70 protein-coding genes (1 of these 70 running past the window's edge) are annotated in these 91948 nt (G+C 69.4%); 38 read left to right on the top strand and 32 right to left on the bottom strand.

Annotated features, from left to right (window positions below; translation table 11 throughout):
* Window positions 1-455 precede the first annotated feature (455 nt).
* Window positions 456-2015: an ATP-binding protein gene (locus tag QHF83_RS09895; RefSeq protein ID WP_282417531.1), complete on the top strand. Its 1560-nt coding sequence runs from the start codon at window positions 456-458 to the stop codon at window positions 2013-2015.
* Between the two features lie 332 nt (window positions 2016-2347).
* On the opposite strand, the gene QHF83_RS09890 is transcribed toward QHF83_RS09895, so the two are convergent.
* From QHF83_RS09890 to QHF83_RS09880, 3 genes are read right to left on the bottom strand one after another with little or no spacing between them, the layout of a single operon-like run.
* Entirely contained in the window at window positions 2348-2992 is a 645-nt protein-coding gene (locus QHF83_RS09890; RefSeq protein ID WP_282417530.1) for a sigma-70 family RNA polymerase sigma factor, read from the bottom strand.
* A 54-nt stretch (window positions 2993-3046) separates the two neighbouring features.
* Window positions 3047-4552: a hypothetical protein gene (locus QHF83_RS09885; RefSeq protein ID WP_282417529.1), complete on the bottom strand. Its 1506-nt coding sequence runs from the start codon at window positions 4550-4552 to the stop codon at window positions 3047-3049.
* Between the two features lie 38 nt (window positions 4553-4590).
* Entirely contained in the window at window positions 4591-5271 is a 681-nt protein-coding gene (locus QHF83_RS09880) for a Uma2 family endonuclease (protein WP_348980437.1), read from the bottom strand.
* A gap of 43 nt (window positions 5272-5314) precedes the next feature.
* Here QHF83_RS09880 and QHF83_RS09875 point away from each other — a divergent pair, with 43 nt between their 5' ends.
* Entirely contained in the window at window positions 5315-7249 is a 1935-nt protein-coding gene (locus QHF83_RS09875; RefSeq protein WP_282417528.1) for a hypothetical protein, read from the top strand.
* Window positions 7250-7424: 175 nt separating this feature from the next.
* Here QHF83_RS09875 and QHF83_RS09870 read toward each other — a convergent pair whose 3' ends face one another.
* A complete protein-coding gene (locus QHF83_RS09870; protein WP_282417527.1) occupies window positions 7425-7871 on the bottom strand; it encodes a hypothetical protein in 447 nt (148 codons plus the stop codon).
* Between the two features lie 122 nt (window positions 7872-7993).
* On the opposite strand from QHF83_RS09870, the gene QHF83_RS09865 reads away from it, so the two are divergent.
* The 3 genes from QHF83_RS09865 (at window position 7994) to QHF83_RS09855 (ending at window position 10483) form a co-directional block, all read left to right on the top strand.
* A complete protein-coding gene (locus QHF83_RS09865; RefSeq protein ID WP_282417526.1) occupies window positions 7994-8845 on the top strand; it encodes a penicillin-insensitive murein endopeptidase in 852 nt (283 codons plus the stop codon).
* The gene (locus QHF83_RS09860) at window positions 8842-9756 is read left to right on the top strand and encodes a site-specific DNA-methyltransferase (RefSeq protein ID WP_282417525.1); all 915 of its coding nucleotides are present in this window, start codon (window positions 8842-8844) and stop codon (window positions 9754-9756) included. Before QHF83_RS09865 ends, QHF83_RS09860 begins: the two co-directional genes overlap by 4 nt.
* 154 nt (window positions 9757-9910) lie before the next feature.
* A complete protein-coding gene (locus QHF83_RS09855) occupies window positions 9911-10483 on the top strand; it encodes a hypothetical protein (RefSeq protein WP_282417524.1) in 573 nt (190 codons plus the stop codon).
* On the opposite strand, the gene QHF83_RS09850 is transcribed toward QHF83_RS09855, so the two are convergent.
* Complete coding sequence (locus QHF83_RS09850; protein WP_282417523.1) at window positions 10480-11286, bottom strand: hypothetical protein; 807 nt, start codon at window positions 11284-11286, stop codon at window positions 10480-10482. The two genes, QHF83_RS09855 and QHF83_RS09850, sit on opposite strands and share 4 nt — an antisense overlap.
* Before the next feature lie 667 nt (window positions 11287-11953).
* Window positions 11954-12937, bottom strand: coding sequence for a hypothetical protein (locus QHF83_RS09845; protein WP_282417522.1), 984 nt, complete (start codon window positions 12935-12937; stop codon window positions 11954-11956).
* Between the two features lie 170 nt (window positions 12938-13107).
* On the opposite strand from QHF83_RS09845, the gene QHF83_RS09840 reads away from it, so the two are divergent.
* Entirely contained in the window at window positions 13108-14814 is a 1707-nt protein-coding gene (locus QHF83_RS09840) for a L,D-transpeptidase (RefSeq protein ID WP_282417521.1), read from the top strand.
* 7 nt (window positions 14815-14821) lie between these two features.
* Here QHF83_RS09840 and QHF83_RS09835 read toward each other — a convergent pair whose 3' ends face one another.
* Window positions 14822-15313, bottom strand: a complete 492-nt coding sequence (locus QHF83_RS09835; RefSeq protein ID WP_282417520.1) for an SRPBCC family protein — start codon at window positions 15311-15313, stop codon at window positions 14822-14824.
* A 190-nt stretch (window positions 15314-15503) separates the two neighbouring features.
* Here QHF83_RS09835 and QHF83_RS09830 point away from each other — a divergent pair, with 190 nt between their 5' ends.
* Genes QHF83_RS09830 through QHF83_RS09820 form a run of 3 tightly spaced genes read left to right on the top strand, consistent with a single transcriptional unit; the run spans window position 15504 to window position 18063 of the window.
* On the top strand, window positions 15504-16076 hold the full coding sequence (locus QHF83_RS09830; RefSeq protein ID WP_282417519.1) for an RNA polymerase sigma factor: 573 nt from the start codon (window positions 15504-15506) through the stop codon (window positions 16074-16076).
* Between the two features lie 48 nt (window positions 16077-16124).
* Window positions 16125-16712: a hypothetical protein gene (locus QHF83_RS09825; protein WP_282417518.1), complete on the top strand. Its 588-nt coding sequence runs from the start codon at window positions 16125-16127 to the stop codon at window positions 16710-16712.
* A gap of 1 nt (window position 16713) precedes the next feature.
* The gene (locus QHF83_RS09820; protein ID WP_282417517.1) at window positions 16714-18063 is read left to right on the top strand and encodes a polymer-forming cytoskeletal protein; all 1350 of its coding nucleotides are present in this window, start codon (window positions 16714-16716) and stop codon (window positions 18061-18063) included.
* A 71-nt stretch (window positions 18064-18134) separates the two neighbouring features.
* Here the strand turns inward: QHF83_RS09820 and QHF83_RS09815 are convergent, their stop codons facing one another.
* On the bottom strand, window positions 18135-21524 hold the full coding sequence (locus tag QHF83_RS09815; protein WP_282417516.1) for an AgmX/PglI C-terminal domain-containing protein: 3390 nt from the start codon (window positions 21522-21524) through the stop codon (window positions 18135-18137).
* A gap of 134 nt (window positions 21525-21658) precedes the next feature.
* Between QHF83_RS09815 and QHF83_RS09810 the strand changes: the two genes are divergently transcribed.
* From QHF83_RS09810 to QHF83_RS09800, 3 genes are read left to right on the top strand one after another with little or no spacing between them, the layout of a single operon-like run.
* Window positions 21659-22975 (top strand): serine/threonine-protein kinase, encoded by a 1317-nt coding sequence (locus QHF83_RS09810; protein WP_282417515.1) that lies wholly within the window; start codon window positions 21659-21661, stop codon window positions 22973-22975.
* Complete coding sequence (locus tag QHF83_RS09805; RefSeq protein WP_282417514.1) at window positions 22972-24444, top strand: sigma 54-interacting transcriptional regulator; 1473 nt, start codon at window positions 22972-22974, stop codon at window positions 24442-24444. The genes QHF83_RS09810 and QHF83_RS09805 overlap by 4 nt, the downstream gene beginning before the upstream one ends.
* 34 nt (window positions 24445-24478) lie before the next feature.
* Complete coding sequence (locus tag QHF83_RS09800) at window positions 24479-25342, top strand: NAD(P)H-binding protein (protein ID WP_282417513.1); 864 nt, start codon at window positions 24479-24481, stop codon at window positions 25340-25342.
* Here the strand turns inward: QHF83_RS09800 and QHF83_RS09795 are convergent.
* Entirely contained in the window at window positions 25336-26571 is a 1236-nt protein-coding gene (locus tag QHF83_RS09795) for a citrate/2-methylcitrate synthase (RefSeq protein ID WP_282417512.1), read from the bottom strand. The genes QHF83_RS09800 and QHF83_RS09795 overlap by 7 nt on opposite strands.
* A gap of 176 nt (window positions 26572-26747) precedes the next feature.
* On the bottom strand, window positions 26748-27341 hold the full coding sequence (locus QHF83_RS09790; protein ID WP_282417511.1) for a sigma-70 family RNA polymerase sigma factor: 594 nt from the start codon (window positions 27339-27341) through the stop codon (window positions 26748-26750).
* A 311-nt stretch (window positions 27342-27652) separates the two neighbouring features.
* Between QHF83_RS09790 and QHF83_RS09785 the strand changes: the two genes are divergently transcribed.
* Both QHF83_RS09785 and QHF83_RS09780 read left to right on the top strand, forming a co-directional pair.
* Window positions 27653-28036, top strand: a complete 384-nt coding sequence (locus QHF83_RS09785) for a hypothetical protein (protein WP_282417510.1) — start codon at window positions 27653-27655, stop codon at window positions 28034-28036.
* Between the two features lie 77 nt (window positions 28037-28113).
* On the top strand, window positions 28114-28431 hold the full coding sequence (locus QHF83_RS09780; RefSeq protein WP_282417509.1) for a hypothetical protein: 318 nt from the start codon (window positions 28114-28116) through the stop codon (window positions 28429-28431).
* Here QHF83_RS09780 and QHF83_RS09775 read toward each other — a convergent pair.
* Window positions 28422-28658: a hypothetical protein gene (locus QHF83_RS09775; protein ID WP_282417508.1), complete on the bottom strand. Its 237-nt coding sequence runs from the start codon at window positions 28656-28658 to the stop codon at window positions 28422-28424. The two genes, QHF83_RS09780 and QHF83_RS09775, sit on opposite strands and share 10 nt — an antisense overlap.
* A 26-nt stretch (window positions 28659-28684) precedes the next feature.
* Between QHF83_RS09775 and QHF83_RS09770 the strand changes: the two genes are divergently transcribed.
* Entirely contained in the window at window positions 28685-29152 is a 468-nt protein-coding gene (locus QHF83_RS09770) for a hypothetical protein (RefSeq protein WP_282417507.1), read from the top strand.
* 1 nt (window position 29153) lies between these two features.
* Here the strand turns inward: QHF83_RS09770 and QHF83_RS09765 are convergent, their stop codons facing one another.
* Both QHF83_RS09765 and QHF83_RS09760 read right to left on the bottom strand, forming a co-directional pair.
* On the bottom strand, window positions 29154-31763 hold the full coding sequence (locus QHF83_RS09765) for a neutral/alkaline non-lysosomal ceramidase N-terminal domain-containing protein (protein ID WP_282417506.1): 2610 nt from the start codon (window positions 31761-31763) through the stop codon (window positions 29154-29156).
* A gap of 91 nt (window positions 31764-31854) precedes the next feature.
* On the bottom strand, window positions 31855-33546 hold the full coding sequence (locus QHF83_RS09760) for a hypothetical protein (protein ID WP_282417505.1): 1692 nt from the start codon (window positions 33544-33546) through the stop codon (window positions 31855-31857).
* 152 nt (window positions 33547-33698) lie between these two features.
* On the opposite strand from QHF83_RS09760, the gene QHF83_RS09755 reads away from it, so the two are divergent.
* Complete coding sequence (locus QHF83_RS09755) at window positions 33699-36326, top strand: S8 family serine peptidase (protein WP_282417504.1); 2628 nt, start codon at window positions 33699-33701, stop codon at window positions 36324-36326.
* Window positions 36327-36381: 55 nt separating this feature from the next.
* Here QHF83_RS09755 and QHF83_RS09750 read toward each other — a convergent pair whose 3' ends face one another.
* Window positions 36382-37590, bottom strand: a complete 1209-nt coding sequence (locus QHF83_RS09750; RefSeq protein ID WP_282417503.1) for an FAD-dependent oxidoreductase — start codon at window positions 37588-37590, stop codon at window positions 36382-36384.
* Between the two features lie 35 nt (window positions 37591-37625).
* On the opposite strand from QHF83_RS09750, the gene QHF83_RS09745 reads away from it, so the two are divergent.
* The 5 genes from QHF83_RS09745 to QHF83_RS09725 all read left to right on the top strand — a co-directional run bounded on the left by QHF83_RS09745 (window position 37626) and on the right by QHF83_RS09725 (window position 45589).
* Window positions 37626-38636 carry a helix-turn-helix domain-containing protein gene (locus tag QHF83_RS09745; protein WP_282417502.1) on the top strand — a complete coding sequence of 337 codons (1011 nt, stop codon included), beginning with the start codon at window positions 37626-37628 and terminating at the stop codon, window positions 38634-38636.
* Between the two features lie 117 nt (window positions 38637-38753).
* Window positions 38754-39953, top strand: a complete 1200-nt coding sequence (locus QHF83_RS09740; protein WP_282417501.1) for an acetyl-CoA C-acetyltransferase — start codon at window positions 38754-38756, stop codon at window positions 39951-39953.
* Between the two features lie 16 nt (window positions 39954-39969).
* Entirely contained in the window at window positions 39970-41361 is a 1392-nt protein-coding gene (locus QHF83_RS09735; protein ID WP_282417500.1) for a flavin monoamine oxidase family protein, read from the top strand.
* Window positions 41362-41829: 468 nt separating this feature from the next.
* Window positions 41830-42552, top strand: a complete 723-nt coding sequence (locus tag QHF83_RS09730) for a hypothetical protein (protein ID WP_282417499.1) — start codon at window positions 41830-41832, stop codon at window positions 42550-42552.
* 109 nt (window positions 42553-42661) lie between these two features.
* The gene (locus tag QHF83_RS09725; RefSeq protein WP_282417498.1) at window positions 42662-45589 is read left to right on the top strand and encodes a carboxypeptidase-like regulatory domain-containing protein; all 2928 of its coding nucleotides are present in this window, start codon (window positions 42662-42664) and stop codon (window positions 45587-45589) included.
* Window positions 45590-45664: 75 nt separating this feature from the next.
* Here the strand turns inward: QHF83_RS09725 and QHF83_RS09720 are convergent, their stop codons facing one another.
* The 4 genes from QHF83_RS09720 to QHF83_RS09705 all read right to left on the bottom strand — a co-directional run bounded on the left by QHF83_RS09720 (window position 45665) and on the right by QHF83_RS09705 (window position 50674).
* Complete coding sequence (locus tag QHF83_RS09720; protein ID WP_282417497.1) at window positions 45665-47134, bottom strand: hypothetical protein; 1470 nt, start codon at window positions 47132-47134, stop codon at window positions 45665-45667.
* Between the two features lie 69 nt (window positions 47135-47203).
* Complete coding sequence (locus QHF83_RS09715; RefSeq protein WP_282417496.1) at window positions 47204-48571, bottom strand: serine/threonine-protein kinase; 1368 nt, start codon at window positions 48569-48571, stop codon at window positions 47204-47206.
* A gap of 57 nt (window positions 48572-48628) precedes the next feature.
* The gene (gene argG / locus QHF83_RS09710) at window positions 48629-49990 is read right to left on the bottom strand and encodes an argininosuccinate synthase (protein WP_282417495.1); all 1362 of its coding nucleotides are present in this window, start codon (window positions 49988-49990) and stop codon (window positions 48629-48631) included.
* Window positions 49991-50041: 51 nt separating this feature from the next.
* Window positions 50042-50674, bottom strand: a complete 633-nt coding sequence (locus QHF83_RS09705) for a sigma-70 family RNA polymerase sigma factor (protein WP_282417494.1) — start codon at window positions 50672-50674, stop codon at window positions 50042-50044.
* A 138-nt stretch (window positions 50675-50812) separates the two neighbouring features.
* Here QHF83_RS09705 and QHF83_RS09700 point away from each other — a divergent pair, with 138 nt between their 5' ends.
* Both QHF83_RS09700 and QHF83_RS09695 read left to right on the top strand, forming a co-directional pair.
* Window positions 50813-53563, top strand: a complete 2751-nt coding sequence (locus tag QHF83_RS09700; RefSeq protein ID WP_282417493.1) for a serine/threonine-protein kinase — start codon at window positions 50813-50815, stop codon at window positions 53561-53563.
* 69 nt (window positions 53564-53632) lie between these two features.
* Window positions 53633-54340 (top strand): hypothetical protein, encoded by a 708-nt coding sequence (locus tag QHF83_RS09695; RefSeq protein ID WP_282417492.1) that lies wholly within the window; start codon window positions 53633-53635, stop codon window positions 54338-54340.
* Between the two features lie 6 nt (window positions 54341-54346).
* Here the strand turns inward: QHF83_RS09695 and QHF83_RS09690 are convergent, their stop codons facing one another.
* Window positions 54347-55825: a HAMP domain-containing sensor histidine kinase gene (locus QHF83_RS09690; RefSeq protein ID WP_282417491.1), complete on the bottom strand. Its 1479-nt coding sequence runs from the start codon at window positions 55823-55825 to the stop codon at window positions 54347-54349.
* 64 nt (window positions 55826-55889) lie between these two features.
* On the opposite strand from QHF83_RS09690, the gene QHF83_RS09685 reads away from it, so the two are divergent.
* The 6 genes from QHF83_RS09685 to QHF83_RS09660 all read left to right on the top strand — a co-directional run bounded on the left by QHF83_RS09685 (window position 55890) and on the right by QHF83_RS09660 (window position 65817).
* Window positions 55890-57254 carry a sigma-54 dependent transcriptional regulator gene (locus QHF83_RS09685; RefSeq protein WP_282417490.1) on the top strand — a complete coding sequence of 455 codons (1365 nt, stop codon included), beginning with the start codon at window positions 55890-55892 and terminating at the stop codon, window positions 57252-57254.
* 183 nt (window positions 57255-57437) lie between these two features.
* Window positions 57438-59705 (top strand): ABC transporter ATP-binding protein, encoded by a 2268-nt coding sequence (locus tag QHF83_RS09680; RefSeq protein ID WP_282417489.1) that lies wholly within the window; start codon window positions 57438-57440, stop codon window positions 59703-59705.
* A gap of 8 nt (window positions 59706-59713) precedes the next feature.
* Window positions 59714-61087 carry an HlyD family efflux transporter periplasmic adaptor subunit gene (locus tag QHF83_RS09675; RefSeq protein ID WP_282417488.1) on the top strand — a complete coding sequence of 458 codons (1374 nt, stop codon included), beginning with the start codon at window positions 59714-59716 and terminating at the stop codon, window positions 61085-61087.
* Window positions 61088-61089: 2 nt separating this feature from the next.
* Window positions 61090-62535: a TolC family protein gene (locus QHF83_RS09670; protein ID WP_282417487.1), complete on the top strand. Its 1446-nt coding sequence runs from the start codon at window positions 61090-61092 to the stop codon at window positions 62533-62535.
* Window positions 62536-62727: 192 nt separating this feature from the next.
* Complete coding sequence (locus QHF83_RS09665; protein WP_282417486.1) at window positions 62728-63267, top strand: hypothetical protein; 540 nt, start codon at window positions 62728-62730, stop codon at window positions 63265-63267.
* A 258-nt stretch (window positions 63268-63525) separates the two neighbouring features.
* A complete protein-coding gene (locus QHF83_RS09660) occupies window positions 63526-65817 on the top strand; it encodes a protein kinase (protein ID WP_282417485.1) in 2292 nt (763 codons plus the stop codon).
* On the opposite strand, the gene QHF83_RS09655 is transcribed toward QHF83_RS09660, so the two are convergent.
* From QHF83_RS09655 to QHF83_RS09640, 4 genes are read right to left on the bottom strand one after another with little or no spacing between them, the layout of a single operon-like run.
* Window positions 65814-66890, bottom strand: coding sequence for an oligopeptide/dipeptide ABC transporter ATP-binding protein (locus tag QHF83_RS09655; protein WP_282417484.1), 1077 nt, complete (start codon window positions 66888-66890; stop codon window positions 65814-65816). The genes QHF83_RS09660 and QHF83_RS09655 overlap by 4 nt on opposite strands.
* Window positions 66887-67894 carry an ABC transporter ATP-binding protein gene (locus tag QHF83_RS09650; RefSeq protein WP_282417483.1) on the bottom strand — a complete coding sequence of 336 codons (1008 nt, stop codon included), beginning with the start codon at window positions 67892-67894 and terminating at the stop codon, window positions 66887-66889. Before QHF83_RS09650 ends, QHF83_RS09655 begins: the two co-directional genes overlap by 4 nt.
* The gene (locus tag QHF83_RS09645; protein ID WP_282417482.1) at window positions 67891-68577 is read right to left on the bottom strand and encodes a DNRLRE domain-containing protein; all 687 of its coding nucleotides are present in this window, start codon (window positions 68575-68577) and stop codon (window positions 67891-67893) included. Before QHF83_RS09645 ends, QHF83_RS09650 begins: the two co-directional genes overlap by 4 nt.
* 60 nt (window positions 68578-68637) lie before the next feature.
* Window positions 68638-69828: a PQQ-dependent sugar dehydrogenase gene (locus tag QHF83_RS09640; protein WP_282417481.1), complete on the bottom strand. Its 1191-nt coding sequence runs from the start codon at window positions 69826-69828 to the stop codon at window positions 68638-68640.
* 475 nt (window positions 69829-70303) lie between these two features.
* On the opposite strand from QHF83_RS09640, the gene QHF83_RS09635 reads away from it, so the two are divergent.
* From QHF83_RS09635 to QHF83_RS09625, 3 genes are all read left to right on the top strand, one after another.
* On the top strand, window positions 70304-72142 hold the full coding sequence (locus QHF83_RS09635) for a hypothetical protein (protein ID WP_282417480.1): 1839 nt from the start codon (window positions 70304-70306) through the stop codon (window positions 72140-72142).
* Between the two features lie 113 nt (window positions 72143-72255).
* Window positions 72256-72549 carry a hypothetical protein gene (locus QHF83_RS09630; protein WP_282417479.1) on the top strand — a complete coding sequence of 98 codons (294 nt, stop codon included), beginning with the start codon at window positions 72256-72258 and terminating at the stop codon, window positions 72547-72549.
* Between the two features lie 115 nt (window positions 72550-72664).
* Complete coding sequence (locus QHF83_RS09625) at window positions 72665-73540, top strand: hypothetical protein (RefSeq protein WP_282417478.1); 876 nt, start codon at window positions 72665-72667, stop codon at window positions 73538-73540.
* 55 nt (window positions 73541-73595) lie between these two features.
* Here the strand turns inward: QHF83_RS09625 and QHF83_RS09620 are convergent, their stop codons facing one another.
* From QHF83_RS09620 to QHF83_RS09590, 7 genes are all read right to left on the bottom strand, one after another.
* The gene (locus tag QHF83_RS09620) at window positions 73596-74798 is read right to left on the bottom strand and encodes a hypothetical protein (protein WP_282417477.1); all 1203 of its coding nucleotides are present in this window, start codon (window positions 74796-74798) and stop codon (window positions 73596-73598) included.
* Between the two features lie 141 nt (window positions 74799-74939).
* Window positions 74940-75947, bottom strand: a complete 1008-nt coding sequence (locus QHF83_RS09615; RefSeq protein ID WP_282417476.1) for an MBL fold metallo-hydrolase — start codon at window positions 75945-75947, stop codon at window positions 74940-74942.
* Between the two features lie 301 nt (window positions 75948-76248).
* Window positions 76249-76398: a hypothetical protein gene (locus QHF83_RS09610; RefSeq protein WP_282417475.1), complete on the bottom strand. Its 150-nt coding sequence runs from the start codon at window positions 76396-76398 to the stop codon at window positions 76249-76251.
* Window positions 76399-76535: 137 nt separating this feature from the next.
* The gene (locus QHF83_RS09605; RefSeq protein ID WP_282417474.1) at window positions 76536-77429 is read right to left on the bottom strand and encodes a hypothetical protein; all 894 of its coding nucleotides are present in this window, start codon (window positions 77427-77429) and stop codon (window positions 76536-76538) included.
* Between the two features lie 71 nt (window positions 77430-77500).
* Window positions 77501-79258 (bottom strand): hypothetical protein, encoded by a 1758-nt coding sequence (locus QHF83_RS09600; RefSeq protein ID WP_282417473.1) that lies wholly within the window; start codon window positions 79256-79258, stop codon window positions 77501-77503.
* A 347-nt stretch (window positions 79259-79605) separates the two neighbouring features.
* Window positions 79606-80367, bottom strand: a complete 762-nt coding sequence (locus QHF83_RS09595) for a CDP-alcohol phosphatidyltransferase family protein (protein ID WP_282417472.1) — start codon at window positions 80365-80367, stop codon at window positions 79606-79608.
* 98 nt (window positions 80368-80465) lie between these two features.
* Window positions 80466-80591, bottom strand: a complete 126-nt coding sequence (locus QHF83_RS09590; protein WP_282417471.1) for a hypothetical protein — start codon at window positions 80589-80591, stop codon at window positions 80466-80468.
* Window positions 80592-80893: 302 nt separating this feature from the next.
* On the opposite strand from QHF83_RS09590, the gene QHF83_RS09585 reads away from it, so the two are divergent.
* From QHF83_RS09585 to QHF83_RS09565, 5 genes are all read left to right on the top strand, one after another.
* The gene (locus QHF83_RS09585) at window positions 80894-81955 is read left to right on the top strand and encodes a hypothetical protein (protein WP_282417470.1); all 1062 of its coding nucleotides are present in this window, start codon (window positions 80894-80896) and stop codon (window positions 81953-81955) included.
* 22 nt (window positions 81956-81977) lie between these two features.
* Entirely contained in the window at window positions 81978-84635 is a 2658-nt protein-coding gene (tssI, locus tag QHF83_RS09580) for a type VI secretion system tip protein TssI/VgrG (RefSeq protein ID WP_282417469.1), read from the top strand.
* Between the two features lie 7 nt (window positions 84636-84642).
* Window positions 84643-86790, top strand: a complete 2148-nt coding sequence (locus QHF83_RS09575; RefSeq protein ID WP_282417468.1) for a hypothetical protein — start codon at window positions 84643-84645, stop codon at window positions 86788-86790.
* A gap of 116 nt (window positions 86791-86906) precedes the next feature.
* Window positions 86907-88322: a tetratricopeptide repeat protein gene (locus tag QHF83_RS09570; RefSeq protein WP_282417467.1), complete on the top strand. Its 1416-nt coding sequence runs from the start codon at window positions 86907-86909 to the stop codon at window positions 88320-88322.
* A gap of 16 nt (window positions 88323-88338) precedes the next feature.
* Window positions 88339-89130, top strand: coding sequence for a hypothetical protein (locus tag QHF83_RS09565; protein WP_282417466.1), 792 nt, complete (start codon window positions 88339-88341; stop codon window positions 89128-89130).
* A 9-nt stretch (window positions 89131-89139) separates the two neighbouring features.
* On the opposite strand, the gene deoD is transcribed toward QHF83_RS09565, so the two are convergent.
* Window positions 89140-89877 carry a purine-nucleoside phosphorylase gene (deoD, locus tag QHF83_RS09560; RefSeq protein WP_282417465.1) on the bottom strand — a complete coding sequence of 246 codons (738 nt, stop codon included), beginning with the start codon at window positions 89875-89877 and terminating at the stop codon, window positions 89140-89142.
* A gap of 7 nt (window positions 89878-89884) precedes the next feature.
* Complete coding sequence (locus QHF83_RS09555) at window positions 89885-90988, bottom strand: hypothetical protein (RefSeq protein ID WP_282417464.1); 1104 nt, start codon at window positions 90986-90988, stop codon at window positions 89885-89887.
* Window positions 90989-91086: 98 nt separating this feature from the next.
* Between QHF83_RS09555 and QHF83_RS09550 the strand changes: the two genes are divergently transcribed.
* On the top strand, window positions 91087-91948 hold the 5' portion of the coding sequence (locus QHF83_RS09550) for a DUF2007 domain-containing protein (RefSeq protein WP_282417463.1). Its footprint extends 734 nt past the window's final position; the window shows 862 of its 1596 coding nt (coding positions 1-862); the start codon lies at window positions 91087-91089; its stop codon lies beyond the right edge, outside the window.

Raw genomic sequence — 91948 nt, 5'->3', positions numbered from 1 at the left:
CCCCGGCGCCGCCCGCGCCGCCTACGCCTGCGCCGCCCGCGACGTCCGTCGCCGAACCCGCGCCGCCGCAGCCAACGGCGGCCGCCGAGAGCGCAGCGCCGAGGCCGAGGAGCACCCGCCGGCGCGCGGCCGCATGATCGTCACCCATTCGTCCGGACATGATGGGACCTCTCCAAACAAAAAGAAGGAAACCACGATAGACGAATCGCCCGCCCGTGTGCGCCGAAAGCGCCCCCGCGTAGCGTCTTTCTCGGCGCCGCGCGCGCCCCGGACGCGCCGACGTGGGCAGGGCCCGCGCACAAGCGTGTGGTACGAGCCCTGCTCGTCGCGCGATTCGTGTTTCCGCCGGCCAGCCTCTTCGCGCGGCCCCCTGCCAAGGGGCTGCGTTTACCTTATTTTCCAGATGCTTTTGGTTCGTCCACCACGCCCCGCCGGGCCCCGCGCGGCGGTGGGCCATGAAGCTCGATCCGATGCGAAGGACGCTGGACGTCGCGAGCGCGTCCGTCGGGGAAGGACAGGCCGAACGCACGATTGCGCGGCGCAAGCTTGAACAGACGATCGGCGCGGCGTACCTGGTCGCCATCCTGGCCGCGCTCGTCATCGGCGGCGTGGCGAGCTTCGCGCTGCAATCGGTGATCGCGAGCCAGGACCGCGTGGAGGAGATCTACGGGGCGGAGCTGGTCGAAGTGGAGCGGCTGCGCGCCGGCGCGATGGAGAAGTCGTCGCAGGGTCGAGCGTACCTGCTCACGGGCGATCCCGAGATGCTCGAGGAGAGCTACGCAGCGCGGCAAGCCTTCGAGGCCCGGCTGCGCGCGCTGCTCGCGCACACGGAGGACCCGGCCGAGCGCGCGCGGCTGGAGCGCATCGGGGCCGCACAGAAGGCGCACCAGGAGGCGCTCGCGCGGGCGTTCGCGTTGCATCGCGCCGGCGGGACGCACGAGGACGTGGGGCGCGTGGTCGGGGCCGAGGTGATCCCCAAGTTCGGGGCGCTCGAGGTGGCGATCGGCGACTACGCGCTGTTCGTGGACTCGCGTCTCGAAGTGGCCCGCGACAGCGCGCGGCAGGCCGCGACCCACGCGTCGAGGCTGGTCGTGATCGTGGCGTGCGGGGCCGTCCTGCTCGCAGCAGGCCTCGGCGTGCTGCTGACGCGCACGATGCACCGGCTCTACCGCGCAGCCGAGGAGCGGCTCGCGCTGTTCGCGCGGGAGGAGCGCGCGCGCGCGGAGGCCGAAGCGGCGCGGCGAGATCTGGCAGAGACGGTGGAGCGGCTCTCGCAGGTGAACGAGGATCTCGACGCGTTCGCAGGTCGCATCGCCCACGATCTCCGGAACCTGCTCGCGCCGATCGCGCTGGTGCCGCCGCGCCTGCGGCGCGCAGAGGACAAGGAGGCGACGGAGCGGATCGCAGCGTCGCTCGAGCGATCCGTGACGCGGGCGAACGCGGTGCTCGAAGGTCTGCTCGCGTTCTCGCGGTCGAGCCGCCCAGACGACACGAGCCAGAAGGCCTCGGTGCGCGAGGTGGTGGCGCAGGTGGCGGAGGAGCTCGCGCAGACGGCCGCCGAGGTGCACGCCGAGGTCACGATCCACGTGGAGGACACGCGCGTGGCCTGCTCGCCCGAGCTGCTGCACGTGGTCGTGCTCAACCTGCTCGGCAACGCGCTCAAGTACATCGCAGGCTGCGAGGAGCGGCGGGTGGCGATCCACGCCACACGGGCCGACGGAGGCATGGTCGAGCTCGCGGTGGAGGACACCGGGCCAGGCATCCCCGACGGCGCAAAGGACCGCATCTTCGAGCCGTTCTACCGAGTGCCCGGCATGCGCGCGCCAGGCGCCGGCATCGGCCTCGCAACGGTGCGGCGCATCGTGACCGCGCACGAGGGCCGCATCGCATGCGACTCGACCCTCGGTCGAGGGACGACCTTCCGCGTATGGATCCCATGCGCGGCGGAGCCACGGAGCGCCCTCGCGCGAGACGAGGAGCGCGCCGAGGCTGCAGGCCGGGATTTCGGCGTCTAGGTCTCATCTGGTGCCGCTGCGCTGGGGCGTTGCCCCAGGCCCCACCAGGGGCTGTCCGCCCCTGGACCCGGACCAGCCAGGGGCTGGACCCGGGGTCGATGAACTGCGCGATGCGCAGTTCATCGAACAGGCCCGAGGAACCTGCCAACCAAGACAGCCGCGCTGCCCGCTCGATGGGCAACGCGGCCCCTGGTCTTGCCACCGGCTCGTGGAAGAACTGCGCATCGCGCAGTTCTTCCAACCCGAGTCCAGCGCTTGCGCTGGTTCGGGTCGAGGGGCGAACAGCCCCCGCGGGGTCCGGGGCAGCGCCCCGGCGCAGCGGCCCCAAGATGTCACCGCGTGAGCTGCCGGCGCTTCTCCACGAGCCAGCGCCATGCTCCGAGGAGCCACCCTGCGAGCCACATGGGGACGAACCGGCGCTTGCGCTTCCGGCCCCTCCGCCGTGACTCGACCAGGGCGAGCTTCTCCACGAACCGCGCCCGGGCCTGCTGTACCCGGACGTGCGCGCCGCTCTTCTTGAGCCCGAGCCACTTCGCGATCTCGTGCAGGGTCTCGCCCTCCACGTCGTGGCGGAGCAGGATCTCCCGCTCCTCTGCGGGCATGAGCCGCGTGGCGGCCCGCACGAGCGCGATCGTCGCGTGGTACTCCTCGGGATCCTGCGGATTCGCGACTGCGTCGGCGATCGCCTCCGGGTCGAGCACCTCGTAGGCGTGCCGGTAGAGCTTCCGGTAGTTCGATACCTGTTTTCGGGCCACCTCCATGAGCCAGCGTCTTGCTGCCTCATCATTCCGCGGGATCACCGCGGCCCGTCGGTTGGCGACGGTGAAGACGATCTGGACGAGTTCCTCGAGGTCATCTCCGTGCAGCCCCAAGCCGCCGAGGCGCTCGCGCACCTCCGCTAGGAACAACTCGTAGAGAACCTGGACGCGGGGTTTGTGTCTGCGGCGCGAGGGCGGGCGCTGGATAGAGTCTCCCACGCTCGCCCTAATGTGTTGAAAAGGCAGATCGTCCAAAAAATGTTTGGGGACCCCTCAGGGCGGGGGTGTTCCTGCCTCCAAACCCGCGTCCGCTGCCCCGGGTTCGTCAGGGACACACTGCATCACGGAGAGCTTCATCGCCTTGCCGGCCGGCCGCGCCACGAGCAGCGCCGCCCGCGTCGCCGCCAGCACCTCCCCGTTGCCGAGCACCGGCTCCGGCCGGAGCTCCCCCACGAGCTCGCCCCTCGCCGTCATCGTCCCGATCCGCGTCGCCCCTGACAGCGACGAGACCGCGAGCCAGCCCGGCATCAAGTCCGGCACGCCGGCCGAGGTCGGCTCCTCGGTGAGCAGCCTCGCCTCCCCGATCCCGGACAAACGCACCCACACGCTCAGGACGCGCCCCCCGCTCGACCCGCTCGGCGTGTCGTCGTCCCGGTACGTCACGACCATCCCCCCGTCCTCGCTCGGCTCCACGTCGAAGGCGAGGGCGTGCCCGTCCTTCGGGGTCACCGCGCGCGGCAGCGCCACCGCCGCGCCCTGCTCGTCGAGCGGCACGACCTCGATCCATCGCGGCGCGATCGCCTCCCCCACGAGCCCCGTGTCCTCGTCCTTCGGCTTCCTCGCCGTCCCCACGACCACGTACGCGAGCCAGAGCCCGCCGGGCCGGGCCGCGAGCCTCGGCGTCTCCGCGTCCTGCTTGGGCGGCGACACGGGGCGCGGCTCGCCCTTCGCCTTCATCGTCTCCGGGTCGAACGGGGCGAGCATCACCATCGTCTGCTTGCCGTCCTTGCTCACGTCGTCCCAGACCGCGACCGCGCCCGCGCCCGACGCCGCGAGGTCCACCGCGAGCGACTCGTCGCGCCCCTCGCTGAGCTCCGGCCCCCACGTGACCTGCTCGCCGCTCACCCGAGCAAGGCGGATCGAGCGCCCGCCCGCGTTCGGCTCGAGCATCGCCGCGAGCACCGAACCCTTGTACCCGCTCACGGTCGGCGCATCGAAGTCCCCGCGGCTACGCCCAAGCCGCACGAGCTTGCCGCCGCGCCCGTCGAGCCCGAGCGTCGCGACCATGGCCACGGACCCGCCCTCCCCGTCGCGCAGCGCGCCCACGGCGAACCCGCCCTCGAACGTCGTGCCGCGCCCGAGCTCCACGGCGAACGGCGCGAGCTCGTCGAACTCCTCCTCCTCGTCGTTGGTCGACGTTTGGGGCTTCGGATCGCCTCCGGCGTCCTGCGCCCCAAGCCCCCGCCCCGCCCCCGCATCCGGCACCTTGGGCGCCTTCGCGGCTTGCGGCTCCCCGACGACGAACGGCTCGCCGGAGACGGCCGTGCACCGGGGCGGCGGGGGTTTGTTCTCGAACGCCGCCGCGTCCCCCGCGTCGCCGGCATCGACCGGCCCCGGGCCCGGGTCTCCGCGGCTGCCCCAGTACCGCACGCCGACGATGATCACCGCGATGACGAACGCCGCGAGCGCCGCGCCCGCGAGGCCGCTGCCGGTGTCGCGAGGCTCGGTCGGGTCTTTCGGGGAGGATTTCGACGGGATTTTCGGGGAGATCGGGGGCATGGGGGTACGGGAGGAAAAACGTTTTTCAGGACGAGCGACTAGCCTTCGGTGGGCTCGTCATCTTCGGCGTCGCCGAAGAGCTCGTTGATGTCGAGCTCGACGGCCTCGAAGGGTTCGGCGTGGACGCGCTCGCCACGCTCGGCGATGAGCGCCACGAGATACCCCGGCTCGGTCCATCGAAAGACGGTCAGCGTCTCGTCCATCGGATCGAGGATCCAGTAGTGCGGCACCTCGAATCGGTGGTAATTGCGATATTTCCGCACCCTGTCGTTCGAGCGGTTGGTTGGCGACAGGACCTCGCAGACCCAGTCCGGACGGATGCGGATGGGCCACTCCTTGGGCAACGTGGGCATACGTTCGCGCCGCCAACCGGCGAGATCCGGCCGGTAGATCTGGTCCGCGGCGAACGCGATGTCCGCGTCCGCGACGAGCCACCAGCCCCCTGGCCCCCGCGAACGGCGCCCGCGGCCATATTCCTCGCGGATCACGCTGCCAAGCCCGAGGAGCGACGCGCCGTGCACCGCGTTCGTCATCGCCTTCTGCACGAGCTCGCCGTCGATGATCTCGTGCCGCCGCTCTTCCTCGGGGATCGCGAGCAAGTCCTCGATCGTCGCCGGCTTGATCCTCCGCGCAGGAGACCCCATGCCCGCCATCTTGCGCCCCTCCTCCGACCCGCGCAACGAGAGCTCGTTCGCTCCCGGTTCTCCCGAGGCGACCACGAATTTCTCGCGTCCGAGCCGCCTCGACCCCTAAAATCCGCGCATGCGTCCTTCGCTTGCCGCGCGCGTCACGTGCGCGTTCGCCCTCGTCCTCGTGTCGGTCCTGACGTTCGCCTCCTGCGGCTCGCGGACCGGGGACTTCGACGCCTACGCCACGGGCGGCGGCACGAACTGCGGCGCGCTCGGCGAGAGCTGCGGCCTGCCCGGCGACTGCTGTGACGGGCTCGCCTGCACGGGCGAAGTCTGCAAGCCCGAGCAGCTCTGCAAGCCCGAAGGCAGCGCCTGCGAGACGACCGTCGACTGCTGCGATCTCGACTGCCTGGACGGCTTCTGCGGCGGTGTGCAGTGCACGCCCGACGGCCTCGCCTGCACCGAGCACGGCGACTGCTGCAGCCTCGAATGCTGGCAGGGCTTCTGCGGCGGCATCGAGTGCAAGCCCGACGGCTTTGCGTGCAATGGCCCAGAGGAATGCTGCGACTCTCCGTGTACGAGCGGCTTCTGCGGCCCCCCCGTCTGCAAGCCCCAGGGCGCCGCCTGCTTCAACAACGGCGACTGCTGTGGCGGCGCCTGCAACCAGAACGTCTGCGGCTCCGCGTGCCAGCAAGACGGGTTCGTCTGTACCAAACCCTCGCAGTGCTGCTCCGGCCTCTGCACCGAGGGCGTCTGCGGCACCGGCTCCTGCAACCCGAACGGCGCGCCTTGCCAGGTCGCCGCCGAGTGCTGCTCCGGCTTCTGCCCCGGCGGCGTCTGCAACTTCGAGTTGTGCGGCCCCGACGGCACGGCCTGCTTCACCCCGAGTGATTGCTGCTCCAACATTTGCGAGAGCGGCATCTGCGGCGGCGGGATCTGCAAGGTCGACGGCGCCGCGTGCAACGCGTCCGGCGAGTGCTGCACGAGCTTCTGCGACCCGAAGACGCACCGCTGCGGCCTCGGCCAGTGCCTGCCCGATAGCAGCTTCTGCGAGCTCGACGCCCAGTGCTGCTCGGGCTTCTGCGACCCGCAGAAGAAGCGCTGCGGCATCGGCCAGTGCCAGCCCGACGGCCTGTTCTGCGTCGACCACCTCGAGTGCTGCGCGCAGTTCTGCAACCCGGACACCAACATCTGCGGCTTCGGCCAGTGCGAGCCCATGGGCTTCTTCTGCGAGGCCGACTTCCAGTGCTGCTCGGGCTTCTGCGACCTCTCGATCTTCGCCTGCAGCCCCGGCGGCTGCACGCCGAACGGCCTCTTCTGCGTCAACGACTTCGAGTGCTGCACGGGCATCTGCGACCCGCTCTCGAGCACCTGCGGCCTCGGCGCGTGCTTGCCCAATGGCTTCGGCTGCAACTTCGGCGAAGAGTGCTGCTCCGGCGTCTGCGATCCGGGCGGGTTCTGCACGGCCGGCGAGTGCCAGCCCGACGGCTTCTTCTGCGACAACGGCTTCGACTGCTGCTCGGCCTTCTGCGATCCGAACTTCTTCACGTGCGGCTTCGGCCAGTGCCAGCCCGACGGCTTCCCCTGCGACGCGCCTTTCCAGTGCTGCACCAACAACTGCACGAACGGCCTCTGCGGCGCCGCGCAGTGCAAGCTCGACGGCTTCCCCTGCGTCGAGAACGGCGAGTGCTGCACGAACGTCTGCCAGAACGGCCTCTGCGGCGCGGGTTCGTGTTTGCCCACGGGATCGAACTGCACGAGCACCCCGCAGTGCTGCGTCGGCCTCGTGTGCAACGGCGGGCACTGCGGTGTGCCGCCCGTCGACGCGGGCACGTGCAGCCTCGACCCGGGCGGGACGCCGTGCTCGCAGTGCATCGTCGGGAGCTGCTGCCAGCAAACGGAGAGCTGCCTCTCGAACCCGCAGTGCGCGTCGAGCATGAGCTGCTACCAGCGCTGCACCGTCGGCGGCGGGACGCCCGCGAGCTGCCAGCAGCAGTGCTGCAGCGGCAACCTCTGCACCCAGTGGTCGAACTGCGTCGCGCAGAGCTGCGCCGGCCCCTGCTTCTGAACGCGCCCCCGCCGCTCGCGAGAGCATCGACCGGTTCGATGCTCGGAAGATCGCGAAGCGATCTTCCCTCGGGGGGTGAATCGTCCGGGCTTTGCCCGGACGAGAGGGGGACGCGAGGCGTCCCCCTCGGGACGAGAGAGCTAGAACATCGAGCGGTTGCAAACCGATCGATGTTCTAGCGCCTCGGCGACGAGCGCGGCGGCGGCGCGGGGAGCTCTTCGCCGCGCACGTGCGCGATCGCCGCGGCCTCGTCGTCGAACACGGGGAGCTGGATTCTGCCGAGGCTCGCCTCCTCGCGCGTCCTGCGCATGGCTTGCAGCTTCCCGACCGCGGTCTTCACGAGGATCGCGCCCCGGGGGAAGCCCGTGAGGACCTCGTTCATGAGCGGGCGGATGATCGCCATGGCCGCGTCGTCGGCCATCATCGGAGCTTCCCGCGTGTCGAGCAGCACGCCGAGGCTCTTGCGTTCACGCAGCGGGACGCGGATGCGAAACTCGCTCGCGATCTTGTCGAGGATCGCAGCCACGCCGGCCACGGCCATCGGCGTCGTGGTCCGTCGTACGCGGATGAACCCCGACTCCCGCGTGACGGCCGCGAACTCACTGCGAAACAGCTCTTCCATGCTGGTTCGATGGTGGCCTCGCGCGTGAGGCGCGGCAAGGCCGCGTGGCCCCTTCCCGCGACGCGCGTCCGATGCTTCCATGCGCGCGGCGCCTCGGCGCGGCATCGGCTCGTCTTCTCGTCATGCGTCCTCGCGCTTCGCTCCTCGTGCTTTGTGCCTCGCTCGCGCTCCTCCTCGTCGCGTGCATGGGCACGCCGACGCCGCTCGCGCCGGGTTTGTCCGGGTCCGTGGGTTTGCCCCACGCGGGCGTGCTCACGGGCGCGGCGGCGCTGCCCGATCGGGGCGCCGGCTACCGGCTCTTTCGCAACACGAGCGCTCGGTACGGCACGCCGCGCCTCGTCGAGACGGTCAAGCACGCGGCCCGCGAGGTCGCGTCTCTCCGCCCCGGCGCGCCGATGCTCGTCGGCGATCTTTCGAATCGCCACGGCGGCTTCCGCAACGGCCACCGCTCGCATCGCACGGGCCGCGACGTCGACTTGCTCCTCTACTGCACGACGCCGGACGGCCGCTCGATCCCGAGCCCCGGGTTCGTCCGTTTCGGCGCCGACGGCCTCGCCGAAACGGACGACAAACGCCTCCCGTTCGTCCGCTTCGACACCGAGCGCAACTGGCAGCTCGTGAAGGCGCTCGTCACGTCGCCCGAGGCCGACGTCGAGTGGCTCTTCCTCGCGCGCTGGCTCGAAGCGCTGCTCATCGAACATGCGCGGGCGCGGGGCGAGGATCCGGAGCTCGTCTGGCGCGCGGAGAACGTCCTCTTGCAGCCGAAGGACAGCGCGCCGCACGACGATCACATCCACCTGCGCGTGGCGTGCGCGCCGACCGAGGCGGTGGCCGGCTGCGAGGGTCGCGGACCTGCGTGGCCGTGGCTGCCGGAGCCGCTCGCGCTCGAGCCGTGGAGCGACGCGGAGGCGCTCACGGCGCTGCTCGACGATCTCCTCCCGGGCAAGCCCGAGGCGGCGACGGGAACCCGATGAACCTGCTCGCGCACGGCGACGCGGCGGACGTCTGCGCCGCGCTCGCGCCGGACGTCTCGTTCGACCTCGTCTACCTCGACCCGCCGTACGGCGTGGGCACGTCGATGACGGCGCGCACCGCGCTCGGACAAACCCGGGGCAAGAAGCAGGCGTCGGGCGGCCCGGTGGCGTACGAGGATCGTTACGATCCGGAGAGCCTCGTGGCGATGCTCCTGCCGCGCCTCGAGGTGATCCGCGGCCGGATGAGCCGGGGCGCCACGATCTACGTGCACCTCGATCATCGCACCGTGCACGAGGTGAAGGTCGCGTGTGATCGCCTCTTCGGCCGGGGCGCGTTCCTCGGCGAGGTGATCTGGACGCCTGGCAACGGCAGCCGCGGCGCGCGTGGGTTCACGGTCACGCACCAGACGCTCTTGCTTTACGTGCGGGATCCGCGGGAGCGCCGGGAGGTCGTCTACAACGCGGGCGACCCGATCCTGCGCGAGCCGTACGCGGCGACGAGCCTCGAGATGCACTTCCGGCATCGGGACGAGGCGGGCCGGCTCTACCGCGAGCGTGTGGTGAACGGCCGGACGTACCGGTACTACGCGGACGAGGGAAGGCGGCTCGGCAGTGTCTGGACCGACGTACCGGCGATGGTGGCGAACACGCCGCTGCGCGTCGAAGGCACGGGGTACCCGACGCAGAAGCCGGAGCGACTGCTGGAGCGCATCATCCGGGCGTCGAGCCGGGAGGGCGCGACGGTGGCGGACCTCATGTGCGGAAGCGGGACCACACTTGTGGCGGCAGCCAAGCTGGGACGGCGGTTCGTGGGAGGTGACATAAGTCACCTGGCCGTCGATCTTTCTGCGAGACGCCTCACTTCAGAAAAGATTCCGTTTGTCCGCGTAGGCGATGTATCGTTCACCTGAAAAAAGTTGTGGACGATCGGCCCTCTCAACACACGCGTGTTCACGTCGCCAAGCTTCCTCACACGGTTGGAGGATGTTGGGCTGAGCACGAGCGTGATGGAGGAGGGGGACGGGGGCTGACGTTCGGGCAGCTTTGAACTGAGGAGAAAGAGCCATGGATTTCGGAAAGAGCTTGCTCCGGGCGCTCCCGTGCGTTGCGGCGCTCGCCGGGCTGACGGGGTGCGGGGTGTCCCCGGGGGATACGTGGATTTACCGGGTTTCGTTCGGGGAGACCGATTCGAACAGCGGGTGCTGGTATCCGGAGACGGAGCCGCCGGCGAACCAGGAGAGCGACAGCTCGAGCCTGCGCGGCACGGGCACGTGGATCATCTATGCCAGCATCGAGGACAAGATCTACCTCGATACGGGCGCCGTCACGCTCGAAGGCGCGGAGTCGGACGAAGGGTTCACGTTCTCGGGCAAGGTGGTCGACGTGCAGTACGACATGCCTGACGGGACCGGCTCCAAGCGCACCACGACGATCACGACCACGGTCAACGTCATCACCGACGGGAATGCGATCTCGGGTGAGGCGATCAAGAAGACGTCGTATGCCTGCTCGGGCTCGACCTGCGGCGACAAGGTCCCGAGCTGCACGGAGACGGGCCCCTTCGTCGGCACCTACATCGAGGATGTCGAGCTCAAGTACGAAGTCGGCGGCGGGACCGGCGCGCCGCCGAGCCCCTAGGGCCAATCGAGTGGCGTCGGCGTGAAGCTACTCGCCGTCGTGCCATTCCCAAATTGGCCGTACGTATTGTCGCCCCAGCACAGGATCTCACCAGTTTCCATCAGCGCGCAGGATGTCGACGCGCTGAATGCCAAAGAGCTGACTCCCGTGAGATTGTTGGCGATGGGCTTCGGCTGATTCGTTTGATTGCCGTTGCCCAGCTGCCCGCTGGCGTTGTTCCCCCACATCCACAGAGCTCCGTCCACGGTCGCTCCGGTGTTTCCGTAACCAAGCTCGATCCGTTGCGCCCCCAGCAATGACACGAATTTGGGCGTTGACGCATCGAAATATGAGTTAATCCCCAGGGAGCCAAACTGATTGGAACCCCAGCAATGGAGTCCCGTCGATCCGAGACTACACGTATGGGATCCTCCCGACTGCACATCCGTGACACCAGCAATGGTCGACACCTCTGTGGGAGTAAGGCGATCCACGGTGTCCCCCACTCCCAGTTGACCGTTGGAGTTCTCGCCCCAGCAGAACACCTTTCCCCCCATTTGGAGCGCACACGTATGGGAAGTGCCGGCGCTCACCGTCACAACGCCGGAGATCGAATTAATCTTGACCGGGAACTGCTTGAAGAATGCATCCCCGTCCCCCACTTGTCCTGAGTGATTCATTCCCCAACAGTACAATGCCCCAACGACATCGACTGCGCAGACGTGACCTCCGCCGACTGAAATCGATTTTATGTTCGCCAATTGCCCCACGAGCGTCGGCGTAAGTACATTCTCTCCCCAGCACGCAACGGTGCCGTTCTTCAAGACAGCGCATGTACGAGCGCTGTACGATCCCGCAAACCGACCATTTGCGGACACGTCAATGGTGGTGAGCCCTCCCGGGAGGGCAATTTTCACGGGTTGGGTTTTACTCACCTTCGACCCGTCTCCCAGCTCCCCCGTTTCGTTCCTCCCCCAACAATAAAGCTCCCCATCCTTCAGCACCGCACAATGGTGCTGATACCCCCCCGCCACACTGACCGGATCATTACAACTCCCCGCCTTGCAATACGCGGCACACGCGTTCCCACAAGCCCCACAATGCGCCTTCGTCGCCCCTAGATCCGTCTCGCACCCAGGCTCCGCCGTGCAATCCCCCCACCCCGTCTCGCACGTGTACACGCACGTCCCCATCTCGCACGCTGCCGTCTGATTCGTCTCCGCTTGACAGTCACCCGCATCCATGCACTCCGGCGGCGCCCCACCGACCCCTCCGCTCCCGCCGACCCCTCCACTCCCACCCACGCCCCCACTCCCGCCGACACCGCCGCTCCCGCCTCCGCCGAGCCCTCCCTCCCCGCCGCCGCCTCCTCCCGCATCCGGCTCCCAGATCGTCGCCGGCTCCCAGCCGATGATCTGCTTGCACCCGTACCCGCTCACCACCACCAGGCCCAGAAGACCCGGCATCCACGTCGTCCCTCGCGTTCGCATCTCAGAACTCCATCCCGGCGCTCACGCCGAAGCTCCCTCGACCCACCACCGGCGTGACCCACGCGCGCTCCGTACGCGCCTCCGCGGTCTCCTCGTTCCCGCCCACCACGAAGAGCACGATCCCCGCCGCGAGCACCCCACCGCCGATCCCCATCAGCACCGTCGACACATCCGCGGAAAACCCTGCCGCGTTCCGCAGCGAATACCCCTCCGGCGTGCACCGCGTCGGATCCCCCGCGTCGCACTTCTCCTTCGACGCCGCGTTCTTCTGCAGCGCGTTCGCCCCGAACCCCACCCCCACCCCGAGCCCCACGATCCCCGCGATCCCCGTCGCGAACCCCACCCCTCGGAGCAGCGACCACTGCGGCTTCGGCGCCTCCGCCACGTCCTTCGGCGCGACCGCCGCGACCGCCGCGAGCTCCGGGATCACGACCTCCACCGTCGCGGGCCCGGCGGGCACCACCTTCTCCTCGTGAAACCCCGTCCTCCCCGGCGCCCGCGCTTCCACCACGTGGCTCCCCGGATCCACCGGCAGCGCCGTCCCGAACACCGCCGACCCCAGCACCTTGCCGTCGAGCAGCACCTCGAGCCCCGCCCCCCCCGACGGCGCCGTGATCCGGATCCGCGACAGCTTCTTCTCCAGCGCCTGCCGTCGCTCCTCCGCCACCGCCTCCCGCGACTTGTCCCCTCGCTCCCGCGCGAGCCGCGCCGCGTCCCCGAAGTGACCGTACGCGCTCGCCGTCATTCCTTGCCGCTCGTGACAGTCCCCCAGGTTGAGCCGCGTCCCGACCGATGGATCGTATCGATCACTCTCCGCGAACTTGAGACACGCCTCGGGCACCCGGTTCTGGTCGAGCAGCGCCCTCCCCTCGTCGAAGAGCTTGTCCGCGACGGCTTTGTCCGCGGCGGAGGGTTGTCCGGACACATGCGCGGCCCCGAGGAGGATGGCCGTGAAAAACGAAAGCGCCGTCGACTTCCTGAACATGCATTCTCCGCTCGCGACCGAGAGCGCCGGGCCAGCCCGACGTCACCCGACCAACCTCCAGGCTACCCCGCCCCGGTCGGCAAGGGAAGGAGCCGCACTTTTGGGCCCGGATCCAGGCAGGATCGATCGATCTTTGCCTCCCTCGAAACACGCACGGTACCCTTCGAACCATGAAGCTCGAAGGCCATGCCCTTCCGCTCTTCCTCTTCCTGATACCCGCGTGCGCGCCCGCACCCGAGGCGAAATATGACGGAGGCTCCCAACGCCCGAGGCAAGAGCGCGTCGTCCCGCCCACGGACCTCGAGATCGAACAGTGGAAAGAGGACATCAAGCTCCGCGAGTGGCAAGACTGGAACCAACGCAAGAAGGATGGGGACACGCCCTTCAACAAGACCGAGGCCGAACCGCCGCCCGGTGAAGAGCCCGCGTTCCAGTTCACCTCCGCCAAAACCGAACCCAATCCCGCCCCCAAACCGGCGCAGACGGAGCGGCCGCGCATCGGCGCCATCGCGGATCAGGCGTACATCTACAAACGCCCCGAGCCCAAGGGTTTGCCGCTCGGATACGTTCGCATGGGCACGAGCGTCACGCTCCTCTCGAACGAGCCCGTCGAGGGGAAAAACTGTGCCCGCGGCTATTACAAGGTCGCACCTCGCGGCTACATCTGCCTCGATCCCCGCAAGACCACGCTCGATCTGAACGACCCGTATTACCGCGCCCTCGCCGAGCTCGCCCCGCGTGAGGACGCCGTCATGCCGTATCGGTATGCCTTCTCGAACGGCGCGCCCATGTACAGCCGCGTCCCGACGAAGGCCGAGCAGGAGAAAGCCGAGCGGAGCTTCGGCGCGCCGGGCACGTTCGTGCAGCTCGCCGAATGGTCGCGCGGCCACGAGGAGCTCATCAGCGGCGACGAGAAGGACCGCATCCGCGCGACGGACCCGATCTTTTCCATCTTCGCGAATGGCCAGCGCTCCGTCGGCGGCAATGGCGCCTACGACCCGGGGAAGCTCGTCTGGCGCGTCATCCCGAACGGCTCGATGCTCGCGTACGCGCGCGCCTTCGAGGCCGAGGGGCGCACCTGGCTCGTCACGCCCGACCTCATGCTCGTCCCCGCCGACCGCATGCGCCCCTTCCGCCGCACCGCCTTCCACGGCGTGCGCCTCGGGAGCGACGTCCGCCTCCCGCTCGCCTGGAACCGCAAGCAGGAGCCCATCCCGCGTTACACCCGCGGCGAGGACGGGAAAATGGTCGCATCTGGACAAACCATTCCCCCGAAGGGCTACGTCCAGGTCACGGAGCGCGTCGTCGTCGGCAAGAAGGCCTACCTCGCCCTCCGGAACGAGCCTGGCGCCTTCGTCCTCGCCGACAGCGTCACGGTCAGCCGGGCCGCGAAAAAACTCCCGCGCTCGGTCAAACCCGGGGAAAAGTGGATCGAGGTCAAGATCAACCCCGGCACGCTCACGGCCTACGAGGGCGACAAACCCATCTACGCGACCATGTTCTCCCCTGGCAAGGGCGGCGCGCCCATCCCCGGCTACGACCCGTACGTCCATTCGATGACGAAGACCGGCATCTTCCCGATCGAGTGGAAAGACCGCGTCGCCGTCATGTCACCCGACAAGGAATGGCCGCCGAAGATGCTCTGGATCTCGGAGGTCCCGAACATCCAGTACCTCCGCGCCCCGCTCGCGATGCACGTCGCTTACTGGCACGAGGATTTCGGCAACCCGAAGAGCGCCGAGTGCGTGAACGTCTCCCCCGAGGATGGCCATTTCCTCTTCCAATGGACCGAGCCCGCCCTTCCCGAGGGCTGGGGCGGCGTCCGGCCCGGCGACGGAAACGGCAAGGCCACGCCGGTCGTGATCACCGCCTTGTGAATTCAGGCTACGGATTGTGCTCGGCGAACCGCTGGAGCTTTTCCGCCGATCGCCGGAACATCTGTGAAAACACCGCCCGCGCCGCCCCGTGCACGGGCACCATGACGAGCGCCGGCGTGTAGAACACGTGCCAGACGAGCCGCGTCCGCCGGCCTCCGTCGAGCGGCTCGAACCGCAGGTCCTCCAGCATTTGCTTCACGATCGGCAGCGTGATCCCGTCGATCGAGAACGTGAGCCGCTGCCCACGATCCCAGGCGAGAAAACGCTCCTTCACGGTCAGCGTCCGGAGCTCGATCTCGCGCGTCGTTCCCACCGTGTGCGGCTCCGGGCTCGTCCACCGGCAGGCAACGAAGTCCTGAAACCACTCCTCTTGCCGCTCGCCCGTGGCGAACAGATCGAAGACGCGCTCGGGCGTGGCGTCGATCGTCACGACGTTCGCGATGCGTTGCGGGGCGCTGTCGACGTACGAAAGATCCGAAGGGGTCGTGCGGAACCACATGGGGCGTATTCCGCCTCGGTTTCCCCCCCGACGCAAGCCCTGCCGATGGGCCTCGCGGCTCGGAGGCCACGTCACGCAGGAGGAGCGCAAGAGGCGGGCGGGATTCGGCGCCGGCCAGAAAAAAAATCGGGGGCTCGAAATTTCTTCCCCCGCTCCGCCGAACAGGGCGGCGAGGATGCAGACCGCACCCATGACGCCCAACGTCCCCGGCCCGAAGGCGCCGCCCCAAACGGCGGCCGTCTCACCGGAGGAGACTGCTTCGCTGCGACAGATCGTCGTGGCGGTGGTGGCGTGTGTCCTCGGCGAGCGCCGGGATCACCCGGACGTCGAGGATTGCACGCACGAGGCGCTCTCCCGCGCCATCGAGGGCCGGAGCCGCTTGCGTGACGGAGAGCCGCTCCGTCCGTGGGTGATCGGTATCGCGCGGCACGTGGCGCTCGATGCGCTGCGGAGCCGCAAGCGCACGCGGCGGGTGGAGGCGCGGATGGAGACCGCGTCCGACGATACCCCGACGGCGTGGCTCGACCTGGTGCCGGACCCCTCGCCGGGTCCGGAGGAACGCACGGCGAGCGCCGAGCGAGCGACCCGCCTCGAGCGGGCGCTCGGCTCGCTCCCCGAGGAGCAGCGGCGCGCGCTCGTGATGTTCCACGTCGAGGGGCTCGGATACCAGGATATTTGCAAGCGCCTCGGCGTCCCGCTCGGGACCGTGGCGACGTGGCTCGCGCGCGGCCGGCGGCTGCTCGCGGAGACGGTCGGCGAATGATGGGTTTTGGGGCGCAGCTCCGTTTGTGATGACGAGAGAGGAACGACGGTGGCGACGATGGACGATCTCGACAAACTCCCGCCGGATCTGGCCTGGCAACACGACGGACACGTGACGGATATCGTGCTCTCGAGTGTCGCGGACGGAGAAGCGGGGATCGTCCCAGCGGATGCCCTCTCTCATCTCGACGGTTGTGACCATTGCGCGCAGCGCCTCGGCGCCGAGGCGCTGCTCTCGGCGCACGCGGGCGAATTGCTCGCGGAGCTCGCGGAGCCGTCGTTCGCCCCCGCGAAGGCGCCCGAGAAGGTGTCCGCGACGGCCATCGCGAAGGCGCCCGCGTCCGTGCGGGGCCTCGCGACGCTGCCGAAGCGCGCCGTGTTCGGCGCGCTGCTCCTCGCGATGCTCGGCGCGCTGCCGGGCATTTTGGATCAAATCGCCCGTGCCCCGAGCTTGCTCGGGACGATCTGGCGGGCCGTGCTCATGCTGGGGCGGAGCGCGGCGCTCGTCTCGAAGAGTGAATGGTTCCCGACGCTCGCTTTCGCGGCGTCGGCAGTGCTCATGATTTCGGGCCTCGTCGTATCGCGCTTGTCGCGTCCGGGGTCCTCGAACGACTTGGCGCAAGAAGGAGGCGTGTGAAATGGCTGCTCGAAGGCTCTCTGGGCTCGCGTTCTTGCTCTCTGCTGTGACGACCGCGGCGCCCTCGCTGGCGGCGATCGAAAAGCAAGGTGAATGGCCGGCGGACGAAAAGAAGGTGAGCCTCGACGTCGAGCGCGTGCCCCAGGAAGATGCCATCAAGCGCCTCGCCGAGGCGGCGGGCTGGAGCGTGGTCCTTCACGCCCCCTCCACGGAGCCGGCCTCGCTGCACGTCAAGGACCAGCCTGCCGACAAGGTCCTCTCGCTCCTCCTCGAAGGTGGTGATTACGTCGCCCGCCGCGACGGCACGCTGATCTCGATTTCCCGCGCCCCCGCCGCGAAGGCCGCGGAAGCCGCGCCCGCGGTGCCGCCCGTGCCTCCGACGCCCGCGGTGCCGCCCGTGCCTCCGGCGCCGCCTGTCCCGCCAAACATTTCGGGGGACGCGCCCGCGGCCAAGCCCGAGAATCCCGGGGCGCATGCCAACAAGGGCGAGGGCAAGGATCGCGAGGTGGTCGGGCAGAACCTCGTGATCGAGAAGGACGAGGTCGTCAGGAACGTCCATTTGATTGGCGGCACGCTCACGGTGAAGGGCGTCGTCACGGGCGACGTGGAGGTCGCGGGCGGGATGGTGTCGATCGAGCCGGGCGCGCACGTGATGGGCGACGCGCAGGTGATGGGCGGCTCGCTCAACGTGAAGAAGGGGGCGCGCCTCGATGGGGATGCGCGGATCGTGGGCGGCAAGCTCGACCGCGAGGAGGGCGCGGTCGTCGCGGGGGACGTCTCGACGCGGATCGAGGAAGAAAAGGACGATGAACCGACGAACGCGCAGCACATCATGCGTGAGTTCAGCGAATCGATGACGGGTGGGGCGCTGCTCTTCGCGCTCGGCGCTGTCTTGATTGCGCTCTTCACGAAGCGCGCGGAGTCGCTCAAGGTGGAGATCGCGGCCCGGCCGATGCGCTCGTTCGCGCTCGGTATCGTGGGTTCGCTCGGCGCGGTGGCGCTGCTCGCGGCGCTCTGCATCACGCTGGTGGGCATTCCGGTCGCGGTGGTGGGGCTGCTTGCGGGGACCTTCGGGGTCTTCGCGGCGATGTGCTCGGTGCTGGAGGTCGTGGGCCGCGCGCTCATCGGGCACAAGACGAAGAATGAATATGCGCACCTCGCGCTCGGCTGCGCGCTCTTCGTGCTGACGAGCCCGCTGCCGGTGATCGGCGGGCTCGTGCGGGTGGTCGTGGTGCTCGTGGCGATTGGCAGCCTCGTGGCGACGCGGGCTGCGGGCCTGGTCCCCGCAAAGAAGGGCGCGAAGACCATCGGGGACGATTCTCATCCTTATCGGAGCGCCGAGGTCGTCTGAACCGGTTCCCGTTCTAAAGAAAAAGGCCGCGCTCCTCCGGGAGACGCGGCCTTTTTCTTTTCGTCGATCCGTCACTCGCCGATCGAAATCACCGCTGCCGTCCGCGCGCCCTCCCCGCCACGCACCTCGAACTTCCTGGTCATGTCGTTGAGACGAACCACGAGCTCTCCCTTCGCGGCCGGGAGGCCGCCGGTCACGAGCACGCGATACGTCCCGTTCCACGCGGATGCCGCGATCCACGACGCCCCCGAGCGGACCGCCCCCGGCATGATCGGCGTGGTGATGTGGCCCGCGGGGTCGATCAGGACGACCCGGGGACAACCCTCCACGCCCGCGCCGCACGTGACCTTCGCCGAGATTCGTTCGCCGCCGGGCTCCCCCGCCGCATAACCCGGCGCCTCGCCCTTCTCGAGAGCTTCGCGCAAGGACATGAGGGGCTTGCTCGGGTCCTTCTGGGCCGCGAGGGTCGCGAGCACGGCGTCTCGCTCGCCGAGCACGCGGGCGCGGCAGCGGAGCGCCTCGTAAGCGCCGTCGAGCGGGCTCAGCTCGGCATACGCGCGGAAATGCGCGCAGGCGCGGCGCTCGTCGCCGGACGCCTCGAAGGCGCGCGCCGCGCGCTTGTGGGCCGACGCATTCGAGGGGTCGAGCTCCACCTGGGTATCGAGCGCGACGAGCGCGGTGTTTTCCTCGCCGAGCGCGGCCGCGGCCTCGGCATGCAGCCCATGCGCGCGGGCGCGATCGGGATCGAGCTCGACGTATTTCGTGGCCTCGCGGAGCGCGTCTTCGAATCGCCCCCGCGCGAGCAGGCCCGTGACCCACGCCTCGCGCGCCCGGCGGCTCTCGGGCGATTCCAGGGAGGCTTTTTCGAGCATCTCGAGCGTGTCCTTCCCGGCGCTGCGCCAGGCCTCGTCCCCCTTGCCGATCCAGGACGCAGTCCCCCAATTGGACGAGCGGGAAAAGACGGGCGGCGTGGCTGCGCGGCCGTCGCCGGGGAAGAACTGGATCGGGTACGTCACGTTCACGACGCCGCCCTCCGGCTGCGGGAACGAGAGGCCCCGGAAGGCGCGAATCACGCAGGCGACGACGTCCGAATTCGGCAGATCGCTGCCGCCATTGGCCACGGACACGACCGAGCCGTCGCGGCCGATGACGAACCGGGCGACGACGCGGCCCGTGAGGGTCGAATTCGACCGGAGGCCATTCTCGTAGCAGAAGCGGAAACGCCCGAAGTTCTGCCGCACGATACGCTGGATGACCGCGGGCGGCATCCGGCCGCTCACGGTCGTCGCGCCCATGCGGACGGTCGGCGCCACGCCTGATCGGCCCGCGTGGCTCCCCATTCCGATCCCGTCGCGCATGGGCCCGAGCCTCCCATGGCCCGCGCCAAACCCTTGCCCCGTCCCGCCCCCGCCCTCGCCGACCCCGGACAAACCGAGGCCGCCCGTGCCGAACGACTCGCCGATCGAATCGAAAGGCCTGCCGCCGAGGCGCCCGCGGCCGGTCTCGACCTCGGAGGAGAGGCCGCCCTTGCCCTGCGTGCGGGGAATGCCGAAGGCGGCGAACATGCGGTCGTTTTCCAGGACGAGCAACGAGGTCAGGCGGCTCTGCACGTGGTATTGCTGGGAGAGCGCGATGGTCTCCTTGGCCGCGTCGTCGTCCGCGCGCCGGCCGAGCTCGCTGATGCGCTCGGTGGCCCAGCGCCGCGCAATGACCTTTCGATCGGCGCCCGGCGCCGCCGAGAACGAGAGCGTCCGTGCTTCGAGCACGTGCATGCCATCGAATTCGCCCGCGAGCTCCACGGTCGCGCTCTCGGCCGAGGGCGCCCCGGACCACCGGCCCACGAGGACGAACTCTTCCCCGGCGCGCACCGCTGGGAGCTTGCGCGGGAATACGTCGATGAAGCCTGCCGGCAACGTGAGGCGCGCATTCATGAGGAGCGGGACGTCGAGGCCCTTCGCGAGGACGAGCGCGCGCTGCGCGAGCGAACCGCTGCCCGCTGCGAGCCGCTCGTAGGAAGCAGAGAGCTCCTCCGCGAGCCCGCCGAGGACGAGCTCGTCAATGGAGGGGCCCGCGCCGACCAGACGAAGCTCGGCCTGTTTGTCCGACAGAACCGGCCGGACCCGCGCGGCGATCGAATCGACCTTCAGCTCTCCCGCGGAGGGGGCGCCGTCGCCGAGATAAACGACCTGCCCTCGGCCCTGCGTCTCGACGCGCGAAATCGCCGATACGAGGGCGGAGGCGAGGTCCGAGGCGCCCTCGGGCGCGCGCTCGTGCAAGAATCGGAAGGCCCCGGCAAGGGACGTGTCGCTCTTCGCGGAGAGGCCACGCTCGGGGTAGGAGACGCAGGCGCTGTCGCAAAGGAGGACGGCGAATCGCTCGCCTTCCCGCAATCGGCGCAGCATGCTCTCGGCGACCGTGACCTCGGCCGAGAGGCCCTCCCGCGTGATGCCGTGGCTCGCGTCGAGGACGATTACCTTTTCGTTGCGGAGCTCGATCGAGCTGGCCTCGGGCGCCGTCGGGACCGGGACACGGACCGCAAAAAACCCACGCCCCTCGCCGCCGTTCTCGACCGCGACGGGCAGGATCTCCGCCTGGGAGCGCGGAAATTCGAGGACGAAATCATCCTTCGGGACGAACGAGTCGGCTTGGAAATCGGCTTCGAGGCGGCCCGCCTCGGTGCGAAGCGAGGCCGCATGTCCGAGGACCTTCGCCTCGGCCGCGGCGCCGCCCGCGTCCTCGACCGTGACGTGCACGCGGAACGAATCCATCCGGACCGCGCGATCTTCGCCGAGAGAGAGCGGATACGTGTACCGCAGGACGCCCTTCGTCACGGGCAGGACCTCGTCGTAGGCGAGGATCACCTTGCGGCTGCCGCGCGCCGGCATCGGGAAGATTTTCAGGGAGAACGAGCTGTTCTGCGTCCATTCGAGCAGCGCCGGATCACGCGGGCGCACCGTGTCGTCGACGATGCCCTGGAAAATGCGCGCGGCGCGATCACGCTCGACCATCTCGCCCTCGACGAGCTCGTCGCCCACCCAGAGCGCGAGCCGCGACAAACTCGCGTCCGGCGGGAGCGGGAAGACGTACCGGCCTTCGAGGACCGTGGGCGTGTCGTTCGCGAGCTCCTCCTCGATCTCGGTGCGAGCGAATCCGTCGCGAATGGTGACGCGCACGGAATGCGCCCGCAGGCGCACGCCGGGGACGACGGTGCTCGTGCCCGGCAGGCGCCCCGTGATCGTGCCGAAGCCGCGCGGGGCGGCGAGCGTCGGTGAGCTCGTCTCGTCCTGAAGGAAGTCCTCCTCGCTGATCCCGGAGGCCGTTTCGAGAATGGCGGGGGCGCCGCGCGTCGCGGCGGGCGGCGTCATTTCGCCGTCGACCTCGCCAGGCGCGGCGAGGCATCCGGAGAGGCCCGCGAGGAGGACGAGGGTGTGGGCCGCGACGAGAGGACGATGACGACGCATGACGACCTTCCTCGGGCCGGATCACGCCTGCGGAGCGGCCCTGTGTGGCGGGTGTGGACGCCGCGGAAGACGGAAGGTTCCCGGATCCCGCGCGAAGGTGTCCGCCGGGGGCCGTTCTCGGCTACCCTCCGCCCGTGCCCGCGCCGTTCGTGCCCGAGCTCTTCGGCGACTTCCTCCTCGTGCAACGACTCGCGCGGCGGGCGATGTCGGATGTGCTCGTCGCCGTCCGGCTCGGCGACCGGAGCGGCCAGACGTTCGTGCTGAAGCGGCCCGTGCTGGGCGAACGCGCCTCGGGCCGCGCCGCGCAAGCCATCCAGCGCGAGGGCGAGGTGCTCGCGGAGGTGCGCGCCCCGGCGCTGCCCGCCCTCGCGGCGCGCGGCGAGCTCGCGGGTCTGCCGTACGTGGCCCTCGAGCACGTGCGCGGCGCGCCGCTCGACGAGCTCGCCTCCGGCGCGGAGCCGATGCCGGAAGGCGCGGCGCGCGCGGTGGCGCTCGACGTGGCGCGGGCGCTCGCGGCGCTGCACGAGAAGGGCTGGGTGCACGGCGATCTCGCCGCCTCGAACGTGATGATCGACGAGACCGGCGAGGCGAAGCTCGTCGACCTCGGCCTCGCGAGGCGCGCAGGCGAGGCGCGGCCGGAGGTCGCGGGGACGCCGGGATATCTCGCCCCGGAGGCGGCGCTCCCCGGCGAGGCGAGCGTCGCGAGCGACGTCTACGGATGGGCGGTGGTGGTCGCGGAGTGCGTGCTCGGGCGGCGCATCTTCCCCGAGGACGACCTCGCATCGGCGGGCGCGCGCGGGGATCCGCCGCGGGCGCTCGCGGCGTGGGAGGCGCGCATTCCGGGGCTCTCGGCGTCGCTCGCGCGGGAAGCCTCGCGCAGGCCGACGAGCGCGTCGATCGTGCAGGGCCTCGAAGCGCTGGCGCTCGATCGGGAGGCGCTCGCCGCGCGCGTGGAGGCGCACCGCGCGCGCGCCTCCGAGGAACGAACGTCGCTCGCCCGGCTCCCGGCGGTCGAGGCGCGCGTGTTGCCCGAGAAGTCCCCGCTGCCCGCGCTCGCCGAGCCTGCGCCCGAGCCTGCGCCCCGGCCCGCGCCGCCGCCTCGACGTTCTGCCGGCGTGTATCTCGCCGTGGCCCTCGGCGCGGTGCTGCTCTTCGCGATGGGCCAGTTCTCGGCGCGCCTCCCGCCGCGCAACCCGCGCGGCTCCGTCTCGCTCGCCGGGGTCGTGCCGCGGCGCGCGCACGTCGAGGTCGACGGGGAGAAGGTGGCCTTGCCCGCGGATGGCAGGCTGGAGCTCAGGAGCGGTGAGCACACGGTCGCCGTCGTGCTACCGAAGGGCGCGCGGCGCGAGTACACGTTCCGCGTGCGCCCGAACGAGCACGTGGTGCTCGTCGCCCCGAAGAAGGGCGCGACCAGCAACGAGGACGAGGAGGCGGAGGAGCGCGAGCCATGAGCGACGGCGAGAGCAGGACGAAATTGCTCGGCAGCGCCCCGAGCGGGTCGGGGGGTCGGCGGCCCGTGACCGAGGTGATCGACGCGACGAGCGGCCCCTCGGTGCGCCGGATCCGCAAGCTGCGCGTGGTCGTGGTCGACGCCCCCGACGCGCGTGATCAGGGTGCCGCGCATGTCTTCGCGCAGGACGAGGTGCGCGTCGGCAGTAGCCCCGACGTCGACGTGACCTTGCGCGACCCGGCCGTCTCGCGCGAGCACCTCGCCGTGCGCCTCGGGCCTCACGGTTTCTCGCTCACGGACTTCGGCTCCACGAACGGCACGTTCGTGGGCGACCTGCGCATCGAGCGCGTGGCCATCACGGACGACACGCTCGTGCGCCTCGGCAACAGCGTGCTCAGGCTCGAACCGCTCGCCGAGACGGTCGAGCAGGAGATCAGCCCGCGCGCGCGCTTCGGCCGCATGCTCGGCGCGAGCCCCGCGATGCGCGAGATGTTCGCGCTGCTCGAGCGCGTGGCCGCGAGTGATCTGACGGTGCTGCTCGAAGGCGAGACGGGCACGGGCAAGGAGCTCGCGGCCGAGGGGCTGCACGAGGCGAGCGGGCGCGCGGGCGCGTTCGTCGCGGTGAACTGCGGGGCGATCCCGCGGGAGCTTTTGGAGAGCGAGCTCTTCGGTCACGAGAAGGGCGCGTTCACGGGCGCGGTGCGCGAGCGGCCGGGCGCGTTCGTGGCCGCGGATCGGGGGACGATCTTCCTCGACGAGGTCGGCGAGCTGCCGCTCGACATGCAAGCGAAGCTGCTCCGCGCGCTCGAGCGGCGCGAGGTCAAGGCCGTGGGCTCGGATCGGTCGCGCTCGGTCGACGTGCGGATCGTGGCGGCGACGAACCGATCGCTCGCGCGCGAGGTGCAGGCGGGGCGTTTCCGGCAGGATCTCTACTATCGGCTCGCGGTGGTGATCGTGCGGGTGCCGCCGTTGCGGACGCGGATCGAGGACCTCAGGCTGCTCGTGGATCACATCCAGGACGAGCTCGCGCGGCGGCGCGCGGCGTCGGGTTTGCAGCCGTGCGCGCGGCTCGACGAGACGGCGATCGCGATGCTCTCCCGCTACGATTTCCCGGGCAACGTGCGGGAGCTGCGCAACATCGTGGAGCGCTGGGCCGTGCTCGGCGCCTTCGCGGCGCCGGGCGAACCCGCGGTGAGCCCGCGGGCCGAGGAGCGCAAGGCCGAGGCGCCGCCGAACCCTGAAACGCCGAAGGAGACCGCGCACGCGAGCGGGGTCGAGGCGAATCTCCTGAAGCTGCCGTATCACGAGGCGAAGGACGCCTGGGTCGAGCGCTTCGAGCGGGCCTACGTGGAGGCGATCCTCGCGCAGTCGGGCGGCAACGTGTCGCGGGCGGCGCGCGAGGCGGGCGTGGATCGGCGGCATCTGCAGCGATTGATGGCCCGGTTCGGGATCCGCGCGACGAGCGAGTGAGACGCGCGGTATCCTCCAGGCCCTGGGGGTATCCATGAGTCAACCGCGTGTTCTCCTCGCCGGCGCGACCGGCGCCGTCGGCTCCGAGGTGCTGCGGCTCCTCCGCGAGCGTGGCCATTTCGTGCGAACGTTCTCCCGGAGCGCGAAGAACGCCGAGAAAATCCGCCCGCTCGCGAGCGAGGTCGTCCTCGGGGACGCGACGCGCGCGGATTCGCTCGGCGAGGCGCTCGCGGGGATCGACGTCGTCGTGTCTTGCCTCGGCGCGAACGTGGCGCTGGGGATGCACGAGCGTCGCTCCTTCCGCGACGTGGACGTCACAGCCCACGAAAACCTCCTCGAAGCTTCGCTTCGCGCCTCGGCCAAACGTTTCGTCTATCTCTCCGCGCACCCCGGGCCCGGATACGATCACACGCGGTACATCCGGGCGCACGTCGAGACGGAGGACTTGCTGCGCGCCTCGGGCCTCTCGTGCTCGTTCGTCCGGCCAACCGGTATTTATTCGGCGCTCGGCGATCTGATCGACATGGCCCGCATGGGATTCGGGTCCGTCGCTGGCGACGGGACGGCGAAGGCCAATCCGGTGCACCCGATCTGCGTCGCCGAGGCGATGGTCTCCGTCGTCGAGGAAGGTCCGGAGTTCGTCGCGGTGGGCGGCCCGGAGGTCCTGACCCGCGAGGAGATCATGCGGCTCGCGTTCGACGTCGTGGGCAAGAAGCCGCGGATCATGCACGTGCCGCCCGGCGTGTTCCGGTTCTGGAGCGCCACCCTGCGCCTACCGCACCCGCGCCTGTCCGACATGCTCGAGTTCGTCGCGGCCGTCACGACCACGGACTCGGTGGCCGAGGCGCGAGGGACGCGCCCGCTCCGGCCGTGGTTCGAGGCGCTCGCGCGTCAATAGCGGTTTTCCGCTTCGAGGACGTGCGCGACGAGGCCGGCCACGCGGCCGACGGCGAGAATGGCGGCCGGCGCGCCCGGCGGCAATCCGAGCGCCGCGGCGAGGGCCACGAGCCCCACTTCGAGGCCGGGCTCCCCGTAACCGCGCGCGAATTCGACGAGATCCAGGGCGCGCTGGAGACGCCTATCCGCGGGCGCAAAGGATGCAGCGGCCTCGAGCAGGATCGCAGTGCGGGGGTCCGCGCCGGCGAGACGACCGAAGCCAGGAATCGGGGTCCCGCTGTCGAGCCGCTCGGCCACGAATTCCCGGACCTTCGCCGTCGTCTCGAGGACGTCGATCCAATTCGCGAGCTCCGTGCATACCCCGGCGTGCTCGTCCCCCGAGAGCGCCTCGACGCCCGCGAGCACGCAGGCCGCGAGGCTGCCGCCCGCATGCGCGGCGGCGCGCGCGGCGAGCGCGGGCGGATCAACGGCATGATCGGCCACGAGCGAGAGCGCGCGATCGAGCAGCGCCACGCGCGTCGGCGCGCTGGAATCCGCTTCCGAGAATGGCCACGCCATGGCGAGGCTCTCGGCGAGGGTCGGGGCGCGGGCGGCCGATAGAGCGCGCGTGACGCCACGGCAGGTGGCGGGCAATGCGGCGACGAGCGAGAGCAGCGCGCGCGCCTCGACGAGGTTCTCTTGCGGGTCCGGGCTGGGGTTCCCGTGCCGGTGGAGCGCCCAGAAGAGGATACCCAGGCGCACGACGTCGAGGGGGGCCGAAGGCAAGGCGAGGAGCACGAGCGCATCGCAGGCCCGGCGCAGGATCGAAAGGACGTCGCGCCGCTCCTCGTCGGATGAGGGCCACGCCCAGTCTCGGTCCTCCTTCGAGGGGAGCCTCCCGGACCAGAGGAGCTCGGCCACGGCCTCGAACGAGTTGCCCTCGCGCACGAGGTCGGCCACGGCATGCCCTCGATAACGTGGCCCCTCGGGGGACATCTGCGTGATGAACGTCCGGGACGAGCTTCGCTCCACATCGGAATCGGGCCCGGACCTGCCGGCGTGCGCCTCGCTCCGAGCTTTCAATCGCTCGACGTCCTCGCGCAGGTAATACCTGCCGCGCCCTCCGGGGCACGGGACGCTTCGCAAGAGGCCCCGGCTCACGTAGGTGTAGAGCGTCGCCCGCTTGACGGAAAGAAACGCTACGGCCTCGTTCGCCGTGAGAAATCCAGGACCCGGCGTGGTCGTCGTCATTACGCCCCCCGATTGTACAAGTGTATAGAAGTGTCGACCAAGCTATCACCAAACCGAGGCGCGTTGGGCGCGGGAGTCGAGGTAAAATGGGTCGGACAATGTCACATCCGGCCCGGGCCGTATGAAGCATATCCGGCCCGGGCCGTATGAAACATATCCGGCCCGGGCCGTATGCATCAACGTGTGGAGAGGCGGCTTTCCACCTGGCGTGTGATTCCGCGGGGCCTCGTCTCCTCCACGTGCGTCGCGAGCTCGTTGCGTAAACGGGTTCGCGCGTCCTGGATACGCTTTCGTACGGTCTCGGGCGAGAGCGACAGCTCGCCTGCGATGTCCTCGTAAGGTTCTTCCTCGACGAGACGGAGCTTCGCGGTCTCTGCGAGTCCGGGCGGCAAGCCGTCGATGGCCCTCCTTACGAGCACGTCGAGCTCGCGCCGCATCTGCTCGGCCTCGGGGGACTCGGCGTGCGCCGATTCGAGCGCCCCTTCCACCGTCAGCCGCTCGATCGCCCTCCTTTTGATCGCGCGCTCCCGGTGGATGTCGACGCAAGCGTTCCGCGCGAGCCGGGTGAGCCAAGCGCGCACATTCGATATCTCACCACTGCTGCGCGTGAGCTCCTCCATGGCGAGCACGGCGACCGTGCCGAGCGCGTCGCGCGCAGCCTCGGGATCCCTCCCCGTCCAGCGAAAGCAGAGCTTTCGGAGCTGCGGCTCGGATTGCGACCACGCCTCTTCAAAAGAGGCACGCGTGAAGCTCTGGTTCTCCCCCCCCATGAGCAACCTCCCCAATCGACGCGACGCGCCAGTCGAGCGCGCGCAGGTAAGTTGAATATTGCCGATGATTCGATGGAGGAGCGGCCCCGTCAATATCGATTCGCCAATCGACACGGGAATCATCGAGGCACACGATCGCGTCCGTCCGTGTCGGATGCCTATAGCGGTCCGGGAAAACGACGCGCGAGCGTCGATTCTCTGCTCACGAAAACGACGCCTCGTTCGTCATTGTTAGTGCCCGCGGCGATAAACGAAACGGCTCATAGGGAGCCGGACGCCGCGGGTCATTACCAATAAGAAGGAAGAAAACCATGAGCCGAGCGCAATTCGAACAGGGTGATTTCCCCCCCCTCCCCGCTCAAAACCCCCGGGACGTCGCGTCCCTCGTCCTCATCTCGATCGCGATGGAGGAGATGGGCCTCTCGCACATCCTCAATGCGGAGGGTGAGAAGATCCAGTGGATCCTCGGCACGCTCGAGGGTGGCGCCACCTCGCCGGCGAACCCCACGGTGGATCAGGTCCTCGACATCAACGAGTCGGTTCGGGACACGCTCGAGGCGGTCGTCGCCAAGAATCTCCTCCTCCACATGAAGGCCGGGAGGGTGATTCGCTTCTTCGAGGCCGCCACGGCGCCGGGCGGTGGTGGGGCCCCGGCCCCGGAGCCGGCCCCGGCCCCGGCGCCTGGACAGCCGTGAACGAGCCGAGGCGCGCGCCGCGGCTGCCCAGGTGGGGGGCCGCGGCGCGCGCCATCACCTCGTGAAGGGAGGGCGCGATGACCAGGGAGGGACACGACGGGTACAAGGAGATCATCGCCGTCCGATGGGAGGAGATCCGCCGGCGCCTGGATTTGGTCGACCGCATCATCGAGCTCGAATACACGGTGGTCGCGCACATCTCGCAGAAATGGCCGAATGAAGCCACGAGGGCGGGTCGCTTGGCCATGCAGGTCCTCGTGACGGCGTCGACGTATCGGTTGATGCTCGAGCTCTGGCGAGAAAACCTCGAATCGCTCCTCGAGCCGGACAATTTCCGCTGGACGACGGCCCCGCCGCCGCCCGGTTGGCCTTACGAGCAACTCGATCAGCAGTAATCGATCTCGTACCAGCCTCCCTCGGCGCCCGTCGCGCCGGTCGTCGATGTGGATCCGCTCTTTCTACGCAAGCGTACCCGAGCCGCCCCGGTGCGCGCGATGCGCCGCAGCGGGCGCGGAATTCCGCAGGTGCGGCGCTCGCTCCGCAGGCCGAGATCCCGCGAAACCCGCGGATCACGAGGCCTGAGCGCCTGGCACGCCGCGTGCTCTTCCTCCGCTCGAACCACGGCATTGCCCGTAAAGGAGCCCCGCCATGTCGAGCCTTCGTAACATCGTCCGCCCCCTCGCGTTCGCCCTCGCTTTCGTCTTCGCGACCGCCCCGCTCGCCGCCTCCGCCGAGGAGAAGGGCAAGGCGCCGAGGGTCGAGAAGGTCGACAAGAAGAAGCACGGCAAGGGCGAGTTCCCCATGGAGTCGGCCCGCTTCGACGAGAAGGTCGAGGAGAAGATCAAGCACGCGCGCGAGCAAATGGAGTCGCTCCTCGCCGCGCATCCGCTGCCGGAGTCGATGAAGGCCCAGATCCGCAAGGATTTCGAGTCCGGCGCCGCCGCGATCCGCGCCGCCGCGAAGGAGGCCGGCAAGGACGGCAAGGTGACGCGCGACGAGGCGAAGGACGTGAAGAAGCTCGCGAAGGAGCTGAAGGAAAACGCGCGCGAGAAATTCGGCAAGGAGGCGCGCCGCGACGGGAAGAAGCGCGAGAGGCGCGAGAAGCGCGCGAGCTAGATCAAGGTACGGTCAGCGTCCCGCCATTGCCCGCCACATCGCGAATCTCGACCGATTGCGCATCCTGCGCCTCCTGCATCGTGAGCGGCACGCTGGCCTTGCCCTCGGCGTCGGGATTGACCTCGACCGTCTTCGTCGGGTTGTTCGCGAACGTCACCGTCACCGTCCACGGGCCGAGCAGCGGCACGCCCGAATCGCTCGGCCCCACCCGCAAAGCACGGAGCCCCGGCGCCGTCCCGAGGTTCGCCACGAGGTCGATCGACGAGTCGCCGCGCGTCGCGGTCGACGCAGCCGAGAGCTCTGCGGCGACGACGTCGAACGACGGGCTCGTGATCTCGTAGGTCGTTTCGCCGGACGCCGCGAGCGCCTTGCCCTTCACGCGGAAGCGGTATTTGCCGAGCGGGAGCGAGAACGGCAGCATCGGCTTCTGCGCGGAGAAGAGGTCCGGCGGGACGACCTGCCATGTCGCCGTGTAGACGTGGTGCTCGGGCGCCTCGGCGGTCACCGGATCGGGCGAGTACGTCGTGACGATCGTGCCCTCGTACGAGCTGGCGGGGCGGCCCTTCGCGTCGGTGAGCGGCTGGTACATGCCGAGCGCCGCCTCGCGCTCGATGAACACCACGGGCATGTCGACGGCCGGATCGCCGCCGTACCAGGCAAACCGCGCGGCGCCGATGGCTCGCGAGACCTGCGGCGAAGAGACCTCCGCGGCCACCGTGTCCGGCCAGAAGAGCGCGGGGGACACGGACGCCGCCGTGCCGTGATCGGTGGTCTCGAGCTTCGTGATCGGCGCTTCGTCGGGGTATTTCCAGGCGGTGAAGCGCGAGCTGCCGACTTCGGGGTCCTCGATTTCGGGCGTCCACGCGAGCTTCGCCGCTTCGAGCACGCCGGCGAGGATCTGCTCGCCTTCGAGCGGGCCCCAGACGTTGATGCTCGGCTCGTAGCCGCCGGCGAGCCAATCCTCGCCCGTGAGAATGTATCCGACGTGATCGTCGGCATACCCGATGAGCAGCGTCCGATCCGGGCCCGCGGGCGAGAGGCCACGAAGATAGGCGGCCCAGGGCGCGACGGGCTCGCCGGGCGCCGTGACGACGAGGTAATCGCCGGTCGGCGTGCCGGAAATACGCAGCGCCGCGGCCGTCGTGCGGACGGAGTCGCAGAGCGGCAGGGGCATGTCGGCGCTCACGTCGAAGAGGCCGAAGATGATGCCTCCGCCCTTGGCGATTTCGAGGCACGAGCCGTAGACCGGCATGCCGAGCGCGCCCGGGAGCCCGGCGAGCGCGCCGGTGCCGCTCTGCTCGCCGCACAGGCCCGCGCCGGCGTAGGTGTTGAACTCGTCGATGGGGCTCTTGACCTTGCCATTCTCGTCGAGCAGGACGCCGTCGGGCACGTACTCCACGACGTTCGGATCGTACGCCGCGTAGCGGAGCTCGGTGCCGTCGGGGCGCTTCACGACGCCGTCGCGGCCGATGTAGTAGCTCCGCGTGACGATCTCGAGCGCGGCCTTGTCGCCGGTCTGGACGCCGCCGATGATGGGCGCGATGAGCTCGGTGGCGCGGGCGCCGAGCGTCTCCAGGCGCGGAATGTCGAGGCAGCGCAGCGAGTCCGGACAGGAGGTGCGGCCATCGTGGCCCGCGGGCGAGACGTCGCCGGCCGCGCCCTGCACGTGCATGACGGGATACCCGAGCTCGGCGCTGAGCGCGCGCGCGATGGCGCCGGGGGCGTCCGTCGAGACGAGCGGGTTGTCGCCGCCGCCGATCGTGCCGTGGATGGGGAAATCGACGAGGGCCGCGAGCGGCGTGCCGTCGGCCTTGTCGACACGCAGGACCCAGAGCGTCGGGTCCTTGCGTTTGCCCGCGTCGTTGCCGTCGGGCCCGGGGAGCATGTTGTTTTCGCCGCGCCGGTCGCGGTTGACCTCGTCGTTCGGGTCGAAGTCTTTCTCGACCGTGACGCCGATCTTCGCGGGGGCGAGGCCTTCGATCGCTTGAACGACGGCGTCGGCCATGGCGGCGATGGCGCGCTCGGCGAGCGCGGATTTCGGGCGATCGACGCCGGGCATGAGGATGAAGCTCGGCTGGTAGCCGGCCCAGGCGGCGTGGCTATGCGAGGCGGTCATGATGATGCGGCCGCGCATGGAGCCGTCGGGGGCGACCTTCGATTCGAGCTCGAAGAGCGTGTTCTCGTTGAGGAGCGGCGCGTCGACGCGGACGATGACCACGCGCTCGCCGCCGGCTTCGAGGGCGAGGGCCTCGGCGCGCGGCGCGTCGTGGATGCCCACGGTGGGGACGAGGCTCTTGCCGAAGCGCCGGGGGCGGTCGTCGACGGGCTTGGCGCCGCCGAGGCCGATGGTGCGGGACGCGTAGCCGCCCACGGGCGTGCCGATGGGCATGGGCAGGACGGCGGCGCCGTAGCCGGCCTTGACGTCCGTGGGAGCATTCGCCGGTTTGGACGGGCGCTCCGGCGGGGTCTCGAACTGGCAATGGGCCAGCGGATCGACCACGGTCGGGGGGGTTTCCGTTATCGGTTTGTCTTCGCCCCCGCAGGCAGCAAAGGTCGCCCCGAGCAACCCGAGGGCGATCCATCCGAGCGTCTTCTTGCGTGTTTTCGTCACCGAAGGCCTCCTCGCGGGCGAGGATAGCCGAACCGGCTTGGAGCATCGAAAAGTTCGTGACGTGAGGTGTCCTCCTCGGAACGAGGAGGTCTCAGAACCGGGAGGCTTCGAGCCGGATGTCGGCGTGGGCGAAGGCTTTCTCGAATCGGCGAAGGACCTTCGCCGCCTCGGACGCCTTGCCCTGGAGCTCGAGCGCATGGGCGAGGCCGAAGAGCGAAAACCCGTTCTCCGGCAGGTTTTCGAGGTCCTCTCGATAGACACGCTCGGCCTCCGTGGCCCTCTGCGCGCGGAGCAGGACGGCGCCGAGGATCTGCCGCGTCGGGTGGTGCCAGTCCGGCGGCTCCATGTAACGGAGCTCGTCTTCGAGGACGACCGCGAATTGGAGCTCGCGGATGGCCGTGTCGAGATCGCCCCGATCCGCCGCGAGCTCGCCGCGCGTGACGGCGAGGGCGACGCCCAGCACGGCGCTCGGCGAGTTCACGCCGGACACCGTGGTCCCGAGGAGCGAGGGCTCCGCCGCGACCTTTTCCAGCGCGGCGAGCTCGCGATCCGCGGCCTTCACGTCGCCGAGCCGGGAGAACGCAATGGCCTGGGCGTAATGGTAGACGCCGCGCGTGTAGACGCGATCCTCGGGCGGCGCTTCCGCGTGCAGGATCTCGTGCCACCGGCCGAAACGAACCATCGCATAGAGGGGTGCGGCCTGGAAATGCTCGATCATCGTGGCCATGGCGCCGGCGCGGCCGTGCGCGGCGTGTCCGAGACGCCGCGGGATCGAATGCGCCACGCGCAGCGCCTCCTCGGACTTCCCCTGGAGCGTCAACGCGGCCCACAGGAAGTGCACATTGTGCGTCCGGTACATGAACAGGTACATGTTCGAGGGGTCGGCGAGGGGCGCGTACTTGTCGTCGGCGACGATGGCGCGCTTGTTGGCGATCGCGGCGTCCTCGTAGCGGCCCAGGCGAAGGTAGATGTGCGACGGCATGTGCACGAGGTGCCCGGCGCCGGGCACGAGGTCCGCGAGCCGCTCGGCCGCGTCGAGCGCGCGCGCGGGGTGCGGCGAGGACTCGAGGACGTGAATGTAGTAATGGTTCGCCCCGGGGTGGTTCGGAGCGAGCTTCATCGCCCGCTCCAGCGCGGACATCACCTCCTCGGTATTCGCCCGCGGCTTCCCGCGCTCCCAGTAATTCCAGGGGCTCAGGTCCATGAGCGCCTCGGCGTACAGCGCGAGAATGTCCGCGTCGTCCGGGAGGCGCTTGGCGACCTTCTTCATGGCCCCGGCATAGGCGACATCGAGCGGGCGGCGATCGGCCACGGGGGCGGGCGCGTATCGGGTCGCGAGGGCCTCGATGAGCTCGCACTCGCGGCGCGTGACGCTGGTCGGGGTCGCGAGGGCGCGGGCGCGCTGGATGTGCGCATACGCGCGCGGGACGGAGTCGTCACTCATGGGGGCGTTGATGTTCGGGCCGAGCACGAGCGCGGCGCCCCAGAAACACATCGCGCAGCCGGGATCGAGGCGCGCGGCTTCGAGGAACGAGCGCTCCGCCTCGGCGTGGTTGAAGGCATAAGCCAGCGTCATGCCCTGGTTGAAATAACGCTGGGCGGAGGGGACGCTGGTGGTGATGGGAAAGTGGAGCGATCCCATCCCTTCGAGCACCGGCGCCCCTGCGGGCGGGTTCGTGATCTTGCTGGCATCGTCGCTCACCGCGGCGCGCGTGGCGAGGAAGGACGATGCGCCGAGCAAACCGAAAACAACGAAGAGCATCTTCCGCGATGAAATTCGCATTTTCACCCTCCCCGGCCGCCCTTTCGGGGGCATGTTCCAAGGCAATGGGGCACGCCTCCCCGACGGCAAGCCCTCCCACCCTCTTGACGCCCGGTTGCAGCGGGGGCACTGGTCTGGAAAGGGCCCCAAAAGCGGCGGCCGAAGAGGTACACATGAGGCGCTTTCGCTGGATTCACCTACTTGCATTGCCCTCCTTGCTCGCGGCTTGCGGCGGAGAGCCCGACGGGGAGCAGGCGAACGAGAACGGGGACGCGTACGATCCCTCGTCGGTCGTGACGCGGGAGCAGAACGAGACCCCCGAGTTCTGGTTCGTGGAGCTCGAAGAGAAGCCGCTCCTGCGCGGCGGGTCGGAGTCGTTGCTCCTCCAGCAAAAGGTCGTGTTCAAGGCCGAGGCCGAGAAGCGGGGCATCTCGTACACCGAGCGGATCTCGTTCCACCGGCTGTGGAACGGGCTTTCGATCCGGGTCGCGCCCGAGCACGTCGCCGATCTCGCGCGGATTCCCGGCGTGAAGTCGGTCTGGCCGGTGGTCCCGATCCAGCAGGAGGATACGCCGGGGGACAGCGGCGGGCCGCAGATGGACATGGCGACGGCGATCGCGATGACGGGCGTCGACATCGCGCGGAACCAGCTCGGGCTCACGGGCGCGAATATCCGCGTCGGCATCATCGACAGCGGCGTCGATTACGATCACCCCGATCTCGGCGGCGGCTGCTTTGGTCCGGGGTGCCGGGTCCAGTACGGCTACGATTTCGTCGGTGACGGGTTCCAGTCGGGCGTCGCGGGGGCGTATGCCATTCCCGACGCGGATCCGGACGATTGCGGCGGTCACGGCACGCACGTCGCCGGCATCGTCGGCGCGAATGGCAAGGTCGTCGGCGTCGCGCCCGAGGTCACGCTCGGCGCGTATCGCGTGTTCGGCTGCGCAGGGTCGACCAGCACGGACATCATGATCCAGGCCATGGAGCGGGCGCAGCAGGACGGCATGCGCGTCGTCAACATGAGCATCGGCTCCGGATATCAATGGCCGCAGTATCCGACGGCCGTGGCGGCGTCGAACCTCTCGAACAGCGGCACGATCGTCTCCTGCTCGGGCGGCAACAACGGCGACCGCGGCGTCTGGGCCACGGGCGCGCCCGGCGTCGGGACGAACGTCCTCGCCTCGGCCTCGGCCGAGAACACGCACGTCGCGCAGCTTTCGTTCACGATCACGCCGGACGCCACGAGCTTCGGGTACAACCTGGGCACGGGCGTGCCGCCCGCGCCGCTCACGGGCACGCTGGAGGTGGTGGCCACGGCGACGGCGGCCACGATTGCCACGGACGCGTGCAACGTGAATCCGCCGGCGGCGGGGAGCCTCACGGGCAAGGTGGCGCTCATCAAGCGCGGCGGCTGCACGTTCTTCGAGAAATCCAAGAATGCGCAGGCCGCGGGCGCCGCGGCCGTCGTCGTGTACAACAACGCCGCCGGCGCGCTCGTCCCCGGCGTCACGATTCCCACGGGCTCACCCGCGGGCACGACGCCCGTGGGCGTCCCGGTCGTCGGAATCACGATGGCGGAGGGCGATACCATCGCGCAGCGCCTGAGCGCGGGCGCGGTGTCCTTGACGTGGACGGATGAAACGGTCATCTCGCCGAACAGCGTCGCCGGGCGCATTTCGACGTTCAGCTCGTGGGGCGCGGGGCCGGATCTCTCGTTCAAGCCGGACCTCACGTCGCCGGGCGGGGCGATCTATTCGACGTATCCGCTGGAGATCGGCGGGTACACCTCGCAGAGCGGCACCTCGATGGCCTCGCCGCACACGGCGGGCTCGATCGCGCTGCTCATCCAGGCGACGGGCGAGACCAATTTCGAGGCGATTCGCGCGCGCCTCCAGAACACGGCGGAGCCGCTCCTCTGGGGCATCGATCCGTCTACGGGCATCCTCGACAGCGCGCATCGGCAGGGCGCGGGCCTCATTCGTGTCGACAAGGCCGCGGTCACGACGGCCAGCGTGTGGCCGAGCCGGATCGCCCTCGGCGAGACGACGGGCCCCACGACGCAGACGATCACCCTGAAAAACGACGGCAACGAGCCCATCACGTACGAGGTTTCGCACCAGCCGGGCGCCTCGTCGGTGGGCACGTATGGCACGCCGCAGGCGCTCTCGAAGACGGACGTGCCGCCGAGCGCGGAGTTCAGCGCGCAAAGCGTGACGGTCCCGGCGAACGGCACGGCGACGGTGGACGTCACGATCACGCCGAACCCGAACCTCGCCGCTCAGGGCGTGTACGGCGGCTTCATCAAGTTCGCGCAGACAGGCGGCACGACGACGCTGCGCGTGCCGTACATCGGCTTCAAGGGTGATTATCAATCGATCGTGGCGCTCGTCCCGACGGGGCAAAGCTTCCCGTGGCTGTCGCGGCAGATCAACGCGACGACGTACAACAAGGAGAATGCGGGCGCGGTGTTCTCGATGTCGGGGACGTCCAACGTGCCCAACGTCACCGTGCACCTCGAACACCAGGTGACGACGATCAAGGTCGACATCGTCGAGGCCGCGGGCCTCCAGAAGCCGTGGGGCAACGCCTACACGTATACGTACGTCGGGCGGAACGCGGATCCGACGGGCACGTATTCGTTCGCCTGGAATGGGACCACGACGGTCGGCAAGAAGGTATACGTCGTGCCGAACGGCAATTACGTGATGAAGATGAGCGTGCTGAAGGCGCTCGGCGACGCGAACGACCCGGCGCACTGGGAGACCTGGACGTCGCCCTCGTTCAAGGTCGAGCGGCCCTGAGGTTCGCAGCGCGGGGGGATCGGCCCGAAAAGCCGATCACCCCCCCGCGCGGAATTCAGCCGAAGGTGATCAGGGGGTCGCCCGCGGCGAGCGCCGTAGCGCGGTTCGGAGCGGGGGGATAAATCCACATGGTATTGATCGCGCGCTTGCGCTCCTTGCCCGCGGCGGCCGTGAGCTTGATCTCGCGATCCCAGCCTTCCGTGTAGAGAGCTCCCCATTCGCCGAGGTCGAGGCAGGTGGCGTAGAAGCGCTGCCGGTATTCGAGCGTGGGAGCGCCGAGGAGGTCGGCCACGACATTGTGCCCGCCGAAGCGGCCCATCGCGACGGCGTGCTGGCACGACATCAGAGCGTAATGGCCCTGCTCGTCGGTGAGCGCGCGGGCGACGTCACCCGCCGCGAAGACGTGCGGTATGCCGACGACACGCAGGTCCGGGGTGACCTCGACGCGGCCGAGCGGGTCGAGCGAGGAAGAGACCTGGGCCGTGAGGCTGCTCGCGCGCATGCCGGCGGTCCAGACGACGGTGCGAGCCTCGATGCGCTCGCCGGAACTGGTCACCACGCCGCCGGCATCGATGGACGCGACGGCGATGCCGCTCCGGTATTCCACGCCGAGGGATTGGAGCGCCTCCACGATGATGGGACGCGGATTCTCACCGAGGCCGCCGCCGACCTCCCCTCCCCTTTCGACGATGATCACCGAGAACTTCGCATTCGCGCCGAACACCTGTCGCAGGCGCAGGGGCAGCTCCGTGGCGAGCTCGAGCCCCGTGAATCCGCCCCCTGCGACGACGACCGTATTTCGCGCGGACGTCTCGGGCAGGGCAGCGAGGCCCGCGAGGTGCTTGTCGAGCGCGACGGCATCGCCCAGCTGATCGACGGAGAACGCATGCTCCGAGAGGCCGGGAACGGGCGGTCGGAAGAGCTTGCTGCCGCTGGTGAGCAGGAGCCGATCATAAGGCAAGGTGCGCCTCGCGCCGTTCGTCGCAATCACGTCGACCTGCGCGTCGCCCGTCCGGATTTCCGCGACGGTCCCCTCGACGAATCGGACGCCGATCGCATCGAGGAGCGGCAAGAGGGGCGCGCTCATGTCCTCCGGAGAGGGCTCGTAGAGCCGCGGGCGAATGGTGAGGGCGGGCTGCGGAGAGACGAGCGTGACCTCGACGTCCGCGCTGGTTTTTCCTTGCTGGTCGAGCAGCCGCGCGGCCGCCAGGGCGCCCCAGACTCCGGCGAAGCCTCCTCCGACGATCAATACTTTCTTCGACATGCTACCTCTGGTATGGCGAGGAGGGCCCGCCGCCCATGCCATTGATCCCTGATTTTCGGCCAACGTGCGCGAACCAACCGCGGCTCGTGCTGTTCGTCGCGCTTCCCGGGATGGGGCTGCTCGACCTGACCGGGCCGCAGACGGTGTTCTGGGCCGCGTCGCGCTACATGGAGGCGCTCGGGCGGCCAGGCTACACGCGACGAACCGTGAGCCTGACAGGCGGGCTCGTGTGCGCGGCGGAGGGCGTGGCGCTCGATACGTCGCCGCTCGCGGAGTTCGCGGCCGAGGAGGTGGACACGATCATCGTGCCCGGCGCGCCGGAGATCGAGCAGGCGCTCGATTGCTCCGCGGAGCTCGCGCGCAGGCTCGCCGAGATGTCCCGCAGGGCGCGGCGGACGGCCTCCGTGTGCACAGGGACGTTTTTCCTGGCCCAGGCGGGGCTCCTCACGGGAAAACGAGCCGCGACGCACTGGTTGATGTGTGACCTCTTGAAGAAACGTTTTCCCTCGGTCGAGGTCGATCGAGACGCGATCTTCGTGCAGGAGGGGCCGGTCTGGACGTCGGCGGGCGTGACGGCGGGAATCGATCTCTCCCTGGCGCTCGTGGAAGCGGACTGCGGGCGGGACATCGCGATGAAGGTGGCGCGCGAGCTCGTGGTCTTCCTCAAGCGGCCGGGCGGGCAGTCGCAGTTCAGCGAGGTATTGCAATCGCAGGCGGAAGACCGCGGAGCCTTCGACGATCTGCACCACTGGATCTCGGAGCACCTCGTCCGCGAGGATCTGACGGTGGAGCTGCTCGCGGAAAAGGCGGGGATGAGCCCGCGGAATTTTTCGCGCGTCTACCGGCAGAAGACGGGACGAACGCCGGCGAAGGCGGTGGAGATGTTCCGGCTGGAGGCGGCGCGGCGGCTGCTCGAAGCGTCAACGCGCAACATGGACGAGATCGCGCGGCAGTGCGGATTCGGCAATGAGGAGCGGATGCGCATGACGTTCCAGCGGCACCTTTTGGTGTCGCCGACGGAGTACCGCAGTCGGTTTTCGAGGTGAGGGATCACGCTCCCTCGGCGCGCGATCCGCGCATTTCTTGCGCTCGAACTGGGGGCTTGCCCGGCACGAAAGTCCGGCGCATGCTCCCGGCCCCCACAGGACATGCACGGAGAAAACATGGCCAAGCTCAGCAAGGACATCGTGATCGTGGGCGCGAAGCGCACCGCGTTCGGGACGATGAATGGCGCGCTCAAGGGCGTCACGGCGAACGATCTGGCGGCGCACGCGGCCAAGGCTGCCCTCGCGCAGGCCGGCGCGGCGCCGACCGACGTCGGGCACGTCGTCGTTGGCAACGTCATGCAGACGAGCGCGGACGCCATCTACTGCGCGCGCCACGTCGGCCTCAAGGCGGGCGTGCCCATCGAGGTCCCGGCGCTCACGGTGAACCGGCTTTGCGGCTCGGGGTTCGAGGCTGTCGTGCAGGCGGCCCAGCTCCTCCTGCTCGGCGACGCCGACGTGGTGCTCGCGGGCGGCACCGAGAACATGTCGCAGGCGCCGCACGTGCTGCGCGGCGGGCGCGAGGGCTTCGCGTTCGGCAAGGCCCCGGCGCTCGAGGATTCGCTCTGGAGCGCGCTCACCGATAGCTACGTGAATTCGCCGATGGCCATCACGGCCGAGAACCTGGCGGCGAAGTACAACATCTCGCGCGCCGAGTGTGACGAATACGCCCTCCGCAGCCAGAAGCTCTGGGCCGCGGCGAACGAGGCGGGCGCGTTCAAGGACGAGATCGCGCCGATCGAGCTCCCGGGCAAGCGCGGGGCGCCGCCGGTCTCGTTCGCGGTGGACGAGCACGCGAGGCCGCAATCGACGCCTGAGGCGCTGGCGAAGCTCGCGCCCGTCTTCAAGAAGGACGGCACGGTCACGGCCGGCAATGCGAGCGGCATCTGCGACGGCGCCGCGATGCTCGTCGTGACCACGGCGGAGAAGGCGCGCGAAAAAGGCTGGACGCCGCTCGCGCGGCTCCTGCAATGGGCGTCGGCGGGCGTGGATCCCTCGATCATGGGCATCGGCCCGGCGGCCGCCATTCCGAAGGCCCTCGAGCGCGCGGGGGTCTCCTTCGACGCGGTCGACCTCTTCGACGTGAACGAGGCGTTCGCGCCGCAATGGCTCGCCGTGCAGAAGGAGCTCGGGATTCCGCTGGAGAAGGCGAACGTCAATGGCGGGGCGATCGCGCTCGGCCACCCGCTCGGCGCCTCGGGCGCGCGCATCACGGCGAACCTCGTGCACACGCTGCGCCGCACGGGCAAGCAGATCGCCGTGGGCAGCGCCTGTATCGGCGGCGGGCAGGGGATCGCGGTCGTCCTCGAGCGACTCTGATCGGAGCGGCGAGGCCATGGCCCCTTTCCAGAACGAACGCGAGGCCGACGTCGTCATCGTCGGCGCCGGCCTCGCGGGTCTCTCGGCGGCGGACGCGCTGACCCGCGCGGGAAAACGTGTCGTCGTGCTCGAAGCGCGCGATCGCGTCGGCGGGCGCACGCTGGGCCGGGAGATCGGGGGCCGTGTGCTCGACCTCGGGGGGCAATGGCTCGGCGCGGGGCAACGCCGCCTCGGGCGCCTCGCGGCCGAGCTCGGGGTCGCGACGTTTCCGACGTACCATTCCGGGCAAAAGGTCCTGCTGCGGGATGGGCGGGTCTCGACGTATGCGGGGACCATTCCCTCGTTGCCCGTGCCGGGGCTCGTCGCGCTGCACCTCGCGCTACGCAAGCTCGACGCGCTCGCGGCGCGCCTGCCCGAGGGGAGGCCGCTCGCGGCGGCCGAGGCTCCGGCGTGGGACGAGGATACGCTCGAAACCGTCGCCAGGCAGCTCCTCACGCGCGCCGACGTGCGCGAGCTCTTCGACGCGGCGGTGCGGGTGGTGTTCGGCGCGGAGCCGCGCGAGATTTCGATGCTGTACTTCCTCGCGTACCTGCGCGCGGGCGGCGGGCTCATGCGGCTCGTCGAAATCGAGGGCGGGGCGCAGGAGCGGCGCTTCGTGGGCAGCGCGCAGGAGCTCTCGATCCGGCTCGCGGCGCGGCTCGGGGACGCGGTCGTTCTCTCCGCGCCGGCGCGGCGCATCGAGCAGGATGCGCGTGGTGTCGTCGTGACCTCGGACGAGGTCGCGGTGCGCGCGCAGTACGTGATCGTCGCGGTCCCTCCGGCGCTCGCGGGCCGCATCGAATACAGGCCGCTCCTGCCCGTCGTGCGGGATCAGCTCACGCAGCGCATGCCGATGGGCTCCACGGTGAAATGCATCGCCGTCTACGATCGGCCTTTCTGGCGCGAGGCGGGGCTGTCGGGGGAGGCCGTGACGAGCACGGGGCCGATGTCGGTCGTGTTCGACAATGGCTCGCACGACGGCGCGGTGCATTCGCTCTTGGGGTTCGTCGTGGGGCAGAAGGCGCGTGTCTTCTCGGAGCGGCCTCCGGAGGAGCGGCGCGCGGTGGTGCTCGGGAGCCTCGGGCGCATGTTCGGCGAGCGGGCGCTCCGGCCGAGTGAATACGTCGAGTTCGACTGGTCGTCGGAGGCATGGACGCGCGGCTGTCCCGTCGGGGTCATGGGGCCGGGCGTGATGACCGGCGTCGGGCGCGCGCTGCGCGAGCCGGTGGGGCGGATCCACTGGGCCGGCACCGAGACGGCGACGGAATGGACGGGCTACATGGAGGGGGCGCTCGAATCGGGCGAGCGCGCGGCCGCCGAGGTGCGGGCGCGGTTCGAGGGCGAGCGCGCGGCGGCTCACCGTTCCTGAGCCGCTCCGTTTTGAAGCACGTCCCGCTCCGTTTTGGAGCGGTCCTCCGCTCCGTTTCGGAGCGGCCCGGGTGCTTCCCGCTCCTCGCGCGTGTCGTTCGTCCCTTCGCCAGCCGCTCTGCGCTCTTCGCCACGGCCTCCGCGCTCTTCGCCACGGCTTCGCCGCTCTTCGCCACGGCTTCGCCGCTCTTCGCCACGGCTTCGCCGCTCTTCGCCACGGCCTCCCCGCTCTTCGCCACGGCTTCGCCGCTCTTCGCCAGTCCCCCCGCGCTCTTCGCCAGCGCCTCCGCGCTCTTCGCCAGCGCCTCCGCGCTCTTCGCCACGGCCTCCGCGCTCTTCGCCACGGCCTCCCCGCTCTTCGCCACGGCCTCCGCGCTCTTCGCCGGTCTCCATTGGCATGGATCATGCACAAGCTCGGGGCGGATACGCGACGTCATACCCCCAACGACGCGTCGAGGGAGGAACCGTCATGAATACGAGCGTCAAGAGCACGCTTCCCCGCAAGGATTTCACGGCCATCACGCAGCTCGGCCTCAAAGCCTTGAGCCTCGCACTCACCCACGCCGATAGCCTCGTCCCGCGGCTCCCGGAAGGGATGATCGAGCTCCTCTCGAATGACATCGAGAAGCTCGGCAAGGTGGTCCCCGGCGCCAAGCAAGCCAGGAGCGAGGCCGTGGCCGCCACCAGCGCGCAAAACGTCACGCTCGAACGGGGGTACGCGCAGGCGCGGCAGATCCGCGCCGCCCTTCGCCGCGCCCACGCGCCCGCCGACGTGAAACGCGCGTATGGCGTCGGCCAGAAGGTGAAGAAAACGAACGTGCGCGACGTGAAGGTCGCGATCCGGCAGATCCTCGATCGCGCCAAGGAGCATCCCGCCGAGGCCGCGTCGCTCGGGATCCAGTCCAAAGACCTCGACGGGCTCGCGCAGGCGCTCGTCGAGATCACGAACGCGGATGCGATTCAAGAGCAAAAGCGCGCGAGCGCGCCGCTCGCGACGCAGGAGCGGAATCGAATGGGCCACCGGATCCTCCGCGCCGTCGGGCGGATCGAGGGCGCAGGGCGCATGGAATTCGCGAACGACGAGGCGACACGGGCGAGCTTCGAGGCGCTTTCGGCAGGTTCGAGGAAGAAGAAGCGGGCCGCGGAGAATGGAGGGGAGGCGGCGCCTTCGATGGGAGGACCGCCGTCATGAAACAGACGCCGAAGGCGCTCGGGCGCGCTTCTTGACAGCGTGAATCGCAGGCTGACTCGCTTGACATTCGCGAGATTCCCAGTTTTCATTCCGCGCTCGGAGGAATTTCGTGCACAAGTCAAAAGTGTTGCAACTTGGATGGGCGCTCGCCTGCGCCTCGCTGATCGGTGTCGCTGGGTGCGGCCCGGCCGGCGGTGAGGGCGGCCAAGGCGCCGGGGGCGGCCAAGGCGGAGACGGGGGCAGCGGCGGCGGAGTCAACCCGGCCGGGACCGGCGGGATGGGCCAAGGCGGCGGCGGCGCGTGCACGGATCAATGCACCGCCGGGCAAACGCAGTGCTCGAACACGGAGCTCCAGGCGTGCGCGCTGCAGGCCAATGGCTGCCATGACTGGGCGCCGCCGCAGGCCTGCCCGACCTTCCAGACGTGCTCCGGTGGGCAGTGCGTCTCGTCCTGCACCGATCAATGCACCGCGGGACAAACGCAGTGCTCCGGCGCGAACGTGCAGTCCTGCATGCTGCAAGCGAACGGGTGCTACGACTGGAACCCCGCGCAGAGCTGCCCCACGTTCCAGACCTGCTCCGAGGGGCAATGCGTTCTGAGCTGCACCGACGTGTGCACGAACGGAGCCACGCAGTGTTCGAACGGGCAGATCCAGACCTGCGGGCTGCAGGTCAATGGCTGCTACGACTGGAACACCCCGCAGAACTGTCCCACGTTCCAGACCTGCAACGGCGGCGCGTGCGTCTCGTCCTGCACCGATCAATGCACGGGCGGCGCCACGCAGTGCTCGGGCCCGCAGGTCCAGACGTGCGGGCTCCAGGCGAACGGCTGTTACGACTGGAACCCCGGCGCGAGCTGTCCCGCAGGCCAGGCTTGCGAAGCCGGCGCGTGCGCCTCGCAGTGCGATGACAATTGCACGCAGGGACAAACGAAGTGCTCGGGTACGCAGGTGCAGTCCTGCGTGATGCAGGCGACCGGCTGCTACGACTGGGGCGCGCCGATGGCCTGCCCGTCGCCGCAGATCTGCCAGGGCAACGCGTGCATGTCGTCGACGTGCACGCAAAACGAGCTGCGCTGCAACGGCAACCTGCTCGAGGTCTGCAACGGCAGCAACCAGTGGCAAACGCAGCAGGTCTGCGCGCAGGCGTGCGACCCGGCGATGAAGGCCTGCACGGGCGTGACCACCTGCGTGGCCGGCTCGCGGCGCTGCAACGGCATGCAGACGCAGGTCTGCAACTCCACCGGCACCGCGTGGCTCACGGTCGAGACGTGCGCCATCGCCTGCGACAGCGCGAACGGCCTCTGCGCCGGCGCGTGCGAGACGGGCGAGAAGCGCTGCAACGGGAACACGCCCGAGACCTGCAACGCCACGGGCACCGCCTGGACGCAGGGGCAAACCTGCGCGACGTATTGCTTCAACGGCGACTGCGCGCAGCCGAGCCTGGTCATCGACGCCAACGCCAACGCCACGCTCGACGGCGAGCAGGTGTTCGCCGGCGACGTGACCATCATCAACTCGAGCGTGCTCACGGTGCCCTCGGGCAAACTCGTCATCCGCGCGAAGAACTTCGTGCTCGACGCGAGCTCGCAGATCGTCGTGACGCCGACGGGCAACGATCCGCGCGGTCAGGGTGCAGCCAGTTATTCGAGCTCCTGCAACGCGCAGGGGTGGTGCACCGCCTACGGTACGGTGCCCGGCGCCGGCGGCGGCTACGGTGTCGTGGGCAGCGGCGGCAGCGCGACGTTCAGCTGCTACTACAGCGGCACGCGGTACTGCACCGTCACGGGCTTGGGCGGCCCCGCGTACGCGATCGCCGATCAGGAGCCGGCGATGGGCTCGAGCGGCGGCGCCTGCTCGGGCGGCACCCCGGGCCTCGGCGGCGGCATGCTCGTGATCTACGCGGAGAACATCACGATCGCGGGTCAAGTCACGGTGAACGGCCAGAGCGCGTCCGGCTGCGCCGGCGGCGGCTCCGGCGGCGGCGTGGTGCTGCGCGCGACGAACGACCTCAAGTTCACCGGCTCCATCTCGACCGCAGGCGGCAACGGCGGCCCCAGCGGCGGCGGCAACGGCGGCAACGGCGCGGTCAAGCTGCTCTACGGCAACTCGAAGACGCTGACCGGCTCGGTCGTGGCCGCGAAGTTCGATTCGTACATGGCGCCGTTCGACGTGTCGTCGTCGACGCATCCGAACTCGAAGCTCTGGTACAACGATGGGTATCCGTCGTTCGAGCTCGCGTGGAGCAAGCCGTTCACGGCCTCGGCTGGCTACTACTACAAGCTCAACACGAGCTACGGCTTCGTGCCGAACTCGGCGAACGCGAGCTACAAGCCGGAGGAGAGCGTGCTCTACACGCCGGCCGACCTGGCCGTCGGGACGAACTACTTCCACATCAGCACGCTCGGGCCGTTCGCCAACTTCGGCACCGTCGAGGAACGCTTCGTGGTGAACATCAACGCGGCCACGCCCGGGGTGTCCTCGTCGAGCCACACGAACCAGTCGACCTGGTACACGAACAACTCGCCGTACTTCACGTGGACGCTGCCGAAGGCGGACGAGAACACGAAGAACTTCTTCTGGGAGTTCGATCCCTACGCGACGACCATGCCGGATCACGACTCGAACACGATCCCCATGGATCTGACGAGCCCGCAGAACTCGAAGCAGATCCTCCTGCCCGGCAAGGCCAACGGCATCTGGTTCTTCCACCTGATCGCCGAAGACACGATGGGGAACCTGACGAAGAACGCCACGCACTACCGCGTCCAGATCGGCACCGATCCGGGCAAGGGCAGCGTGTCGGGCACGGTCACCGACGCGATGACGGGTCAGTTCGTGTCGGGCGCGACGGTCACGCTGAACCGCGGCATGCACGACGGGACGACCAACGCGAGCGGCGGTTTCGCCTTCGCGAACTCGGTCTTCGCGCAGCAATACGAGGTGCGCGTGACCAAGGCGGGATATCAGGACACCGTCAAGACGGTCACGGTCACCGCCGGACAAACCGCGACCGTGAACTTCGCGCTCCAGCCGTAACCCGCAACGACACACCCCTCCTGGCCGGGACGAGCCCGTCCCGGCCGCGTTCCCCCCCTCGTCCGCTCCTCCCCGTCAATCGCAGGTGATCTGCGGCAGGACCGGCGACGACTTCAGCAAGACGACGCTGCCGTCGCCGAGCTGCCCGGAGTCGTTGCGGCCCCAGGCATGGATCACGCCGTCGGCGGTGAGAGCGAAGCTGTGCAGCGCGTCGGGGCCGGCCCCGATGGTCTTGATGGCCGGTAGCCCGACCACCTGCACCGGCGTCGTTCGCGGCGTGGTGCTGCCATCCCCGAGCTGCCCGTTCTGGTTGTCGCCCCAGGTCCATACGGTCCCGTCGCTCCGGAGCGCCATGCTGTGCAGATCGCCCGCGGCGATGGCCACGATGTCGGAGAGCCCCTGGACCTGCACCGGGGTATTTCGCTGCGTGGTGCTGCCGTCGCCGAGCTGGCCGCTCGCGTTCTGGCCCCAGGCCCAGACGGTTTTGTCGGCTTTGAGCGCCAGGCTATGCCCCTGCCCGGCCGCCACGGCCGCGGCGCCGGTGATGCCTTGCACCTGCACGGCCGTATTTCGCTGCATGGTGGTGCCGTCGCCGAGCTGACCGCTGACGTTATGGCCCCAGGCCCAGACCGAGCCATCCGCCTTGAGCGCCAGGTTGTGGAGCTGCCCCGACGCGATGATGACCACGTTGGAGAGGTTCTGCACCTGAATGGGCGCGGTGCGGTTGTTGACGCTCCCGTCGCCGAGCTGACCGTTGGAATTCTGCCCCCAAGACCAGACCGCGCCGGCCTTGGTGAGCGCCAGCGAATGGTACGAGCCCGCCGTGACGGAGAGGATGTCGGCGAGGTTCTGCACGAGCACCGGCGTATTTCGTTGGGTGGTGGTGCCGTCGCCGAGCTGGCCATAAAGGTTCGAGCCCCAGGCGCGGACGGTGCCGTCACTCCGCGCCGACACGACGTGCACGCGGCCGGCCGCGATGCGCAAAGCCCCCGTGAGCCCCTGGACCGGCACGGGCGTGGGCTGGCTCATCGTGCTGCCTTCGCCGAGCTGGCCCGAGGCGTTGCTGCCCCAGGCCATGGCCGTGCCTTCGCCCCGCACCGCCAGGCTATGCCCGCGACCGCCGGCGACGTCGATGAGGCAAGGTCCCTTTTCGCAGGCGGGCCCCACATGACCAGGGTTACAGACACACGCAAAGGAGCCTTGCGTGTTCATGCAGGTGGCGTTCTGGCCGCACGGGCTTTGCGCGCACTCGTCGATGTCGTTGCATTCCGTGGGCTCGCCGTCGCACGTAAAGCCCTGCTCCAGGGAGCAGGTGGCCGAACAGCCGTCGCCGTCCGCCGTATTGCCATCGTCGCAGTCTTCCCCACCGGCGACGCTCCCGTCGCCGCAGACCTCCGCGCCCTGCCCTCCGAAGCCCCCGGTGCCAGGCCCCCCGGCGCCCCGCGCACACCCCCCAGCCGATCCTCCGAGCATACTCGAGAGGAGCGCCCCACCCAGCAGCGTGGCCAGCGCCTTACCGCTCGTCACCCTTCGAATTTGGTCCACGACGTGACTCCTGTCTGAAGCTCGCCCGTACCACGTCCATGGACCCGATTCCAGATGCCAGCCCGGCGCTCATTTCCCCGTGAGCAGCCACCGGAGCGCCTCGCTCTCCGTCGTGAAGAACGAGTACACCGGCAATCCCGTCTCGTTCGAGAGCCTCTGAATCTGCATGCGCCCGAGCGCGCTGCTGATGAGGTTCGCCGCGCGCACGAGGCCATTCTGGCGCGCGTGGGTCATCGTCTTCTCGACGAACGCGCTCACCTCGGGCTTCTGCGGTGGAAAGTTCGAGATGTTCGCCAGGACGTACCAAGGTTTGCCGAGGAGCGGCCTCGTCCTGCGCTCGAATTCTTCCCAGTACCCCTTGCCATCCCCGACGTCCCAGAACCCCCACACGTCGACGCGGACCACGTTCGTCGCGCCATCCACCGTGACCAGAAACCCCTTTTTCGCGACCTCGCGCGCCGGTGGCGGGGCCGTCGCCGGGCGCGAAACCGACGACCTGGGTTTGGCCGATGGAACCGGCTCCACCGACGGCCGCGCGCTCTCCCGCACGAGGTCCGTGAGGGCCGCGATGGCCAACGTCGCCCGCGGAAAACGGGCCTCCACCGATTTCGCGGTCGCGACGGCGAACCAGACATCGAACCCGGCAGGGAGGTCGACGCGCTTGCGGCGCCTGGCCCGCGTCTCCGGCGATTCACGCGGGCCGCCAGAGATGTCGGCCGCGAGCAGGATGGGCGAGCCGTCGCGCTCGAGCTCCTCGGACCAGTAAGGCTCGCCGACGAGCAATTCGTAGGCGAGCTGGCCGAGGGCATAAATGTCGGCCGCGGGCCCGACGTCGCGCGAGGCCTCGACCTGCTCGGGCGCCATGTAGATCGGCGTGCCGAGGATGCCGCGGGTCGTGATGCCAGTGTCGACCGGATCCGCCGTCTTCACGACCCCGAAATCGAGGACCTTGACGCAAGGCGTGCCGTCGTCGCGCCACGAGACGAAGACGTTCTCGGGCTTGAGGTCGCGGTGGACGACGCCCGCGGCGTGAAGTTTGTCGAGGGCGAGCGCGGTCTGCGCGAGATGACGGAGCACGTCTTCGACGGGGATCCGGATGCCCTGATCGAGGATCGACCCGAGGTCGCGGCCGCGGAGCAGCTCCATCACGAGGAAAGGCATCTCGGTGCCGGGATCGACGCTGACGTCGAGGATGCGGACGATGTGATCACTCTCGATCGCGCCCGTCGCCCGCGCTTCGAGCTCGAAGCGCTTGCGGCCCTCCTCGTTCGATACGAGATTCGGCAGCATGACCTTGAGGGCGCGCCGGCTCGAGGTCTTCTCGTCGACGACCTCGTAGACCGTGCCCATGCCGCCGGACTTGATCGGCCGGATCACCCGATACCGGCCGTGGAAGAGGGTCTCGGGTTCGAGGAGCGCGGGGCGTGGCAGCAGCATCGAGGACAGGTGACGCTACCAACGCGCCCGCGCGGCGACAAGCGGCGCCGTATCCCCTCAGGAGAGGCGCTTCGGCCCGCCCTCCCCCTCGCCGAGGACGTCGCCGAAGGACGACGCCGAAGGACCGGTGAGGCGGCCGAGACGATCGGCATAATGGAGCAGGAGGGTGCGGTTGTCCGAGACGGCGAGGTTCTGGATCTCGAGGGCGCCGATGCGATCCTCGGGCGTGAACGCGGCCTCGGTCTTCTCCATGGAGAGTTTCTCGGGCGCATACGCGCTCTTCTCGGCGCGGGTCTCGAGGATCGTGTAATCGTCGCCGCGACGGAGCGAGAGGCGCACGATTCCGCTGATCGGCGTCGCGACCCAGCGGGCGAGCGACTCCTTCAGCATCATCGCCTCGGGGTCGTACCACTTGCCCTCGTAGAGGAGGCGGCCGAGGCGGCGGCCGAGCGTGACGTAGAGGTCGGTCGTGTCCTCGTTGTGCGTGGCGGAGAGCAGGCGCTCGTAGGCGATGTGGAGCAGCGCCATGCCGGGCGCCTCGTAAATGCCACGGCTCTTCGCGCCGATGACGCGATTCTCGATCTGATCACTCATCCCGAGCCCGTGCCGCCCGCCGATTTCGTTCGCCGCGACGACGAGGTCGAACAGGGACGAGAATCGCGCGCCGTTCAGCGCGACGGGCACGCCCTCGGCGTATTCGACCGTGATCTCCTCCTCGGCGATCGCGACGTCCGAGCGCCAGAACGGCACGCCCATGATGGGGTTCACGATCGTCATGCCCTTGTCGAGGAACTCGAGGTCCTTCGCCTCGTGCGTCGCGCCGAGGACGTTCGCGTCGGTGCTGTACGCCTTTTCGGTGCCCATCGGGTACGGCATGCCGATCGAATCGAGGTACTGGGCCATCTCGGTGCGGCCGCCGAAGGCGTCGACGAACTTCTGGTCGAGCCAGGGCTTGTAGATCTTGAGCTCGGGATCGACGAGCACGCCATAACGGTAAAACCGCTGGATGTCGTTGCCCTTGTGCGTGCTGCCGTCGCCGAAGACGTGCACGCCCTCCTCGCGCATGGCCCGGACGATGGCCGTGGAGGTGACGGCGCGGCCGAGGGGCGTCGTATTGTAATACTTGCGGCCGGCGGTCGAGAGGTGGAACGCGCCGCACTGGATCGCGATGATGCCCTCGCGCGCCATGGACTCGCGGCAATCGACGAGCCGCGCCGCCGCGGCGCCGTGCGTGAGCGCGACGGGCGGGATGTCCGCCGGGGTCTTCTCGTCCGGCTGGCCGAGATCGGCGGTATAACAATGGACGCGGAGGCCCTGGCGCGAGAGCCAGGCCACGGCCGTGCGCGTGTCGAGGCCCCCGGAGAATGCAATGCCGAGCGCGGTGCCCGGCGGAGGAAGGGTGCGGTAGATGCGGCTCATCTCGCCGCGTGCGATAGCAGGGGACGACGCGCCGCGAAAGAGCTTTTTTCGCTAGCCGTCATCCCCCACGAGCCCCTCACGCCGCCCCATCTCGTAGAGCTTTTCCTTGAGGTGCTGGAAGCGCTTGCGCAGGCGCGCGGCGGCGCGTTTTCGTTCGTCCGCCCCGAGCGGCGGCGCGTCCTCGCCGTGAAGCACGACGGCGAGGTCGTCCCACGAGAGCTGTCGATCGACGCGCAGCATGAGGAGTTCCTGCTCCTCGGGCGGCAGGCGCGCCCGGAGCTCGGCGAAACGATCACGACGCTCGGTACGGAGATAGGAGCGCGTGACGGTGCGGACCTCGGCCTCGATCGCCGAGAGCTGCGAGCCCTCCGGCAAGGGCACGACCCGCGCGGCGCGGCGCTTCTCCGCGCGGCGAAAATCGAGGGAGGAGGTGCGCGCCACGGCATACGCCCAGGTGCGGAAGGAGGCGTCCCAGCGAAAGCTCGGCAGGCTTTTCCAGAGCTTCTCGGCGAAAAGGGAGAATACCTCCGAAGCGTCGGTCTCGTTGCGGTGGAGCGCCGCGACGAACTCGAAGATCTCGGGGCCGTAGGCGCGCAAGGCGACGGACGTGGCGGCGCCGATGTCCCCGCCCTCGGCGAGGCGGCGGATGTCTGCGTCGATCGTGCGCCTTTTGTCCGCGTCCATGCGACGTGAGTCCCGAGCCTTGGGGCAGCGCGCGGGCACGGCCATCTTGCCCGCCCCGCCGGCGCTTGGGAAGTGCTCTCCCGCGCGAAACGGCGCTCGCGGATGGTATACTCGCGGCGGTCCATGCCAGGCGAGCCCTTGTCCGGACGCACGACCGACGTGCGGCAGGACGTCGACGACGGCGACGACGACACGTCCCTGTCGTCCTCGTCGGAAGACGGCGACGGGTCGATCACGCCCGATCCATTCCTTGCGAAGATCGCGCGGATCCCTTCGCGGAGCGAGCCAGGCGCGCCGGCGACGTTGCCGCGGCCGGGCGAGCGCGTGGGGCGATTCGTCGTGCGCGAGGAGATCGGTCGCGGCGGCATGGGCGTGGTGTTCGCCGCGACGGATCCGACGCTCGGCCGCGAGGTCGCGCTGAAGGTGCTTCTTTCGGAGGACGAGGAGCGCAAGCGGCGGCTCTTGCGCGAGGCGCGCGCGGCCGCGGCGCTCGGGCACGCGGGCGTCGTGGCGATCTACGACGTCGGCGAGGACTCGGGCCGGGCGTTCATCGCGATGGAACGGGTGCGCGGCTCGACGCTGCGCGAGCGGCTCGACGCGAGGCCAAAGGAGGCGCCTGCGCTGCCTCCGGACGAGGCGCGACGCGTCGCGCGGGACCTCGCCCGCGCGCTCGCGAAGGCGCACGGCCGTGGCCTCGTGCATCGGGACCTCAAGCCCGAGAACGTGATGATCGAGGCCGACGGCCGGGTGATCCTGCTCGATTTCGGGCTGGCGAAAGCGACGCACATGGAGATCGATCCGGTGTCGGTCGCGACGGCCGACGGCGCGATCATCGGCACGCCGAGCTACATGTCGCCCGAGCAAGCGAGCGGAAAGCCGGTGGACGCGCGGAGCGACGTTTTCTCGTTCGGCGTGATGCTCTACGAGATGCTGACCGGGAAGCGGCCGTTCGTCGGAAAAAACGCGGCGGCCGTGCTCGCGTCGATCGAGGGATCGGAGCCGACGCTGCCGTCGACGATCCGCGCGGGCGTCGACCCGGACCTCGCGCGCGTGGCGCTCCGGTGCCTGCAAAAAGAGCCGTACGCGCGATACGAGAACGCCGGGGCGATGGCGAAGGAGCTCGCTCTCGATCACGAAGCACGAAAGCCGGGAAGGAATCGCGTCCTGGCCCCGGCCGCGCTCGTGGTGCTCGTCTTGATGCTCGTCGCGGCGATCGGGGCGTCGAAGATCCAGCGCGAGAGGGCCGCGGCGCCGCCGGAGGAGCCCTCGGCGAGCAAGCGTGTCGCCGCCGTGAACGCGCTCTCGCCGGTGGTCGCGACGGATCTGCCGAGCTCGGAGTCGCGAAGCGAGGAGGCGCGCGCGGCCTATCGCGCGGGGCTCGAAGCATTCCGCGCGGGCGGCTCGTGGGGGCCGGATTTCCAGCGGGCGATCACGCTCGATCCGGCGCTCGCTTCGGCGCACGTGCAGTACGCGGCGATCGGGATGGCGCAGCACCTCGACGGCGTCCGCGAGAGCTTCCGGCAAGCGCGGGCGAAGAGCGACGCGCTCTCGCCGCGGGACCGCGCGCTGCTCGACGCGATCGAGCCGGTCGTGCAGCGCGAGCCCGCGGACTGGGCCGAGGCGAGCCGCAGGCTCGGCGTGATGATCAAGGACCACCCGGGCGACGCGCAGCTCTGGTACTTCCTGGCGCTCGGTCGCGGCAATTTCGACGATTTCCAGGCGTCGATCCAGCACCTCAAGCGCGCGATCGAGCTCGATCCGCAGTTCGCCCGGGCGCTCAGCTCGCTGGCCGTCTTCGAGGCATACCGCGGCCGGTTCGACGAGGCGCAGAAGGCCATCGATCGATGCCTCGAGGTCGCGCCGGACGCGATGGCGTGCCTGTCGTACCGCGCGCGCCTCGAAGGGTATGCGGGGCGATGCGCCGCGATGGAGTCGACGGCGCGGCAAATGATCGCGCGCGGCGCGCAGGCGCACCTCTCGTACCCGCTGCTCGCCGACGCGCTCGCGTCCCGCGGCGAGCCGAGCGCGACGGTGGAGGAGGCGCTGCGTCACGCGGGCAAGCAAGTGGACGAGCTACCGAAGGGCACGGCGGACCTCGTGCGCAGTCGCGTGCTCGTCGTGGGCGCGATGCGCAAGGCCGCGCTCTACGGTGACTTCGAGGCGGCGCTCGAACACGCGCGGGCCCTCGGGCAGAGGGCGGAGGGCAGCGCGCGGCGCAACGATCACGGGATCGCGGCGCGCGCGGTCGCGGAGCTCCTGATCGAATCGGGGAAGAACGCGGAGGCCGGGGCGGTCGCGCTCGGCTATCTGGACCGTCAGGGCGCGTGGGAGCCGGATCCGAGCGCGGAGGACTCGGCCCTCTCGAACGACGCGACCCCCGCGCTGCTCGTCGCGGCGCGCAAAGCCGGGGTGATCACGCGGGAGGGGCTCGCGTCGCGGCGACGCGCGTGGCTCGCGGAGTGGTCGTCCCGCGCGACGCCGGCCGCGCGGAGTTATCTGTGGCTGCACGGCTGGGCGGCCACGACGATCCAGGCGGAGGAGGCGCGCGACGCGCTCGCGGCGCTCGCGGAGCACGGGCCCCTGCCGCCGTACGTACCGGGCACGCTGGTGGGCGCGTCGGCGGGCCTCACGTTCTTGCTCGGCGGTCGGCTCGACGACGCGAAGCGCTGGCTCTCGCAGGCGGCCGGGAGCTGCTCGGCGCTGAGTTTTCCCATCGCGCACACGCGGGCGCACCTGTGGTTCGGGCAGGCGCTGGAGGCTTCGGGGGACACACGCGGCGCGTGTGCGTCGTACCGAACGGTGCTCGATCGATGGGGGCGCGCGCGGCCGCGGAGCGTGACGGCGGACGAGGCGCGCGATCGGTCGACGCGGCTCGGCTGTACACACTGAACTTTTTTCGTCACACCCGCCGGGGTTCTCCGTCGATCCCCATGAACGGACCGACGGAGGGCCTTCCTGATGCGCACTTCGCAGACGCTGTTTGCCGCCGTATCGATCGTCGCCGCAGCCTCACTCACGACCGCATGTGACGCACCTGCGGGCGCGGGGGATTCGAAGGAACCCTCCAAAGGAGCGGCCGAGTCGACGTTCGTCTTCGCGGGCAAGCGCGGATCGGCGGGCCAGGCGTGGCGTTCGCTCGGTCCGGACGGCACCGAGAAGCTGCACGGCGAGACGCGCCTCATGCTCGCGAGCGGGGCCGAGCGGCAGGTGGTCGAGGATGTGACGCTCGACGTGAGCGGCCGCATCGTGTCCGCCGAGATCACGACGACGAGCAGCACGCCGAACGAGCTCCCGGTGCGGCTCAGGCTCGTGCCTTCGGAGGGGCTCGTGCGGATCGTGTCGGGCTCGACCGAGACGAGCTTCCACGTGCCCGTGGATGCGCCGTGGGTCTACACGGCCCTGCCAGCGGGGATCCCCGCGACGCCGATCGCGGCGTGGATCGCGAAGCGCGGGGCCGACACGGCTCCGTGGCTGCGGGTGGTGTCGGCGAGCAAGGCGTGGAGCTACCTCGCGCCGCTCGATCAGCTCGTCGTGCAGACGGAGATGGGCACGACGGTGGTGCTCGGGGAAGACGCGGCGGATACGGACACGGTGTTCGTGCGCGATCTGCGCCTCTCCGGCGGCGAGTCGATCACGCGGACGAACGGGCCTGCGCTCGTGCTGTGAGGCGCTTCAGCGCGGGGTGGAGCTCGCTGGCAGGCGCACGATGAAGAGGGCGCCGCCTTCGGGTGCGTCCGCGATTTCGAGACGTCCGCCGAGCTCGCGCACGACGTCGGCCACGATGGGGAGGCCGAGCCCCGTGCCGCCGATCTCGACCTTCGTCGAGTAGAACATCTCGAAGACTTGCGACCGTTTGTCCTCGGGGACGCCCGGCCCCGCGTCGGCGACCTCGAGCCGGAGGAACGGCTCGCGCTCCGGATCGGCGGACTCCATCGCGAGCGAGATCCGGAGCGTGCCGCCGCCCGGCTGCGCCTGGATCGCGTTGATGCAGAGGTTCATCACGACCTGCAAGAGGCGATCGCGCACGGCCACGATGGGCGGGAGGCGTTCGGCGACCACGAGGCGCAGATCGATGCGACGCACGCGCAGGTCGGGCGCGAGGAACGCAGTCACGTCACGCACGACGTCGGCGAGCTGCACGGGGACGACATGGTCCGTGGGAGGCCGGCTCACGTCGAGCATGCGCTGGACGATGCGGGTGATCCGCTCGCACTGGCCGGCGATCGTCTCGAACTGCCGGCGCACGGGCCCGGGCAGCTCCTCGTCCGCGGCCGAGAGGCGCGACCAGCCGAGGATGGTGTTGAGCGGCGAGCCGATCTCGTGCGCGAACGATCCGGCCACCTGCCCCACGACCGCGAGGGCCTGCGCGTGCCGCATGCGCGAAGCGAGCTCGGTCCGCTCCGCCTCGGCCGCGAGCAGCTTCTCGCGCGTCTCGGCGAGGGATCGGGTCATGTCGTTCACGGCGCGCGCCACGCGATCGAGCTCGAGCAGCGGCGAGGCCTCGACGCGGACGTCGAGGTCCCCCGTGGCCACTCGATCGGCGGCGTGCACGAGGTTGCCCCACTCGCGTCCGAGCACGCGCGAGATCCAGATCGCGATGATCGACACGCAGAGCGCGGCCGCCCCGCCCGTGAGCGCGAGCCGCACCAGGGTGAGGTCGATCATGCGATCGATCGGCGCGAGCTCGCGGGTCATGATCACCGCGCCGAGGCCCGGCGCGTCACGCACCGGCTCCACATGAACCAGCACCTCCTCGTCGCCGACGAAGAGCGCGCCGTGGCTCGGCTCGCCGCTGGTAACGGCGCGCGCGGCCATGGCGTCGAGGGCGGAAGGAGCGTGCGCGAGCATCGACGAGCGCGCGAGCGGAGCACCTCGTTCGTCGTAGAGCGCCACGCCGTGAACGGTCTCCTCCGCGGCGACACGCTCGACGAGCGCCGCGGCTTCCTGCATTTGCCGGTTCGTCGCTGCGACGGGGAGGGCGGCCGTCCGGAGCGTCGCGATGTTGTCCGCGAGCGCGCGCTCGCTGCTCTCGACGAGTGAGGCGCGGGTCGTCCGGATGGACACGAGCCCCGTCACCACGAAGCCGAGGACGACGGGCGTCGCGAAGATGGCGAGGAGCTTGCGGGTGAGCCGCTTGCGCGCGAGGTTCATGGACGAGCTCGTTATGGCACACGGTCGGCCGGGAGCGCGCCCCGTGCCAAGCTCGGAGAACGGGATGGCCAGCACGAATCGCACGCCGATGCACCTGCTCGTGGTGGAGGACGACGCGCCCCTCGCGGAGCTCTTCGTCGGCATCGCCGAGAAGCGCGGCCTGCGCGCGTCGCGGGCCGCGACGATCGCCGAGGGGCGCGCGCGCATCGAGGCCGGCGACGTGGAGCTCCTCCTCTCGGACATGCGCTTGCCGGACGGCAGCGGCATCGACCTCATCGAGTGGACGCGCAAGGCGGATCCGCGCATCGTGATCCTCGCAGTCACGGCGTTCGGGAGCATCGAGATCGCGGTCCGCGCGGTGCGGCAAGGCGCCTACGATTTCCTGACGAAGCCCATCGAGCCGGCGGTTCTCGGCGTCGCGCTCGATCGGGCCGTGGAGGCGCGGCGTCTCCGGGGCGAGGTCGAGGCGCTGCGCGGGGCGCTCGCGACGGAGAGCGCGCTGCGCGGCATCATCGGCAAGAGCCGCGCGCTCGCGGACATCACGAGCATCGTGCGACGCGTGGCGGACTCTCCGGCGACGGTGCTCGTGACGGGCCCGAGCGGCAGCGGCAAGGAGCTCGTCGCCCGCGCGCTGCACGAGGCGAGCCGGCGCAAGGACGGTCCGTTCGTCGCGGTGAACGCCGCGGCGATCCCCGAGACGCTGCTCGAGAGTGAGCTCTTCGGCTACAAGAAGGGCGCGTTCACGGACGCGCGGCAGGACAAGAAGGGCCTGTTCGTCGAGGCGGACGGCGGCACGCTCTTCCTCGACGAGATCGGCGATCTGCCGCTCGTGCTCCAGGCGAAGATCCTGCGCGTGCTGGAGGAGCGCGAGGTGCGGCCGCTCGGCGCGACGCGCAGCGTGCCCATCGACGCGCGCGTCGTGGCCGCGACGAACCACGATCTGCGCAAGGCCGTGAAGGAAGGACGCTTCCGCGAGGACCTCTTCTATCGGCTCGCCGTGATCGAGATCGCGATCCCGCCGCTGCGGGATCGGCCCGAGGACATCCTGCCGCTCGCCGAGCATTTCCTCGGGCGGGCGAAGGCGCGCGCGGGGCACGAGATCCAGGGCTTTTCGGGGGCCGCGGCGCGCGTGCTCATGGCCTACGATTGGCCGGGCAACGTGCGCGAGCTGGAGAACGCCGTCGAGCGCGCGGTGGCCCTCGCGCAGGACGAGTGGCTCAGCCCCGACGACCTGCCGCCCACGGTGCATAAGCCGAGCACGCCCGATCTCTTCGCGAGCGCCGCCGAGCGCATGATGACGCTCGAAGAGGTCGAGCGCGCCTACGTGAAGCACGTGCTGGAGCGCTTCGGCGGCAACAAGGTCCGCGCCGCCGCCGCGCTCGGGATCAACCGCCGCACGATCCAGCGGTGGCTCGGCGAGGAAGAGTGAGCCCGAGAAGGCGTCGCCCGGTTCCCCAACCCTGAAACACGAAAATCATTTCGTGAATCCGAGGTGCGGCACAAAGTCGCACCTGGGATCCGACGTCGCACCGCGTCAGGGACGAAGCGCCACGGAAACGCGGCGCGCGGCGGCTCCACGTGCTGGCACGGGAGGTGAAAAGGGCGGGGCACCGTGGCCCAACCGGAAATCGTCCCCCCTGCCCCTCGTCGCCCCCTGCCGCCGCCGCCGGAGCCACGCGCGTCCACGCCGCCTCCGTCCGCGGAGGAGCCCTCGGCCGCGGCGAAGGCCGCCTGCGACGCGGAGCTCGCGGAGCCGTTGCTCCACGCGCTCGAGTTCCTGGGCACGAGCGCGGGCGTCGAGATCGACCGCTCGGCGTCGCGTCGGGCGCTCGACGAGGCGCGGCGAGACGCGGTGTTCGTCGGGCCGGACGCGTGGTTCGATGAGCTCGCCCGCGCGGGCGTCATGGTCGGCCTGCGCATCCGCACGCTGCGCCGATCAAGCGTGGACGCCGTGGCCGGCGCGCGCGCTCTCGTGCCCGCAGTCTCACTCGCGGCCGGCGCGAACAGACCGACGAGCGCCGTGGCGATCGTGGATCAGCAGCCCGGCGCGGTGTACGTCGTGCCCGTGGGCGGCACGGACAAACCCACGTGGGCGAGCCCCAAGGAGCTCGCGGCGATCGTGGGCGCCGCGAGCGAGGCCGAGGTCGTGACATGGGCGATCGCCGATCCGCTCGAGCCGCTAGCGACGCTCGGCGGCGGCGGACACGGCCCCGGCGCGCCCTCGCCGCTCGGCAGGCTCGTCTCGCTGCTCCGGCTCGAGCGCGACGACATCGGCGTGACGCTCGTCTACGCGATCGGCGTGGGCATCGTGTCGCTCGCCGCGCCGATCGGCGTCCAGGCGCTGGTGAACACGGTGGCGTTCGGCGGGCTGCTCCAGCCGCTCGTCGTGCTGACGTTGCTGGTCTTCGTCGCGCTCGCGTTCGCCGGCGTCCTGCGCGCGCTCTGGGCGTGGGTCGTCGAGCGCATCCAGCAGCGCGTGTTCGTGCGGGTCGCGGTGGACCTCGCGCACCGGCTGCCGCGCATGCGCGCGGACGGGCTCGGCGGGACGTACGGGCCGGAGCTCGTGAACCGCTTCTTCGACGTGCTCACCGTGCAGAAGGGCGCGGCCACGCTGCTCGTCGACGGCGTCTCCATCCTCCTGCAGACGGCCGTGGGCATGCTCGTGCTCGCGTTTTACCACCCGCTCCTGCTCGCGTTCGACGTGGCGCTCGTGCTCGCGGTGTCGTTCGTCCTGCTCGGCCTCGGGCGCGGCGCGGTGAAGACGGCCGTCAAGGAGTCGAAGGCGAAGTACGCGGTGGCCGCGTGGCTGGAGGAGATGGCGCGCCACCCGGCGGCCTTCCGCTCGGGCGGCGCCGCGGGCTTCGCGCGGGCGCGGGCCGAGGACCTGCTCCACACCTGGCTCGACGCGCGCAAGAAGCACTGGAAGGTGCTGTTCCGCCAGATCGCGGGCGCGCTCGTGGTGCAGGCGCTCGCCAGCGCGGCGCTGCTCGGCGTCGGTGGCTGGCTCGTCATCGGCGGCAAGCTCACGCTCGGCCAGCTCGTCGCCGCGGAGCTCATCGTCACCGCGGTCGTCGCGGGCATCGCGAAGTTCGGCAAGGCGCTGGAGAGCTTTTACGACCTGCTCGCGGGCGTGGACAAACTCGGACAGCTCGTCGATCTGCCCCTCGAAGTCCCCGGCGGCACGCACGTCCCGCGGAGCGAGAAGGGCGCGCGCGTCCGGTTCGTCGACGTCGCGTTCGCGTATCCATGCAAGAAGCCGCTCTTCGAGGACGTGTCGCTCTCGCTCGAGCCGGGCGCGCGCGTGGCCGTGGTCGGCACGAGCGGCGCGGGCAAGAGCACGCTCGCGGACCTGCTCTACGGCCTGCGCGCGCCCACGCGCGGGCGAATCGACGTCGACGGCGCGGACCTGCGCGACGTCGAACTGAGCTCGCTGCGGGAGCACCTCGCGCTCGTACGCGGCGTCGAGATCTTCGACGGCACCGTCGCGGAGAACGTGCGCGTGGGCCGGCCCGAGGTGCAGACGCGCGACGTGCGCGCGGCGCTCGAGGCCGTGGGGCTCTGGGAGGACATCGCGGCGCTGCCCGAGGGGCTCGAGACGCACCTGCCCACGGGTGGGCCGCTTCTCTCGCACGGACAGGCGATGCGCCTCTGCGTGGCGCGCGCCATCGCGGGCAAACCTCGCCTGGTCGTGCTCGACACGGCGCTCGCGGAGCTCGATCCGGCGTCGCGTAAGGCCATCCAGGCCGCGCTGCTCGATCGCGGGGCGCCGTGGACGGTGCTCGTCACGACGCACGACCGCGACGTCCTGCGGAGGTGCGACGAGATCTTCGTGCTCGACGCGGGCCGGGTGCGCCCCCTGCGCGCGGGGGACCTCCCTTGAAGGCGCACATGCAGAAGAGCGAAATCCCCATGTCGAAACGCGGCAAGCCCTACCGAACGATGGTCCTCGAAGGCGAGAGCGACGTGCTGCGCCTCGTGCGCGCGCCGCGGCTGACGCGGACGATCGCGCGGATGCTGATCACGCTGCTCGGGCTCGTGGCCGTGGCGCTCGTGGTGGTGCCCTGGCAGCAGAACTCGCCCGCGCAAGGGCGCGTCATCGCCTTCGCCCCGCTCGATCGCCAGCAGACGATCGATGCGCCCGTCGAGGGCCGCGTCGTGCGCTGGTACGTGAAGGAGGGCGATCGCGTGGAGGAAGGCGCGCCGATCGCCGACATCGCCGACAACGACCCCGAGCTCGTCCCGCGCCTCGAACGCGAGAAGGCCGCCATGGACGCACGGATCGAGGCGGCGCGCGCGCGGGCCGGCGCCGTGGGGGATCGCATCACGTCGCTCGAGTCGTCGCGCGACAGCGCGCTCGCAGCGGCCTCGTCGCGCGTGCGGATGGCCAAGGATCGCGTACGCGCCGCCGAGCAGGCGATCGTCGCGGCGAAGGCCGCGCACAAGACGGCCGAGCTCAACCTCGCGCGGCAGCGCACGCTCTTCGAGGAAGGCCTGTCGTCGAAGCGGCAGGTCGAGCTCGCGGAGCTCGAAGAGGCGCGGGCGCGCACCGACCAGGATCGCGCCGACGCCGCGCTCTCGGCCGCCCGCTCCGAAGAGGCCGCGCTCGCCGCGGACCTCGCGAAGATAAAGAACGACGCGAGCGCGTCCATCAACGACGCGGCCGCGTCCCGCGCCACGGCGGAGGCCGAGGTCGCCTCGGCGACCGCGGAGCTCGCGCGCATGGAAGTGAGGCTCGCCCGGCAGCTCACGCAGAGCGTGAAGGCGCCGCGATCGGGCACGGTCCTGCGGGTCGTCGCCAAGCAGGGCGGCGAGATGATCAAGTCCGGCGAGGTGCTCGCGGTGATGGTGCCCGACACCGACGAAGCGGCCGTCGAGCTCTGGGTCGACGGCAACGACGTCAACCTCGTCACGCCGGGCCGGAGCGTGCGCCTCCAGTTCGAGGGCTGGCCCGCGATCCAGTTCTCCGGCTGGCCCTCGGCGGCCGTCGGCACGTACGGCGGCAAGGTCGCGTTCGTCGACGCCACGGACGACGGCGCCGGCAAGTTCCGCGTGGTCGTCGTGCCCGACGGGGACGAACCTTGGCCTTCCAAGCAATATCTCCGGCAAGGCACGCGCGCGAACGCCTGGGTCCTGCTCGACCGCGTCTCGCTCGGCTACGAGCTCTGGCGTCAGTTCAACGGCTTCCCGCCCCAGTGGCCTGCGCCGAGCGACGAGACCGCAAAGGAAGGCAAGAACGCTCCGAAGAAGGGAGGCAGCAAGTGAGCATGCGTGGACGAACCCTCGCCCGCGGCCTCGCCCTCGCGCTCGGGATCGCGTGGCCGGCGGTTACCGCAGGACAAACCCCCTCGGCAGCGACGGCCTCGACGAGCGTCGGCGAGCTCGGCCTCGATGAGCTCGTCCGTACGGTCGAGCAGCGCTTCCCGCTCATCCTCGCGGCCGAGCAGGAGCGCGTGGCGGCCGAGGCCGATCGCCTGTCCGCGTCGGGCGGGTTCGACCCTTCCTGGCGCACGAGCGCGGCCGTGATCCCTGTCGGCGGGTATCCCTCGCAGCGGCTCGACACCTTCGTCGAGCAGCCGCTCCCGTGGTGGGGATCGAGCGTCTTCGCCGGCTATCGCCTCGGCCTCGGCGCGTACCCGGTCTACGACGGCAAGCTCGCCACGAACTCGTACGGCGAGGTGCGTGCCGGCGCGCGGCTTTCCCTCTGGCGCGACGGGCCGATCGACCGGCGCCGCGCCAACCTCCAGCGCGCCGAGCTCGGCGTCGACGCGGCCGCGCAGGGCGCCGATCAACAGCGCATCGAGGCCACGCGCCTCGCCTCGTTCCGCTACTGGGACTGGGTCGCCGCGGGCAGGCGGCTCGCCGTCGCGCGCACCTGGCTCGACCTCGCGCTCGTGCGGGACGACGCGCTCGCGCGCCGCGTGGATACCGGCGACGTCCCCGCGTTCGAGCGTCAGGAGAACCAGCGGGCGATCCTCCAGCGCAAGGCGCAGCTCGCCTCGGCGCAGCGCGCGCTCGAACAGGCCGCGATCGAGCTCTCGTTGTTCCTGCGCGCCCCCGACGGTTCGGCCATCCTGCCCGAGCCCTCGCGCCTGCCTGCGTCGATGCCCGAGCCCACGCCGCTCGACGTCACGCGCGTCCGCGTGGACGAGCGGGCGGCGATCGAGCGCAGGCCCGAGCTCAAGCGCCTCGATGCGCAGAAGGAGCAAGCCGGGGTCGAGCGTCGCTGGGCCGAGAACCAAGGGCGCCCTGCGATCGACCTCGTCGTCGTCGGCTCGAAGGACCTCGGCCCGGGGGATCCGAAGCAAGCGTTGCCCGTGCTCGAAGCGGCCGTCGTCGTCGACATTCCGCTCTTGAACCGCGTGGCGAACGGTCGCGAGCGCGCCGCGGCGGCGCAGGTCTCGCGCATCGAGGCCCAGGCGCGGCTGCAGCGGGATCGGGTCGTGGCGGACGTGCGCGACGCGGCCTCTGCGCTCGCGGCGGCCGAGCAGCGCGCTTCCATCGCGCGCGCGGAGCTCGACATCGCGCGTAAGCTGGCCGATCAGGAGCTCCGGCGCTTCGAGCTCGGCGAGGGCACGCTCTTGCTCGTGAACCTGCGCGAGCAAGCCGCGCTCGAGGCGGCGCTCCGCCAGATCGACGCCGTGGCCGACTGGCAGAAGGCGCTCGCCGCCTACCGCGCCGCGACCGTGGGCGCCGCGAGCGCCGTCCGCTGACCTCGCTTCCCCGCGAACCCACGTAATCCCAGCCACGTCAACTGCGCCAAAAAACTTTGATCATGCCCCCGCGGAGGCAGGCTCGTCACGTGGTTCCAGCGGCTCGGGGGCCCTTCCGCGCGCGCTCGACACGTTCGGGCAAATTTTTGGCGGAAAGGTCGCCGGTCTGCATGTAGACTCCGTCCCCTCAACATGCCGACCGCTCGTCGTCGCCTCGAAAGCAAAGACATTCCGCAAGCAGACAGCCTCGAAAACGTCCGCCGCATCATCGATGCGGTCGCCGATGGCTCGAAAACGAAGGCTGACGTCTCCGACCGCACCGGGATCAACCCCCGCCACGTGCTCTACGGACTCCACACCGCTCGGGTGCTCGGGTTCCTCGTGGAGGAAGAGGGCGGCGGGTTCGGGACCACCGAGCTCGGCAACACGCTCCGCAATGACCCGGCCGGGAGCGCCGAGGAGCGCGAGGCGTTCCGCAAGTCGATCCAGGAGAGCGAGATCATCGGCGCGATCGCCCCCGGGATCCTGTCCGACAAGCCCCCCACGCAGGACACGATCACGAAGAACATCGTGAAGCTCAGCGGGCTGTCGGATTCGACCGCGGGCCGCCGCGCGCAGACGTTGATCTCGTGGCGCACGCAGATCCTGTCGCAGCTCGGGACGGGCGTCGTTCCGAGCGCGGATGATGCCGCCGACGAGAGCGACGAAGACGAGACGGTGGCCCAGGCCTGATCGGACCCCTCACGCGCTCACCTCCTTCCCGGGGTGAGCGCGTTTGTCCTCCATGGTCCGACGACACGCGCCCCGGGTCGTCTCCCCATCGACGCAATGCGTGAGCTCCGTTTGACGATCCAACGTCAATGGCGTGACGCACCATTGCGACCGCTATCGTCTCGCCCGGTGCATGTGCCCGTGCTACCTTAGATTTCTCTCGACTCCGGTGCTTTCGGCAATGCCGGTCGCGGAGGTTCCCGTGGGGAAAACGACCGCATGATCGCCATGGAACGGGCGAATCGAGAGCGCGCAGAGGCGCGCATCGGGACGCTTTTGAAGGGGAAGTGGCGGCTCGATGCGCTGCTCGGCGTGGGCGGCATGGCGGCCGTCTACGCGGCCACGCACCGCAACAAAAACCGCGCAGCCGTGAAGGTCCTCCACCCGGACCTCGCCGCAGAGCCCGCGATCCGCGCCCGGTTCCACCACGAGGGGTATGCCGCGAACGCCGTCGGTCACCCCGGCGTCGTCCGCATCCTCGACGACGACGAGACCGACGACGGCGTCGCCTTCCTCGTGATGGAGCTGCTCGAAGGCGAGACCTACGACCGCATCGCCCAGCGCTGCGGCGGCAAGCTCCCCTCGCACGAGGTGCTCACGCTCGCGCACGCCGTGCTCGACGTGCTCGTCGCCGGCCACGAAAAGCGCATCCTGCACCGCGATCTCAAGCCCGAGAACATCTTCCTCACGCAGACCGGCACCATCAAGGTCCTCGATTTCGGCCTCGCGCGCGTGCTCGAGCCCGCGGTCCAGCAGGGCCGCATCGTGACGAGCTTCGGGACGACCATGGGCACGCCGGGCTTCATGCCCCCCGAGCAGGCGCGCGGCGACTGGAACGAGGTCGACACCACGAGCGACCTCTGGGCCGTCGGCGCGACGCTGTACACGCTCCTCTCGGGGCGCCTCGTGCACGACGCCCAGAACCTCACCGGCAGCCTGATCATGGCCGCCACGAAGCCCGTCGACTCGGTCGCGCTCGTCGCGCCCTCCCTCCCCCGCGCCGTGATCGAGCTCGTCGATCGGGCCCTGCAGTTCGACAAGGCGAACCGCTTCCAGGACGCCGCCTCGATGCGCGCCGCCGTCGCCGACGCGCTCCAGCCGACGACGCGGCTCTCGCCCGGGAACACGCCCGACGCCCATCGCTTGCACGGCAAAGCACTCGTGGAGCCGAGGATCGGCACGAGCTCCGAGCCGGCCACCATCGCCATGGCCGGCAAGCGCACGCTGCCGCCCACGTTGCCCACGCCGCCGGACTCCGCGTCATCCCTCGCGCCTCACGTACCTCACGCGCCCCTCGCGCCTCATGCCCCCCTCGGGCAGCTCACGCCCTCGCGTGGCACGAGCGGCCCCCTCTCGCCCGCCGCGAGCCCCCCGGGCCAGCGCCCCACGCCGCCCCAGCAGCAAGACCGGCCCGAGGTGGTCTCGCCCATCGAGATCGCCAAGGACACGTTCTGGGTCGGCAAGCGCGATCCGAAGAGCATCTTCCACGCGAACCCGTACCTGCGCGTCTTCCGCCCCAAGCCCGGTTTCGAACAGGCAGGCCCCTTCCACCTGCTCGTCGACCCCGGATCGAGCTCCGACTTCGCCGTCGTCTCGGCCAAGATCGGCACGCTCATCGGCGGGATGAACAAGCTCTCGGCGCTGTTCATCAACCACCAGGATCCGGACGTCGGCTCGAGCGCCGCCGTGATCTCGGCCCGCTACGCGCCGGGCGCCGCGATCGTCTGCTCCGAGGCCACGTGGCGCCTCATCGTGCACTTCAACCTGCCGCCCGAGCGCTACGTCGACACGGCCCGTTTTCCCCGCGGCTTCGACGTGCCCACGGGCCACACGATGCTCCCCGTCCCGAGCCCCTTCTGCCACTTCCGCGGCGCGGTGATGCTCTACGATCCGGAGACGCGCGTGCTCTTCACGGGCGATCTCTTCGGCGGCCTCACGCCGATCGAGGCGCGCGGGCTCTGGGCCGACGAGAGCGACTGGGCCGGCATCCGCGCCTTCCACCAGACGTACATGCCGACGAACCGCGTCCTCACCCGCGCGATGGACGTGATCCGCGCCCTCGATCCGCCCGTCGAGATCATCGCCCCGCAGCACGGTCGCCTGCTGCGCGGCGCGTTGCTCCATCGCTACATCGACCGCCTCGCGCGCCTGCCCGTCGGCCTCGACATCCTCGACGACGTCAGCGACGAGGAGACGATCACCGCCTGGAACAGCGTGCTCCGCCGCGTCGTGCGCACGGCCCGCATGGTGCTCGGTCCGGCCGCCGACGAACTCCTCCACCAGCACGAGGACCTTCGCGACACGCTCCAGGTCGCGGGCGACGAGGTGCGTCTCTCGTCGCTCGGCCGCTGGACCCTCGGCGCCGTCGTCGAGGCGCTCACGGTCGGACAAACCCCCACGATCGCCAATCCGATCAAGCTCGAAGCGGTCCTCGCCTGCGAGGAGCTCGAGCTGCCGTCGCCCGACATCCGCATCGAGGACGCCGAGTCGTCGGAGCGTATCGGCGTTTAGCCCTCGCTCGGCGGGCCCCCCGCCGGAATCGAGGGCCTCGCGCTCGGCCACGGCGCCGGCACCTCGCTCGCTTCCGGATGGAAACAGGCCACGCGGTGGTGGCTGCCGGGGACGATCTCCGTGAGGTCCGGCGCCTCGACGTCGCAGCGCCCCTTCTCGGCTTTCTGGCAGCGCGACTGGAAGACGCACCCGCGCGGCGGTTCGAGCGGGCCGGGCGGCTCGCCCCAGAGCACGCGGCGGGGCCGCGGATCGCCGTCCTCGCGCGGCAGCGCCCCGAAGAGCGCGCGCGTGTAGGGGTGCAGCCGCCGCTCCGCCACCTCGCGCGCCGGCCCCATCTCCACGATGCGGCCGAGGTACATCACCGCGATGCGGTGGCTCATGTAGCTCACCACGCGCAGGTCGTGCGAGATGAACAGGTAGCTCACGGAGAGCTCGTCCTGCAGCCGTTCGAGCAGGTTCAGGATCTGCGCCTGCACCGACACGTCGAGCGCGCTCGTGGGCTCGTCGCAGACCACGAAGTCGGGCCGCACCGCGAGCGCTCGCGCGATCGCGATGCGTTGCCGCTGCCCGCCCGAGAACTCGTTCGGGTAACGATCGAGCGCCTCGGGGCCGAGCCCCACCTTCGCGACCATCTCTTCGACGGTCTCGTCGGCCTCGCGCGGCGTCTTCGCGAGCCGGAGCGCCGCGATCCCTTCGCCGACGATCTCGCGCACCGTCATGCGCGGGTTGAGCGACGAGTACGGGTCCTGAAAGACGATCTGCATGCGCCGGCGCAGCGGCCGGATCGCGCGCTCGGAGAGGCGCGTGATGTCTTGCCCGTCGAACACGATGCGCCCGAGCGTGGGCTCGACGAGGCGGAGCACCGTGCGCCCGAGCGTGCTCTTGCCGCAGCCCGACTCGCCGACGAGCCCCAGCGTCTCGCCCGGCCGGATGTAGAAGCTCACGCCGTCGACCGCGTGCAAGAACTTCGGCGCCTTGAAGAAGCCCTGCCGCACCGGGAACAACGTCGAGAGCTTCTCGACCTGGAGCAGCGGTTTGCCCGAGCGAGGTTTGTCCGGTCCTCCTCCGCTCATGCCGCGCCTCCATGCAGGAAGCACCTGACCGCGTCGCGCTCGCCTCCCACCGCGAAGAGCGGCGGCGCCTCCTCGCGGCACCGATCCATCACCTCGGCGCAGCGCGGCGCGAACGCACATCCGCGCGAGACGCCGCGCGGATCCGGCAGCGCGCCTTCGATCGTCGGCAGCGCCTTCCGCTTCTCTCCGCGCGTCCGGAACGAGCCCGCGGGCGGCACGCTGCGCACGAGGGCGCGCGTGTACGGATGCCGCGGCGACGAGAGCACCCGCGAAGGTGGCCCCGTCTCCACCACCTTCCCCGCGTAGAGCACCACGATCTCGTGCGCGATCTCCGCGACGAACGGCAGGTCGTGCGTGATCACGAGCAAGCTCATCCCGAGCTCGCGCGCTTGATCTGCGAGCAGCGCCATGATCTGCGCGCGCAGCGCCATGTCGAGCGCGCTCGTCGGTTCGTCCGCGACGAGCAGCCGCGGCGGCGCGGCGAGCGCCATCGCGAGCAACACGCGCTGCCGCATGCCGCCGCTGAGCTCGTGCGGGTAGCTGTCGAAGCGCTCGTCGGGCCGGGGAAAACCGACGCGGTGGAGCAGCTCGCTCGCGCGGGCCCGCGCCTCCTTGCGGGACATGCTCTCGTGAAGGCGGATCGCCTCCATGATCTGCGAGCCCACCGAGTAGACCGGCGTGAGCGCCGTCAGCGGCTCCTGGAACACCATCCCGATCTTGCCGCCGCGCACCTGCCGCATCGCGCGCTCCGGCAGCTTCAAGAGGTCCTCGCCCTGAAACAGGATCGCGCCGCGATCGATCCGCGCGCTCGGCGTGGGCAAGAGCCGCAGGATCGACAGCGCCGTCGCCGTCTTCCCGCAGCCCGACTCGCCCACGAGCCCCACGGTCTTTCCTTGCGGCACGTCGAACGAGACGCCGTCGAGCGCCTTCACGCTCGTTCCCTCGGCGGTCGCGAACGAGACGGCAAGGTCGCGGACCGAGAGCAGCGGCTCCTGGGCCGTCACCGTGCGTAGACCTCGAGGCGCGGGCCCCGCTTCTCCACCACGCCGAGGGAGAACGTGATCCCGCGTGGATCGTTCGGATCGGCGAGCACCGCGAGGCCATGCTCCTCGCCCGTCCGCTTCGCCCAGCGCTGCACCACGTGCGTCACGTCGATGCGCATGGGGCTCGGCGACGTCACGCCCACCGTGCCCGCCTTCTCGGCCACGTCGAGGCGCGGGCTCCGCCCCCACGAGACGAAATCCGCGCGCCACGGCTCGAGGATCCGCGCGATCGAGAGCGACACCGGCTGCGTCGGCGGCTCGGACGCGGTCGCCGTCTCGAGCACGAGGAACGCCGACGACACCTCGCCCACCTCGGCGACCGGCACCTCGAAGTGCAGCAGGAGCGACGTATCGCCGGCCGCGCTTCGCCCGAGCGAGACCGCCTCCGGCAGCGCCTCACCGCCCCCGCTCGGCCCCTTCGACGACACGACCGCGACGGCGTCCGGGAAGAGGAGCAAGCGGCGCGCGTCCATCGCGGTCACGAGCGTGTCTTTTTTGGGCCTGCAACGACCGACCACGCAGGCGTCCCCCTCGGCCGCGCAGGGCACGTCCGCGGCGCAGAGCGGCGGGCCGGGTGGGCTCTGCACGCAGCCGAGGAGCGAAGCGGCGAGGAGCACGGCGAAAGGCGGGCGAGCAATCCACACGGCGGCCCCGGGACCCTAGCAAAAGTGCCCGCCCGCTCCCACCACGGAAGGAAAAAGACGTCACCCCTCGGGCGATGGAAGCGGGGCGGGCGGCGGCGACCAGCGGGTAATCCGGTAAATCTTGTCCCCGTCGCGAGGGCAATCGCCGCGGCCGTCGCAATTGCTCGTCGTCACGTAGAGCGCCCCGTCGGGCCCCGTCACCACGTCGCGGAGCCGCCCGAGCCCCGTCGGCCCCTCGCCCTGGAAATAGACCTCGTGGTGCTCCACGCGCCTCGGGTCGTCCCTGTCGAACGTCACGCGGTGCAGGTGCTGCGAGCCGAGCGTCGCCACGAGCAGGCTCCCTTTCCACTCGCGAATCGCGTCGCCCTGGTAAAGCAAGGCCCCGCCCGGCGGCGTCGCCTGCTCGAACACGAGCGACGGCGCCGTCACCCCGAGCGCCACCTCGCAACCGTAATACGTCGGCCACCCGAGATCGTCGCCGGCCCGCGCCCGCGTGATCTCGTCGTGCCCTTCTCGGCCCATCTCCCCGCTCGGCCCGTGATCCGCGACGATCACCTCGCCGCCCGGCAGGAGCGCGAAGGCCTGTACGTTGCGCACTCCGCTCAGGTACACGAGGCTCTTGCGGAAGGGATTGTCCCCGGGCACCTCCCCGTCCCGCGTCATTCGCAAGAGCTTGCCGGCGAGGCTCTTCGGATCCCGCGCGAGGTCCGGGTGCTGCGCGTCCCCCGTCCCCGCGTACAACGTCCCGTCGAACCCGAAACGCAGCCGCCCGCCATTGTGGAATCGATTCGCCGGGATCCCCTCGACGAGCACCTTGTCGCGCGTCGCGCTCGCGCTGTCGTCCGAAAGGCGATATCGCTCGATCCGATTCTCGGGTCCGTCCGACCCGCGCACCGTCAGGTAAATGTAAAAATACCGATTCTGCGCGAATTTCGGATCGACGGCGACGCCGAGCAGCCCCCCCTCGCCCTCCTGCACCACGGGCAGCACGAGGATGGGCGGCGTGAGCCCGCCTTGATGCAGCAGCCGGACGCGGCCGGGACGCTCGGTCACGAGCATATCGCCGTTCGGCAGGAAGGCGATTCCCCACGGCACTTCGAGCCCGTCCGCGACGGTCTCCGCTTTCAGGGCCGCGCCGCCGGGCGGCCCCGAGCCTGGCCCGGGCACGAGCGTGCATCGGCTGTCGACGCGCGGCGCGCCGTTCGTCGAGCACGCGCCCCCGAACGCGCCGAGGACCAGCCCGAGCACCACCCCGGCGCGACCGTACCGGCTTCTGGGGAGGGGTCCTTGCGGGCAGGCGCGCGCCATGGGAGCCGCGCTTGCAAGCACGAGGCCCGCGGGCGAGCGTTCCGCGTCGTATCAGGGCGACGCAGGCGTGGCCGGAGCGGGTCCCGCGGGGGGTGTAGGGGGCAGAGGAATCGGCTCGAGCCGAGTAGGAAAAATCCGGGGATTTCGGGGGGTGAGTCCATCCCCCTCCCCTTGTCGAGCCCCCCCCTCGGATTCGTCGTCAGCACGGAAGGGCACGCGAGCGGCTTGATGCATCCACAGCAGGCATTGCGCGGGCCTGGCGTGGTGGATTTCGCTGACGCCGTCCGCCCTCGCGGCGAAATCTTCACGTCCTTTCGATTGCTTCGACCGCGGTGACCAGCGCCTCGAAGGCGGATACCGTCATCCGGACGGCACGCGGCCGTTGCCAAGGCGCACGTGCATCTCGCATCATACGCTCGTGCAAGGCAAAAGCCCCGTCGCTCACCGGCGCTTCGCGTTCCTCTCCCTGCTCGCGCTCGGCTCTTGCGGCAAGGGCCACGCGCTCGCCGAGTCCACCTCCGCTTCCCCTGCAAATGTTGCCGCGCAAGAGGTGCAGCGGGGCGTATCGCTCGTCCTGACGGTCGACGACACCGACCTCGCCGTCGGCGATGAGCTCCGCTTTCAACTCGCATTCCGCAACGCCTCGGGTGACGCGGCTGTCGTCGTCCCGCCCCTCGACGGCTCCTGGAGCGGCATGCGGCAGCCCGCCTATGAGCTCGTCTTCGCGGATGCCAAAGGCCAGCCGCTGCCGCACGCGCTGGGCTTCACGACCAACGCGCGGTGTGGCCTCACGAATCCGATCGAGCCGAAGGATCGACGCGTCCTCGGCGCGCATGACAAGCTCGCGATCGAGGACGCGCACGCCTGGGCGCCTTCGTTCCGCGTCCTCGATCACGCCCGGCCCGGCGTGGTGTCGCTACGCGTGCGCTACCGGGCGGACGGCCTATCCGGGGTCACGCCGCTCGCGCTCGTCTCGAACCCTGTCGAGCTCACCATTCGCGGCGGCAATGAGGCGCTCTGGGCCTGCCGCAACGCGCAGGCCGAGCGGGCCAGGCAGCACGTGTATGCGGAGAACACGCCCTCTCGGCTCGTCGCACGCGATGACGGCTACCTCCTCGTCTATCGACGGACCGAGACGCACGTGCGGCCTGAGGAGACGAGCTCCGTCGGGGCCGTGTTCGCCCAGCAGCTCGGGCCTCGGGGCGAGCCGGTCGGGGCCCCCGTCGAGCTCGCGCGGAGCGATAAGGACTGGCTCGGGCTCGTCGAGACGCTGGACGTTCCGGGCGGGCTGCTCGTGGCCTTCACGACGGCCCGTAGCAAGGGGGATCGCGACGTTCGTCTGGTGTACGTGGACACGAGCCAGGGAGCGCCGAGGCCGGGGTCGATCAAGACGATTTCGACGGAGCCCGGGCGGCCCTTTTTCCTCGGGCTGGCGCGCGCCGGAGCCCGCGCGGGTATCGTTTGGCAAAGCCGTGTGGGCGGGGACGAGGTATTGAGGTTCAGGCCGCTCGGGCTGAATGGCGAGCCCACCGGGGGCGCGGTATCGATTTCGTCGAGCGCCGGTCTCGCGGGCGGAGAGATGTTGTTCGAGCCCGTCGGCGGCGATTACTTGCTGGCCTGGCACCAAGGTGGTCCCGAGCTTCGGCTCCAGCGCCTCGCTGCCGATGGTGCGCCTTTGGGGAGCGCTGGCACGGTCAAGCTCGCGGACACGGGGACGCTCGTCGCGCTCGGGACGCTCGGCGACCGGGTGGGCATCGTGGTTGCCGATAACGGCGTGAATCATGCAATCGCGCGGGATACCATGGGTCTGCACGCGCTCGAGCTAACGGCCGCCGACTTCCGCGTGCTCTCCGATGCGCCGGCCAGTCCTTGGGACCAGCAGACGGCGCGCTTCGGCGCCGCGGCGTGGCTGGACAGCCGGCTCACGCGTGTGTGGAGCGAGGATCGAAGATTGCTCTTTGCGTCGGAACCTGGAGCGCAGGCGCCGCAGGTCCTCCTGAGCCAAGCGGCCGGCGGGACGCACGGACTCTGGGCGACAGCGGACAAGAGCCGGCTCCTCGCCACCTGGACCGATGTCCGCGACGACGATCAGCGCCAATGCGCTCCAGCGAGCAACTGCGTGAGCGAGGTGTACGTGGCCGTCCTCGATCCGACCGGCAAGGTGCTCGTTCCCCCGGCGCGCGCCACGAGGACAGCGGTTCCGAGGCCGGTCGCGCTGCACCAGGCAAACTGGGCCGACTTCTGCGCGAAAAGATGACGGGCATCCCCTGAGCCATGTGGGATCCCAAGCAATAGTGCGTTGAACCACGGACCGAGCCGGTTCCACCGACCGAGGCGGGTCGAACGGAGCGGTTGGAGCCGCTTCCACACGTGGAGATGGCCAACGCTGAACGGCGGGAGCCGCCTCCACACGTGGAGATGGCCAACGCTGAACGGCGGGAGCCGCCTCCACACGTGGAGATGGCCAACGCTGAACGGCGGGAGCCGCCTCCACACGTGGAGGTGGCCAACGCTGAACGGCGGGAGCCGCCTCCACACGTAGACGTGGCCAAAGCTGAGCGGCTGGAGCCGCTTCCACACGTGGAGGTGGCCAACGCTGAGCGGCCGGAGCCGCTGCTACACGTGGAGGTGGCCAACGCTGAACGGCGGGAGCCCCTTCGGTAGGTAAAGACGGGAGGCGCACGCGTGGCGGCGTCGTGCTTGACGCCGACCGCGCCGTGCCCGATCTCTCGCCGCGCGCGGGGCAAGGAGCATTCATGGCAAGGTACAAAGGCGCGGGATGAGGAAGCCACTCCGCGAAGCCGACATCCGCGCCGCGTTCGAGCGCGTTCGCGAGCGGATCGCCGCGGGCCGCGAGCCCGGCCGCGCGCTGCGGGCGGTGACGCGATCCAAGGCCGAAATCGACCTCGGTGCGTTCTCGGCGACAGCCGCAGAGCAAGTCGCGGCGCTCTTTCAGTTCGACGGCATCGTGCTGTGTGCCGCTGGCGAGGCCAAAGAGGCCATCCCTCACTTCGACGTCGCGCTGACGTGCACCGCGTCCGCCGAGCGGCGCGCCGGCATCTTGTACCACCGCGGCCTCGCCCTCTTGCTCAGCACGCTCCGCGGTCCCCCCGCGATCCATCCCGGCCATGAGATCGACGTGCAGATGGCCCGCTCACCGGTCGTACGGCTCTTTTCGAGCGCCGGCGACGTCGTTGCGGACATCGGTGCCCTCGACGCGCTCCTCGATGCCGCGGTCTTGCCAGCCGAACCCCTCTACGGGAGGTCGGTCTCGAAGGCTCGGCTCCGCGCTTCGCGGGACTTCGATCAGAGCCATGCGCTGGCGCCGGCGAACAGGCTCGCGGCGTTCCACGGCGCGCTCTGTCACCTGATGCTGGGCGCGCTCGCGACCGACCTCCCCGTGCGTGCTCGCCTGGCGTCATTGACCACGGCGACGACCCGAACCGACGACACGAAGATCCGCGAGCTTTCGCAGCGATGCGCGGAGGAGCTCGCAGACGTGAGCTTTTGGGTTCGTCACTTCGGACGCGTCGATCTCCCGACGGCCTCTGCGCGTGCGCTGAAGGGGCTCGACGTCCGGCCGCACGAGCCCCCTTCGCTCGAAGCTTCCCATCGCAGCATGATCGTCGTGATCCCGGCCCAAGGAACTTCATGAGCCGCCACCGCCAAAGTTTGTTCGCCCTACGCGCGCGCTCCGCGCCGTGAGCCGCTCACTTCGCGGGAGCAGACGTCGATTGCGTGGGGGCGACCGAGGGTGAGCCGCAGATGCCGAGGATCGGGGGCCCCGCCACGGAGGGGCGTGTTCCAAAGGCCACCCATCCGGACCTCTTGTCGGGTGCGGGGAAGCGGGTGTGCCGCACGGCGTCGGCGAGACACGATCGAAGCGTGCCATCGAGAGCGTCGTCGCTGTCGATGCATGCGTCCTCCACGTCCCCGTCGGGGCGGATCAGAGCACGGACGTCGAGCGTCCCGCCGGCCCCTGCGGGAAGCTTCGCCCCGCACGAGGACGCTGCGCGCTCGAACGCCTTCATGACACCTGCGTGCTTCTCGTCGCTGTAGTCCCCTGGGAACTGGATCGTCGTCCTCTCGTACACACCCGGTCGGCAGCGCTCGGGCGCTTCGGTCGGCACGGGCCAGTGAGGACTCGTCAACGCGGTCGAGCCCGGCGCTGCCATCGGAAGCGGCGTCGCGAGGACCACGCTGCCTTTCGCCTCGCGGAGCGTGTCGAGCGCCTCCTTTACGCGCGTGAGCGGAGCCGCGCCTTCGGCCGCGACGATCCACACGGCCACCTGCGCGAGAGCGGCGGTCACGAGCTTGGGCGGCAACGTCTCGAGATGCCGAAACCCCACGGTACGGTGCATGCCGAGGTAGACCGAACGGTCCGTGACGACCAGGACCATCGTGTTCGCGCGCAAGACGAGACGTGGGACGGGCGTGAGCGCAACGAGATCGAGGTAATTCCCGCCGTCGGTCACGAAAGGACGCACGAGTCGGGTGCCCCACGCGATGTCGCTGGCGACGTAGACATTGCGGTCGAGCAATGCATCGAGATCGTCGGGAGGGTCGGGGAGGTCGCCCTCCTCGACGTCGAGCGTCTCGAGCACGAGCGCGCGGGTCTCGTCCTCTCGTACGAGGCAGGTGCCGGCCCGCTTGGCCGGCGCAACGTCACGGGCTCGCGCGACGAGATCACGAAAGGTGGCTTCTCGTGGGACGGTGATCGGATCGGTCGAGGCGGGTCTGGTCACCGTCTGCGCAGATGGCGGAGGGGCGGCGACGTCGACCGTGCGCGGCGGGGCCGGCGCCGTCGCGCCTCGACTGCATGCGAGCGAGCAGCCAGCGAGGAGCAGCCATGCGCAATGCGCGAGGACCGACCAGCGCGCTTCGACTCTGGACGAGCGGAGCGGCACCTGCATCGGCGCCTCGCTTAACCGTTCAGCTCGTTCGCTGCAAGCTTGTCGGCCCTCGTGTCTTGCGGAGCGCTATCGACCGACCTGCCGACTTTGGTACAAGCGCCGTTCGATAGAAGAGCCAACGAGCTCACTCGCCGACGGTCATCAGCGGGTCAGGCCCTGAAGACTGTAGTAGCGAGGGATCCACTGGAAGCCTCCTGCCTTGTCGGATCGGACATGACCCAAGCCAGGGAACGCGATGTGCGCCGCGGCCACCAGCGTGCGGTCGTCTGCGAATTTCTCGAGCATCCCCAATCGGTCCGCAGCGGCAGCGCTTTCGTTCGCGTCGAAGTTGATCGTCGCTTGGGGTTGGGGCAACTGCACGGCGGCCACATGCACCAGGTCGGCGAAGAACACGATCTTTTCGCCCCTGCTCTCGACATGAAAAAGGGTATGCCCGGGTGTGTGGCCGTGCGCAGGAATGGTCTCGACGCCCGGAAACAGCTCACCGGCTCCCTGGAACAGGGCCACCTTTCCCGCAGCCTCGTACGGCATCAGGGCAGCCCGCGACTGCGGGAACATGTTTTTCTGGTTGGCGGGAGCGGCCGCCTCGGCCTGAGGATCGAAGCGGTAGTCGCGGTCGGCCTTGTCCACGTAGACGACGGCGTTGGGAAAGACGCGTTTGCCATCGACCGTCAGGCCGCCGGAGTGGTCACCATGCAGGTGCGTCAGCAGAACCGCATCGATTTCATCCGGATCGTAGCCAGCGGCTTTGAGGTTGTCGATCAGCCGGCCGCCGCTGGTGCCGAAGAGCGTTCCCGCGCCAGCATCGATGAGCAACAGCTTGCTGCCCGTATTGACCAGGAACGCATTGATCGATGTTTCGGTCGGATGGGCTTCGAACCCCGCCGTGAGCAAGGCACGCACCTCGGCGGGGGTGATGTTGGACATCATCTGATCCAGAGGCAATAAAACGGTGCCGTCGGACAGCGCCGTGAGCTCATAGTCGCCCAGTTGCATGCGGTAGAAGGCGGGCGCTTGCGACTTCAGCAGTCCGCGCGCTGCACCCATGGGTTCGGCTGCATGTGAGCCGCCGCATCCGACGAGCCCGAGCGTGGCCGAGCCAATGACGCCGGCCGCCATCAAAGTCGAGAGAGTCTTGTGAATACCCATGACGTATCTCCAGTGAAGGGGCTCCAAGCATCGACTCGACGGTACGAATGCGGTCATTGGTTTTTACTTGGGCGGTCGATGCCTGGAGCGCTTGGGACGAATCAACCAGGATTTCTGCATCCTCGGCGCGTAGGATGCTTCCCATGCGGCGGCCAACGATATCCTTATACACCATTGGGAGACCCGCTTCCTGCTCTGGAGCTCGCCGTTCTCCGTCTTGGGCGCAATGTTGATCGCTTCGGGCGTGAGCGTCACCGCCCGCCAGCGCATCTTGCCCGAGCATTCGGGACACACCGTCACGTCAATCGCAAACACATGCCGCAAGAGCGCCGCGGATCTTCTCCTGGAAAAGAAGCTTGATGACGCCGAACTCGAGGTGAAGCAGGGCCCCATACGTCAAGAGGGCCTTGCCCTGGGGCGCGGGATCGACCCGGCCCCCCCCAGCAATCATCGGTATCAGAGGGCCGCGTGAGATCGAGCCAGAATCGCACGAGAGAGGCGGTCTCGCGGCGGGCGCGCACGGTGTATTCGCCGCTCACGCGACGCCCGCCCAGGCGCATCTTCAGGAAGAAATCGTCGCCCCCCCCATCAGGGGCCGACCGGAGCACCCCCACCAGGGGCAGCGAGGAGAATCGGGAGCCACCGGCCGAGCGTCAAGCCCACCATGGCGTCGTGCGGCATCGGCTCGCGCGGCTGCACGTGTTCGAGCTCCCGCAGAAACCCGGCCGCGGCGGGGTTCTGCGCCACGCCCTTCGTGAACACCGAGCGAAATTCGCCGAACGGCCGCTTCGCCCAGGAGAGCGTCTGCCACGAGACGATCACGTGCATGTCGGATCGGCCGCCCGCGAGCACCTTCGCCATATCGGGAAGCATGCACGTGTCGATCACGAGCGCCGCGTGCACCTTGGTTTTCCCGCCGATCGCGCTTCCGATACCGCCGCGCGCGTTGCACCCGCCGCCCGAATGCGCCGCCACGAGGATGCGGCTCGAATCGATGGTGGCCGTTCCGCCCAGCGCTTTGCTCGTCTCCTCGACGAACCGATCGAGATCGAAGGCGGGCCAGCTCGTCACGGCGTTCGTCACGGCCGAGGGGACGATCGAGCTCGGCGCGGCGACGATCACCGGCGGGATTTTCCCTGCCTCGACGAGCCCGGCCACGATGCGCCGCACGTCGCCCTCGTTTCCTCCGCCCATCCAGCGATACTTGATGCGCTCGGTGTTCAGGCCGTGGATGAAAACCAGGAGCGGCCGCTTGGCGCTCGCGTCGGCGAGGGCCGCGCGATGCACGAACGTCCGTCCGAGCCAGGCGCGCTCGGGATGTCCGATGTCCTTGCCGTCCCACGCGTACTCGATCGTCTTGCCGTCGAGCGGAGGCGGCGGAGGCGGCTTCTTCTTGCCCTTGGCCCACACGGGGGACGCGGCGAGGAGGAGGACGACCGTGAGCACGATCGTCGCGATCGAGGGCGGGACGCGGCGCTTCATGGGCGAACCCATGATAGCGTAGATGGGCGGGAAATCGCGGGAAATTCAGACGGACGGGCCGGCGCGTGAGCTCACTGGAAGCTGCCCTCGTCCTCCACCGCGTGCGGGTTGCCGTTGCTCAGGCTCTTCAAGTAATTGACCATGTTGTCGCGCCGGAACGGCAGGAAGACCGTGGCCAGCGCCGGCGAGACGGCCCACGCGCACTGGCAGGAGGAGGGCTCCGCGGTGCACGCCGTATTGCACGTGACGCCGGTGGCCGTCGGCACGAGGAGCGAATCGGAGACCTGCGTGAACGCGGGGGGACGCACGCCCGGCGCGACCTCCGGCCCTTGCGCCACGTCGGGCCATAGGACGCTCTCGCCGAGTTTGTTTGCGTCGATCGCTCCGCCGAAGATCGGCGCCGTCGACGTGGAGAGCTCGTGGCACCCAGCGCAGGCCTGGGACTGGGCGCGGCGCACGATTTCCATGGGCTTGAGCGGGCTCCCGATCTCGGCGAGCTTCGCCTTGATCTTCGCGGCGAAGGGCCCGCTGGGGCTGAACACGAGGTTGTAGTTCGTGTCGTTGGCCACGGGCGGGCCGTTCGGTTGGAGGGCCGGCTGCGACGTGCTCTGCCCGCCGTTGAACTCCCGGCCCAATCGATTCATGTTGAAGAGGTTCGGGTCGCCCAGCGCGAGCGCCGGGATCTGGTTGATGAAGCTATTGGCGTAGCTCGGGTCGCGGAACTCGAGCGCCCGGGGGCTCGTGTTGTCGTCGCTGAACAGGCTGGCCTCGGGGTTCACCCCGGTGGGGACCATCCGGACCTCGGCCTTGCAATTCTGCTTTTTGGCCTTCCCGGAGCACGAGCGGCGGAGGTTGTATTCGCGGAGCTGCCAGGGCTGCCCGAGCCCGCCGGCGGCCTTGTCGTTCAGGAACTGGTTGCTGCGGATCTGGCCGCTGAGCTGCTCGCCGGTCTGCGGATCCACCTCCCCCGTGAAGTGGTCCCACTGCAAGGCCGCGGGCAAGCCCTGGACGCCCTTGAAGAAGAAGCGCTCGAGCTGCTCTGCCCGCTGCGCCGGGTCGTGGATCTTCGAGAGCCCCGCCCAGAACTCGACCACCTTGGAGCAGCCCTTGAGGCCGAACGCCGGCTTCGGGTTCGGCAGGACCGCCTCGAAAATGAGGAGGTTGCGATTGGTCAGGAGCTGATTGCCCGCCGTCTCGAGCGGCGATTGGTGGGAGCCCTTGGCGAAGATGATGCGGTACTGGCCGCAGGTTTGCCCATTGCTCGGGGCCAGATCGAACCGGTTGGCGATGGCGATCGGCGTGTAAGGATCGCAGTTCGGGCCGCTGCAGAACGGGTCGTGCTTCGAGAGATCCGCGAGCGCTCCCTCCTGCCGCGGACATTCGAGCCGGAATCCGTTCAGCACTGGCTTCCCACTCGGGTCTTTCTCGTCGTCGCAGTGCTGTCCGTCGGGCACGAGGCCCCCGGCCTTCGTGTTGTTCGTATCGAAGACGCGCTGGTAGAGCTTCGCCGCGTCGAGGCCCGGGTTCGACCCGCTCGTGGCCGCGAGCTGGCCGAGCACCCGCTTTAGCGAGAAAAGAAAGCCGCCCTTCGCGTCTTTTGCCTCGAGCGTAGGCAGATCCACCACCATCAGCGATCGATCGATGTTGATCACCGGCGGCGGTTTGTTGGGTTTCGAGCCGAGCGCCTCCTCGACCTCCTGCAAGGTCTCCTCCTCCTCCGCGGGCGCGTCGCACGCGCTCACGCCGAGCAGCAGGAGCAGCGAAAGATAGGGGGGAATCGTGCGATGAATTGAACGTAAGCGGTCCGCCGGAGCACCGATGGCCCTCATGTAGCCCCTCCCTAGTGGCTCGCTTCACGTGGCGTTTGCGCCCGCGAGCCAAGCAATGGCCGGCGCTTTTCGCCCCGGCGCCACGCCAGGGTCATGCACACGGCTCGAGTCGGGAGGATAGCGATGATAACTCGCGTGACCACCTAAAAGGTAAGACAATCCACACGTGCATTGCGCCCAGAGCTATGCCGTCGCGTCCCGGATGATGGCAATGGTGGCGTTGTCAGACGCGCCGCGCCCGGGGCATCGGGCGTTGACGGCATGGTCGTTCGGACGCGCTTCCGTCGCGCAAACGGCCCTACATCAGGGCCTCGCGTGACCCGCGCATGCGGGAAAACGCGGGAAAGTCAGGCGAGACGCTCGGCCTGGGCAGGCTCGGGGGTGGACTCGGGTTCGGCGTCGAGTCCTGCGCTCGGGTTCATCAGGCAATACACGACCCCCCCGAGGGTGTAGATCAGGGCGATGCCGAGCAGGTACTCCGGCAAGATCCGGAGCGGCCCGCACAGGTACGCCCCGACGACGTTGCACACCGTGAACGCCTTCATGACCTTGTTCTTGCCGAGCTTCAGCTTCGGCAGGCGGACCGTGCTCACCATGAGGCCCGCGGCGATCACCAGCACGGCGGGGCTCACGATGAGCGAGCGCTCGGGCAAACCGTACTTGTCCCAGGTGAGGTACGCGGAAGCGACGATGGCGCCCATCAACGTGCCGGGCAGGCCGTAGAAGATGCCCTCGCCGCCCGTCATGACGTTGAAGCGCGCGAGGCGCACGGAGAGCGCGAGCGCGTAGAGGCCCGAGGTCGCGAGGAGCGCGGGTTTCTCCCAGCCGAGCTGCGGCCCGAGCGGCAGGAGCCGGTAGTAGACCAGCGCGGCCGGGGCGATGCCGAAGACCACGAAGTCGGCGAAGCTGTCGAACTCGACGCCGAACTTGCTCGTGGCGTTGAGCAGACGCGCGGCGCTGCCGTCGAGCTTGTCGAGCAAGACGCCCCAGAGGATCATCCACGCCGCGAGGCGGAAATTGCCCTCCGAGCTCATCACGACGGAGCCGAGGCCGAGGAGAAGCGAGAGCCCGGTGAACCCATTGGGTACGAAGTAACGAAGCGGCGGCACGGCGCGGGATGGTACCTCCGTCCGGGGCGCCGCGTCAAAAGCCATTGCGTGGTCCGCTGACGGCGGCGCGGTGCGCAAAATGCTTCGCAGCAGCGCCATCACGGAAACCACGGCGGCGCTGCGGACTGGGCGCCGATCATCGAGCCGAAGCCGACCGCCAGCAAGACGAGCGAGAAGATACCCCAGGCGGGTGAAGTCTCTTCACGGCGGATCTCTGCGACCACGGCGGCGAGATCCCCTTCACGGACGCAGAAGTGGGGCGCCTCGCCGCGCACGAGCCGCGCGCCGCGGGCGGGCAGGCGGTAGAGCGACCCCTCCGCCTCGTCGCGGCGGACCTCGCCGAGGGCGACGACGCGGCGCCCGACCCGGGCCGCAAACGGCCCCGTGCGTACGCGATTCCAGGGCCTCCGTCGATTGCCACGTTGTCCGTGAGCGCATCGCGCGGACGGCGCGCCCGGAAAAAATGGCAGTCAGCGGGGGATCAACGAGGATTGCTTCGCCCGGGCGCCCCTGCTACGCGGTTTTCATGTCGACGCGCCTCGGGCTCTCCCTCGCCGCCATTCTCACGATCCCCCTCGTCCTTCCGGCGTGCAGCGGCGCCGCGCCACCCGAGCCGGCCCGCGCGCCAGCGCCCGCGCCCGCGGCCGCGTCGAAAGGCGTGGCGCGCATCCGCGCCGACGCCGAAAAACTCGCCCCGCTCGTCCGCTCGGATCTCGCACGCCGATTCCTCTCGGCCGCGCCGTCGCTCCCGTCCATCGCGCCGCGCACGTTGTATCGTGATGCCGAAAAGAAGCGTGTCGTCGACGCGGACGGTTTGTCGCGCGTCCCGGACCGCGACGCCTTCCAGCCGCTGCCCGTCGACGAGGAGTTTTATTACAGCACGCGTTATGGCTCGCCGCTCGCATACACGCGCGCGCTCGAGGTGCTCGGCGAAGCCGGGGTCACGTTGCCGCCCGGGTCGCGATTCTTCGATTTCGGGTACGGCGCCGCGGGGCACCTCCGGATGCTCGCGAGCCTCGGCGTCCAGGCGGTCGGCGTGGACGTCGATCCGCTCCTCGCCGCGCTCTATGGCGTGCCCGGCGATCAAGGCGAAATCCGCGGCCTCTCCGGCGCGCCCGGCTCGCTGCGCCTCCTCCACGGGAGCTTTCCCGGTGATCCCGCGGTCCGCGCGGCCGCCGTGGGCCCGTTCGACGTGATTGTCTCGAAAAACGTCCTCAAGAAAGGGTACATCCACCCGGACAGACCCGCGGACGAGCGCAAGCTCATCCGGCTCGGCGTCGACGACGCGGCCTTCCTCGGCGCCGTCTTCGAGCGCTTGCGGCCCGGGGGGTCTTTCCTCATCTACAACATCTGCCCGGCCCCGACGCCCGCGGACAAACCTTTCGTGCCCTGGTCCGACGGCCGCTCCCCGTTTCCGCGCGAGGCTTTCACGGCTGCGGGCTTCGAGGTGAAAACCTTCGATCGGGACGACACCGAGGCCATCCGGACGATCGGGCACGTCCTCGGCTGGGATCGAGGCGAGGACGCGATGGACCTCCAGAACGACTTATCCGTGCTCTACACGCTCGCGGTGCGGCCGCCCGGGTGATATCGTGGGCGCTACCTCGCCCATGGCCCATTCTTCCGAGCCCAGGACCCACTTCGAGCTCCGCGTCGGGGAGCTCGGCAAAGGCCGCCTCACGGTCGTGAAAATCGCCGGCGAGGAGCGCATCTCGCGGCCCTTCGCCTTCGACGTGGTCGCGTTCGCCGAGGCCCAGGGGCTCGACGAGGCGAGCTTCGAGCGGGACACGATCGGCAAGGACGCCGTCCTCTGCATCGCGGTCCCCGATCACGCGCCGCGGATCGTGCGCGGCGTGGTCTCGCGCGTGCGGGCCGAGGGCGCGGTCGAACAAGGCCGGATCGCCTTCCGCCTCCGCCTCGCGCCACGCCTCGCGCTCTGCCGGCTCAACCAGCGAAGCCGCATCTTTCAAGACCGTACGTTCCCCGAGATCGTCGCCGCCGTGCTCGCGGGGCACGGCATTCCTTGCCGCTTCGACCTGCTCGGCCCGCACCCGCGCCGCGCGTATTGCGTGCAGCACCGCGAGAGCGACCTCGCCTTCGTGCAGCGCCTCGCCGCGGAGGCCGGCGTCTTCTACCATTTCGAGTTTCCCGGCGACGGCACCGACGACGCCCGGGAGGTCGTGGTCTTCGGCGACGCCCCCACGCTCTATCCGCGCATCCCCGGCGCCGACGTCCTCGTGTTCCGCCGGGCCGACGGCGCGACCGCGCTCACGGTCCGCGAGGATCAGGTCACGCGTTTCATTCGACAAACGAGCGCGGCGACGGAGGGCACGCTCGTCCGGGATCACGATTTCCGCAAGCCCACGGCCGAGCTGCGGGCGAGCGCGGGCAAGGCCGAGGGGCTCGTCGTGTACGAGCACCACGGCGAGGACGAGGAGCCCGAGATCGAGCCGGCGCGGGCGATCACCATGCTCGAACAGCGAAGGGCGCGCGCCGCGCTCGCCGAGGGGACGACGTATTGCCGCAGGCTGTCACCGGGCCACCGCTTCACGCTCGAAGATCACGACGTCCCCGCGCTGAACGGCCATTACGTCGTGGTCCGCGCCGTCCACGAGGGCCACGACCCGCAGCACGCCGGGACGAACGAGCCCATTTTCACGACGACGTTCCGCGCGGCGCCTGCGTCGGTGGCCATCCGCCCGAAGAAGCCGCGCCGCACGATGCGCCAGGTGATGGAAACGGCGACGGTCGTGGGGCCCTCGGGGCAGGAAATTCATACGGATCCGTACGGCCGCATCAAGGTGCAGTTCCACTGGGACCTGGAAGGAAAACGCGACGAGCATTCGTCTTGCTGGATCCGCATCGCGCAGGCGTGGGCGGGCACCGGCTGGGGCTTTCAATTCATCCCGCGCGTCGGGATGGAGGTGCTCGTCGGTTTCCTCGGCGGCGACCTCGACAGACCCGTCGTGATGGGCTGCCTGAACGACGCGACGCACCCGCCCACGTTCAAGCTGCCCGACGCGAAGACCCGGAGCGGCATTCGCACGCAGACCACGCCGGGCGGCGGCGGCTACAATGAAATCTCCTTCGAGGATCGCGCCGGCGCCGAGGAGATCTCGGTCCACGCGCAGAAGGATCTGCGCGAGACGATCGAAAATGACCACGACGAGACGGTCACGCACGACAAGACCGTGACCATCGGCGGCAGGCACGTCCTGCGCGTGCAGGGCGATCGCGACGATCACGTGGCCGGCGCGCTCGTGCAGACGATCGACGGCGGCGCGACCGTGAGCGTCTCGGGCGGCATGGCGCAGACGACGGGCGGCGACGTGGCGAGCGAGGTCCGTGGCAGCCGCGCGGAGGTCGTGCACGGATCGGACCGGCACACGGTGCACGGCGATCACATGACGGTGGTGATGGGCCAGAGCGTGCTCCGCGTGGAGGCGGAGCACGCGGTCGTCGTGGGCGAGGGGCGCGACGACGGGATCGTCGAGACGAACGTCTCCGGGAAGTGGATCGTATCGTCCGGAAAAACTGCTCGGATCCAGGCGGATCAGGGCATTTCATTGGTGGTGGGCGACAGCGTGGTGGAGATCCTCTCGGATCGGATCGTCCTCCGCGCGCGACGCGTGGAGATCGAGGGGCAGGAGAGCGCGGCCATGACGGGCAAGGGCCCCGCCGTGCGCCTCGGCGAGGAGGCGGAGATCGTCTCGAAGGTGCTGAAGCTCTACGGCGAGAAATCGTCGATCGAGCTCGATCGGGACGCGAGCGTGAAGGGGACGCGGGTTCTTTTGAACTGCAAGGACAGCCGCCCGAAGGACCCGACGCGCGACGAGCCCGAGCCGGAAACGGTAAAACTCCGCATCCAGCTCACGGACGAGAACTTCGAGCCCTACGCGGGCAAACTCTACGATCTCGTATGCGAGGGTTTCAAAGGCGACGGCACGACGGGCCCCGATGGCCTCGTGGAGCGGGACGTCCCGAAGGACGCGCAGACGGCGCGGATCACGTTGTGGCTCGGCGACGATCGCACGGGGCCGAAGCGCGAGTATTCGGTGAAGATCGGCGCCCTGCCCGACATCGCTTCGATTGCGGGCGCGCAGGTGCGGCTGAAGAACCTCGGCTATTACGTGGGCGCGAGTCGGGGCGAGATCGACGACGAGACACGCGCGGCGCTCGCCTGGTTCCAGCGGGATCACGAGCTCGAAGAGACGGGGGCGCTCGACGAGGCGACGCAACGAACGCTGCTCGACGTGCACGGGACTTGAGGTTGTCATGGCGATCCCCGAGGCGGACAAGCAATTCATCCAGGCGGTTGCCGAGGCCATCGGCAAGGTATCGAACCCCGCGGCGCACCCGGGCGCTCCGCCGCGCCTCGTCGTGTGCCTGAATCACACGGAGACGGACATTCCGGAGGGCGCGATCGGCGCGGGTCCATACTTGGAGAGCGAGCTCGACAAGGAGAAACCCGAGTCGCTTTCGGCAATCCTCGCCTGGATCGAGGAGCGGCTGCACCGGAGCCTCGACGAGGCGTGGGCGGGTCCGGCCGGGAAAAACGAGGACTGGGACGCGAGCGAGGGCGAGGAGGCGTGGGCGCGCGCTCTCTCGGAGATCGTGTTCGGAATGCGGTACGGGGGCCCAGGGCAGGCGTATTTCCAGAACTCGAAGTGGGACTCGTACATCTTTTCGCGGATCCAGCGGCGCAGCGTCGATTTCGAGAAGGCCTGCGCGTCACGGAAAAACGCGACGTTCCCGGCGACGCACCTCGAGATCCAGGCGTTCAAGGCCGCGCTGGTGAAGGAAGGAAAAACGCTGGAAAGCGCGATGAACCCGAACACGGATCCGGCCGTGTCGCTCGCGTGCGCGTGCCAGCACCTCACGACGTACGGCGTGCTCACGCGCGGGTTCACGCTGGAGCAGCACCTCGACGGGGCGAACCTGGCGGCGAGCCAGAACAAGGGCAAACCCCTCTTCGATCCGAAAAAGGGCGGGATGTGGTACCCGACGAACGTGGCGCATTTGCGGGTGCCGGTCGCGACGGGGATCGAGCCGGTGCCGCCGAAGAAGGGAGCGCCGGTGAACAGCACGGAGGCGATGCCAGTGCCGCTGCGGCCGGGATCGGCGTATTGTTACAATCCGTTCGGGGACGCGAAATACACGACGGCGTGGGTGCCGCCGTATTGGACCGAGATCGACAAGAACGGGGTTCCGCAGCTCAAGAAGGAGTATCGTGAGAGGACACTGAATGACTTGCCCGAGGATCGGAGCCAGCACAAAGAGCAGCAGGTGTTGTTCGAAGACAAGAAGAACAACGTCTCGGTGCAGCAAGCCATTCTCACGAGTGACGCCACGTACGACGAGATACCTGCGGAGAATTTCGCCGTGCAGGTCGACGTCCCGGTCTCCGGGCAACGCAAAGGTTCGCACATCAACGTCGTTCTTCGTATCAGCAAGGACAAGAAGAAGGTCCAGCTCCTCGACACGACGAACGGACATCCGCTCGACGAGCACGTGGCCCACACGCTCATGGATCCCACGGGCAAGGAGGGCATCTATGACGGGAACTTCATCTCCCAGGTCTATCAGGGCAACACGTTCTGCGGTCTCGGCGTGCCGCCAGAGCCGCCCGAGGACCTCGTCGAGATGGCGGAGTTCATCCGCCGCGCGCGCCCGATCGGCCTCTTGCGGCTCGTCATCACCGAACGCTTACCGCCGGCGAAGATGACGGACGATCACATTCTCTACGTGAGCAAGATGTTCCGGATGTACGGCGAGACCGAGGACGACAATTTCCACATCTCGCGTTGCGTGTGGGCGCTCCGGAACATGCCCGGGTTCAAAAAGCTCCAGGGCTGGTTCATCATCTACACGCCGCAGGGCGAGCTCGCGCGGATGATGTGGGAGCACGGCGCGCGCCACCGGCGGCTCGCGGAGATGGAGCCCGTCGTGTTCGAGGCCAAGAAAAAGAAGTACGAGATCAAGAAGGCGAACCCGAACCGCGACAAGAAAAACGACCCGCTCGTCGAGCCGACGCCGGGGCTCCAGTACATCCACGACTTCCGCGACACGATCGTCCTGACGAACGCGCCGAACGGCACTTGCCTCTACTGGCATCGCAAACGCTCAGACCTGAATTTCGGATCGACGACCGAGAGCTTCCAGGGCAATGCCATCCCAGACGCCATCCGGGCCCGCGTCGCGCCGAAGCCGAAGCAGGATCCGAACTTACGTATGCCCTACGACGGCGAGCATGTGCACGACCGGTTCTGCGATCCGTACACGAACGACCACACCATCGAGATTCCGGATCTCTTCCGCGACGGCAAACCCGCAGCCGAGCCGCCGCCTCCCCCGGAGCTTCTCGTCGATACTGCCATCGTGCACGACCACGACCAGTCGGCGCCGGAAGTCGCGTTCGTATGAGTCTCGCCGTGCTTCGACGCTCGGTGTTTCTGTCGCTCCTCGCCGTTTCCTGCGGTTTGTCCACCCCAGAGCCACAGAAACCGTCCCTCGCGCCGGGGAAAGCCACCCCGACGACGATGACGACTGCTCCCGCGGCAGCACCGCCGAAAGCCTCGACGACACCTCCACCACCCTGCACGCTCGCCGACGTGGCCGATGCCTGCAAGGCTGCGTGCGACGCGGGCCACGTCTTGAGCTGTCGCAACCTCGGATTGCTCATCCAACAGGGCAAGGCGGGGCGGCAAAACAAAGGCCGCCTCGTGGAGCTTTTCCGCAAAGCCTGCGATGCCGATGACGCCGAGGCTTGCGACGAGCTGGGCTCGCTTTTGCCTGAGGACTCCGTATCCGCGGCGCTGTACCGCAAGGCCTGCGATACGGGGTACATGCCCGCCTGCGGCCATCTGGCAGGCCTCCTGCTCGTGAACGGCGACATGGGCGTCCTTGCCGAAAAGGAAGCTGATATCAAGGCTGCCATGGCTCTCGCGCAGAAGGGCTGCGAGAGCGGGCACGCGAATTCGTGCACGATCCTCGGTGGCGTCTTCCGCAAAGGAAAGCCGGTCAAGAAGGACCATCGGCTCGCCAAGCAATACCTCGAGCGTGCTTGTGACATGGGCGATCACCGGGGCTGCGTGGTCGCGAGCATCATGTACGAGCGAGGCTGGGACGGGGAACAGGCGGACACCATCCGTTCGCGAAAGCTGGAGCAGAGAGCTTTCGCTCTCGTTCAATCGGCGTGCACGGAGAAGCTCCAGCACTGTGAGTACCTGGTCGACTATTATGCGACTGGGATCGGCACCAGCGAGGATCTCGCCAAGGAGAGGGAGGTCAAACGTGACGGTTGTGACCGTGGCGCCCCCCATCTCTGCGTACTCTGGGGCATCCACCTGGAACAGGGGCGCGGTGTGTCTCAGGATTTTGCCAGCGCTGGCCAATTCTACCGCACCGCGTGTGATGACGGTGAGGGCAGCGGGTGCTACAGGCTCGCCTACTTGCACGCAGCGGGTCATGGTTTCCCCAAGGACGAATCGAAGATCGCCTCGCTTCTTTCGGAGTCGTGCGACCTCGGCTTCATGGCGAGCTGCATTTGGCTCGCCACCAAGCAACGCGCGGGCGACGGCGTCCCCAAGGACTTGAAAAGCTCGGTAGATCTGCGGAGACGCGCGTGCAGCCATCGCGGCAAGGAGGGCTGTGGTCAGCTCGCGCTCTTGCTGCTCGGCGCGGACGAACATGGCATTCCCCGCAAGGAAGCCGAGGCCGAGGCGATACGCGCCCTGACCTTCGGGTGTGAGCAGGTCGAGTCCGGGTACGAGTGTTATCAGCTCGCCTGGATGCACGACCTCGGCGTGGGATTCCCGAAGAACCGAACGCGTGCTCGGGCGCTCGCGCAGCAGGCGTGTGACCTGGGGGAGACCGCCGCTTGTCAATGGCTGAAGGACCCTGCAAAGGGGCCAAGCCCGACCTGGGTCAATTTGGCAAAACAACCCAAGAAATGAGCCACCGGAGCCGATCATGACCACGAAGCCCGGTTTTGCATCCCCCCAAGTCCCCCCCGAGGAGCGTCGCGAGGGCCTCACCCTCGAGCGGTTCGCGGAGGTGATGGCCTACCGCAAGTTTTTCCCGCCGCACTTCGGCGAGGAAGTGCTCCTCCGCTGCGGCATTCGTCCCGCGCGCTGGGCGCGGGCCGCTGCGGCGTGGGGCGAGGCGCTCGCCGAGGCCGCCGCCGAGGAAACACCCGACATCGTGCTCCGCTTCGCCCGCGCGTTCGGCGGCACGTCGCGCAAGCTCCGTGAATGGCCGCCGCGCCTGGAGTCGCTCGGCGAGCCCATCGATCCGGACGCGCCCGATCCCGAAGAGCGAGCCCCCGAGCGGCCTTCCTTCATGCTCGACGAGCCGCCCTCGCGCGCGCCCCAGAGCGCCGGCTCCGTGTGGAAGCAATACGTGACAACCCCTGCGCCAGCGCCCGCTGCGCCCGCAGCGCCCCCCGTTCCCGCGCGCGTCCCCGCGCCTTCTCACGAAGACCTCGGCGCGACACGCCCGGCATTTCGACCTCAAACCAAGCCGCCGACGATGCCCTTCCAGATGCCGCCGGACGCGTCGGCTCCTGAAATGCCCCCGGCTCCGCCCGCGCCGCCTCCCCCGACGCGCGCGCCCGGGCTCGGCGATACGGCCGATATCAGCTCGTTCGTCCCGCGCAAACCCTTGCCGTTCCAGGGGCCGCCGCCCGACGGCGACAAGCTGGCCCAATCCGTGATCATCGGTCCCGACGATCTCCAAAAAGGACCGCGCCGACCGGGGCGCTGACGAAACAGACTATGGCGGCGGCGCGATGGCCGCGGCCTCCTCGGCCGCGAGCTCCAGCGCGAGACCGATCATCGCGTTGAAGCTCGTCTCGCGCTCCGCCGAGGAGAGCGAGGTGCCCTTCGGCAGGTTGTCCGCGACCGCGAGGAGCGCGAGCGCCCGCGCGCCCAGCTCCGCGGCGACGCCATAAAGACCCGCCACCTCCATTTCGATCGCGACCATCCCCATGCGCACGAGCGTCTCGTGCAGCCGCGCGACATCCGGCATGTAAAACAGGTCCGCGCTGAACACGGAGCCCACGCGGACGGGCTGGCCGCGGCGCTCCGCGATCTCCACCGCTCGCCGCGCCAGCTTGAAATCCGCGACCGCCGGGAAATCGTGTTCGAGGAAGCGATGGCGATTGACCCGGGAGTCCGTGCCCGCGGCGAGGGCCACGATCACCTCCTTCAGGTCGACCTCCGGCCGGAGCGCGCCGCAGCTCCCGACCCGGATGAGGACACGCGCGCCGTAATTGCGAATGAGCTCGGTCGCGTAAATGGAGATCGAGGGGATGCCCATCCCGTGCCCCATGACGGAGATGCGCTGTCCCTGGTACGTTCCGGTGAACCCCAGCATGTTGCGCACGGCCGTGACCTCGCGCGGCTGCTCGAGGAATCGCTCGGCGATGTAGCGGGCGCGCAGGGGATCGCCCGGCATCAGGACCACGTCGGCGAAATCGCCGGGCGCCGCGGAAATGTGAATGGTGGACATGGCTCGTTCATTCCAGGGTGGAGTTCGTGACCTGCGGGTCGCCGTTCGCGAGCACGAAGATGCCGGGATAACCCGGCGTCTCGAATCCGAGGCTCCGGTTCTTCGAGAGCACCGAATCCTGGATCACGAGCGTGCCCGTGCGATCGTTGCTGACGAAGAAGATGGCGCCGCCCCCTTCGTTTGCATGGTTCTCCGTGATCTTCGTCCCGCAGACCGTCAACGTGAACGTATTGCCGTCATTGTAAATGGCGCCGCCGCTCCCGCCGCCCGGGGTCCCGTCCTTCGCCGGGTTCGCGCCGTTGCCGATCGCGCGCTGGTGGGACATCAGGCTGTTCAGGACCGTGTACGAGACACCGATGCTGCTCAGCGCGCCGCCGTTCGAGCAGACATTTCCGAGCTTTTCGCTCCCGCCGAACGTGCTGTTCACGACGTACACGGGTAGCCCTTCGTATTGACTGAGAACACGAATCGCGCCGCCTCCGACGTCCGGGCCGACATCGTCGCAGACGTTGTTGAAGAAGCGGCTGTTCACCACCTTGAAGCGGCCTCCCCGCACGAAGATCGCGCCGCCGCCGTCCGGGTCCTCGCCTTTCGCATTGCCGTCGACGAACGTCAGGTTTTGCACCGTGAGCCGGGGGTGGTCCTGGTTCTGGCACATCGGCGTGGTCCAGTGTTGCGCCTCGTCGCAGGTGTTCATGTAGAGAATGCGCCGCGCCCCCGCGCCGCTCAGCGTGACCTTCCCGCCGCCGTCGATCACGATCTCGGGACCGGTGTCGTTGAAGATCTTCGCCGTGCGATCGAGCGTGATGACCACGGGATCCGGGCCGCAATCGAACGTGATGATACCGCCCTTCGCCACGGCAGAGGCGAATGCATCCGAGGTGCAGCTCTCCTTCGTGCCATTGCCGACGACCTGCGTCGGGTTCGACGTATCCGCCGCCTGGGCCTCGGCCGGCACGGCGCAGGCGCCGTCCGGGTTTCCCGCGACAGGCCCCTCGTCCGGGTTCGTCTGGGGATCGAGCGGCGCCGGAGCGGCTTCGTCCCCGCAGCCTGAAACCACGCCCGTGAAAAGACAAACCAGGAGCGCCCCGTGAAGCGTTCGTCGTTGCATCGTTCGCCCTCGCAACGCCCAGGCTACGCGCATACGACGCCGGGAACAAGGGCTTGACGCCGGGAGCGCGGGCGCGGATGCTCGGGGCGAGGGGCGTCATGAAGTTTTGTCCGAACGTCGCGTGTTCGCATCGACAGCGCACCGGAACGCCGGCCGAATACGACGTGGATCGTCCGGACTGCGCCGATTGCGGGGTCGCGCTCGTGGACGGGCCGGCATATTACGCCCCACCCTCGGGAGAGACCACGGCGCGCCCGCTTCCGCCGGGTCTATTGTCGCGGATCGGGGTGACGATCGTGGCGCTCGCCATCGCGATCGCCGGGCCGAGGCTCTTGCTCTTTCCAGAGAAGGAACCGGAAATATCGGGGCTCCCGTGGAACGTATTTTCTGTCGGCCTGTACCCGATCCTCGCGGCGGCGCTGTTCGTCGAGCTCGTCGCCTGGATCGTCCCCTCCCTGCGTCCGCTCCGGCACGCAGGCCCCGAAGGGCGCGAGAAACTCGGGCGGGCCACGATCCTCCTCGGGATGGTGCTCGCGCTCTTCCACGCATACGGGATCGCCCGTTCACGGTCCTATTTCGACCCGGAAGGGCCGCAGCTCGTCGTCATCGGCAGCCTGGTCGCCGGGACGAGCCTGCTCGTGCTGCTCGCCACGTGGGTGACGAGGCGAGGGCTCGGCAATGGGTTTGCGTTGCTCTACCTCGTCCCGGATCTCGTCATGCAAGGCGAGTTCCTCCATGCGATCCTCTCGGGGGCCATCCCTGAAAAGGCGCCGACGTCCGCCGAGATAGCCCGCATCTTCATCATTCCGGCGCTGCTCGCGGGCGGAGCGGTCGCGTGCTCGCGCTGGCCTGGCAGGCGGGACGAGGACGTTCGCGTGGAGGCGTCCGGCGCGGAGCCTTATCGCCGAGGCGCGGGCCCGCGGGGCGCCAATCCGCCGCCGCTCCGGCTGCCCGCGAGCG

The organism is Polyangium sp. 15x6 (genome assembly GCF_029960785.1).
Classification (GTDB): Bacteria; Myxococcota_A; Polyangia; order Polyangiales; family Polyangiaceae; genus Polyangium.
The sequence above is the reverse complement of the archived record's forward strand: the minus strand, read 5'-3'. Positions and strand labels throughout refer to the sequence as shown.

Coding starts and splice junctions, on each gene's coding strand:
- QHF83_RS09895 (WP_282417531.1), top strand. CDS start 456: ATGAAGCTCGATCCGATGCGAAGGACGCTGGACGTCGCGAGCGCGTCC.
- QHF83_RS09885 (WP_282417529.1), bottom strand. CDS start 4,552: ATGCCCCCGATCTCCCCGAAAATCCCGTCGAAATCCTCCCCGAAAGAC.
- QHF83_RS09875 (WP_282417528.1), top strand. CDS start 5,315: ATGCGTCCTTCGCTTGCCGCGCGCGTCACGTGCGCGTTCGCCCTCGTC.
- QHF83_RS09870 (WP_282417527.1), bottom strand. CDS start 7,871: ATGGAAGAGCTGTTTCGCAGTGAGTTCGCGGCCGTCACGCGGGAGTCG.
- QHF83_RS09865 (WP_282417526.1), top strand. CDS start 7,994: ATGCGTCCTCGCGCTTCGCTCCTCGTGCTTTGTGCCTCGCTCGCGCTC.
- QHF83_RS09860 (WP_282417525.1), top strand. CDS start 8,842: ATGAACCTGCTCGCGCACGGCGACGCGGCGGACGTCTGCGCCGCGCTC.
- QHF83_RS09855 (WP_282417524.1), top strand. CDS start 9,911: ATGGATTTCGGAAAGAGCTTGCTCCGGGCGCTCCCGTGCGTTGCGGCG.
- QHF83_RS09845 (WP_282417522.1), bottom strand. CDS start 12,937: ATGTTCAGGAAGTCGACGGCGCTTTCGTTTTTCACGGCCATCCTCCTC.
- QHF83_RS09840 (WP_282417521.1), top strand. CDS start 13,108: ATGAAGCTCGAAGGCCATGCCCTTCCGCTCTTCCTCTTCCTGATACCC.
- QHF83_RS09835 (WP_282417520.1), bottom strand. CDS start 15,313: ATGTGGTTCCGCACGACCCCTTCGGATCTTTCGTACGTCGACAGCGCC.
- QHF83_RS09830 (WP_282417519.1), top strand. CDS start 15,504: ATGACGCCCAACGTCCCCGGCCCGAAGGCGCCGCCCCAAACGGCGGCC.
- QHF83_RS09820 (WP_282417517.1), top strand. CDS start 16,714: ATGGCTGCTCGAAGGCTCTCTGGGCTCGCGTTCTTGCTCTCTGCTGTG.
- QHF83_RS09815 (WP_282417516.1), bottom strand. CDS start 21,524: ATGCGTCGTCATCGTCCTCTCGTCGCGGCCCACACCCTCGTCCTCCTC.
- QHF83_RS09805 (WP_282417514.1), top strand. CDS start 22,972: ATGAGCGACGGCGAGAGCAGGACGAAATTGCTCGGCAGCGCCCCGAGC.
- QHF83_RS09800 (WP_282417513.1), top strand. CDS start 24,479: ATGAGTCAACCGCGTGTTCTCCTCGCCGGCGCGACCGGCGCCGTCGGC.
- QHF83_RS09795 (WP_282417512.1), bottom strand. CDS start 26,571: ATGACGACGACCACGCCGGGTCCTGGATTTCTCACGGCGAACGAGGCC.
- QHF83_RS09790 (WP_282417511.1), bottom strand. CDS start 27,341: ATGGGGGGGGAGAACCAGAGCTTCACGCGTGCCTCTTTTGAAGAGGCG.
- QHF83_RS09785 (WP_282417510.1), top strand. CDS start 27,653: ATGAGCCGAGCGCAATTCGAACAGGGTGATTTCCCCCCCCTCCCCGCT.
- QHF83_RS09780 (WP_282417509.1), top strand. CDS start 28,114: ATGACCAGGGAGGGACACGACGGGTACAAGGAGATCATCGCCGTCCGA.
- QHF83_RS09770 (WP_282417507.1), top strand. CDS start 28,685: ATGTCGAGCCTTCGTAACATCGTCCGCCCCCTCGCGTTCGCCCTCGCT.
- QHF83_RS09760 (WP_282417505.1), bottom strand. CDS start 33,546: ATGCGAATTTCATCGCGGAAGATGCTCTTCGTTGTTTTCGGTTTGCTC.
- QHF83_RS09755 (WP_282417504.1), top strand. CDS start 33,699: ATGAGGCGCTTTCGCTGGATTCACCTACTTGCATTGCCCTCCTTGCTC.
- QHF83_RS09750 (WP_282417503.1), bottom strand. CDS start 37,590: ATGTCGAAGAAAGTATTGATCGTCGGAGGAGGCTTCGCCGGAGTCTGG.
- QHF83_RS09745 (WP_282417502.1), top strand. CDS start 37,626: ATGCCATTGATCCCTGATTTTCGGCCAACGTGCGCGAACCAACCGCGG.
- QHF83_RS09740 (WP_282417501.1), top strand. CDS start 38,754: ATGGCCAAGCTCAGCAAGGACATCGTGATCGTGGGCGCGAAGCGCACC.
- QHF83_RS09735 (WP_282417500.1), top strand. CDS start 39,970: ATGGCCCCTTTCCAGAACGAACGCGAGGCCGACGTCGTCATCGTCGGC.
- QHF83_RS09730 (WP_282417499.1), top strand. CDS start 41,830: ATGAATACGAGCGTCAAGAGCACGCTTCCCCGCAAGGATTTCACGGCC.
- QHF83_RS09715 (WP_282417496.1), bottom strand. CDS start 48,571: ATGCTGCTGCCACGCCCCGCGCTCCTCGAACCCGAGACCCTCTTCCAC.
- argG (WP_282417495.1), bottom strand. CDS start 49,990: ATGAGCCGCATCTACCGCACCCTTCCTCCGCCGGGCACCGCGCTCGGC.
- QHF83_RS09705 (WP_282417494.1), bottom strand. CDS start 50,674: ATGGACGCGGACAAAAGGCGCACGATCGACGCAGACATCCGCCGCCTC.
- QHF83_RS09695 (WP_282417492.1), top strand. CDS start 53,633: ATGCGCACTTCGCAGACGCTGTTTGCCGCCGTATCGATCGTCGCCGCA.
- QHF83_RS09690 (WP_282417491.1), bottom strand. CDS start 55,825: ATGAACCTCGCGCGCAAGCGGCTCACCCGCAAGCTCCTCGCCATCTTC.
- QHF83_RS09685 (WP_282417490.1), top strand. CDS start 55,890: ATGGCCAGCACGAATCGCACGCCGATGCACCTGCTCGTGGTGGAGGAC.
- QHF83_RS09675 (WP_282417488.1), top strand. CDS start 59,714: ATGCAGAAGAGCGAAATCCCCATGTCGAAACGCGGCAAGCCCTACCGA.
- QHF83_RS09670 (WP_282417487.1), top strand. CDS start 61,090: ATGCGTGGACGAACCCTCGCCCGCGGCCTCGCCCTCGCGCTCGGGATC.
- QHF83_RS09665 (WP_282417486.1), top strand. CDS start 62,728: ATGCCGACCGCTCGTCGTCGCCTCGAAAGCAAAGACATTCCGCAAGCA.
- QHF83_RS09660 (WP_282417485.1), top strand. CDS start 63,526: ATGATCGCCATGGAACGGGCGAATCGAGAGCGCGCAGAGGCGCGCATC.
- QHF83_RS09655 (WP_282417484.1), bottom strand. CDS start 66,890: ATGAGCGGAGGAGGACCGGACAAACCTCGCTCGGGCAAACCGCTGCTC.
- QHF83_RS09625 (WP_282417478.1), top strand. CDS start 72,665: ATGAGGAAGCCACTCCGCGAAGCCGACATCCGCGCCGCGTTCGAGCGC.
- QHF83_RS09620 (WP_282417477.1), bottom strand. CDS start 74,798: ATGCAGGTGCCGCTCCGCTCGTCCAGAGTCGAAGCGCGCTGGTCGGTC.
- QHF83_RS09615 (WP_282417476.1), bottom strand. CDS start 75,947: ATGGGTATTCACAAGACTCTCTCGACTTTGATGGCGGCCGGCGTCATT.
- QHF83_RS09610 (WP_282417475.1), bottom strand. CDS start 76,398: ATGATTGCTGGGGGGGGCCGGGTCGATCCCGCGCCCCAGGGCAAGGCC.
- QHF83_RS09605 (WP_282417474.1), bottom strand. CDS start 77,429: ATGAAGCGCCGCGTCCCGCCCTCGATCGCGACGATCGTGCTCACGGTC.
- QHF83_RS09600 (WP_282417473.1), bottom strand. CDS start 79,258: ATGAGGGCCATCGGTGCTCCGGCGGACCGCTTACGTTCAATTCATCGC.
- QHF83_RS09585 (WP_282417470.1), top strand. CDS start 80,894: ATGTCGACGCGCCTCGGGCTCTCCCTCGCCGCCATTCTCACGATCCCC.
- tssI (WP_282417469.1), top strand. CDS start 81,978: ATGGCCCATTCTTCCGAGCCCAGGACCCACTTCGAGCTCCGCGTCGGG.
- QHF83_RS09575 (WP_282417468.1), top strand. CDS start 84,643: ATGGCGATCCCCGAGGCGGACAAGCAATTCATCCAGGCGGTTGCCGAG.
- QHF83_RS09570 (WP_282417467.1), top strand. CDS start 86,907: ATGACGACTGCTCCCGCGGCAGCACCGCCGAAAGCCTCGACGACACCT.
- QHF83_RS09565 (WP_282417466.1), top strand. CDS start 88,339: ATGACCACGAAGCCCGGTTTTGCATCCCCCCAAGTCCCCCCCGAGGAG.
- deoD (WP_282417465.1), bottom strand. CDS start 89,877: ATGTCCACCATTCACATTTCCGCGGCGCCCGGCGATTTCGCCGACGTG.
- QHF83_RS09555 (WP_282417464.1), bottom strand. CDS start 90,988: ATGCAACGACGAACGCTTCACGGGGCGCTCCTGGTTTGTCTTTTCACG.